Origin of the sequence: Haladaptatus sp. SPP-AMP-3 (genome assembly GCF_049568665.1) — an archaeon.
GTDB classification, from domain to species: Archaea; Halobacteriota; Halobacteria; order Halobacteriales; family Haladaptataceae; genus Haladaptatus; species Haladaptatus paucihalophilus.
The window spans coordinates 1-115,343 of record NZ_CP145902.1; the positions used below are offsets into that span (position 1 = coordinate 1).

Annotated in this window: 104 protein-coding genes (1 of these 104 running past the window's edge); 59 read left to right on the forward strand and 45 right to left on the reverse strand. The window is 60.0% G+C overall.

Annotated elements, in window-relative coordinates:
- The 3 genes from V5735_RS22915 to V5735_RS22925 all read left to right on the forward strand — a co-directional run bounded on the left by V5735_RS22915 (nt 1) and on the right by V5735_RS22925 (nt 2,423).
- The gene (locus V5735_RS22915; RefSeq protein WP_423747404.1) at nt 1-873 is read left to right on the forward strand and encodes a ParA family protein; all 873 of its coding nucleotides are present in this window, start codon (nt 1-3) and stop codon (nt 871-873) included.
- A complete protein-coding gene (locus V5735_RS22920; RefSeq protein WP_423747405.1) occupies nt 870-1,289 on the forward strand; it encodes a hypothetical protein in 420 nt (139 codons plus the stop codon). Before V5735_RS22915 ends, V5735_RS22920 begins: the two co-directional genes overlap by 4 nt.
- Nucleotides 1,290-1,631: 342 nt before the next feature.
- A complete protein-coding gene (locus V5735_RS22925; RefSeq protein ID WP_423747406.1) occupies nt 1,632-2,423 on the forward strand; it encodes an NAD-dependent epimerase/dehydratase family protein in 792 nt (263 codons plus the stop codon).
- Between the two features lie 122 nt (nt 2,424-2,545).
- On the opposite strand, the gene V5735_RS22930 is transcribed toward V5735_RS22925, so the two are convergent.
- The 3 genes from V5735_RS22930 to V5735_RS22940 form a co-directional block, all read right to left on the reverse strand.
- A complete protein-coding gene (locus V5735_RS22930) occupies nt 2,546-4,414 on the reverse strand; it encodes a glycoside hydrolase family 15 protein (protein ID WP_423747407.1) in 1,869 nt (622 codons plus the stop codon).
- A 101-nt stretch (nt 4,415-4,515) separates the two neighbouring features.
- On the reverse strand, nt 4,516-5,277 hold the full coding sequence (locus V5735_RS22935; RefSeq protein ID WP_423747408.1) for an HAD family hydrolase: 762 nt from the start codon (nt 5,275-5,277) through the stop codon (nt 4,516-4,518).
- 24 nt (nt 5,278-5,301) lie between these two features.
- Nucleotides 5,302-6,516, reverse strand: a complete 1,215-nt coding sequence (locus V5735_RS22940) for an NAD(P)/FAD-dependent oxidoreductase (protein WP_423747409.1) — start codon at nt 6,514-6,516, stop codon at nt 5,302-5,304.
- 255 nt (nt 6,517-6,771) lie between these two features.
- Here V5735_RS22940 and V5735_RS22945 point away from each other — a divergent pair, with 255 nt between their 5' ends.
- The 3 genes from V5735_RS22945 to V5735_RS22955 all read left to right on the forward strand — a co-directional run bounded on the left by V5735_RS22945 (nt 6,772) and on the right by V5735_RS22955 (nt 9,430).
- Entirely contained in the window at nt 6,772-7,935 is a 1,164-nt protein-coding gene (locus tag V5735_RS22945) for an enolase C-terminal domain-like protein (protein ID WP_423747410.1), read from the forward strand.
- Between the two features lie 112 nt (nt 7,936-8,047).
- On the forward strand, nt 8,048-8,449 hold the full coding sequence (locus V5735_RS22950) for an amphi-Trp domain-containing protein (RefSeq protein ID WP_423747411.1): 402 nt from the start codon (nt 8,048-8,050) through the stop codon (nt 8,447-8,449).
- A 108-nt stretch (nt 8,450-8,557) separates the two neighbouring features.
- Nucleotides 8,558-9,430 (forward strand): MBL fold metallo-hydrolase, encoded by an 873-nt coding sequence (locus V5735_RS22955; RefSeq protein ID WP_423747412.1) that lies wholly within the window; start codon nt 8,558-8,560, stop codon nt 9,428-9,430.
- A gap of 72 nt (nt 9,431-9,502) precedes the next feature.
- Here the strand turns inward: V5735_RS22955 and V5735_RS22960 are convergent, their stop codons facing one another.
- Nucleotides 9,503-12,010 (reverse strand): bifunctional YncE family protein/alkaline phosphatase family protein, encoded by a 2,508-nt coding sequence (locus V5735_RS22960; RefSeq protein ID WP_423747413.1) that lies wholly within the window; start codon nt 12,008-12,010, stop codon nt 9,503-9,505.
- 374 nt (nt 12,011-12,384) lie between these two features.
- Here V5735_RS22960 and V5735_RS22965 point away from each other — a divergent pair, with 374 nt between their 5' ends.
- Nucleotides 12,385-13,170, forward strand: coding sequence for an SDR family NAD(P)-dependent oxidoreductase (locus V5735_RS22965; RefSeq protein ID WP_423747414.1), 786 nt, complete (start codon nt 12,385-12,387; stop codon nt 13,168-13,170).
- A 4-nt stretch (nt 13,171-13,174) separates the two neighbouring features.
- Here V5735_RS22965 and V5735_RS22970 read toward each other — a convergent pair whose 3' ends face one another.
- Entirely contained in the window at nt 13,175-14,638 is a 1,464-nt protein-coding gene (locus tag V5735_RS22970; protein ID WP_423747415.1) for an aldehyde dehydrogenase family protein, read from the reverse strand.
- Between the two features lie 145 nt (nt 14,639-14,783).
- Here V5735_RS22970 and V5735_RS22975 point away from each other — a divergent pair, with 145 nt between their 5' ends.
- Entirely contained in the window at nt 14,784-15,650 is an 867-nt protein-coding gene (locus tag V5735_RS22975) for a fumarylacetoacetate hydrolase family protein (RefSeq protein WP_423747416.1), read from the forward strand.
- Nucleotides 15,651-15,701: 51 nt separating this feature from the next.
- On the opposite strand, the gene rpiA is transcribed toward V5735_RS22975, so the two are convergent.
- Nucleotides 15,702-16,574 (reverse strand): ribose-5-phosphate isomerase RpiA, encoded by an 873-nt coding sequence (gene rpiA / locus V5735_RS22980; RefSeq protein WP_423747417.1) that lies wholly within the window; start codon nt 16,572-16,574, stop codon nt 15,702-15,704.
- A gap of 6 nt (nt 16,575-16,580) precedes the next feature.
- Nucleotides 16,581-17,591: an NADP-dependent phosphogluconate dehydrogenase gene (locus V5735_RS22985; RefSeq protein ID WP_423747418.1), complete on the reverse strand. Its 1,011-nt coding sequence runs from the start codon at nt 17,589-17,591 to the stop codon at nt 16,581-16,583.
- A 256-nt stretch (nt 17,592-17,847) separates the two neighbouring features.
- Between V5735_RS22985 and V5735_RS22990 the strand changes: the two genes are divergently transcribed.
- Entirely contained in the window at nt 17,848-18,873 is a 1,026-nt protein-coding gene (locus V5735_RS22990; protein WP_423747419.1) for an aldo/keto reductase, read from the forward strand.
- Nucleotides 18,874-18,923: 50 nt separating this feature from the next.
- On the opposite strand, the gene V5735_RS22995 is transcribed toward V5735_RS22990, so the two are convergent.
- The 5 genes from V5735_RS22995 to V5735_RS23015 all read right to left on the reverse strand — a co-directional run bounded on the left by V5735_RS22995 (nt 18,924) and on the right by V5735_RS23015 (nt 23,999).
- Entirely contained in the window at nt 18,924-19,802 is an 879-nt protein-coding gene (locus V5735_RS22995; RefSeq protein ID WP_423747420.1) for an SMP-30/gluconolactonase/LRE family protein, read from the reverse strand.
- A 128-nt stretch (nt 19,803-19,930) separates the two neighbouring features.
- Nucleotides 19,931-20,947 carry a TIGR03557 family F420-dependent LLM class oxidoreductase gene (locus V5735_RS23000; protein ID WP_423747421.1) on the reverse strand — a complete coding sequence of 339 codons (1,017 nt, stop codon included), beginning with the start codon at nt 20,945-20,947 and terminating at the stop codon, nt 19,931-19,933.
- Nucleotides 20,937-21,740 (reverse strand): ATP-binding cassette domain-containing protein, encoded by an 804-nt coding sequence (locus V5735_RS23005; RefSeq protein WP_423747422.1) that lies wholly within the window; start codon nt 21,738-21,740, stop codon nt 20,937-20,939. Before V5735_RS23005 ends, V5735_RS23000 begins: the two co-directional genes overlap by 11 nt.
- A 2-nt stretch (nt 21,741-21,742) precedes the next feature.
- Entirely contained in the window at nt 21,743-22,750 is a 1,008-nt protein-coding gene (locus V5735_RS23010; RefSeq protein ID WP_423747423.1) for an ABC transporter permease, read from the reverse strand.
- An 85-nt stretch (nt 22,751-22,835) separates the two neighbouring features.
- Nucleotides 22,836-23,999 carry a sugar ABC transporter substrate-binding protein gene (locus V5735_RS23015; protein ID WP_423747424.1) on the reverse strand — a complete coding sequence of 388 codons (1,164 nt, stop codon included), beginning with the start codon at nt 23,997-23,999 and terminating at the stop codon, nt 22,836-22,838.
- Between the two features lie 185 nt (nt 24,000-24,184).
- On the opposite strand from V5735_RS23015, the gene V5735_RS23020 reads away from it, so the two are divergent.
- From V5735_RS23020 to V5735_RS23030, 3 genes are all read left to right on the forward strand, one after another.
- Nucleotides 24,185-25,144, forward strand: coding sequence for a mannonate dehydratase (locus V5735_RS23020; protein WP_423747425.1), 960 nt, complete (start codon nt 24,185-24,187; stop codon nt 25,142-25,144).
- Nucleotides 25,145-25,348: 204 nt separating this feature from the next.
- The gene (locus V5735_RS23025; RefSeq protein WP_423747426.1) at nt 25,349-26,446 is read left to right on the forward strand and encodes a Gfo/Idh/MocA family protein; all 1,098 of its coding nucleotides are present in this window, start codon (nt 25,349-25,351) and stop codon (nt 26,444-26,446) included.
- Nucleotides 26,447-26,452: 6 nt separating this feature from the next.
- Nucleotides 26,453-27,313 carry an amidohydrolase family protein gene (locus tag V5735_RS23030; protein ID WP_423747427.1) on the forward strand — a complete coding sequence of 287 codons (861 nt, stop codon included), beginning with the start codon at nt 26,453-26,455 and terminating at the stop codon, nt 27,311-27,313.
- Between the two features lie 104 nt (nt 27,314-27,417).
- On the opposite strand, the gene V5735_RS23035 is transcribed toward V5735_RS23030, so the two are convergent.
- Nucleotides 27,418-28,221: an SDR family NAD(P)-dependent oxidoreductase gene (locus V5735_RS23035; protein WP_423747428.1), complete on the reverse strand. Its 804-nt coding sequence runs from the start codon at nt 28,219-28,221 to the stop codon at nt 27,418-27,420.
- Nucleotides 28,222-28,789: 568 nt separating this feature from the next.
- On the opposite strand from V5735_RS23035, the gene rdfA reads away from it, so the two are divergent.
- The 3 genes from rdfA (at nt 28,790) to V5735_RS23050 (ending at nt 32,033) form a co-directional block, all read left to right on the forward strand.
- Nucleotides 28,790-29,407 carry a rod-determining factor RdfA gene (rdfA, locus tag V5735_RS23040; RefSeq protein ID WP_423747429.1) on the forward strand — a complete coding sequence of 206 codons (618 nt, stop codon included), beginning with the start codon at nt 28,790-28,792 and terminating at the stop codon, nt 29,405-29,407.
- A 157-nt stretch (nt 29,408-29,564) separates the two neighbouring features.
- The gene (locus V5735_RS23045) at nt 29,565-31,514 is read left to right on the forward strand and encodes an archaea-specific SMC-related protein (RefSeq protein WP_423747430.1); all 1,950 of its coding nucleotides are present in this window, start codon (nt 29,565-29,567) and stop codon (nt 31,512-31,514) included.
- A 363-nt stretch (nt 31,515-31,877) separates the two neighbouring features.
- The gene (locus tag V5735_RS23050; RefSeq protein ID WP_423747431.1) at nt 31,878-32,033 is read left to right on the forward strand and encodes a hypothetical protein; all 156 of its coding nucleotides are present in this window, start codon (nt 31,878-31,880) and stop codon (nt 32,031-32,033) included.
- A 201-nt stretch (nt 32,034-32,234) separates the two neighbouring features.
- Here V5735_RS23050 and V5735_RS23055 read toward each other — a convergent pair whose 3' ends face one another.
- From V5735_RS23055 to V5735_RS23085, 7 genes are all read right to left on the reverse strand, one after another.
- On the reverse strand, nt 32,235-33,002 hold the full coding sequence (locus V5735_RS23055) for an IclR family transcriptional regulator (protein WP_423747432.1): 768 nt from the start codon (nt 33,000-33,002) through the stop codon (nt 32,235-32,237).
- 221 nt (nt 33,003-33,223) lie between these two features.
- The gene (locus V5735_RS23060) at nt 33,224-34,288 is read right to left on the reverse strand and encodes a 2,3-butanediol dehydrogenase (protein WP_423747433.1); all 1,065 of its coding nucleotides are present in this window, start codon (nt 34,286-34,288) and stop codon (nt 33,224-33,226) included.
- Nucleotides 34,289-34,378: 90 nt separating this feature from the next.
- A complete protein-coding gene (locus V5735_RS23065; RefSeq protein WP_423747434.1) occupies nt 34,379-35,335 on the reverse strand; it encodes a VOC family protein in 957 nt (318 codons plus the stop codon).
- 190 nt (nt 35,336-35,525) lie between these two features.
- A complete protein-coding gene (locus tag V5735_RS23070) occupies nt 35,526-36,284 on the reverse strand; it encodes a CoA-transferase subunit beta (RefSeq protein ID WP_423747435.1) in 759 nt (252 codons plus the stop codon).
- Nucleotides 36,285-36,286: 2 nt separating this feature from the next.
- Nucleotides 36,287-37,204: a CoA transferase subunit A gene (locus tag V5735_RS23075; RefSeq protein ID WP_423747436.1), complete on the reverse strand. Its 918-nt coding sequence runs from the start codon at nt 37,202-37,204 to the stop codon at nt 36,287-36,289.
- Nucleotides 37,205-37,311: 107 nt separating this feature from the next.
- Entirely contained in the window at nt 37,312-38,652 is a 1,341-nt protein-coding gene (locus V5735_RS23080) for a glycerate kinase type-2 family protein (protein ID WP_423747437.1), read from the reverse strand.
- Between the two features lie 60 nt (nt 38,653-38,712).
- Entirely contained in the window at nt 38,713-39,489 is a 777-nt protein-coding gene (locus V5735_RS23085) for an SDR family NAD(P)-dependent oxidoreductase (RefSeq protein ID WP_423747438.1), read from the reverse strand.
- 113 nt (nt 39,490-39,602) lie between these two features.
- On the opposite strand from V5735_RS23085, the gene V5735_RS23090 reads away from it, so the two are divergent.
- From V5735_RS23090 to V5735_RS23110, 5 genes are all read left to right on the forward strand, one after another.
- Nucleotides 39,603-40,415: an alpha/beta fold hydrolase gene (locus V5735_RS23090; RefSeq protein WP_423747439.1), complete on the forward strand. Its 813-nt coding sequence runs from the start codon at nt 39,603-39,605 to the stop codon at nt 40,413-40,415.
- Nucleotides 40,416-40,467: 52 nt separating this feature from the next.
- Nucleotides 40,468-41,088, forward strand: a complete 621-nt coding sequence (locus V5735_RS23095; protein WP_423747440.1) for an FAD-dependent oxidoreductase — start codon at nt 40,468-40,470, stop codon at nt 41,086-41,088.
- A 181-nt stretch (nt 41,089-41,269) separates the two neighbouring features.
- Nucleotides 41,270-42,133, forward strand: a complete 864-nt coding sequence (locus V5735_RS23100) for a branched-chain amino acid ABC transporter permease (RefSeq protein ID WP_423747441.1) — start codon at nt 41,270-41,272, stop codon at nt 42,131-42,133.
- The gene (locus tag V5735_RS23105; protein WP_423747442.1) at nt 42,130-43,137 is read left to right on the forward strand and encodes a branched-chain amino acid ABC transporter permease; all 1,008 of its coding nucleotides are present in this window, start codon (nt 42,130-42,132) and stop codon (nt 43,135-43,137) included. Before V5735_RS23100 ends, V5735_RS23105 begins: the two co-directional genes overlap by 4 nt.
- Before the next feature lie 87 nt (nt 43,138-43,224).
- Nucleotides 43,225-44,565 carry a DUF362 domain-containing protein gene (locus V5735_RS23110; protein ID WP_423747443.1) on the forward strand — a complete coding sequence of 447 codons (1,341 nt, stop codon included), beginning with the start codon at nt 43,225-43,227 and terminating at the stop codon, nt 44,563-44,565.
- A 62-nt stretch (nt 44,566-44,627) separates the two neighbouring features.
- Here V5735_RS23110 and V5735_RS23115 read toward each other — a convergent pair whose 3' ends face one another.
- The 3 genes from V5735_RS23115 to V5735_RS23125 form a co-directional block, all read right to left on the reverse strand.
- Nucleotides 44,628-45,800 (reverse strand): ABC transporter substrate-binding protein, encoded by a 1,173-nt coding sequence (locus V5735_RS23115; RefSeq protein ID WP_423747444.1) that lies wholly within the window; start codon nt 45,798-45,800, stop codon nt 44,628-44,630.
- Between the two features lie 199 nt (nt 45,801-45,999).
- A complete protein-coding gene (locus V5735_RS23120; RefSeq protein WP_423747445.1) occupies nt 46,000-46,698 on the reverse strand; it encodes an ABC transporter ATP-binding protein in 699 nt (232 codons plus the stop codon).
- The gene (locus V5735_RS23125) at nt 46,695-47,426 is read right to left on the reverse strand and encodes an ABC transporter ATP-binding protein (RefSeq protein ID WP_423747446.1); all 732 of its coding nucleotides are present in this window, start codon (nt 47,424-47,426) and stop codon (nt 46,695-46,697) included. The genes V5735_RS23120 and V5735_RS23125 overlap by 4 nt, the downstream gene beginning before the upstream one ends.
- Nucleotides 47,427-47,605: 179 nt before the next feature.
- Here V5735_RS23125 and V5735_RS23130 point away from each other — a divergent pair, with 179 nt between their 5' ends.
- From V5735_RS23130 to V5735_RS23155, 6 genes are all read left to right on the forward strand, one after another.
- Nucleotides 47,606-48,841, forward strand: a complete 1,236-nt coding sequence (locus V5735_RS23130) for an iron-containing alcohol dehydrogenase (RefSeq protein ID WP_423747447.1) — start codon at nt 47,606-47,608, stop codon at nt 48,839-48,841.
- 97 nt (nt 48,842-48,938) lie between these two features.
- Nucleotides 48,939-50,414, forward strand: coding sequence for a CoA-acylating methylmalonate-semialdehyde dehydrogenase (locus tag V5735_RS23135; protein ID WP_423747448.1), 1,476 nt, complete (start codon nt 48,939-48,941; stop codon nt 50,412-50,414).
- Between the two features lie 245 nt (nt 50,415-50,659).
- Nucleotides 50,660-51,823: an LLM class flavin-dependent oxidoreductase gene (locus tag V5735_RS23140; RefSeq protein ID WP_423747449.1), complete on the forward strand. Its 1,164-nt coding sequence runs from the start codon at nt 50,660-50,662 to the stop codon at nt 51,821-51,823.
- 129 nt (nt 51,824-51,952) lie between these two features.
- Nucleotides 51,953-52,351: a VOC family protein gene (locus V5735_RS23145; protein WP_423747450.1), complete on the forward strand. Its 399-nt coding sequence runs from the start codon at nt 51,953-51,955 to the stop codon at nt 52,349-52,351.
- Between the two features lie 83 nt (nt 52,352-52,434).
- Entirely contained in the window at nt 52,435-53,334 is a 900-nt protein-coding gene (locus tag V5735_RS23150; RefSeq protein ID WP_423747451.1) for an alpha/beta hydrolase, read from the forward strand.
- A gap of 62 nt (nt 53,335-53,396) precedes the next feature.
- Entirely contained in the window at nt 53,397-53,810 is a 414-nt protein-coding gene (locus tag V5735_RS23155; RefSeq protein WP_423747452.1) for a DUF120 domain-containing protein, read from the forward strand.
- 57 nt (nt 53,811-53,867) lie between these two features.
- On the opposite strand, the gene V5735_RS23160 is transcribed toward V5735_RS23155, so the two are convergent.
- Complete coding sequence (locus V5735_RS23160; RefSeq protein ID WP_423747576.1) at nt 53,868-54,389, reverse strand: HIT family protein; 522 nt, start codon at nt 54,387-54,389, stop codon at nt 53,868-53,870.
- Between the two features lie 198 nt (nt 54,390-54,587).
- Here V5735_RS23160 and ribB point away from each other — a divergent pair, with 198 nt between their 5' ends.
- The 3 genes from ribB (at nt 54,588) to V5735_RS23175 (ending at nt 57,680) form a co-directional block, all read left to right on the forward strand.
- Nucleotides 54,588-55,277: a 3,4-dihydroxy-2-butanone-4-phosphate synthase gene (gene ribB, locus V5735_RS23165; RefSeq protein WP_423747577.1), complete on the forward strand. Its 690-nt coding sequence runs from the start codon at nt 54,588-54,590 to the stop codon at nt 55,275-55,277.
- A 128-nt stretch (nt 55,278-55,405) separates the two neighbouring features.
- Entirely contained in the window at nt 55,406-56,629 is a 1,224-nt protein-coding gene (locus V5735_RS23170) for an iron-containing alcohol dehydrogenase family protein (RefSeq protein ID WP_423747453.1), read from the forward strand.
- A gap of 46 nt (nt 56,630-56,675) precedes the next feature.
- The gene (locus V5735_RS23175) at nt 56,676-57,680 is read left to right on the forward strand and encodes a TatD family hydrolase (protein ID WP_423747454.1); all 1,005 of its coding nucleotides are present in this window, start codon (nt 56,676-56,678) and stop codon (nt 57,678-57,680) included.
- A 20-nt stretch (nt 57,681-57,700) separates the two neighbouring features.
- On the opposite strand, the gene V5735_RS23180 is transcribed toward V5735_RS23175, so the two are convergent.
- Nucleotides 57,701-58,588 carry a fumarylacetoacetate hydrolase family protein gene (locus tag V5735_RS23180; protein WP_423747455.1) on the reverse strand — a complete coding sequence of 296 codons (888 nt, stop codon included), beginning with the start codon at nt 58,586-58,588 and terminating at the stop codon, nt 57,701-57,703.
- A gap of 292 nt (nt 58,589-58,880) precedes the next feature.
- On the opposite strand from V5735_RS23180, the gene V5735_RS23185 reads away from it, so the two are divergent.
- The 4 genes from V5735_RS23185 (at nt 58,881) to V5735_RS23200 (ending at nt 63,231) form a co-directional block, all read left to right on the forward strand.
- Complete coding sequence (locus tag V5735_RS23185) at nt 58,881-59,288, forward strand: DoxX family protein (RefSeq protein WP_423747456.1); 408 nt, start codon at nt 58,881-58,883, stop codon at nt 59,286-59,288.
- A gap of 34 nt (nt 59,289-59,322) precedes the next feature.
- Nucleotides 59,323-60,210 carry a fumarylacetoacetate hydrolase family protein gene (locus V5735_RS23190; protein WP_423747457.1) on the forward strand — a complete coding sequence of 296 codons (888 nt, stop codon included), beginning with the start codon at nt 59,323-59,325 and terminating at the stop codon, nt 60,208-60,210.
- Nucleotides 60,211-60,216: 6 nt separating this feature from the next.
- A complete protein-coding gene (locus V5735_RS23195) occupies nt 60,217-61,206 on the forward strand; it encodes a TatD family hydrolase (RefSeq protein WP_423747458.1) in 990 nt (329 codons plus the stop codon).
- A gap of 144 nt (nt 61,207-61,350) precedes the next feature.
- Nucleotides 61,351-63,231 carry a CocE/NonD family hydrolase gene (locus tag V5735_RS23200; protein WP_423747459.1) on the forward strand — a complete coding sequence of 627 codons (1,881 nt, stop codon included), beginning with the start codon at nt 61,351-61,353 and terminating at the stop codon, nt 63,229-63,231.
- Nucleotides 63,232-63,324: 93 nt separating this feature from the next.
- On the opposite strand, the gene V5735_RS23205 is transcribed toward V5735_RS23200, so the two are convergent.
- Both V5735_RS23205 and V5735_RS23210 read right to left on the reverse strand, forming a co-directional pair.
- Entirely contained in the window at nt 63,325-63,690 is a 366-nt protein-coding gene (locus V5735_RS23205) for a Zn-ribbon domain-containing OB-fold protein (RefSeq protein ID WP_423747460.1), read from the reverse strand.
- A 2-nt stretch (nt 63,691-63,692) separates the two neighbouring features.
- Nucleotides 63,693-64,847, reverse strand: a complete 1,155-nt coding sequence (locus V5735_RS23210; protein WP_423747461.1) for a thiolase C-terminal domain-containing protein — start codon at nt 64,845-64,847, stop codon at nt 63,693-63,695.
- 104 nt (nt 64,848-64,951) lie between these two features.
- On the opposite strand from V5735_RS23210, the gene V5735_RS23215 reads away from it, so the two are divergent.
- From V5735_RS23215 to V5735_RS23225, 3 genes are all read left to right on the forward strand, one after another.
- Nucleotides 64,952-66,178: a CaiB/BaiF CoA transferase family protein gene (locus V5735_RS23215; RefSeq protein WP_423747578.1), complete on the forward strand. Its 1,227-nt coding sequence runs from the start codon at nt 64,952-64,954 to the stop codon at nt 66,176-66,178.
- Nucleotides 66,179-66,478: 300 nt separating this feature from the next.
- The gene (locus V5735_RS23220; protein ID WP_423747462.1) at nt 66,479-66,907 is read left to right on the forward strand and encodes a helix-turn-helix domain-containing protein; all 429 of its coding nucleotides are present in this window, start codon (nt 66,479-66,481) and stop codon (nt 66,905-66,907) included.
- A 404-nt stretch (nt 66,908-67,311) separates the two neighbouring features.
- Nucleotides 67,312-68,865 (forward strand): alkaline phosphatase D family protein, encoded by a 1,554-nt coding sequence (locus V5735_RS23225; RefSeq protein WP_423747579.1) that lies wholly within the window; start codon nt 67,312-67,314, stop codon nt 68,863-68,865.
- A 137-nt stretch (nt 68,866-69,002) separates the two neighbouring features.
- On the opposite strand, the gene V5735_RS23230 is transcribed toward V5735_RS23225, so the two are convergent.
- The 5 genes from V5735_RS23230 to V5735_RS23250 all read right to left on the reverse strand — a co-directional run bounded on the left by V5735_RS23230 (nt 69,003) and on the right by V5735_RS23250 (nt 73,739).
- On the reverse strand, nt 69,003-69,239 hold the full coding sequence (locus V5735_RS23230; protein ID WP_423747463.1) for a hypothetical protein: 237 nt from the start codon (nt 69,237-69,239) through the stop codon (nt 69,003-69,005).
- A gap of 393 nt (nt 69,240-69,632) precedes the next feature.
- A complete protein-coding gene (locus tag V5735_RS23235) occupies nt 69,633-70,439 on the reverse strand; it encodes an ABC transporter permease (RefSeq protein ID WP_423747464.1) in 807 nt (268 codons plus the stop codon).
- Nucleotides 70,436-71,461, reverse strand: a complete 1,026-nt coding sequence (locus V5735_RS23240) for an ABC transporter permease (protein WP_423747465.1) — start codon at nt 71,459-71,461, stop codon at nt 70,436-70,438. The genes V5735_RS23235 and V5735_RS23240 overlap by 4 nt, the downstream gene beginning before the upstream one ends.
- The gene (locus V5735_RS23245) at nt 71,458-72,546 is read right to left on the reverse strand and encodes an ABC transporter ATP-binding protein (RefSeq protein ID WP_423747466.1); all 1,089 of its coding nucleotides are present in this window, start codon (nt 72,544-72,546) and stop codon (nt 71,458-71,460) included. Before V5735_RS23245 ends, V5735_RS23240 begins: the two co-directional genes overlap by 4 nt.
- A 53-nt stretch (nt 72,547-72,599) precedes the next feature.
- On the reverse strand, nt 72,600-73,739 hold the full coding sequence (locus tag V5735_RS23250) for an ABC transporter substrate-binding protein (RefSeq protein WP_423747467.1): 1,140 nt from the start codon (nt 73,737-73,739) through the stop codon (nt 72,600-72,602).
- 364 nt (nt 73,740-74,103) lie between these two features.
- Here V5735_RS23250 and V5735_RS23255 point away from each other — a divergent pair, with 364 nt between their 5' ends.
- Complete coding sequence (locus V5735_RS23255; RefSeq protein ID WP_423747468.1) at nt 74,104-75,270, forward strand: NAD(P)/FAD-dependent oxidoreductase; 1,167 nt, start codon at nt 74,104-74,106, stop codon at nt 75,268-75,270.
- A gap of 39 nt (nt 75,271-75,309) precedes the next feature.
- Here V5735_RS23255 and V5735_RS23260 read toward each other — a convergent pair whose 3' ends face one another.
- Together V5735_RS23260 and V5735_RS23265 are read right to left on the reverse strand one after the other, a co-directional pair.
- Nucleotides 75,310-76,539: a M20 family metallopeptidase gene (locus V5735_RS23260; RefSeq protein WP_423747469.1), complete on the reverse strand. Its 1,230-nt coding sequence runs from the start codon at nt 76,537-76,539 to the stop codon at nt 75,310-75,312.
- 12 nt (nt 76,540-76,551) lie between these two features.
- On the reverse strand, nt 76,552-77,889 hold the full coding sequence (locus tag V5735_RS23265) for an acetyl ornithine aminotransferase family protein (protein WP_423747470.1): 1,338 nt from the start codon (nt 77,887-77,889) through the stop codon (nt 76,552-76,554).
- Nucleotides 77,890-78,135: 246 nt separating this feature from the next.
- On the opposite strand from V5735_RS23265, the gene V5735_RS23270 reads away from it, so the two are divergent.
- The 12 genes from V5735_RS23270 to V5735_RS23325 all read left to right on the forward strand — a co-directional run bounded on the left by V5735_RS23270 (nt 78,136) and on the right by V5735_RS23325 (nt 90,385).
- On the forward strand, nt 78,136-78,636 hold the full coding sequence (locus V5735_RS23270; RefSeq protein ID WP_007981301.1) for an Lrp/AsnC family transcriptional regulator: 501 nt from the start codon (nt 78,136-78,138) through the stop codon (nt 78,634-78,636).
- Nucleotides 78,637-78,913: 277 nt separating this feature from the next.
- The gene (locus tag V5735_RS23275) at nt 78,914-79,831 is read left to right on the forward strand and encodes a CoA transferase subunit A (protein WP_423747471.1); all 918 of its coding nucleotides are present in this window, start codon (nt 78,914-78,916) and stop codon (nt 79,829-79,831) included.
- Nucleotides 79,828-80,592 (forward strand): CoA-transferase subunit beta, encoded by a 765-nt coding sequence (locus tag V5735_RS23280; RefSeq protein ID WP_423747472.1) that lies wholly within the window; start codon nt 79,828-79,830, stop codon nt 80,590-80,592. The genes V5735_RS23275 and V5735_RS23280 overlap by 4 nt, the downstream gene beginning before the upstream one ends.
- The gene (locus V5735_RS23285) at nt 80,592-81,755 is read left to right on the forward strand and encodes a thiolase domain-containing protein (protein WP_423747473.1); all 1,164 of its coding nucleotides are present in this window, start codon (nt 80,592-80,594) and stop codon (nt 81,753-81,755) included. The genes V5735_RS23280 and V5735_RS23285 overlap by 1 nt, the downstream gene beginning before the upstream one ends.
- Entirely contained in the window at nt 81,752-82,729 is a 978-nt protein-coding gene (locus V5735_RS23290; protein ID WP_423747474.1) for a hypothetical protein, read from the forward strand. The genes V5735_RS23285 and V5735_RS23290 overlap by 4 nt, the downstream gene beginning before the upstream one ends.
- Complete coding sequence (locus tag V5735_RS23295; protein WP_423747475.1) at nt 82,729-83,148, forward strand: Zn-ribbon domain-containing OB-fold protein; 420 nt, start codon at nt 82,729-82,731, stop codon at nt 83,146-83,148. Before V5735_RS23290 ends, V5735_RS23295 begins: the two co-directional genes overlap by 1 nt.
- A 196-nt stretch (nt 83,149-83,344) precedes the next feature.
- On the forward strand, nt 83,345-84,871 hold the full coding sequence (locus V5735_RS23300) for an aldehyde dehydrogenase family protein (RefSeq protein ID WP_423747476.1): 1,527 nt from the start codon (nt 83,345-83,347) through the stop codon (nt 84,869-84,871).
- Nucleotides 84,872-85,036: 165 nt separating this feature from the next.
- Nucleotides 85,037-86,392: an aspartate aminotransferase family protein gene (locus V5735_RS23305; protein ID WP_423747477.1), complete on the forward strand. Its 1,356-nt coding sequence runs from the start codon at nt 85,037-85,039 to the stop codon at nt 86,390-86,392.
- Nucleotides 86,392-87,684, forward strand: a complete 1,293-nt coding sequence (gdhB, locus tag V5735_RS23310) for a glutamate dehydrogenase GdhB (RefSeq protein ID WP_423747478.1) — start codon at nt 86,392-86,394, stop codon at nt 87,682-87,684. The genes V5735_RS23305 and gdhB overlap by 1 nt, the downstream gene beginning before the upstream one ends.
- 359 nt (nt 87,685-88,043) lie before the next feature.
- A complete protein-coding gene (locus V5735_RS23315; protein ID WP_423747479.1) occupies nt 88,044-88,811 on the forward strand; it encodes a S1C family serine protease in 768 nt (255 codons plus the stop codon).
- Nucleotides 88,812-89,039: 228 nt separating this feature from the next.
- Nucleotides 89,040-90,173: an acyltransferase gene (locus tag V5735_RS23320; protein ID WP_423747480.1), complete on the forward strand. Its 1,134-nt coding sequence runs from the start codon at nt 89,040-89,042 to the stop codon at nt 90,171-90,173.
- A 68-nt stretch (nt 90,174-90,241) separates the two neighbouring features.
- Nucleotides 90,242-90,385, forward strand: coding sequence for a hypothetical protein (locus V5735_RS23325; RefSeq protein ID WP_423747481.1), 144 nt, complete (start codon nt 90,242-90,244; stop codon nt 90,383-90,385).
- A 286-nt stretch (nt 90,386-90,671) separates the two neighbouring features.
- Here V5735_RS23325 and V5735_RS23330 read toward each other — a convergent pair whose 3' ends face one another.
- From V5735_RS23330 to V5735_RS23345, 4 genes are all read right to left on the reverse strand, one after another.
- A complete protein-coding gene (locus V5735_RS23330; RefSeq protein ID WP_423747482.1) occupies nt 90,672-91,592 on the reverse strand; it encodes a glycosyltransferase in 921 nt (306 codons plus the stop codon).
- Nucleotides 91,593-91,979: 387 nt separating this feature from the next.
- Nucleotides 91,980-93,575 (reverse strand): ArnT family glycosyltransferase, encoded by a 1,596-nt coding sequence (locus V5735_RS23335; RefSeq protein WP_423747483.1) that lies wholly within the window; start codon nt 93,573-93,575, stop codon nt 91,980-91,982.
- 460 nt (nt 93,576-94,035) lie between these two features.
- The gene (locus V5735_RS23340; protein ID WP_175424209.1) at nt 94,036-94,200 is read right to left on the reverse strand and encodes a hypothetical protein; all 165 of its coding nucleotides are present in this window, start codon (nt 94,198-94,200) and stop codon (nt 94,036-94,038) included.
- 170 nt (nt 94,201-94,370) lie between these two features.
- Nucleotides 94,371-95,594, reverse strand: coding sequence for a hypothetical protein (locus V5735_RS23345; protein ID WP_423747484.1), 1,224 nt, complete (start codon nt 95,592-95,594; stop codon nt 94,371-94,373).
- 480 nt (nt 95,595-96,074) lie between these two features.
- On the opposite strand from V5735_RS23345, the gene epsC reads away from it, so the two are divergent.
- The 4 genes from epsC to V5735_RS23365 all read left to right on the forward strand — a co-directional run bounded on the left by epsC (nt 96,075) and on the right by V5735_RS23365 (nt 101,818).
- Entirely contained in the window at nt 96,075-96,956 is an 882-nt protein-coding gene (gene epsC, locus V5735_RS23350; protein WP_423747485.1) for a serine O-acetyltransferase EpsC, read from the forward strand.
- A gap of 624 nt (nt 96,957-97,580) precedes the next feature.
- A complete protein-coding gene (locus V5735_RS23355; RefSeq protein WP_423747486.1) occupies nt 97,581-99,179 on the forward strand; it encodes an MFS transporter in 1,599 nt (532 codons plus the stop codon).
- A 332-nt stretch (nt 99,180-99,511) separates the two neighbouring features.
- Complete coding sequence (locus V5735_RS23360) at nt 99,512-100,582, forward strand: 2,3-butanediol dehydrogenase (protein ID WP_423747487.1); 1,071 nt, start codon at nt 99,512-99,514, stop codon at nt 100,580-100,582.
- 324 nt (nt 100,583-100,906) lie between these two features.
- On the forward strand, nt 100,907-101,818 hold the full coding sequence (locus V5735_RS23365; RefSeq protein ID WP_423747488.1) for a M48 family metallopeptidase: 912 nt from the start codon (nt 100,907-100,909) through the stop codon (nt 101,816-101,818).
- A gap of 15 nt (nt 101,819-101,833) precedes the next feature.
- On the opposite strand, the gene V5735_RS23370 is transcribed toward V5735_RS23365, so the two are convergent.
- Nucleotides 101,834-102,202 (reverse strand): DUF7344 domain-containing protein, encoded by a 369-nt coding sequence (locus tag V5735_RS23370; protein WP_423747489.1) that lies wholly within the window; start codon nt 102,200-102,202, stop codon nt 101,834-101,836.
- Nucleotides 102,203-102,639: 437 nt separating this feature from the next.
- Nucleotides 102,640-103,119: a hypothetical protein gene (locus V5735_RS23375; protein WP_423747490.1), complete on the reverse strand. Its 480-nt coding sequence runs from the start codon at nt 103,117-103,119 to the stop codon at nt 102,640-102,642.
- A gap of 159 nt (nt 103,120-103,278) precedes the next feature.
- On the opposite strand from V5735_RS23375, the gene V5735_RS23380 reads away from it, so the two are divergent.
- The 3 genes from V5735_RS23380 (at nt 103,279) to V5735_RS23390 (ending at nt 105,443) form a co-directional block, all read left to right on the forward strand.
- Nucleotides 103,279-104,463: an outer membrane lipoprotein-sorting protein gene (locus tag V5735_RS23380; protein WP_423747491.1), complete on the forward strand. Its 1,185-nt coding sequence runs from the start codon at nt 103,279-103,281 to the stop codon at nt 104,461-104,463.
- A gap of 298 nt (nt 104,464-104,761) precedes the next feature.
- Nucleotides 104,762-105,130 (forward strand): ArsR/SmtB family transcription factor, encoded by a 369-nt coding sequence (locus tag V5735_RS23385; protein ID WP_423747492.1) that lies wholly within the window; start codon nt 104,762-104,764, stop codon nt 105,128-105,130.
- 1 nt (nt 105,131) lies between these two features.
- Nucleotides 105,132-105,443, forward strand: a complete 312-nt coding sequence (locus V5735_RS23390; RefSeq protein WP_007981349.1) for a DUF7521 family protein — start codon at nt 105,132-105,134, stop codon at nt 105,441-105,443.
- A 69-nt stretch (nt 105,444-105,512) separates the two neighbouring features.
- Here V5735_RS23390 and V5735_RS23395 read toward each other — a convergent pair whose 3' ends face one another.
- The 3 genes from V5735_RS23395 to V5735_RS23405 all read right to left on the reverse strand — a co-directional run bounded on the left by V5735_RS23395 (nt 105,513) and on the right by V5735_RS23405 (nt 108,242).
- Nucleotides 105,513-105,809, reverse strand: coding sequence for a DUF7344 domain-containing protein (locus V5735_RS23395; RefSeq protein ID WP_423747493.1), 297 nt, complete (start codon nt 105,807-105,809; stop codon nt 105,513-105,515).
- A gap of 146 nt (nt 105,810-105,955) precedes the next feature.
- Entirely contained in the window at nt 105,956-106,999 is a 1,044-nt protein-coding gene (locus V5735_RS23400) for a bacterio-opsin activator domain-containing protein (protein WP_423747494.1), read from the reverse strand.
- A 493-nt stretch (nt 107,000-107,492) separates the two neighbouring features.
- Nucleotides 107,493-108,242, reverse strand: coding sequence for a hypothetical protein (locus tag V5735_RS23405; protein WP_423747495.1), 750 nt, complete (start codon nt 108,240-108,242; stop codon nt 107,493-107,495).
- Nucleotides 108,243-109,091: 849 nt separating this feature from the next.
- Between V5735_RS23405 and V5735_RS23410 the strand changes: the two genes are divergently transcribed.
- A complete protein-coding gene (locus V5735_RS23410) occupies nt 109,092-110,036 on the forward strand; it encodes a pectinesterase family protein (protein ID WP_423747496.1) in 945 nt (314 codons plus the stop codon).
- A 277-nt stretch (nt 110,037-110,313) separates the two neighbouring features.
- Here the strand turns inward: V5735_RS23410 and V5735_RS23415 are convergent, their stop codons facing one another.
- Together V5735_RS23415 and V5735_RS23420 are read right to left on the reverse strand one after the other, a co-directional pair.
- Nucleotides 110,314-111,582, reverse strand: coding sequence for a hypothetical protein (locus V5735_RS23415; RefSeq protein ID WP_423747497.1), 1,269 nt, complete (start codon nt 111,580-111,582; stop codon nt 110,314-110,316).
- A gap of 192 nt (nt 111,583-111,774) precedes the next feature.
- Nucleotides 111,775-112,134: a hypothetical protein gene (locus V5735_RS23420; RefSeq protein WP_423747498.1), complete on the reverse strand. Its 360-nt coding sequence runs from the start codon at nt 112,132-112,134 to the stop codon at nt 111,775-111,777.
- Between the two features lie 700 nt (nt 112,135-112,834).
- On the opposite strand from V5735_RS23420, the gene V5735_RS23425 reads away from it, so the two are divergent.
- Together V5735_RS23425 and V5735_RS23430 are read left to right on the forward strand one after the other, a co-directional pair.
- A complete protein-coding gene (locus tag V5735_RS23425) occupies nt 112,835-114,940 on the forward strand; it encodes a pectate lyase (protein WP_423747499.1) in 2,106 nt (701 codons plus the stop codon).
- Nucleotides 114,941-115,049: 109 nt separating this feature from the next.
- Nucleotides 115,050-115,343, forward strand: partial view of a glycoside hydrolase family 28 protein gene (locus V5735_RS23430; protein ID WP_423747500.1) — the start only. 1,263 nt of this gene lie beyond the right edge of the window; 294 of the gene's 1,557 nt are visible here — the first part of the coding sequence; it begins with the start codon at nt 115,050-115,052; the stop codon falls past the right edge of the window.

Consider the following 115,343-nt stretch of genomic DNA (forward strand, 5'->3'; position numbering starts at 1 on the left):
ATGGTAGCTAACGTAGACACTCCACGCGCTGTGAGCGTAGTCATCTTGAAAGGAGGCGTCGGCAAATCAACGATTTCGATGAACCTCGCACGTCAACTGACAGAACGTGGCCGAGTGTTGTTTGCCGATCTCGATCCAAACGGCCACGCGACCAACGGTCTCGGTTTCGGTGACGTCTACCGAGGTGAGATCAACCTCGGCGATGTCATCCTCGACCACGGCAATGCGACCGCCGCCGACCTCATTCAGGAGACCGATTTCGGTTTCGACCTCCTCCCATCCTCGGATTCGCTCGAAGACGTCGAAAAAGATCTTGCAGGTGCGCTCCAGGGGTCTGCACGGGTTAAAACGAAAATCGTCGATCCGCTTCTCGGGGAGCGATACGACTACATCGTGTTCGACTGCCCGGCCTATCCCGGAATGCTCAACAACAACGCGCTGGTCGCGTCTGGAAACGTGATGATTCCCCTCGAACCGGGGTCCAGCTCCATCGGTGGGTACAAACGTACGATGGAGCGGCTTATCACTCCCTCGCAGGAGTACATCGATATCGACGTTCTCGCGCTCGTCCCGAACAAACTCCGCGAGCGAATCGACCAACGAACCGAAGACCGCGAACTCCTCGAAAATCTGAATACGGCCGAGACGACGGAAGGAAAAGTCCCGAACTTTGCACGAATCACGGCCGATCAGTTCGAGGCGATCGACGAGGGCGAGATGCAGCCGCCGAAACCCGGTATCCGATACAGTGCATCGCTTTCGAAATCGTTGAAAGAACACCAACCGCTACTGGATTACGACCCTGAAAACAGCCAACTTGAGAACTTCGAGGAACTGGCATCCATCGTCGTCAACGGTGGTGTCGAGCGATGACCGACGCGAATCCCTTCGACGATTTGGGTGCCGTCGAAAGCGACGAGACCGGTCAGGGGGCAGGTCAGGGGATATCCGAGTCCTCCCACGAATCCTCCGCGAAATCGGAAGCCGGTACCTCTCCCGAGGAGGATTCCCCAGAGGCGACACAGGAACGGTCCACGAACGAGTCGGCGACGGAGATGTCCGGCCCCGCGTTCGAATATTCGGAGGTTCGACAACGACCGCTGTACGCTCGAGGCGACACGTGGGACGAATTCGAAGATGCAGTCGGGATTACGGTCGTCCCGGAACTTCGACGGCGAGGAATCCGAGATGAGGAAAAGCGTGAAATCCACGATGCCGTTCTGACGCTCGCAGCGGAAGATCCCGAGCGTCTCGTCGAAATCATCGCCGAGCAAAGACGTCGGTCGTAGACGGGGATTTCGCCACTCGAAAGTGTACATTCGATTCTTCTTCCCTTCGACTCACGACGACAGATTCTATATCTCCATTCGCTATATCAATGCTCGGTACGTGATGTACCGACGTTCGTACGTGATGAGATGCATCGACGCAGTCCGGAAAACTCGCTCGGTCTCGGAGAAATCCGTATTGGGGTCGTGAGATTTTCCGTACTGACAGCAACTGATGCGTTTCAGCGGGGGCGTTTCGGGCTGGACGCTCGACCGGCTCGGGCCCCCCGTGCGGTCGTATCATCGAGAACGCCGCACCTGAGTGGCCATCACCTATGTGTGCGTTGCTCACGACCGCACGATATGGCACGTATCGCCGTTACGGGTGCATCCGGCAACGTCGGAGCGGAAGTTATCGAGGCCTTCGATGACCACGACCTCACGCTCATCACGCACAGCGAGCGGGACGACATGGAGAGCATTCCGCTCGACGTGACGAACAGGGACGCGTTTATCGACGCCCTCTCCGACGAGGATGTGCTCATCCACCTCGCGGCGAACCCGTCCCCGTACGCCGACTGGGACGACCTCCACAGGGTAAACATCGAAGGGACGTACAACGCGTACGAGGCGGCGGTCGAAAACGGGCTCGACCGCGTGGTCTACGCGAGTTCGAATCACGCCATTAACGGGAACGAAACCGTCGCCCCCGACGAGCCGGAAACACTCCGCGAGCAGACTCCAGTCGTCTCCCACGACGCTCGACCGCACCCCGACTCGTGGTACGGCGTGACGAAGGTGTCCAGCGAGGCCATCGGCGCTCGGTTCGCCAGTCAGAACGGTATCGAAGCGGTAAACCTCCGCATCGGATGGCTGATGTCGCGCGACGACCTTCGGGAAACCCAAGAGAACCCCGACACGTCGTACCCGGAGGCGTACGCTCGGTTCGCCCGTGCGATGTGGCTGAGCCCCCGCGACTGTCACGACGCGTTACGGTCCGCCGCGCTCGCCGATCTGCCAACGAACCCGCTCACGGCTCACGCCATCTCCCGAAACGACGACCGCTGTCTCTCGATCACCCACTCCCTTCGAGCGATAGGCTACCGGCCACGGGATAACTCGACGGAGGTCCTCGACGAGGACGGGACACGATAGCTCGATTTTTGCCGCCGTCGAAGTCTCGCCGTCGTCCAAGTCCGCCATTCACACAAGTCCGCCATCGCTCACGTCGCTGCCGTTGTTCGTATCGCTCACGAAGACGAGTGGGCCGATACCGCTCAGTCGCGGGTCACCGACCCGCTTCCGTACGGGTCGACGACGGTTTCGACCGAATCGAACGCGGACCGACCGTCCTCCGCTTGTACGATGTATATCGCGCTGTTGATGAAGCCGATGTGGCTGAACGCCTGCGGGAAGTTTCCCAGCAGTTCCCCCCGTTCGACGTCGACCTGCTCGGCGAGCAGTCCCACCGAACTCGAACAGCTCAGGACGTTTTCGAATATCTCCTCGGCCCTGTCCACCCGACCCGCGCGGGCGAGCACCGAGATGAGCCAGAACGAACAGAGGAGGAACGTCCCTTCCTCGCCGGGGAGTTCGTCACCGCCTTCCTTGTACCGATAGACGAAGCCCTCCGGCGTGGCGAGCGTTTCCCGAACCGTCTCGATGGTGCTCTGCACTCGGTCGTCGTCCATCGGGAGAAAGCCGAGGAGCGGAAGCAAAAGTCCGGTCGCGTCGATGGTCTCCCCGTCGAACGTCTGCGTGAAACTCCCTCGCTCCTCGTCGAATCCTCGCTCGATGACGGTCTCCTTGATCTCTGCGCGCCGCTCTCGCCACCGGTCCAACGGCGCGTCGAAGCCCTCCAGCTCGGCCATCGAGATGGCGCGGTCGAGCGCCACCCAACACATCACTTTCGAGTACACGTACTGGCGTTTCTGCATCCGCGGTTCCCAGATTCCCGAGTCCGGTTCGTCCCAAACGCGACAGACGTATTCGGCGATGTCGTAGACGGCGTTCCAGTCGTCCGTATCGATTCCCTTCTCCGTCCCCAACAATTGATAGATCGCCTGTACGAGTTCGCCGTAGATATCGAGTTGAAACTGATCCCCGGCGTCGTTCCCGATTCGAACCGGTTTCGACCCGCGATAGCCCGCGAGGTGATCGAGCGTCTCCTCGGATAGGTCCGCTTGACGCTCCATCCCGTACAGCGGTTGGATGTCCTCCGGGTCCGTCGAGCGACTCAGGTCGAGAAACCGGTCGAGGTAGGCCTTGGCCTCCTCCGTGTGCCCGAGGTGTGTCAGCGCACGAATCGTGAACGCGCTGTCCCGAATCCAACTGAACCGGTAGTCCCAGTTCCGGAGCCCACCGATGCTCTCCGGGAGCGAGGTCGTCGGGGCCGCACAGATGCTCCCCGTGTCCACCCGCGAGAGGAGTTTGAGAACGAGTCCCGACCGAACGATGTGTTCGTGTCCCACTTCGTCGAATGGACACTCCGACTGCTCGCACGTGTGACTCCACTCCCGCCAATACTCGATGGTTTCGTCGAGTAACTCCTTACAGGTGCTGTGACCCATCGGCTCGTGACTGTCGTACTGAAACACGTACCAGTCGCTCTCGTTTTCGTCGAGCGAGTACGTCGCCCGTGCAACGTCGTCCTCGATGTACATCGACGTCGTGGTCGAGAGGAACGCACGGTCGTCACCGCCGGTCGCGCGGACGCCGCCGGACGTGGTTTCGAGGACGGTATCGGCGCGGGCATAGTCGAAGCGGGGACGGAACTCCACGTCGATGTCGACCGACCCGTCGGTACACGTCACCTGACGATAGATGGCCTGATTCGGGTGCCCCTCCGCGACCGATTCGCCGATAACCGGCATGAAGTCGGTGACGACACACTCACCGGATGGCGTCTGAAACGTCGTCTGGATGACGTTGGTGTGGTCGAGATACTGTTGTCGCGACTCGTACTCCTCGACGGGGGAGATGCTGAACCGTCCACCTCGGTCGGCGTCGAGAATCGCGCCGAACACGCTCGGCGAATCCAGTGCCGGAAAGCACCCCCAGTCTATCGACGCGTCCGTGTTTACGAGCACGCACGTCTCTAAATTACCGATGATCCCGTACTCCGAAATCGGCGTGAAGTTCCCCATCTGTATTCAGTCCGTTCCCAATCGCGTCACTGTCACTCCCATACGCCCTCGGTCACCTCCCTCGGAAACGTCGGTGTCGGATACACAGTTACGTCCCCCCGCTATTCATCGTTCCGCTCCTCCGAACGCTCGACGGTGTGTCGGGCCTCCCCGTTCCCGTTCGAATACAACGCGTCCGCCACGGCGTCCACGGTGAGTTCGGGAAGCGACGGAACCGTGATATCGGCCACCGACGACGACGCATCCGAAATCCAAACGGTGACGAAGCCGTTCTCGCTCGCCGGAACGATGTCGTCGGCGAATCGGTCGGCGACGTACACGTAGTCGTCCGCCGACCCCTCGCTTTTCGCCAGCGCGAACATCTCGTCCTTCGGCTTCATCGTCTCCCGCTCCCCCGAGATGAGAACGTGCTCGAAGCGGTCGTCGATGGCGTGTCTCGCCAACTTTTCACGCTGGATGTCACCGGCACCGTTCGTGATGATTCCGACGGTGGCGACGTCCGCGAACGCGGCGAGCGTCTCCGACGCGCCGCCCACGAGACGGGTGTTTTCCACTTTCCGTCTCTTGAGCGCGCGGCTGAACGCGTCGGCATCTACCTCGGCGCCGAGGTGGTTCGTAAACGTCCGAACGGCCGCTCGATAGCCGTCGGCGACGTTTCGACGGAAGTATTGCGCTACCAGTTCGTCGAATTTGCGGACGCCTTCGTCGCTCACGTCGACGTCGAACGCCGCCGCGGTTTCGACGATTTCGTCCTCGTCGCTCCGCGTTTCGAGGAGCGTCCCGTCGATATCGAAGTAGACCGCGACGGTCCGCTCGAACGGACTCGATTTCGCTCGTTTCTCTCGCGTTTCGTCTCGTTCCATTCCGAACCTCCGTTTCGTGTCGATTTACATGTCCGGCCACGCCTTCGCCGCCGCCAGCCACGAGGACGACTCACCGATCCAGCGAGCCGATATCGACTTCTTGAGTACGCGGGCCCCCGGCCCGCTGAACGTGTTGAGCGGGATGCCGAGGATGTCGTGTGCGACCGCTTCGTCCCCGACCGAGACGAGTGTCCCCTTGTTGATGTACGACCAGTGGACGGGTTCGCGGTCGTCTATCATTCGAGCAACGTTTTCGCCGACGTGTTCTCCTTCCTCCATCGCCGCCTCGGCCGTCGGCGGGGGAACGTCGTCCGTATCGGGGTTGACGACGGCCTCCCAGGCGTCCTGTTCCGAGAGCGGTCCCCCCTCCGCGTCCTGTTCGACGAGCGCCGCGTCGCCGATGGCGAGAACGCGGTCGTCGCTCGTCTTGAACGTCGAATTCGCGTAGGCGCGGTCGTGTTCCGTGTCGATGTCGACGTCCGCGAGGGCGTCGTCACCCCGCACGCCGCCCGCCCACACGAACACGTCGTACCGGAGCAGGTCTTCGTCCTCGAACCGAATCGTCTCGTCGTCGACTTCGGATACCGTCGCACCGGTCGTGGTGTCGATGTCCATCCGCTCCAACTTGTTCCGAATCGCCCCCTGAAACTCGTGGTCGTGCCCCGGGAATATCTCGTCTTCCATCTCTATCAGGCGAATCTCGACGGGGACGTCGCGCTCGTCGCGGAACGCGGCCACCTCGCCCGCGGTTTGGATGCCGGTCAATCCGGCACCTCCGACGACGACCTGCGCCGGGTCGTCGTCGCTCGCGTCCTCGGCGGCCGCCTCGACCTGTTGGTGGATGGTCAGCGCGTCGCCGAGGTTCTTGAGCGTGAGCGCGTGCTCCGCCAACCCGTCGATGCCGTAGAACGCCGTCTGACTGCCGAGGCAGACGACGCAGTAATCGTAGTCGATGGACTCCTCCCCGTCGACGTGAACGGTGCGGTCGTCCACGTCGAGTCCGGTGACCGTCCCCTGCACGAACTCCGTCTCCGCGGATTTGAGGTCGTCGACGGGGATGACGACCTTCTCACGGACCGCCGGGTCCCGTATGCACCGATGGACCTCGTGTAACACCAGATGGTGGTTCGTTTCCGATACCCAGACGATATCCGTGTCCTCCTCCAACTCGTCTTCGAGACTCTGTACGGCCGCGACCCCGGCGTACCCCGAACCGAGGACGGTGATTTTCGTTACCATGGTTGGTTGTGCTCGATTTCGAAATCGGTCGCGATTTTTCGGTTCCCCTCCCTTTTTTGTCTTCCCGGTACCGTCCTCACGCTTGCCGCGTTCTTCGCGTCCGCTACCTCCAATTCTTCTCTTTTCCTACCCACGCTGGCAGGTTCGCATGGTCGAATCCTACGGGAGTCGTTTGATTAAATCTCGTGCCTGCCAACGCCGGTCGCGGACGGACGCGGCTACAAATTTTACCCCGACGGATGCCGTAGGTGGTGCATGGAGATTTCGAGAATCGAATCCACGGAGTTCTCGTACCCGCTCGAAAACGTCGGGTCGGACGACGGTTTCAACCTCGTCTACGACTCCGATTCGACGACGGACCGGCACCTGTTCGCCATCGAGATTCACACCGACGAGGGACTCACGGGCGAGTTCGTCGGCGGTAACTCGCCCGCGTTCGCCCAAATCAACGAAATCGCTGACTACCTCATCGGCAAGGACCCACTGCGCCGCGAGCGACTGTGGTCCGAGATGAAACGCGGCCTCAGGAAGTACGACCGCATGGGCATCGGCCCCGTGGACATCGCGCTGTGGGACCTCGCGGGCAAACGCTACGACGCGCCGATTCACGAACTGCTCGGCTCGTATCGCTCGCGACTGCCCGCCTACGCCTCGACGTACCACGCGGACGACAACGGGGGACTGGACTCCCCGGACGCCTACGCGGATTTCGCCGAGGAGTGTCTCGAACGCGGTTTTCCCGGGTTCAAAATCCACGGCTGGGGCGGGAGCGACGAGCGTCGGGACATCGACCGCGAAATCGAAACCGTCCACGCGGTCGGCGAACGGGTCGGCGACGAGATGGACCTGATGTTGGACCCCGCGTGCGAGTACGAGACGTTCGGCGACGCCTTGGACGTCGGTCGCGCCTGCGACGAGGAGGAGTTCTACTGGTACGAAGACCCGTACCGCGACGGGGGAATCTCGCAGTACGCGTACCGAAAACTCCGCCAGCAGATAGACACGCCGCTGCTCCAGACCGAACACGTTCGCGGGTTGGAGAGCCACACCGACTTCCTGCGGAACGACGCCACCGACTTCCTGCGCGCGGACCCCGCCTACGACGCGGGCATCACCGGCGCGATGAAAATCGCGCACATGGCGGAGGGTTTCGGCGTCGACGTGGAGATACACTCGCCCGGTCCCGCACAGCGCCACTGCATGGCCGCGATTCGGAACGCCAACTACTACGAGATGGCGCTCGTCCACCCCGACTGCGAGAACACGACGCCGCCCGTCTACGAGGGCGACTACGCGGACGACCTCGACGCCATCGACGAAGACGGAACCGTCCCCGTCCCGGACGGTCCGGGACTAGGGGTCGAGTACGACTGGGACTACATCGAGGGGAACCGAATCGGCGGTCGAACCTACGAGTGAGGGTTCGCGGTCGTCGGCCAAACGGCCGTCCTGAACCGGTACCAACCTTTGAATAAAGGGTGCTTGTCACTGCAGCCATCATCGTTATGCGAGAGCTTCGGTAACCACGGGTATGGCAGAATTGGAAGCCGAGTTCGAGAAGAGTCGGTCGGAAATCGCGGCGTATCTGCGCGAGTTCGCGAACAAACTGGATTCCGACGGAACGGGTCGCTCCGGTGGGACCGGTCACTCCGAGACGGGTATCCGACCGAACGAGTCCCGAGAGACCAGTTCCACGACGGACTCGGTGGAGAGTTCCCCCTCGGAGTCGCTCGAATCGACGAATACGCAGAAAGTAACGCTCCTCGTCGGGAACGAGAGCGCGACGATGAACCCGCCCGAGACGGTCTCGTTCAGCGTCGCCGTCGATTCGGACTCCTCGCTGATGGAATCCGGGTCCGAAGAGAGCGTGAGTTTCGTCCTTCGGTGGGCGAGCGACGAGGTGGAATCGGACGACGAACTCAGCGTCCACTGATTCTCGACGACCGTCTTTCGACGGCTTCGAACGCCGGAGCCGATTTCCGAAACGCGTGTGACAGTGGCAATCACCGTTATGCGTCTCCACCGACTAGTTTGGAAGGCCATGGTTCACTCCACTTGGGGCGACTGGTTCGTCCGTAACGAGGTCGAGGCGGCGGACGTGGGCGGGTTGTCGATATGGTATCTCGGCTGTAACGGGTACATCCTGCGTACCGCGGAGACGACCCTGTATCTGGACCCGTACTTCGGCGACGGGTCGCCGCCGCGAACGATTCGGATGATTCCGGTCCCGCTCGACCCCGCGGATGCGACGATGTGCGACGCGGTGTTCGTCACGCACGAGCACATCGACCACATGCATCCCCCGTCCTACGGCCCGCTCGTCGAGGACCTCGGTGCGAACGTCTACGCGCCCGGCGGAGCGTTCGAGAATCCCGCCTACGACGGCGACCTCCGGATGTCGGACGACGAGCGAACCGTCGTCTCGCCGGGCGACGATATCTCCGTCGGGGACCTCGACGTTCACGTTCGGGAGGCGAACGACCCGGATTCGGCGGACCCCGTGAGCTACGTCGTGGAGCACGAATCGGGAACGTTCTTCGCGCCGGGCGACTCGCGTCCGGCCGACGCTTTCCACGACATCGGCGAGGAGTTCGACATCGACCTCGGCGTCCTCGCCTACGGGACGCCCGGCAACATCTATCACACGGAGGACGGCGAAACCTACGTTACCGACTGGTACAACGACGGAAAGCAAGTCGCGGAGGCCGTCAACGCGCTCTCGCTCGAGCGCTTCGCCCCCGTTCACTGGGACGTCTGGCGCGGCGTCGAAGCGGACCCGAAAGCGCTCCGCAAATACCTCACTTCCTACGAGTATCCACGAATCTTCGAACTCATCCGCATCGGCGACCGACTCGCCATCGACCGGCCGGGCGTCATCCGACCGAAATCGATCCGAAAACACGAACAAACGTGAGGCCCTACGGACGCTCCCTCGCCGTGGACTCGACCCATCTGCAAAACGAGACTAAAGATGTGACAGCTGTGCTTACTCGGACTCGGTTTCTTCGTCCACGTTCTCTTCCTCTTCGTCCATCGCCGACGCGGATTGCGGCGATGCGTTCGACCTGAAGGTCGTCTTCGGTTCCGGCATCGGGACGTCGGCACCCTTGACGGCGTGCCAGATTATCCGATTGAACTTCTGCATCTTCGCCTCGTCCTCCTCGTCGAGGTCAAGTTCTTTCGACGCTTGCGCTCCCGACGAGTCCTCGGTGTTCGTCTCGTCGAGCGATTGTTCGGGAACGCGTGCCTCGTACGTGTAGTCCAGTGCCGGTTCGTCGTCGCCAATGAACGCGTTGATCATCGGCGTCGCTCGAGCGTCGAACTGCGTCAGCGGTGGCATGCCGAGCATGAGTTCGATACTTCGAAGGACGGAAACAGTGCTGTAGAACGTGCTATCGACGACGCCACGTCGAGTGTACGGACTGGCAACTAACGTCAGGCTGCGATGGGCATCGACGTGGTCGGGCCCGTTTTGTGCGTCGTCTTCGGTGATGAAAATCGCCGTGTCTTCCCAATACGAGGAGTTCGTCACCGTCTCAACCAGTTTCCCCACCGCGAGGTCGTTATCGGCCATCATGGCTTGCGGGGTCGGCATCCCGGGCGTCGTTCCCGCCGTGTGGTCGTTCGGGAAGCGAAGAATCGTGAGTTCCGGCAGTTCGAGGTCGTTCGAGTCGTCCTCGTATGCTCGGAACTCTTTCAGCCAGGCACCGAATCGGGTGATGTCCTTGATTTCGAGGTCGTAACTCGGATAATCTGGGTCAACATGGCCTTCGAGTCCGGAGACACTCGGATCCGCGTGGTCAAAGCTTCCGTCGTCGTCGTATTTATTGTTCGCGAACTCACCGTAGCTTCGATAGCTGACGCCGGACGCCGCGGCCATGTTCCAGAGGTATCCGCCCTTCGGTCGGGTCGCGCCGCCGTTCTCGAAATCGTAGTTCCGTCCGCGGCCGCCGTAGTTGCTCGGCCACGTCTTCTGCGTGTAATCGTTCGCGATAGCACCCACCGACCAGTTGTGGCCGTCCGCGCTCACTTCCGCGTCGACGTAGAAGTTGTCGAGCAGGACGAACTCCTTTGCCAGCGCGTGGTGATTTGGTGCCGATTCGGGGCCGAACAGCGTCAGCGATGGGTCACCGTTGCCCGCGTCGATGTCGCCGAGAATCTGATCGTACGTTCGATTTTCCTTGATGATGTAGATGACGTGATCGATCGGCGACGGGTCACCGACGCGACGTGGAACCGGTTGTGGAGTCACGTCCTCGGACGTGTGAACGAGTTCGTTCGTCATCTCGCTGAATCCATTGTTCTCGACGACTTTGTCCGTGTACTTCGCCAACTGCTTCTCCTTTGGAACCGACATTTTCGAAAGTGTCCCGCTGATCATGTTTCCGATATACTGCGTCTCGACGCCCTCGACGCCGTTGTCGCTGTAATCTCCTTTCGCCGGATTGGGACCGTTCGGGTTCGCTTCCGCACCCAGCCCTTTCATGTTCGCTACGAACAAGTACCGGTCGTCGTTCGTCACGGCGAGGGCCGACGGGAACCACGCCGTCGGAATCAGCCCCGCGATTTCGGCGGTTGTGTTGTTGCCGCAACCGGGTTTTCCGAGCTCCACGACGGCAACGTCATTGTTCCCGGCGTTGGCGACGTACAGCGTCTCGCCGTTCGGACTCACGGCGAGCGCGTTCGGCATGCTGCCGGTGGGTGCATCCTCGTAGGGTTCGAGGTCGAGGGTTTCGACGACTTCGTCCGACTTCGTGTCGATAATGGAGACGGTATCGGCGTTTCCGGACGATGTGTACAGTCGCGAGCGAGTCGGACTGAGGAGGACGTCGTTCGGCCGTCCGCCGACCTGAATCGCCTTCGTGACTTCGAGGTCGTCGGTGTCGATGACCGAGAGCGTATCCGCGCCCCAGTTCGAGACGTACGCTTTCTTCCCGTTTCGGGAGAGTTCGACCGTGTATGGCTTGTTCCCGACCGAAATTGATTCGACGACTTCTCCGCGGCACAGGTCCACGACGGCGACGGCGTTGTTCAGGTTCGTCGCGACATACAGTCGTGCGCCGTCGGACGAAACCGTCAGCCCTGCCGGGAATATCTGTTCGTCCTCGGGACCGATTCGAATCGAGTCTCCCTCGGTCAGCGTGCCGTCCCCAACGGAGTAGACACGAATTTTGTTATTCGTCCCCGCTGAGGCGTACAGCGTCCGATTCGACGCGAATTCGACGCCGACAAACAGCGCTTCGGGCGTCTCGTACTGGATCGTATCGACGACCTCGTTGGATGAAACATCGACCAGCATCATCGACTGGACGCCCTGTCCGTCGTTCGACACTGCGAGATATTTTCCGTTCGGGCTAAGCGCCGCCCCCATCGGGCGGTCGCCAACTTCCGTCTGCTCTCCTGCCGGTGTGAGCGTCCACCCGGGAGAGTGAGGAACGAACCCGTCGCCTTCGCCCTGCGTCCCATCACTCAGACCGTCACCTGTCGCATCCACCGCTTTGAGACGTCCGCTAGCACCGAGAGCTCCGAAGAGGAGCCCCGACCCTGCGCTCGCTTTCAGTACTCCGCGCCGTGTAAACCGGTCAGTTGGCTTCACAACCTCTAAAAGACGTATTCGAGAAATATAATTTTATAAGTTTATTATATAAAACTATGTTCACGATTCCAAAATATGTGCAATCCGAGAAAGTACTATTCGTTTCACACCTTAGAGTAGTATAACTGCGGTGTTATATGATGGAAGGTATCAACGGGCAGAAGAACGAACACCACGGAAGTTCCGGTCCCGTGTTTCCTTCTCCGTATTCGGAACTCAGCTTGCAAACGCGGCGAGTATCTTTAACCGCCTCTCTCCCGATAGCACGGGCCATGGGAACAGTTCACTTCGATTTCGGAGAGGAGACGGTCATCGTCACCGGTGCGAGTTCGGGTATCGGTCGCGCCATCGCGCTTCGGTTCGGCGAGGCGGGGGCGACGGTCATCAACGCCGACGTGCGCGAGGAGCCGAAATCGGACGGCGCGCCGACGCACGAGAAAATCGCCGACGAGCACAAAGGAACGGCCGAGTTCGTCCACACGGACGTCTCTAAACCCGGCGAGTTGGAAGCCGTCGTCGAGGCGGCGCGCGAGTACGGCGGCGTGGACGTCATGGTGAACAACGCGGCGATGCAACACAGCGAGAACTTCCTCGACGTCGACCAGGAAGCGTTCGACCAACTCCATCACACCAACATCCGGGGCTATTTCTTCGGCACGCAGGCCGCCGCCACGGACATGATAGAGCGCGGAGAGACGGGTTGTATCGTCAATACCGCGTCCATCAGCTCCGAAGTCGCCCAACACGACCAGGTGCAGTACGACTCGACGAAGGGTGCCATCGAGATGATAACGAAGGGAACGGCGCTCGAACTCGCCGAACACGACATCCGCGTCAACGCCGTCGCGCCCGGCCAAATCGCCACTGAGTTCACCGAGGGCTGGAGCGAGGAAGCGCAGGAAGCGGCCGATGAAGGCGGCTTCATCAAACCCGTCCCGCTCGGCCGGGCGGGATTCCCCGAGGACATCGCCGGTCCCGCACTCTTCCTCGCGAGCGAAGACACGGACTACATCACCGGCGAACTGCTGTTCGTCGACGGCGGATGGACGGCGATATAACCGCTCAGTAGTCCTCGTAGACGGTCTTGATGATGGTGAAGTAGTCCATCCCCTCCTCGCCCTGCTCGCGGTACGTTTCGCTGGAGGAGGCGTTCATGCCGCCGAACGGGACGTGCAGTTCGAGGCCGGTCGTCTTCTCGTTGACTTTCACCACGCCATAATCGGCGTCCCGAATGAAGCGGTTCGCCTCCGAGTGGTCCTGCGTGACGACGCCCGCTGAGAGTCCGAACTCCACGTCGTTGGCGAGTTCGACGGCCTCGTCGAAGTCGCTGTAGGACGTGACGCCGACAAACGGGCCGAACACCTCCTCCTGCATGATGCGCATGTCCGACTCGACGTCGGCGAAGACCGTCGGTTCGACGAAGTAGCCGTCTTCGTGCTCCCCGTCGTCCACTCGCTCGCCGCCGTACTCCAACGTCGCGCCTTCGTCCCGCCCGATGTCGACGTATTCGAGCGTCGATTCGAGTTCTCCCCGCGAGACGTGCGGTCCCATGTCCGGGTCGTCGATACCGGGACAGATGTCGAGGTTCTCGGCGTACTCGACGAGTTCGTCCACGAACTCCTCGTACATCGAATCGTGGACGATGACCCGTTCGGTCGCCGTACACGCCTGTCCGGTGACGCCGAACGCGCCGCCGCCGACGATATCGACCGCCGTTTCGAGGTCGGCGCTCGGCGCGACCACGGTCGGGTTCTTGCTCCCCATCTCGGTTTGCGCCCGCTTGTGGGCGTCCGTCGCCTGTTCGTACACCATCTCGCCGACCGACCGGCTTCCGGTGAAGGAGACGGCATCGACGTCCTCGTGTTCGATGATGGCGGTCCCGACGTCCTCGCCGCTTCCCACGACGAAGTTGAAGATACCGTCCGGGACGTCGAACTCGTCGGTGGCCTCGTCGATGCACTCGACCACTTTTGCGAAGACGGTCGGCGCGTCCATCGCCGGTTTGAGGACGACGGCGTTCCCGGTCGCCAGCGCGGGTGCGCTCTTCCACGACGGGATGGCGATGGGGTAGTTCCACGGCGTGATGAGTCCGGCGACGCCCATGGGTTCGCGTATCGTGTAGAGGTTCTGGTCGTCCGAACCGGGCAGCTTCCGGGTTCCGGCGTAGTCCATCGCACGCTCGGCGTAGTAGTAGAAGATGTCGATGGCGCGGTTCACCTCGGCGTTCGCCTCGGTCCGGGTCTTTCCTTCTTCTCGGACCATCGTTTCGGTCAGTTCCTCCTCGCGGTCGTCCATGCGCTTTGCCGTCGCGCGCAACACTTTCCCGCGGGTCGGACCGGGCGTGTCCGCCCACTCCTCCTGTGCGGCGGCCGCGGCTTCGACCGCTCCTCGCGCGTCGTCCGCGGTCGACTGGGGGAACTCCGCGACGATTTCCTCGGTATCCGCGGGGTTTCGGACATCGAACGTTTCACCCGATTCCGATTCTCTCCACTCTCCGTCGACGTAATTGGTGTAGGTTTCGGGCATCCTCGGACGATACGAGCGTGGTTTACTCCGTTCTTGTGGCTGTCCCCTTCCCGTTCGTGTCGGGACGGTCCGCCCGCCGGAATCTATCGACTCCGCCGTCCGATTCCGCCGTCGCACCTTAGTGATTCAATCTCGTACCTTCGGTATGCGTTACCATCTCATCGCGTCGGATGATGGTTCACGTCTCCTCGCACGGGACGGCGAAAAAGCGTACGACTTAACGGCCGTCACGGGTATCTCCTCGTTTCGTGAGTTGGCGCTGGCCGCCACGGCGACCCGGACGGGCGTGGACGACGTGGCTCGGACCCACCTCGAAACCGCACCGTTGCTGGACGCGACCGACCTCGCGGCGGAGTCGGGTCGGCCGACGGTCCCCGACGAAGTGTGGGCCGCTGGCGTGACCTATCGGGCGAGTAACGACGCCCGTGACGAGGAGAGCGGGCGCTCCGCGATGTATCAGGACGTGTTCGAGAACGAGCGCCCGGAACTGTTCTTCAAGGCGACGCCCAGTCGAACGGTGGGGCCGGAGGAGGCCGTCGGTATTCGTTCCGATTCCGAGTGGGACGTTCCCGAGCCTGAACTGGCCGTCGTCGTCGCTCGCGGGGAGGTCGTCGGCTACACGGTCGGCAACGACATGAGCAGTCGGTCGCTGGAGGGCCAAAACCCGCTCTACCTTCCGCAGGCGAAGGTGTACGACCGCTGTTGTGCCATCGGACCGTGTATCGCCTCGCCGGAAACGGTCGGTGACCCCCGCGACCTGACGATGACGATGCGAATCGAGCGCGACGACGAGACGATGTTCGATGGGGAGACGTCGACGTCACGGATGGTCCGAACCTGCGAGGAACTGGTCTCGTTCCTCGCCCAGCACGATTCGGTGCCGGAACTGGCGGTGCTGTTGACGGGAACGTCGCTCGTTCCGCCCGACGACTTCACGCTCGCGGCGGGCGACCGTATCGAAATCGGTATCGAAACCATCGGGACGCTTCGCAATCACGTCGAAACGGTGTGACTGCTCCGTCGGTGACGTCCTTCGTGGTTCGGCGGTTCGACGGCCGGTCGTTCAAAATCGCACCGTCTCTACGTCCTCCTCGGTGCCGTAGACGACCGCATCGACCATGTTCACAAACAACCCGTGTTCCTGTGCACCGGGAATCCGTGACAGTCGCTCCGCGCGGTCCTCCGGGTCTTCGATGTCGCCGAAATCACAGTCGACGATGAGGTTCCCGTTCGCGGTGAACAGCGGCCCGTCCTTCTTTTCAGCGTACCGAAGCGACGGGTCGCCGCCTTGGTCCCGAATCCACTCCTTCACGACGGTCCGCGATTCGGGCAGTATCGACAGCGGGACGGGATACGACAGCGGCGTCGCGGTCTTCTTTTCGTCCGTGGCGATGACCAACTTCTCGGCCATCGAATCGATGAGTTTCTCGCGGGCGTGGGACGCGCCGCCGCCCTTGACGACGTGCGGATTCTCGGGGTCCCACTGGTCCGCGCCGTCGATGGCGACGTCGAGTTCCGTCACCTCGTCCACGTTTATAAGCGGGATTCCCGCTTCCTTCGCCAGTTCGTGCGATTGGAGCGACGTCGCCACCCCGCGGACGTTCTGCAACGTCCCCTCGTCTATCTTCCAGCCGATTTTGGCGATGGCCCACGCCGTCGTACTTCCGGTGCCGAGGCCGACGTCCATGCCGTTCTCGACCACTTCCGCGGCCTCCATCCCGCCGCGACGGCGCATGTCCAGCAACACGTCCTCGGCCGAACTCTTGATTCGGCGCGGTGACGGAATGACGCGGATGTTCTCGCGGATTTCGTCCTCGTCCAACTCGATATCCCGGTCCGCGAGTTCGTCCTTGGCTTCCTCGACCGTTTCGTCCTCCGTTTCCGCCCACACGCTGACGTCCTGTCCCTGCCGGTGGTAGCTGAACTGTTTTGCCATTGGTTCTCACTCGTCCCCGAAGCGGTCTTTCGGTCGGACCGTATCCATGTTCTCCCTGTCCTGTGCGAGGTGGTCGCGGGACACGTTGTCCACGCGGCCGGTGACGCGCTCTTCGAGGATGTCCTCCGACTCCCCGAACGGATGCGTGCCGAAGCCGTGGCGCATGGCGGCGATAGCTTGGTACGCGTGCTCCTGATTCCCCCGCGATTTGAACAGTTCGATGACCGACTGACTGATGACCGGAATCGGCGTCTCGCCCTTGAACGCCTCCTGCACCAGCCAGTTGACCTCGCCCGTGTCTTCGACGTAGTTCGGCACGTCCGCGTAGTTGTCCTCCCGAATCTGGTCGCGCATCAGTTCGACCAACCAACTCTGGATGACCGACCCGTTGGACCAGTTCGTGAAGACCTCCTCCAAATCGACGTCGAAGTCCCCCGCTTCGAGGAGTTCGACGCCCTCGGCGATGGACTGGAGCATCCCGAACTCGACGCCGTTGTGGACGAGTTTCACGAAGTGACCGCTCCCCGGCGGGCCGACGTGCAGGAGTCCTCCCTCGACGGAGAGTTCGTCGAGTATCGGTTCGACGATTTCGAACCCCTCCTCTTTGCCGCCGACCATGAAACACGCGCCGTGACGCGCGCCCGGCGGCCCGCCGCTGGTGCCGGTGTCGAGGTAGTAGATGCCGTCCTCCCACACGCGCTCCTCGCGGCGCATCGAATCCCGCCAGAAGGAGTTCCCGCCGTCCATCACGACGTCTCCTTCGTCCAAGTGCTCCGTGATGCTCTCCAGTTCGTCGTCTATCAGTTCTCCCGCCGGTAGCGACAAGTAAATCGCTCGTGGCGGGTCGAGTCGCTCGGACAACCCCTCGTAGTCGCCGCTGTCGAGTACTGTTACGCCTTTTTCCGTCAACTCGGGGCGGTCGGCCGTATCACAACCGACGACATCGATGTCCTTTTCGGTCGCTTGTTTCGCCAAGTTTCCCCCGATCGAACCGAGTCCGATTATTCCCAATTCCATGATTACGATCAAGCCGCGTCGTTCGTTCACTCGACCGAGCTGTCGGCGCGAAAACAACGGAATCCGCGAGTGGCGATACAACCGTCGATTCGGAGAAAAAACACGGTCGCGAGAAACTAAATCATTCTGGCTAGTCATCCGAAGACACCGCTGAAGGTGATGACTGCGCAGTCTCCACAGAGCAGCCACGGAGAGGTGCGAGCGGTCTCCTCGCGCCGTGAAAAGCTATTTTCTCCCGCGGACCGTATCGCCCCGTATGCACTATCGACAGTTAGGGTCGACGGGGATGTCAGTGTCCGAACTCTGTTTCGGGACGTGGCGATTCGGGAAGCGAACCGGCGGCGTGCTCGAAACGAACCGCGAGGAGGCCCACGACCTGCTCGATACGGCGTGGGAGAACGGCATCAACTTCATCGACACCGCGAACGTCTACGGAAGCCCGAACGGCACCAGCGAGGAGTACATCGGCGACTGGCTCGCGGACCACGACCGCGAGGATTTCGTCATCGCCTCGAAGGTGTACTTCCCGTTCGACGGATGGGGCGAACCCGGGCCGAACGACTCCGGTCTCTCTCGTAAGCACATCCGAGCGCAAATCGAGGGGACGCTCGACCGCCTCGGGACGGACTACCTCGACGTCTACTACATCCACCGCTGGGACGAGGAGACGCCCATCGAGGAGACGCTCTCGACGCTGACCGAACTCGTCGAGGAGGGGAAGGTGAACTACCTCGGCGCGAGTTCGATGGCCGCGTGGCAACTGACCAAGGCGCTCTGGCAGAGCGACGTCCACGATTGGGAGCGGTTCGAGGTCACCCAACCGCTCCACCACGCGGGATACCACGCCGACGTCGCCGACTACCTCGACGTCTGTGCCGACCAAGACATCGCGGTCTGTCCGTACTCGCCGCTCGCTGGCGGATTCTTGACGGGGAAGTACGAACGCGCGGACCCGGACGACCCCCAAGCGGTGACAGGCCCGGATGGCGCACGCGGGGATTTCGACGACCTGTTCGGTGATTACTACGTCTCGGAGCGCGGGTGGAAGGTGCTGGACGAGATTCGAGCCGTCGCGGACGAGGTGGACGCGACACCTGCGCAAGTGTCGCTTCGGTGGCTGATGGACCACGACGACTTCACTTGCATTCCCATCGTCGGTGCACGCACCTCGGAGCAGTTGGAGGAGAACGCCGATGCGTGCGACGTTGAGTTGTCCGACGACCAGTGGAACCGAATCATGGACGCTCGATACAGGGACGACGGCGAACTCTGGGGTCACTGACCGTCGCGCTGTCGGTTGGGCTGCTATTTCCACTGTTTTCGGACCGGGGCTCACACGGAGATGTCCGAGTGAAACTCCGGGACGCCGCCGACGTCCGGCGAAATCCGGAACAGCGCGCCCGCGCCCTCGCCTTCCGTCTCTCTCGACCCCGCTGCCCCCTCGCCCGGGCCGAGCGCGGTCGTGACGTACGCGTCCTCGTAGTCGTCCCCAGCGAACGTCACGCTGGAGACTTTCCGTGCGGGAACGTCGATTCGTCGGTCCTCCACGCCGTCCGGCGTATATCGGACGAGACATCCGCCGTTCCAGTACGCGGTCCAAACGTGTCCGTCCCGGTCGACGGTCATTCCGTCGGGGTTCCCCCGTTCGTCCGCCGCGTCGACGACGACTTCCCGGTTCGAAATCGCTCCCGTGTCCGCGTCGTATCGAAACCGGTAGAGTTTCTCTGCTTCGGTTTCGACGAAATAGAACCCGGTTCGGTCCGGCGTGAATCCCATTCCGTTGGGGATGTCCACCCCGTCCAGTACCCTCGTAATCGTCCCGTCCGGGTCGAGTCGATAGAGTCCGCCGAGTCGGTCGTCGGTCGGCATCGTGCCGCAGAAGACCCGCCCCTTCGGGTCGGCGATCACGTCGTTGAATCGGGAGTCGCGTTCTTCGGGAATCGAGTCGACGACGGTCTCGGTTTCGCCGTCGTTCCAGACCTCGACCGTTCCCCCGTCCTCGAACAGGAGCAGTGACCCGTCCCGTTGAACGGTGAACCCACCGATGACGGTCGTCTCGTAGCACAGTTCGTGGGCGTCCGTCTCCGGTTCGTATCGGAACAACCGCCCGTTCGGGATGTCGACCCAGTACAGACGTTTTTCCGTCGGATGCCAGAGTGGTCCCTCGCCGGTGTGGTTGTGGGTATCCGCGATGAGCGTCGGTCCTTCCATACGTACCGGTTCGGCCTGTCGGTCGAAAAAATTGATGTACCGATACTCGGCTCCGAGACGCTTTCGTCCCGTCACCGCGGACTTCGAACGCCCTCCACGACGGCCGCACTTGGAAACGGGAACGCCGTTCAGGAGAACGAGGGAATGACGGTTTCGGCGACCGCCTCGCAGAACGCCCGCTGGTCGGGGCTCGAACTCTGGAAGACGATGTGGTCGAAGCCACGGTCCACGTACCGCTCGGCGACGTCGACGAGTTCTTGTGGATCGGTCGTGATGACGAACTCCTCTTCGAGAACGCGGGTGCTCACTCTGTCGCCGTGCTCTTGCAGATAGCGGGGGTCAGCGATGTCCCGCTCGAAGACCATCGGGAGGAGCGTCACGCGCCACGGTTTGCACGGTTCGCGTGCCGCCGAGAGCGTTTCCGCGAGCGAGCAGTGAACGTGGACCGTCTTCTCAACGTCGTCCAGCGAGTCGTTCCGCGCGGACTTGTCCACGCCGTCTCTCACCGCCGGGAGGAGGTCCTTCGCGGCTTTCTCGGGACTCTCGAACACTGTCACGTACCCGTCGGCTAAGTCCCCCGCCATCCGGGCGGACGTCGGGCCGCTCCCGGCGACGTGAATCGGCGGCGGTTCGTCCGGTCCGGTGTAGAGGTTCGCCCCGTCGAGCGACCAGAACGTGCCGTCGTACTCGACGAACTCCTCCTCGAACAGCGTTCGAATCATACGTATCGCCTCGGCCGTTCGCCGCGCTCGTTCCCCGTAGTCCGGCCACGGGTTCCCCAGCGGACTCTCGTTGAGCGCTTCGCCCGTTCCGATTCCGAGGAACACACGGTCGGGGTACAGTTCCATCACGGTCGCCAGCCGATGCGCCACGTTCGCCGGATGGTAGCGGTTTACCACCGCGGTGACGCCGGTTCCGATATCGATGTCGTCGGTTCGTTCGAGCGCGGCGGGCAGCCACGACCAGCAGTTGCCCCCGTTCGCGGGCGTCCCGTCCGCGAGGTGGTCGAACCACGGGTGGAAGTGGTCGTTCACCCACACGCTGTCGAATCCCGCGCTTTCGGCCATCTCAGCCTGTTCGAGGCACTCCTCCGGGGAGAACTCCTCCAAGGAGGCGAAAAAGCCGAACCGCGTGTCATCCGTCATTTCTCTGTCCGGTGACGATGAGGTCGGTCAGTGACTGGAGGTTCTCCTCGGCAGGTGACGTCACCTCGACGAGACGGCCTTGGTAGAGCACGGCGACGGTATCGGCCAGTTCGAGGACGTCCTCGATGCTGTGGCTGACGATGACGATGGTGTGACCTTCGTCGCGGAGTCGGCGAAGCGTCTCGTGAACGAGGTTCGTCGCATCCACCGAGAGGGCGCTCGTCGGTTCGTCCAGGATTATCACTTCGGGGTCGAACGCCAACGCCCGTGCGATGGCGATGAGTTGGCGTTCGCCGCCCGAGAAGAACTCCACTTCGGTTTCGAGGTTGAGGTCCCGACCGAGTTGCCCGTGGACGATATCGCTCGCCCGTTCGTACGTTCGATTCCAGTCGATGATTTCGAAGGGACCGACGCCCCGCGTCGGGAACGACCCCATGAAGATGTTCGTCGCCACGTCGAGGTCGTTCATCAGCGCGAGGTCCTGATACACCGTTTCGATTCCGCGTTCACGCGCGTCGCTCGGGTTGTCGAACGACACCGGTTCGCCGTCGTAGTAGATTCGACCCTTCGTGGGGTCGTGGACGCCGCTGAGGACGTTCATCAGCGTCGATTTCCCGGCCCCGTTGTCGCCGATGAGAGCGAATATTTGTTGTGGCTCTATCGTCAGGGAGATATCCTCCAACGCGATGATCCGTCCGAACACTTTTCGAACGCTCTCGGTACGGATTTTCGGGTCGGTCTGGCGCTCCGATTCGTCGGTGGCCGTCTCGGTTGTCACGTTTTCGTTGTTCATGATCAGGTGCTGGCGAGGATGCGCCCGCGGATCCGTTCTTGGGTGCTGTAGAGGAGGATGGCGATCAGGAGGACGACGCCGTTTATCATCTGAATTTGGGTCGCGCCGACCGCGGCGCTGTTGTTCAGCGCCGACTGGATTATCTGGATGAGGATGACGCCGCCCAGTGCGCCGGTGACCTTGCCGCGGCCGCCGAAGAGGCTGACCCCCCCGATGACCGCCCCGGCGAACGCCTGAAAGACGAGTCCGTCGCCGATGAGCGCCGGAACGACGCCGGTGAATCCTGTAATCATCAGCCCCGCGATGGCGGAGAGGAAGCCGCTGATGGCGTACACGCCGATGATGACCCGTTCGGTGTCGATACCGACTTCGCGGGCGGAGTGTTCGTCGCTGCCGGTGGCGTACACCGCCTGTCCGAATCGGGAGTAGCGCATCACGATTCCGAACACCACGAACGCGATCACCAGGATAGCGATGGCGACGTTCGCGGTTCCGCCGGGGTAGATGTAGAGGCGTGGAAGACCCGTCACCGGCTGGGTCTGGAGCGCGGTGCGAGCACCTTGGAAGATGATGAGGAACGCCAACGTCTGCAGGAACGGATTGATACCGAACCGACCGACCATGATGCCGTTGACGATGCCGATGGTGGCTCCGACGACGGAAATGAGGACGAACCCGACGACGGCGCTGTGGGTGATCGACCAACAACTCGGGCACGTCCCGATGACCATCCCGGTGAACATGCCGGAGAACCCGGCGATGGCACCGATAGAGAGGTCGAAGTGGCCGGAGAGGAGACAGATGCTCTCCGCGAGAACGAGAAGTCCGATGGGGACGCCGCCCCAGAGGATGAGTTGAATGCTGCTCGTCGCAGCGAGCGTTTGCGGAACCATCAGGAAGACCCCGAGGACGACGAGCGCCAGAATCGGCCAGATCATGTTCTCGAGCAGTACCAACAGGACGTCGTCGGTGCTCTCGAACCGGCCGAACGATATTCCCTCCGTGCTCATGGATATCGTGTCGACGGCTGTCGTTCCGGCCTCCCGAAACCGAGCGTGCGAACGGTGGGTTCGATCATTGTCGGTGGAGGGTGGATTATTTGTTACTCCAGATGTTGCCCCAGAGGTACGGCTTACCGGCGTTCTGCTGGGTAATCACGATGCTGTTGGTCTGGAACCACGGGTGACCGTTCTGCTCTTTTATCGGCGCGGGTGACCAGATCTGCTTCGACCACAGATTGACCCCCTTGTGCTGGTGCGCGTTAATGTTGAAACCGCCTTCTTTGACCGTCGAACCGACGTTCGGAATCGCGCTCTGTCCGTCGCCATCGACGCCACCGGCGCTGACGTACTCCCCCATGTACTTGATGGCGATCGGGTTGTAGAAGTAGTTCGGCTGGTCGACGGCGGCGTCGATGAAGCCCTTTTTGACCAACGGATTGACCTGCGGGCTGCCGTCCATTTGCGTGAGGACGATGTGTTTGTCGTTGCCCTTCTTGTAGAGCGCGTTGAGGTTACGGAGCGCGCCGACGACGCCGAGGCCCATCGAGAGGTTCCCGGAGTAGATGCCGTCGGGTTTGCCGTTCGCGTTGATGTACTGCTGGACTTTGTTCTGGGCCGTGTCCTGCGCGTAGTCGCCGTTGATGGTCCTGTCGATAACGACCTTGTCCTGCTTTTTCATCACGTCGATGAACCCCTGACTGCGCTGGTTCGCCGACTGGTTGCCCTGCGCACCGCGGATGTTCAGCACGTGCCACTCGTTTTTCCCCGATTTCTCCTGTTTGAGGGCTTTGACCATCTGCTCGCCGCTCTTTCTCCCGCCCGCGTAGTTGCTGAACCCGACGTAGAGGGGTATCTTCGAACTGGCCGTGTCAGCGTTGGTCGCCATCACCGGCACGCCCTTTCGCATCGCGTAATCGATGGCGCTCTTCGCGGCACCGGTCGACCAGACGCCGACGATGATGCCGTCGTACCCCTTGTTCGCGAAGTCCCGGATGTCGGTGATCTGTTTCGACGCGCTCTGACGGTTCGGCCGGACGTCGAGGTTGATGTTGTTATCTTGACAGTAAAACCGCGCGGCCTCGACGTAGGCCGTAATCCACGAACCGCCGCGGACGTACGACGTGAATCCGAGTTTCTTCAGGTTGTTTTGGCGTGACCGACTGCCGGTGCACCCCGCGAGGCCGACCGCAACGCCCGCCCCCACTGCTTTCAGATATTTTCGCCTCCTCTTTCCACGAGTCGTGCTATCGCCTCTCATGGTCCCGCATCATTTGTCGTGAGGGTCATAGATAAACATTCTGAACGGATGTGAATATTTACAAGTATGTATTAAAATTCTTGAAAATGAATTCAACTACTGACGATTGAATGAAGATAAATCTGATCCCCGACGTGCGACGGCGACCCATAATCCTCTTACTGATGAACCCCGAATCGTCAAGGATGATTCGACCAGCGCTCGTTCTACCGCCGGAACCTGACGAACGGTGGGAGCTCGCGAAACAGGTCGGTGTCACCGACGCCGTGATTCACCCGCTCGAAATCGGCGACGGCCGAACTCGGTGGACGTACGACGACCTACGGGGGCTCATAAATTGGCTCGAAGCCGACGGCCTCTCCCTGTCGGTCATCGAGGGAAGCGTCCCCCTCACCGACCGGATTCGCCTCGGACTCGACGGGCGCGACGACGACATCGCCGAGTTCGAGCGGTTCCTCCGCGATTGCGGCGAACTCGACGTTCCGGTCGTGGCCTACGACTGGATGGCGGGCGTTCGCTGGGCGCGCACCGAGGCGCACGTCGAATCACGGGGCGGGTCGCTCGTCACCGGATTCGACGAGCGAAAGGTCCGCGGCGGTCCGGAGTCGGTCGCGACCGAAGCGACGCACGAGGACCTCTGGGACGCGTTCGAATACTTCATCGGGGAGGTGGGTCCGGTCGCCGAGGAAGCGGGCGTCAAACTCGCGCTCCATCCGGACGACCCGCCGCGCTCCGACCTACGGGGTATCCCCCGCATCGCGACGAGCGTCGAGGCCTACGACCGCGTTCTCGACGCCTACGACAGCGAGTACAACGGCATCACGTTCTGCCAAGGGAACTTCGCGGCGATGGGTGCGGACATCCCGGACGCGATTCGTCACTTCGGCGACCGCATCAACTTCGTCCACTTCCGCGACGTCGAGGGCGACGCCGACCGGTTCGTCGAGACGTGGCACGACGACGGCCCGACCGACATGGCGGCGGCGATTCGCGCATACAGAGACGTCGGCTTCGACGGTCCGATGCGACCCGACCACGTTCCCACGATGGCGGGCGAGGACAACCACAACCCCGGCTACCACACGAAAGGACGGCTGTTCGCCATCGGCTACATGAAAGGATTGCTCGAAGCGACCACGAACTGAGGGATATACCCACGGACACGGACCCGGCGGTCGGTCGGGGAGATGCCGACCGACGGCCCACGAGCGACGTGCGAGATTTTATTACCTGCGAAATCTAGTTCGTGGACGATACCGAAGCGCGTATCCGCGGGCCAAGGGAATTCGTCGTCGGTCGAGCCGTCCACCGCGTCGCTCCGGATGCGTTCTTCGAGGGAGGAGCACGATATGACGTACCGCGCCGGTATCATCGGCACTGGCGGCATCGCGGGGATGGGCATCTTGGGGATGCACGACGAGGACGACATCGGCCGGAAGAAGGTCGAAGCGAGCCACGCGGGTGGGTACGCGGCGACCGAAAACATCGAACTGGTAGCCGTGGCCGACATCGACGAGGAGAAGCTACGGACGTTCGGCGAAGCGTGGGAGATTCCGCCGGACCGTCGATACGCGGGCCACGAATCGATGCTGACGGCGGAGGACCTCGACGTCGTTTCGGTCTGTACGCCGTCGTTTCTCCACCATCGACACGTCGTCGATGCGGCGGAGTCGGCCGCGAGTCCCAGCGTCGTCTGGTGTGAGAAACCAATCGCCTCCAGCGTCGCGGACGCACGGGAGATGGTCGACGTTTGCGAGGAGACGGACACGGAACTGGTGGTCAACCACTCGTTCAGGTTCACGGATAAGATACGGCGACTCCGCGGTCTCGTTCAGGACGAGAACCTCCTCGGGGACGTTCGCTCGGTGAGTTCCCAGTTCCGGATGGAGCTGTTGCGGAACTCGACGCACCTCCTCGATACGCTCGTCTACCTCCTCGACGCCCGCGCCGATACCGTCGCCGGTCACCTCACCGGCGAGAACGAAGCGGTCACGTCGCTCGACGCCGGACGGACCGTCGACGATTCGGGGGGCGGCGGGTTCGTCGTCATGGACGACGGAACGTTCGCGACCGTCGACTGTACGGTCCCGCGCGACATCTCGTCGATGACGCTCCAGTTCGTCGGAACCGAGGGAAAACTGTACCTCAACATGGACGACGGCGAGTGGCGATACTGGCGACTCGAGGACGGAACCCACGTCGAGGCGGACCTTCCGGGAATCGACAAGGCGTGGACGTGGGAGGACGACTATCGTCGCGCCTTCCCGAACGCGGCCCGACACGTCGAGGCGCTGCTCGATGGCGAGACGACGAACCACTCCACCGGAACGGAAGCCACGCGGTCGCTCGAAATCATCGTCGGGTTCTACCTCTCACACTACACCGGCGGACGGATTCCCATCCCGCTCGACCGCCCGCTCCGCGACGTCCGCATCACGTCGTGGTGATATCGCATGCGCCGTATCGACACACACACGCACGCTTGGGGGTCCGATACCGCCGAACGACCGTGGGCCGCGGAGGTGCTCCCGCCGGGGTGGACGGGGGCGTACACCCACGACGACCTGGTTTCCGACATGGACGCGGCGGCGGTCGACGAGGCGGTCGTCGTGACGACGCCGCTGTACGGCCGCGGTGCGGGTGCGAACGACTACACGCTCCGGAGTATCGCCGCCCACCCGGACCGCCTCTGGGGGGTCGGCATCATGGACTTCTTCGCCGACGACGCGCCCGACCGACTTCGGACTTTCGTCTCTCACGACCGCCTGTTGGGCGTTCGGATGCACGCCGCCTTGAGCTACGACCCGATTCCGACCGACGTCGACCGCGAGAGCGAGTGGATTCTGGACGACCGCCTCGGTCCGGTCTGGGATGTCGCGGCCGAATGCGACGCTTGCGTCTATCTCTTCCCGAAGGCACAGCAACTCGGCGCGGTCGAGCGCGTGGCGGAACGCTACCCCGACGTCGCGCTGGTCGTCGACCACATGGCGTGGCCCGATGAAACGACGACCTCGGACGACCCGCCGTGGACCGATTTCCGCGCCCTAGCGCGGCACGACAACACCCACGTGAAGGTGAGTTCGCTTCCCCGCTCTTCGGACGAGGGGTGGCCCTACCGCGACCTCCACCCGTACGTCCGGAACCTCGTCGCGTGGTTCGGTGCCGACCGTCTCATGCTCGGGTCCGATTACCCGTGGATGGACGACTGGGCCACGTACGACCAGTGTCTGTCCTGGCTCGACGAGTGCGACGGGCTTTCGACCGCCGACCGCGCCTCCCTTCGGTACCGGACGTTTCGTGACCTCCACGGCTGACGCCACCGCTTCGACTCTCAGCAACTCCCCTTCGCGGACCGCGTCCGGTCGTTCGAGTCGGGTGACGAGCGACCGAACTTCGACGGTCGGTCCACGGTTCTCGCCTACTGCAGGTTTCCGCCGCCGCTGACGCGGAGGATGGTTCCGGTAACGTAGTCCGCGCGGTCGCTCGCCAGAAACAGCACGCCGTCCGCGATGTCCGCCGGTTGGCCGAGTCGGTCGAGCGGCCGTGCCCGCCCCCACTCAGATAGGACTGCCTCCTGACTGCTTCCCCGTCGTTCGGCTTCCCTGTCGGCTTCGTACCGTAGTTGACGGCTCTCGGTCACGTCCGTCGAGACCGCGTTGACGCGGATGCCGTGTTCGGCGAAATCGTTCGCCATCCGCCACGTGAGGCCGTTGACCGCCGTCTTCGAGACGCCGTACAGACCGCGGTCCCCCGCCCGTCGGTCGCCGGTCTGGCTCGAATGGTTGACGATACAGCCCTCGATGTCCCGCTCGATCATGTGGCGCGCGACGAGTTTCGAGGCGTAGAACTGGGCACGAACGTTGACGCTCATCGTGTGGTTCCAGTCTTCGAGCGTCGCGTCGACCATCGACGCTTCCTCGGGCCACACGGCCGCGTTATTCACCAAGAGGGTGACGCGCTCGAACGCCTCGACGGCCCCCGAAACGAGCGATTCGAGTTCGTCCGGGTCGCTCACGTCGGCGGCGACGCCGACGATAGCGCCGTCCGCGTCCGCTCGAAGTCCGTCGACCGTCTCCTGCACTTCGTCCTCCGACCGCCCGTTGATGGCGACGTTCGCGCCTGCCTCGGCGAGTGCGGCCGCGATTCCGCGGCCGATTCCCTTCGTCGACCCCGTTACGATGGCCGATTCGCCGGTGAAATCGTAGTTCGCTTTCCCCACCATAGTCCGACTTCGTGAGATGGCGACTTAACGTTCGGGCTCCGACGACCGCTTCGGGCCACGATTTTGGAAACAGCGCGAAAATCATTTGCCGCCCCCGCGGATCGTCTACGTCAGAGTTACTTGCTATCGCCGTCCATGATGTGTGCGTTTTCAGATCGATAGTATCGAGCGATAGGGCGTTTGTATCTCTGGTTTCACTTGGTGAAGCGATACTCACCGTATCTCTACGCGGACGTGTTACTACCCCGACTGTAACGGGACTACGGAAACGAGGTGCGTCCCTTTCTAAACATTTGTATCTGTAATAACCGACTTCTATGCACCATATAGAAATTTGATTTTTTATATATTTAATTGTCATATATGGGCAAAAACCACGCCAGAAAATATATTCGAGCGTTCATACATAGAAACAAATTGACGGTGGGTTACAATTACTTCTATTTTAATTTGGATCTCGATCACGCTAAATATCCCGTTTCGTCTTCGTCGAAATACGCTCATCCAACCGCCTGGAGATGGTTGGTAACAGAATACTTAATGCACGTGTCCGCTAACTTCTCCTACTGTGACCAACACCGGCCATCAGTACAAGGTTTCACGTGTCGCCAAAAAGTACGACCTCGCGGATATCGGGGATGAACTCGTCGAATTATGGTCCCGAGACGAGGACCCAGTCAGTCTCCGGGACTTGGCGACCTATTTCAACAAGCAAGTGTTGCAAACTGCCATAGAGAACGCCGCGATGGACACGCTTGATGGGGACACCGAGAATATATATCGACTGCTAACGGACGAGGATACGAGCCGCGGCGTAGAGATCGAGACGCAAAAGAAATTGGAACGAAATGGTATCGATGTCGATGAACTCAGATCCGATTTCGTCACCTATCAATCCGTGCGGACCTATCTTCAGAGCGGTCGGGATATCGAATATAGACAGCAAACGGATTCCGAACGAATCGAAAACGTCAACCGGAGCATCCAACAGCTTCAAAGCCGCACGCAAACCGTTGCCGAGGAAAATCTCGCACAGCTGAACCGTACTGATAGAATTGATATCGGGACGTTTCGGGTGTTACTCGACCTCCGCGTCTTTTGTGAGGATTGTGAGACGCAGTACGATGTACGCGAAATACTCGATCAGGGTGGCTGCCGGTGTGCGGATACTTCGATTGAAGAATGACGGCCGGTCGAGGCTCTCTTGAGAACGACGAAACACCGTTCTGGTTTTCTCCTCTCGTTCTACGACAGCGGTCACCGGTCGCCCGCTAACCGGTGTGCAACCACACGTGAAAGCCGACACGCCTAAATAAACGGCAACTAAACGTCCGACAATATCAATGAGCCAAGACCGAATCTCGCACGGGGTTCAACTCAGTGTCTCTGACATCGGTGGCATCGACGAAACGCAGGTCCACTTCGACCCCGGAGTTACTATCCTTGAGGGTCGGAATGCGACGAACAGGACGTCGCTGTTGCAGGCGCTGATGGCTGCGCTGGGCAGCGACCGAACTTCTCTGAAGGGCGATGCCGATGAAGGCCACGTCGAATTCATACTCGATGACCGAACATATACGCGGACCCTCGAACGGCAAAACGGTACGATACTCTCTAGCGGTGACCCGTATCTCTCGGATTCCGAACTCGCGGACCTCTTTGCGTTCCTGTTGGAATCGAACGAGGCCCGACAGGCCGTCGCACGAGGTGACAACCTCCGAGACCTCATCATGGAACCGGTCGACACCGAGGCCATCCAACGAGAAATCCGTCAACTCAAGCAGGAGAAACAGCAGCTCGATGGCGACCTCGACGAACTCGACTCCCTGAAATCGAACCTCCCACAACTCGAACAGAAGCGGACTAAGCTCGAATCCGATATCGAATCGAAGCGAGACGAACTGCGGGAAAAGGAGGCGGAACTCGACGCCGTGGACGCCAACGTGGACGAGACCCGCCAAGAAAAAGCCGAGCTGGAGAACAAACTCGGCGAATTGCGCGATATTCGCACGACGTTGGAGGACATCCGGTTTGATATCGAAACCGAGGAGGAGAGTCTCGAAGCCCTCCGTGAAGAGCGGTCGGAGGTCGAAGCGGAATTGGACGAACTGGCCGAGACACCGATGGGTGAAATCGACCGCATCGAGGCGCGCACGAATCAGCTGCGTGACCAAAAGCAGACCCTCGATTCGGAACTCAACGAACTCCAGAGCACGATCCAATTCAACGAGGAAATGCTCGACGAGACCGAAGGGAAGACGTCAACGAGGTGGTTCGATGCGTCGGATTCGGGCGGGACGGTGACCGATCAGTTGGTGGCCGACGAGGAGACGGTGGCGTGTTGGACGTGCGGAAGCGAGGTTCAGCGCGATCAAATCTCGACGACGGTCGATCAACTCCGTGGTCTCCGCGAGGAGAAACTCGACCGGTCACGGTCGATACTGGAAGAGATCGACGAGTTGACCGACGAGCGTGAGCAACTCGAGGCCCAACAGCATCGCCGAGACCGATTCGAGCGCCGACTGGAGGAAATCGCGACCGAAATCGAGGGGCGGACGGAGGCGCTCGAAGAGCTGCAGGGGCGACGTGACGAACTGACGAGTGCAGTCGGCGATCTCGAAACTGAAATCGAATCACTTCAAGGTCAGGAGTACAACGAGACCCTCGACCTTCACAAGGAGGCCAATCAGCTCGAATTCGAACTCGGTCAGCGTGAAGAGCGGTTGGACGAGGTGAAATCGGAGATCGCATCTATCGAAGACCGGTTGGCCGAACAGGATCGGCTCGAAGCACAACGGGCGGAAGTTCGGTCCGAACTCGAAGATTTGCGAACCCGCATCGACCAGCTCGAACGACAGGCCGTGGATGAGTTCAACGATCAGATGGAGACCGTCCTAGACATCTTGAACTACGCCAACATCGAGCGGATCTGGATCGACCGAACGCAAGAGCGGGTGCGAGAAGGCCGTCGGAAGGTTTCGAAGAACGTCTTTGACCTCCACATCGTCCGTCAATCGAGATCCGGAACGACGTACGAAGATACCGTCGACCACCTGAGCGAGAGTGAACGGGAAGTAACGGGACTCGTGTTTGCGCTCGCCGGCTATCTCGTCCATGACGTCTACGAACGGCTTCCGTTTATCTTGCTCGACTCGCTCGAAGCGATCGACGCAGAACGGATCACGAAACTAGTCGAATATCTAGAACAGTACGCCGATTATCTCGTCGTCGCCTTGCTCTCGGAAGACGCAGCCGCACTCGATACCGAGTACCAGCGCATCTCCGATATCTAACCGGAACCTTCGCTCTCAGTTGATCGGCGCTCACGCTTTCGATTCACCCTCCCCGTTGAATTTGGCCCGTTCGCGTGTCGGTGGCGCGCTCGATCGGAGGTGGCATAACAAACATACGCTTGTTATGGCCATTCCATAACAAGCGTACTTCTGTTACGGAAACTCCCCGATTCTCGACCATGGCGGCTGGCTACAATCCCGCTATATCGGTTCGTCCATCGGCAGCCTCCAGATCCATGAACCGGCCGAAGTGACCAACGAGCTTGCCATGTTCGAAATACGGGACCGCGCTCGTATCATCACCCCGTTTCGAGAGAACGGCGACCGAGGTGTGTCCACGCGCCCACTCGCTCGGGACGACGGATGGACCCCAACCAGACTGCCGGTGGAAAGGCCATCCTCTCCCGGCCGCCGGAGGAAGAGGTCCGTGCCAGCACCGATAGCGCGGGTCTTCCCGGAAAGACGCAGAATACGGTTACTACGGACCGAGCCGATGGAGGAACTCGAAACCGTTCGTGAACGCGAAGACGTCTTCACCGGTCGTTGGCGCGTGCTCGGTCGCGGGTCCACGGCACCTGATGGCGAGGAATCGATTGGATGCGGAAATCGTCGGCACGCCGCTGAGCGTGGCGAACGAACTGGAACTGAATATAAATCTCCCACAGGAGTCGACCGACATATTCGGATATGGGTGGTCGAAACGAGACGGAACGAATCTCTCTAAACGGAGTGTTTGATATGGAGTTCTAGCTCGTTGGTCGCCGCCAGCACATATTCGGAACAGGTTTCGATCAACCGTTCCCCTTTGAGGCGATGTGCGGGCCCAGAGATGCTCAGTGCTCCGATCACGGTCCCCGATCTGTCTAAAATGGGCGCGCCGACGGCATTGACGCCGTCGGTCGATTCCTGTCTGTTGAAGGCGTACCCCCGCTCCGTAACTTCTGCGAGCGCTTCGTCCAGCTCTTCTCTCGTGGAAATATTGCCCCTTGCACCGCCAGCGAAGCCGTGTCTGTTCACGATTTCGTCGACCCTACTCTCCGGAAGATTGGCGAGTATGGCTTTTCCCGCCGCACTCACGTGAAGCGATCCCCTGCGTCCGATATGTGCTCCCGTCTGTACGGCACTCTCCCCGACCTCTGTATACAGATAGACCCGTTTTCCGTTCTCTTCGACGATGAACTGCGCCCGTTCCCCGGTATCCGCTGCGAGCTGATCTACTTTTTCTTTGATTATCGGAAATGCCGTGACTTGCTGTTGGGCATATCCCCCCAAGGTCAAGAAGCGGAGTCCGATGCGGTACTCCTTCTCCGACTTGACGATGTAACCGTATTCTCGTAACGAAACCAAGTGCCGGTGGACGGTGCTTTCAGATAATCCTAAATATTCGGATAGCTGTGGAATCGTGCCCCCGTTTAGCTCTCGAATGGCATCGACTATATCAAGGGATGTCTCCGTCGTCTTCGATCTGGTCTTGATCTCGTTTCCCATAGTACTGTGGTACGCGGTAGCAAATATAAATCCTACATAATCGGACTATGTTGCAGGTTGTTTGACTTCGGAGTTCGCTAACTCCGTCTCGCCGTTCTAATTCGGCCGTTCGTGGTGAGCGATAACCGTCAGCGATACCGTAACCAGCGTGGAATCCCGTCCTTGGTAATCCGCTCCGGTCCTATCAATTAGGATGGCTCGATACCGACCGGTCGGTACTCCTACGGACGGACCAGAATTTTGATCTCCTCGCTCTCTGCATCGAGCAACCGCTCGAACCCGTCTCGAACGATGTTCTCCAGCTCTATTTCGGACGTCACGAGCGGTGTCGGATCGAAAACCCCCGTCTCGAAGTTTCTCATGGTCGTGCGAAACTCTTGACCCGAAAGCGGGCCGCCCTGATACGCCGCCGTTCCGACGACGGTCGTTTCGGGCATTACGATGTCGTTGAGATCGATCTCGATGGTCTCTTCGAATATACTGACGATGGTCGTCGTACCACCGGATTTGACGGCAGCGAGCGATTGGTTGACCGATGGTTCGACACCGGCTACTTCGAACGAGACGTCGACACCGCCGTCGGTGTGTTTGCGAATCGTTTCGACGGGGTCCGCGTCGGTGGGGTCGATGACCTCGTCAGCGCCGCATTCCTTTGCGAGCGACCGCCTGCTCGCCCTCGGTTCGGAGACGTACACGGGGCCCGCACCGGCGGCGACGGCCGCTTGAACGACCGTCAGTCCGATAGGGCCGCTTCCGAACACCGCCGCGGAATCACCGGCTCTGAGTCCGGACCGTTGGACGGCATGGACCCCGACAGTAAACGGCTCGACGAGCGCGGCGAGATGCGGCGGGATGTCGTCGGGAACCGGAACGACCGTTTCGGCCGAGACGACGATGTTCTCCGCGAAGCCACCGCCACCGCCCGAAAGCCCGACGAATCCGCCGGACTCGCAGAGACGGTATTTGCCTTCGTCACAGTATCGACACTCCCCACACCAGATAATCGGGTTCACCACGACGTGGGTTCCGACCTCGATATCGACGCCTTCTCCGACTTCCGTGACGGTTCCACCCATCTCGTGTCCGATCGTAATCGGCAGTCGTTCTCCCGTCACGGGATGGGGTTCGTCGGGTATCGTAATCGGACCGCCGACGTACTCGCCGAGATCCGATCCACAAATCCCGCAAGCGGCGATTTCCACGCGGACATCGTTCGAACCCGCGGTGTCCGGTTCGATCTCTTCGACGCGGACGTCCGATGGTCCGTAGTAACGTGCTGCGCGCATACTGATACCGATTCTTCTCTCCGCAATAAAGATGGTGAAACCTGACAAGTCGAGTCAACGTCTGGGGTACAAAAATCGAACGACGACCGATTAGTTGGTTTCCAGCGGCGGGAGCATCTCGTTGATGCGCTCGACGTCGACTTCGAGCCAGTCCGGCACTTTCAGTTCCTCACCGTACTCCTCGGGGTCTTGGTCGATATCGAAGCCCGGCCCGTCCGTGGCGTACTCGAAGACGGCTCCGCCGGGTTCGGTGATGTACCGCGAGTGGAAGTAATCCCTGTCTTTCGTGGAGGTCGTGATGTACCCGTTCTCACGGAGAATGTCGCTGATCTCGTCCTGCTCCCAGTCGTTTTTGACGCGGTAGGCGACGTGGAGGTACGTCCCGATGCCCATCACGCCCTGCGGTGCGTTCGGGCGGATCAGGACGTCAACCGTTGTGGCACACGGAGCGTCACCGGGTGCTTCGTAGCGCATGCGGTCTCCTGCCTGCGGGTGAGTGCCTTCTCCGACGCGATCCCATCCCATCGTTTCGAGGACGTCCATCGTCCCCGCCGGGTCGTTCGAGTGGAGGGTCGTGTTGAACATTCCGCGGATGGCGTACTCCTCCGGGATGTCGCTGCCGTCCGTGTACGGTTCGATGTCCGATTCGCCCGTCACCAGTTCGAACGGGAGCCCGTCCGGGTCGGTGAACTCGATTGCCGTCTCGTCGAACCGCTCCTCGACGGTGTAGTTCACGTCGTTCTCCTCGAACCGACCCTTCCAGTAGTCGACCGACCCGTCTGGGATAGTCAGACCGACTGAACGCATCATTCCCTTGCCAACCATTCCTTTTTCCATCGGCATGTTGGTCATCGGGAAGTAGGTGACGATCGTACCGGGTGTTCCCACCTCATCACCGTAGTAGAGGTGGTAAATCTTCTCGGGTACGTCGAATCGAACCGTGCGCTTGACGAATCGCATTCCGAGAACGTTCGTGAAGAAATCGTAGTTCTCTTGCGGATCGTCACAGAACGCTGTCACATGGTGAATGCCTGTTATCTCTGGCATGGTATGGTACAACAGAACGTATAGAGGGATAGCATATAATACTTTGTGTTAAAGGATGATTATCGTTTCTCGGCGACTACTCTCCGGCCACGTACGTGCATATACGCACGAAATCCCCGCGTACGACTCACGGTTCCCAACGAACCCGGAACTCCAACCCAAAACAGCCCATCCTTCAACACCGGCCGAGCTAACTCGTGTACACTCCCTCAGGGTCGAGGTCGTGACGGATCAGTTCGATTTCCTCTTCGGTCGGCGGCGTGGTCTCCCCAACCTCCTCTCCGATAGAGAGGTCCCACCCGGTTTCCGCTTGGATCGCCGCTTCCGTCACACCTGGATGTATCGAATCGAGATACATCTCACCGCCGTCGTCGAATCGCATGACTCCCATATCGGTGATTACGGCGTCCGGGCCGCCTCGCAACCCGAGTTCTTTTCTGTTCTTGCGACCGCCGACGTAGCCGGGACTCGTAACGAAGTCGACTTCTTCCGGAAACCGCCGTTCGACGTGCGGCGTGATGATGATCGTCCGATGGGCGTTACTTGCGATTTCACAGGCCCCGCCGCTCCCCGGGAGTCGAACGGTGGGGTTCTCGTAGTCACCGATAACCGTCGAGTTGATGTTGCCGTATCGGTCGATTTGCGCACCGCCGAGGAAGCCGACGTCGATGCGTCCGGCCTGCAGATAGTACCCGAAGCCGTGCACCATCGGGACGATACTCTTCGCGTTCGAAGCGAGTACCGGGTCGCCGATGGAGAGCGGTAACTTCGACGGGTTCGAGTCGATCGTCCCCGATTCGTAAATCATCTCCAAATCCGGCGCGTGCGTTCGCTTCGCCAGATTGCAGGCGAGATTGGGGATACCAACCCCGACGAGCGTGGTATCGTCATTTTGGAGTTCCTGTGACGCGCGAGATATCATCAGTTCCGTGTCCGTGTAGTTCGTCATCGTTAGTAGTCTCCCATATCGACCGGTGTCGCGTAGTTCGACCGTGGCTGTAGCTCCGCGAACCGCTTCGTATCCAGTTTTTCGAGGTATTCCGTGCGATTCTCGACGCCGTTCACCCACTCGTCCAGCCACTCTAACGTCGATTCGTGCGTTTCGGCCTGTTTGTCCCAGTTGAGATACGCCCGATTATCTCTGTCGTAGTATCCCTGTGCGTACGAGGGATGTGAGCCGTACGGTTCCTCTACCACGTAGTCCACCACGGTGTCCGGGATGAGCGTTCGATTCGGGTCGCTTCGGATAACGTCCGTGTCGACGATTTCCTCGACGCTCAACACGACCGTGTCGGCAGCAAACGCCGCTTCGACCATCTCACCGACAATTCCCCACAGTTGTGCGCTTCCCTGCTCGTCGGCCCGCTGTGCTCTAACGACCGCAACGTCTGGGGTTAGCGGTGGGACGACCGGGATTTCGCCCGGTTCATCGCCGTAGGGATTCTCGACCGTCCGAATCGCGTCGATGTGCTCGGGATAGTCGGAACCGACGTAGGTTCGGAGCGGGAGGAACGGGAGGTCACGGGCACCGGCCTCCAAGCGCGAGACGAGACCGAAGTGCGAATACTCGTCGATGGATATCCCGCGTGGCACCTCGTCTTCGAAGGCGCGGCGGAAGGCACGAAGGCTTCCAACGCCGGGATTGCCCGCCCACGAGAAGATCACCTCGCTCGCACAGCCCGCGGCTATCATCTGGTCGAAAATCAAATCCGGCGTCGCCCGCGCGACCGTGAGATTTTGGTACCCCTGTCTGATGATTTCGTGTCCCGCCGCAAAAGGGATGAGGTGGGTGAACCCACCGAGATATATCGTTTGTCCGTCCTCGATAGCGGTCGATATCGCCTCCTCCATCTCCATTATATTTCCCATCTTACATTTCACTCCGTCGTTGGGACCCCGTGTATTCAACGGTAACCACCATAGGGAACGGTATCACGTGTGATGTAATAAACCTCGGGTTCTCGCGGGACGGCTCCCTATCTCCCTCTCGGTTCCCCGACGAGGACGACTCGGAGATCGTTGACGTTGGTGCCGGTAGCGCCAGTCCTGATCAGTCCGTCGTGTGCGTCGAGATACGCGTAGGCATCGTTGCTCCGGAGGGCAGCGTGTGCATCGTTTCGCTCTTCCGCCGTAACCGTCGATTCGTCGACGAGTGCGCCCGCAACGTCGCTGTTGCCGTCGATTCCATCCGTATCGACGGCGGCAACGACGAGGCCCTCGTCGATGGCGAGAGCGGCGCTCAGTGCGAACTCCTGATTCGGTCCTCCCCGTCCACGTTCTCGAACCGTGACCGTCGTCTCACCTCCCGATAGCAGTGCGACCGGCGGTTCGAACGGTCCACCGTGGGTCAGACACTCCTCCCCGATGCTAGCGTGAATATCGCCGACGTCGCTCGCTTCACCTTCGATTTGTGCGGAGAGAACGACCGCGTCGAATCCGTTCTCGCGGAGCGACCCCGCCGCTGCGGTCAGCGCGGTTCGTCCGTCCGCGAGGACGTAGTTCGTCACGGTATCGAACACGGTGTCCGTACTCCCCGGCGTTTCCTGCCGCTCACCTGACGTTCCCGTCTCGATGAGTCGGTCGACGCTCGGGGGGAGCGTCAGGTCGTATCGCTCCGCGACCGCCCGACAGTCCTCGTAGGTCGATGTATCCGGGGCAGTGGGACCGCTTGCGATGACGTCGAGCCTGTTTCCGACCACGTCGCTGAATATCAACCCGACCGCGGTGGCGGGCGCGATTCGTCGTGCCAACTGACCGCCCTTGAACGACGAGAGATGTTTCCGCAGTGCGTTTATCTCGTCGATGGTCGCGCCGCTCCGGAGCAACTGGTCGGTCAGGTCGCGGTAGTCTTCGAGAGAGAGCGCCTCGTCGGGCACGCACATGAGCGCGCTCCCACCCCCCGAGATGGTGACCAAAACGAGGTCCTCCTTTCCCGCGGAGTCGGCGAGTTCGAGCAGTTTGCGGGTTCCTCGAACGTTTTCCCGCGACGGGAGTGGATGTGTTCCTTCGACGGTCTCGATGCGGTCCGTTTCGGCGGGGTCGTCCGTCACGACGACGCCGTTGGTAATGCGGTCGCCGAGAAGCCTTTCGAGCGCGGCGGCCACTCGCCCGCCCGCATTTCCTCCCCCGATGACGTATACGTTCGCGTACGATCGGAGGTCGTATTCGTCGTCGGCAACGTGTAGCACCTCCCCTTCGACGGCGACCGTCTCTTCGATGACCGACCTCGGGTGGGCCGCATCGATTCCGGCCTCCAGTGCGTCGAGAACGCGTTCGTGTTTCTCGCTTCGGGAGAGGTGGGATTTATTCCGTATCATGCCCGGCAATGGACATGTGAGACGTATAAAGACCCCGGCTGGACGGCGGGTTGCGCCTCATCAGGGACCGCCGGTGTTGACCCAGCCCCCATCGACGAGAATTCCCTCCGCGGTCACGTACGATGAGAGTCCGCTCGCCAGAAAAACGGCGACGTTACCGAGCTCGGCGGGCGTTCCCAACCGGTCCAGCGACGTCTCGGCCGCCCGAGCACGCGCGGCCTCCTCCGGGTGGTTCTCGGCGAGTCCGGTTTCGTCGGTGAAACCCGGCTGAATAGCGTTCACGCGGACCTCCGGCCCGAGCAGTTCGGCGACGCCGAAGGTCATCGATTTCACACCTCCCTTCGCCGCGCTGTAGAGGATGGATCCGGGTTCGACGAATCCCTGCTCGGCGGCGGTGCTGGCGACGTTGATGATGGAACCGCTGCCGCGTTCGACCATCCGCTCACCCGCGGCCTGACAGCCGTAATACGCACCCTTCAAATTGACGTCGATCAGCGTCGCAAAGTCGTCGTCGGTCGTCTCGAAGAAGTCTACCGAGTGGACGATACCGGCGTTGTTGACCATCACGTCGATGCCGCCGAATTCGTCGGCGGCGTCCACCGCGCCGACGAGGTCGTCGTAGTTCGTCACGTCGCATTCGACGAACAGACCCCGCGAGTCGGTCTCGTCTTCGATGGCTTCCAACGTAGGTGCCGTGTTCGGCGTTCGGGGTGTCTCCCGTATGTCGGCAACGACGATGTCCGCTCCGTGCGCGGCGAGTTTCAGTGCGATCCCGCGACCAATGCCGCTGGCGCCGCCGGTGACGACGGCTGTCTTGTCGGCCAAGAGGCTTGACATACGGTATCACTCAGCAGGAGATGGTATGAAAGCTACGGTCCGCTCGACCTTCCCGGCTCGTTCTTTACCGACCACGAAAGCATATATGCACCATCCCTGTAGTACGAATTAGTATGGTGTCTCGCACTATCGATGGTGGCGGCGACGTCACCCTCGCGGTAGAGGACGCGGGGAGCGGGCGGCCCGTGGTGTTCGTTCACGGCTACTCCCAGAGTCGGCTCTGCTGGCGAAACCAGTTCGAATCCGATCTGGCCGACGATTTCAGACTCGTCGCGTTGGACCTTCGAGGGCATGGGGAATCTGACAAACCGCGCGATGCATATGGGGATTCGGAGTTGTGGGCCGAGGACGTCCGCTCCGTCCTCACCGAACTCGAATTGGATGACGTCGTTCTCGTCGGGTGGTCGTACGGGGGACTCGTCGTCCTCGACTACATCGAGGCGTTCGGGACGGACAGGGTTGCGGGTATCAATCTCGTCGGTGGCGTTTCGGAAATCGGCACCGAAACGGGTACCGCGCGGCTCGGGTCCGAATACATCGACCTCATCGAGGGGTTCGTCTCGACCGATGCCGAGGTGAGCGTTCGGACGTTGCGGAAGTTCGTCGACCTGTGCGTCTACGGCGAGCTTTCGCCCGCGGACCGATACTACATGCTGGGCTACAACGTCGTCGTTCCACCTTACGTCCGGGACGCGCTCCGCAACCGCACGGTGAGACACGACTCCGACCTCGCGACGCTCGACGTTCCCGTCCTGCTGACCCACGGTGAAGCGGATGCCGTCGTCGTTCCGGCGGCGGCACGGGAATACGCGGAACTCATCGATGACGCGGCGCTATCGATGTACCCGGAGACGGGCCATTCGCCGTTCTGGGAGCGCCCCGAGCGGTTCCACCGCGAACTTCGAGATTTCGTACTGGGGCTGTAGATGACACGCCATTGACAGAATCTTTTTATATTGATCACCGGGATGGTACTGTATGCCCGCATCGCGTATCACCCGAATCGAGGACGTCGGAGAGCAAACCGTTGCGATCGAGGTCGAGACGCCGACCGAATTCGAGGCCCATCCGGGCCAGTTCGTTCTGGTTCGAGCGACCATCGACGGCGAGGAAGCAACCGGCTACTACACGATCTCTTCGCCCGACGTCGAGGAGATATTCGAGATGACCGTCGCGGTCGACCCCGACGGGACGCTCGGCCCGTGGCTCGTCGAGCGAACGCTCGGCGAGGAGATTACCGTCGAGGGGCCGTTCGGCGACATTCGATACACCGGAGACGCCAACGCGTTGGTGTTCGCACGCGGCCCCGGTATCGGACCGGCGGTTGGTATCGGGGAACGTGCGACGGAGGCCGGGCACGACGTGACCATCGTCCACGGCGGGAACCGACCACCACACCGAAAACGGCTCGCCGACTTGGAGGAGCGCGGTGCGACCGTCGTCCTCACGGACGACCTCGTCGGGACGGCGGAGTCGGTGTCCGCGGCCCAGGCGTACGTCTTCGGGTTTCAGGGATTCGTCGAGGAGGTGAAAGACGCCCTCGTCGCTGCCGGTGTCGACCTCGCCGACGTCGAAATGGAGAGCTTCGGCCCGGCGTAAGGTAGCACGGCGACCCTCTCATAGAAACGGTTTCCTCCCGAGTTACAACGATTCGTCCGTGCGTGACGTATACGCCGCGGGAGGGTATCGTCCGCTACGACGTGAAGTTCATCTCTGTCAGTAGATAACATACCCCAATCTATAAGATACCTCTCCTCACATACGCAAATTAGAATATCAAATGGCAGGCGATCAACTCGTCCGAATAGGGGCACTGCTAGTCGATGGCCTCAGTATTGGACTGCTCTACGCGATGCTCGGACTCGGAATCACGCTGGTGTTTGGTCTGGGCGGCATTTTGAACCTCGCGTTGGGTGTGTTCAGCGTCATCGCTCTCATAGTAACGTTCGAACTGACGGGGTCGTTACCGATAGTCATCGCCGCGGCTGTCGCAATCGTTGGCGTGGCAGCGGTGGGGTTGATTATCGAACGAACGCTCTTGCAGCTCGTGTATCGATCCGACGGCGACGACCGACTGATGCTCGGCATTTTCACGACGCTCGGACTTTCGATCCTACTGCAAGGAGTTCTCTCGATCCAGTACAGCGGGCTGTTTTCCGTCCCCGTCGAAATCTCCTCGGTACAGGTCTTCGGCGCGTTTATCAGAGGTGGTTCGCTCGTCACGCTCGCACTGTCGGTGTTGACCTTGTTGGCGATGTACCTGTTTTTCAGCCGGACGTACACCGGAATGGCTACCCGGACGATAATGCAGGACGAGATCGGTGCGGTCTACTGCGGCATCGATACCGGGAGGATGAGAACCTTCGTATTCGTCCTGAGTATCGCAATTGCGAGTTTTGCGGGCGTGCTCTACGGACTGACGTTCGAGGCTGGCGTCTCCGACTCCTTCGACCTCACTATCACCGCCGTTATCGTCTCCATCGTCGGCGGTGTCACGAGTATCCCCGGTGTCGTGGCCGCCGGTATTCTACTCGGGATTCTGACCACCTTCGTCAGTGCGTTCTTCGGGTCGTACGTCGCCACCATCTCGTTATTTGGCACGGCAATCGTCGTACTCCTGCTGAAACCGGAGGGGATCCAATGAACTGGAACTATTCCCGAATCTTGGCCGTGGCGGTGATTCTGTTCGCCATCCCACAGCTGTTCTTCGCGCCCGGAATGAGCTACTTCTCGCGGGTCTTCATCCTGATGGCGCTGTACGCCATTCTGACTATCGCGCTCAACATCGTCTTCGGCCACACCGACCAGCTCCTCCTATTCACCGGCGCGATCACCGGTGTCGGCACGTATACGACCGTCCTCACCGCGCAGGGGTACGGTATCTCACCTTGGATAACGCTGTTCTTGGGAGCGCTGGTGGCCGGTATTATCGGGGCCGTCGTGTGCTACGTCGCGGCTATCCGCGAGCTCACGGTCATCGTCATCTCGATTCTCACCCTCGCACTCCAGTTCTCCATCATCGAACTCATCAACAGTTTGCGCGATATCACCGGCGGAGTGACCGGACTCTCCTTCTCCGGGCTCCGTCTGAAAGCGATCGAAAACGCCTTCGGCTTCCGTGAAGAGGTCGTGCTGTTCTACACGATTTCGGTGATCTTACTCGCCGTTCTCCTCCTGTATCGGTATCTCGTGCACTCCAAGTACGGTTTGGCGTTCGAGATGATCCGGCAGGACGAGACAGCGGCCGAGTCGGCGGGTCTCAACGTGGTGAAATACAAGACCTTCGCTGGATTCGTCGCGACGTTTATCATGGGTCTCACCGGGCCATTCTTCGGACAACTCTCCGGGTACATCACGCCGAACCTGTTCTCGTTCAATTCCATCGACGTTCTCATCCTCATCATGCTCATCGTCGGCGGACTCAGGACGACCTACGGCCCGCTCGTCGGGGCAGCGCTGATCATCTTCCTGAACGAGGAACTCCGGTCGTTCGCGGAGTACCGTTCGATTCTCCTCGGAGCGCTGTTGATAGTCCTCTTCCTGTACTTCAGAGACGGCATCGTTCCCTTCGTCGACGAGCGTCTGGAACAGTGGAATCTCAAACAGCGGGTGGCAAAGCAGGTAGCGAACTTCCGTCCCGGCTCCTGAGGACTCGCGTCCGTTTCCTGTCGAGCGACACCCGCTCGATTTCTCTCCCGCACACCTTTTTACCAGTGTCACCCGTACAGCGTAGATATGCCCGACGGAAACGACTTAACGGTACCACAGGCCGTTATCGAGGAGACGTGCGGGGAAACGCCGCTTCCCAAATTCGGCACCATAGAACAGGTCTGGGAGACGGACCCGATTCCGGCGTCGGATATCGCTACTCGAGCGGCGGAGACGGTCCGAAACCTTCCCTTCGAGGGCGTTCCCGAGGGCGGTACGGTCGCGCTCGGTGTCGGCAGCCGCGGCATCGCAAACCTCCCGAACGTGGTCCGCGGCGTCGTCGATGGCGTTCGAGACATGGGATACGAACCGTTCATCGTGCCAGCGATGGGGAGTCACGGCGGCGCAACCGCGGACGGACAGCGGGAGAACCTCGCCTCGCTCGGAGTCTCGGCGGACACCGTCGGCTGTGAGGTTCGAGCGAGCATGGACGTCGCCACCGTCGGAACGACGCCCAAGCGAGGCGTGCCGCTCTACTTCGATGCCATCGCGGCGGACGCCGACGCTATCGTCCCGATAAACCGTATCAAACCGCACACCGATTTCGACGGGAGCGTCGAGAGCGGCCTCTCGAAGATGATCGTCATCGGACTCGGAAAACAACGCGGTGCGAAGACCGCACACGATTGGGCGGTCGATTGGAGTTTTCGAAACATGATTCCCGAAATCACCGAGCAACTCCTCGAAGCGTTGCCGATCATCGGCGGTGTCGCCATCGTCGAGGACCAGCACGACGACACCGGACTGCTCGAAGCGATTCCGCCGTCGGGTTTCCTCGACCGGGAGCGGGAACTGCTCGAAACCGCCTACGACGTCATGCCGAAGATACCGTTCGAGTCCGTCGACACCCTCGTCATCGACCGCCAAGGGAAGGACGTCAGCGGACAGGGAATCGACACGAACGTCATCGGCCGACGTCCGTTTGCCATCAACGAACCGGCCCCCGACAGCCCGGAGATAAAGCGCATTTACGTCCGGTCGCTCACCGAGACGACCAAAGGAAACGCCATGGGAATGGGGTCGGCCGATTTCGTTCACCGCGACTTCTTCGAGGAGATAGACGCCTCCAAGTCGCTCATCAACGCCATTACCGCGAGTACGACCCGCGGTGTTCGCGTTCCACCGGTGGTCGAAACCGACCGGGCGGGGTTGCTCGCGTCGCTCTCCACCATCGGCGTCGTCGAACCGGAGTCGGTGCGCGTCCTCCGCGTCACCGATACGATGCGACTCAAGCGACTGTACGCATCGGAGGCACTGGTCGAAGAAGCGCGCGACAGGGACGATCTTCGGGTTATCCGAGAACCGAAACCGGTGCAATTCGAGGACAGGCAGTTCGCTTCTCCGTCACCCGACTCGCACCACGAGTAGCGGTTTCGTATCCGACGGCTTGGCGGTATTCGAGCGTGACGTACCACCCGCGGTTCCGTCGCTCACCGGTCGAGCGACCCCGGCTCGAAGGCGGGGAGCGGGTCGGTCCGGAACTCCTCTTCGGGCGCAAACGCCCCGTCAGACCAGTAATCCGGGGAACTGCCGACGTCGAACGAGTTGTACACCTGAACCGAACCCTTCGGTTCGCCCCAATCCGTGTACTCGATGTCCGCGCCGTAGAGGAGATCGAACGACCCCGTTCGCGTCGCTTCGGCGATGTCCTTGGGGTCCGTGGAGTCCGCTTGCTCTATCGACTTCGCGACGAGTTGAACCGCGGTGTATCCGTTCACCTGCGCGTGGTCGAACAGTCCACCGACGTCCTCGTTGAAACTGGATGCCACTTCCGCATAGTCGTCGGTGTACATATCCGTCGAGTTGAACGAAGCGAACGACCGGTCGATTTTGTCGCCGATTGCGTTGTAGTCCGCTTCCATCGGGGTAATCGCACCGAGGAACAGATCCGGCTCCAAACCGATCTCGTACATCTGAGGGTAGAGCGAGCTGACCCCCGCTGGGTGGGCAGTACCCAGGAACACTTCGATGTCGTCGGGGAACTGCCGGAGTTGCGGAACGAAGTCCGTCTGCGGAATCGGTGCCGTGTCCCTCGTCACGTTGATGTCGTCGGGGAAGTAGGCTTTCATCGCCGCTTCGTACTCGTCACCCCAGACGCCGTCCTCGAAGATGACGCCGACGTTGGTGTATCCACGGTCCTTCACGATTTGCGCCTGTGCTCGGCCGACGGTCGGTGTCGCGGGCAGCGCGGTTCGGAACGTAAACTGCGCGTCCTCCGGGACGACTTTCACCGCGCCCGCCGCGTGGAGGTACAGCGGCACTTGTTTCTTTTCGGCTATCCGTCTCGCCCTGATCGCGGCCTCCGATGCGCCGGGACCGATGCCAGCAACGGCGTTGTCTTTCTCGATCGCTTCGGTGAACGCCGTCTCCGCGGTCTTCCCGCTGCTCGCCGTATCCACGGTTTGGACGCGGATTTCACGCCCGTTGACGCCGCCGTCCGCGTTGATCTGTTTGGCCGCGAACTCCGCGCCGTCCCGATGGCGCGGTCCGTACACGGCGAACGGTCCGGAGAGCGGTTGGAGCGAGGAAATCACGATCGGTCCGTCGCCGCCACTGCCGCTACCACCGTTGAAAAGACACCCTGCGGCGAGTGTCGTTGACACGCCTGCGCCGGTTGCTTTCAGAAACGTACGCCTCTTCGTATCCGGGGGGGAGTTGTGAGTCATGCTGCTCCTTTCTAGCCGCAAAGGGAACGTATTTATCTCTTTCTTTAATATAAGAATTGGTAATGGTGATAAAAGCAACCACCGCACTAGAATATATTAAAATATAAAATCGAAACCTTATATCGTGGGGTACCCGCTACCCGCTCAAGTAGCTCTGTCTGACGTGGTCGCTGTCGAGTAGTTCCTGTCCGGTTCCTTCCGCAGCGATGCGTCCGTTTTCGAGGAGATACGCACGATTTGCGAGATCGAGCGCCTGATCGACGTGCTGTTCGATGAGAACGACCGTGACGTCGTTACTGATCTCGTCGATCTTTTCGAAGACCCGTTCGACGAGCTGCGGAGCGAGCGCGCCCGACGGTTCGTCGAGGGCCAACACTTCCGGCTTCGCCATCAACCCTCTGCCGATTGCAAGCATCTGCTGTTCACCGCCGCTGAGCGTACTCGCCTTCTGCTCCCGTCGCTCTTCGAGGACGGGAAACATCTCGATGACTTCTTCGCACGTCCGCTCGAAATCGTCCCGCTGCGTGTACGAACCCATCCGGAGGTTTTCGTACACCGACAAATCGCCGAAGAGATTCCGTTTCTCCGAGACGTGGACGAACCCGTTACTGACCCTGTCGCTCGGTGCCATCGACGATACCGGTTCACCGAACAGCTCTATCTCGCCGCTCGTGGGGTCGATCACGCCCGAGAGCGTTTTGAGTAGCGTCGTCTTTCCGGCACCGTTCGGGCCGACGATCGCGACGACGGAGTCTTCGTCGTCGATTTCGAGGGAGACGTCCCAGAGGACCTGTAAATCTCCGTAGTGGACGTTGAGATCGCTAACTGTGATCATCGTTGCGCCTCCACCCCGCCGAGGTACGCTTCCGCAACGTGGGGGTCCTGTTGCACTCGTTTCGGTGCCCCGTCCGCGATTTTCTCTCCTTGGTTGAGAACGATTATCCGGTCGGTAGCAGCCATGATGGCGTCCATCACGTGCTCGATCCAGAACACCGAAATGCCGAACTCGTCGCGCGTCTTTTGGAGGTCTTCCGAGAGTTCACCGAGTTCCGCCGGTGTCAATCCGCTCCCGATTTCGTCGACGAGGATGAGGTCGGGTTCCGAGGCCAGTGCCCGGGCGAGTTCGAGTTGTTTCCGATGGGCAATCGTGAGGCTGCTCGCGTCCGCTTCGGCCTCGTCTTCGAGTCCGATGAATTCGAGGTACTCCCACACGTTCTCGCGTTCTTCGTCGAGCGACCCCGAGTCCTTCTTTCCGAACGCGGCTCCGGCGAGAACGTTGTCGAGTACCGTGGACTCGTTGAACGTACGAGCCGTCTGAAAGGTCCGCGAGATTCCTTGACGGGCGATTTCGTGTGGCGACTTTCCCACCAGCTCCTCACCGTCGAACGCTATACTGCCGTTTTCCGGCGTGTAGACGCCAGCAATCGAATTGAACAGCGTCGTCTTCCCGGCACCGTTCGGGCCGATGAGGCCGACTATTTCTCCACGGTCGATGCTGAAGTCGACGCTATCGACGGCGGTTAGACCGCCGAAGCGTTTGGTCACTTCGCTAGCTGTTAACATAGATGGTGGTATCCTGTACCACAATATAAATCATGGGGTATCTCCGTGCGAAGGTGGCGTGGACGCGGACAGTCGGAATCGAACGTCCGCCCCCATCTACGTTCGTGACCGGAACTGGACATCGACGCGGGTCGATACCATCCGGAAGAATTAATTAGAAACCGGAGATTGGTGTGTGTATGTCACACGATACCGTTCTATCGCGAGAGACGCGAACGGTCGTATCGCCGAGTAACGTCGTCGTCGGTGCCGGTGCCGTCGAAGAAGTCGGCGACTACGCGTCACTTCACGGAACCACGGCACTGCTCGTCGCAACCGAGCAGATTTTCGACGTTCACGGAGACGCGGTACTCGAAGCGCTCGATGCACGAGGGGTCGAAACCGTCGTCTACACCGACGTTCGTCCCGACCCGACCGTCGAGAACATCGAGGGGGCGTACGAATTGTGGGGAGAACGCGACTGCGACGTCATCGTCACCCTCGGCGGCGGCTCGTCCATCGACACCGGCAAAGGCGTCGGCATCCTCGCCGGAAACGACGGCGAGATTCGGGATTTCGGCGTCGACAGAGCCGGGTATGAGGGCGTTCCAAATCCGACGCCGCCGCTTCTCGCCGTCAACACGACGGCCGGAACCGGCAGCGAAGCGACCCGCTCCGTCGTCGTCAGTGACGAATCGACGTCGACGAAGTTCCTCATCGTCTCGAAAAACGTCGTCCCGGACGTCGCAATCGAGGACCCGGAACTCACCGTCTCGCTCCCGCGGAGCCACACCGCGTTCACCGGCATCGACGCGCTCACCCACGCCATCGAGGCATACGTTTCCGAGCACTCGTACGGTATCCCCGACGGATACGCCGTGGAAGCGATGCGTCGTATCGCGCGTTCCCTCCCGGTCGCGTGGGCGGACGGCGAGAACCTCGACGCTCGCGCCGACATGCTCGTGGGACAGCTTCAGGCCGGGCAGGCGTTCACCAACTCCTCCGTGGCGCTCGTCCACGGCCTCGCGCGCCCGCTCGGGGCGCAACTTCACATTCCGCACGGCTTGGCGAACGCGCTCATCCTCCCGTACGTCACCGACTTCTCCGCGATGGCCGCGCCGGAAAAGTACGCGACCGTCGCGCGCACTCTCGGTGCAGCAGACGAAGACGACGATCCCCGTGCCGCCGCCGACCGGGCGGCCGACGGCATCCTCCGACTCTGTGACGACCTCGACCTGACCGGCTACCTCGATGACTTCGGCGAGGTTCCCGCTCGCGAGGACTACCTCGACGTCATCGACGAAATGACCCAAGATGCCATCGATTCGGGCTCGCCCGCCAACAATCCGCGGAAGCCGACGGCCGATGAGATCCGCGATCTCTACATCGAAATTTACGACGACGCACTCGCTCCGGACAGTCGGCGTCGTTCCTGAAAACCCCCGATTCCAGAGCGATTCCTCTATCGCGGCTCGTGACGGCTGAACTGATCGAATCAAAACGACTAATGAGGGTGGAAGATAACTGGTGTGTATGTCCGAAACAAAGACCGATCAGGACAGCGTAGGGAACTACATCGACGGACAGTGGACGGACGCCACCGGGTCCGACGGAATGGATGTGGTCGACCCGGCGACCGGGGAAACGCTATCCTACGTCGGATTTAGTACCGAGAACGATGTCGATGACGCCGTACGACAGGGCCAAAAGGCGTTCGAATCGTGGAGCCAGCGCTCCATCGAGGAGCGCATCCAACCGTTGTTCGAACTGAAAACCCTCCTCGAGGAGAACATCGACGAACTAGCCGAACTGCTCGTCCGCGAACACGGAAAGACGTTCGGCGAGGCGAAAGGGGAACTCCGCCGCGGCATCGAGAACGTCGAAACGGCCTGTGGGATGCCGACGCTGATGCAGGCGGGCCACGTCGAGAACGCTGCGCCGAATATCGACGAAACGGCCGTCCGGAAGCCGCTCGGTGTCTTCGCGGCCGTCACTCCGTTCAATTTCCCCGGAATGATACCGCTGTGGTTCCTGCCCTACGCCGTCGCGTCGGGCAACTCGTTCATCCTCAAGCCGAGCGAGCGCGACCCCCTGACCGCCAAACGACTGTTCGAACTCATCGACGAGGCCGGATTTCCCGACGGCGTCGTCCAGTTGGTCAACGGAAGCGTCGACACGGTGAACGCGATACTCGACCACGACGGTATCGAGGGCGTCTCCTTCGTCGGCAGCACGCCCGTCGCAAAGACCATCTACGAGCGGGCGGCGGCCAACGGCAAGCGCGTGCAGGCACAGGGCGGCGCGAAAAACCACATCGTCGTCTCGGAGACCGCCGATCTCGAGTTCGCCGCGCGCAAGAGCGTCTCCTCGGCACTCGCCTGTGGCGGCGAGCGCTGTCTCGCGAACGACGTTATCTGCGTCGAAGAGAGCGTCTACGAGGAGTTCGTCGACCTCGTCGTCGATATCGCGGGCGATCAGACGGTCGGCCACGGACTCGACGGTGAGACGGACGTCGGCGCTCTCATCACGCCGGAGCACGAAGAACGGGTCCGGAACTACGTCGAAACAGGAGTTCAAGAGGGTGCGACCCTCGTACTCGACGGACGGGACATCGAGGTGGACGGCTACGAGGACGGGAACTTCCTCGGGCCGTGCGTGTTCAGGGACGTCACCGAGGACATGGTCATCTCCCGCGAGGAGATCTTCGGCCCGGTTCTCGGTTTGATGCCCGTCGCCGACGTGGACGAGGGTATCGATGTGATGAACGCGTCGGACTTCGGGAACGCCGCGAGTCTGTTTACCGGTAGCGGGGCGGAAGCGCGAAACTTCCGGCACGACGCTCGGGCCGGTAATCTCGCCGTCAACGCTGGCACCGCCGCACCGATGGCGTTCTTCCACTTCGGCGGGCAGAAGGATTCGTTCTTCGGGGACCTTCACGCCCAAGCGGAGGACGTGGTTCGCTTCTACACGGACGAGACGGTGTACATCGAGCGCTGGCCCGACGCCTGAAGGCGTTCGGTCCGTGCTCACGCTTCCCCCCACGTTTCACGACCGATGTCACGGAGCGGTCTCCGCGCACCGAAGATTTTCCCCGTCCGGAGGGCGGTTTCAGATACCAACCTGTCGTCCCACGTGGGACGGTTCACGAATTCACCTCCGTCTTTTTGTATATTTTACCGCCTCATACGCTCTCTATCTCATGGTCGGCGAATTATCATATACTATTAAGTGGTACTAACACACATGATTTTCTCATGGAAACATTTGCGTTCCACCTGATGCCGTATCAGGACATCGACAACCTGACGGAGAAGAAATCAGCTTGGCCGTGGGCAGAGTACGATTACGATCCGGAGAAAGGTGCCAAGTACTATCAGGAGTACCTCGGTCAACTCGAATACGCCGCCGAGTTGGGTTTCGACGGCGTCGGGGTCAACGAACACCATTATAACGCGTACGGGCTGCAACCCGGTCCGAACATCACCGCGTCGAATCTGGCCGCCCGGACCGAAGATACCACCATCGCATTCTTCGGGAACTTACCGGCGCTTCGGGAGAACCCGGTGCGACTCGCGGAAGAACTCGCCATGTTGGACAACATCACCGAGGGCCGAATCATCAGCGGTTTCCCCCGCGGAATCCCGAGCGAGTATTTCGCCTACGGCGTCGACATGGGTGAGTCCCGAGACCGCTTCGAAGAGGCGTGGGACCTCATCATGAAAACGTGGACCGCCGACGAACCGTTCGACTGGGACGGCGAGTACTTCCAGTACGAGAACGTGTACATCTGGCCCCGTCCGTATCAGGACCCGCATCCACCGCTGTGGATGCCAGCGGAGAGCGAAGCATCGCTTCGCTTCACCGCCCGTAACCAAGTCCCCACCGGACTCGTCTTCCAACCCGTCGAGACGATCAGCGAGAAGTTCGAGGAGTATCGACAGTATGCGGAGGAGGACTACGGTTGGACCCCGAGTGACGAGGACTTCAGCGTCATGCGAGCCATCTACGTCGCCGAGACGATGGAGAAAGCTCGGGAGGAAGCGGAACCACACCTGCGGAAGTTCTACCAGACGCTTACCGCTGGCGTCCACATCGGTGTCGCCGCAAGCATGATGGGTGATCAGCCGTACGACCCGGAAAAGTGGGACGAGTACGTCGAAGAGCTTCACCCGCACGGGGAGTTCGCTTTCAACTACGATTTCGACGAGTTCCAGGAATACGGCGAAACGATCGTCGGCACGCCCGAGTACGTCGTCGAAACGCTAGAGAAACAGTACGAGGAAGTGGGCGGATTCGGTCGGATAGTGGGTCAGTTCCACTTCGGCGACTTGCCGGATTGGAAAGCCCGCAAGAACCTCCGACTGTACGCCGACGAGGTCAAACCCGAAGTCGACAAGATCGGTGAAGTAAACCCTTAATCGTCCGATTCGTCTCCCCGATAGCCGTCGTCACCGACACTATTTTCATATTCATCTCACCGTCCGTATTTGAATCAGATTCCGAACGTCCCGAAACCTCTTAGTCCCCCAGCGGAAAGTATCGAGCGTATGCTTCCATCGCTTCACCAGTCGCTGTTGATGGTTACGAATTTGACTGCGTCGACGGCGTTCTACGAAGACGTCGTCGGTCTGGAAACCGAACGGGTCGAAGAGGGGAACGTGGAGTTCGCAACCGGCGACGGGACGCTGGTCCTCGAAGCGGACTTCGACCCCGAAGTGCTTGACGCGTTCGGGTTGGACGAACCCGGTGACGATAGAGGGAAGGGGGTCATCGTCGCCCTCGACGTCGGGACCCCGGACGAGGTGGACGCCGTCTGTGAACGCGCCGCGAAGTCGGGGGACGTCGTTCGAATGGAGCCGATGGACGTCGATTGGGGACGTCGAATGGCCCTCCTGTCGGACCCGGACGGTTACACCATCGAGGTTTCGGCCTCGCTTTCGTCGTGACGCACCTGAAGCTATATAACGGGGGAGAACACTTCCCTAGTGTGATGCGTGCACAAGAACCACATCCGCAGTTAAAAGCTTTCATGGCAGAGACCGAAGACGCACCGGCGTTCCACGAACTTCCGGTCGAGGAAGTGCGGAGGATTACGTCCGGCGTTTTCGCCGTCGAGGAACCCGAATCCGTCGGGGAAGTCCTCGACGAGACGATCGATGGGCCGGGCGGCGATCTGCCCATCCGAATTTACCTGCCCGAGGGAGAACAGCCGTTTCCGGTGACGATGTTTTTCCACGGCGGCGGATTCGTCTCCGGCGGACTCGGCAGCCACGACGAACTCTGTCGGCGGCTGACGAATACCACCGAGGTGGCCGTCGTCGCGGTCGACTACAGGCTCGCTCCGGAGAACCCCTTCCCAGCGGCCGTCGAAGATGCGTACGCGGCTACCGAGTGGGTCGTTGCGAACGGAGGTGAACACGGACTCGACACCGACCGTCTCGCCGTCACCGGCGACTCCGCCGGTGGAAACCTCGCGGCGGTCGTCACGCTGATGGCGCGGGACCGGGACGGTCCGTCCATCGAGCGGCAGGTCCTGCTCTATCCCCCCGTCTCACACCACCTGAACTGGGATTCGGTCGATGAAAACGGGGACGGGTACTTCATCACGAAGGAGGATTTGACGTGGTTCGACGACCACTACTTCGAGAACCCCATCGACGAGATGAACGTGTACGCGTCACCGCTCCTCGCCGCTAATCTCGGGAATCTCCCCTCCGCGACGATAGTGACGGGCGGGTTCGACCCGCTGCGCGACGAGGCCATCGCGTACGCCGAACGACTAGAAGCGGCCGGTGTCGACGTGTCCCATTACCACTACGAAGACGTCATACACGCCTTCGTTCAGATGGCCGCCCGGCCGTTCGAATTCGATCCGTCGGAGGACGCACTCACGGATATCGCCGGGGATCTACGATCCGCGCTCGAATAGAATTCGATGGACATCGATATGACGCATACGCTCTCGATAGGGAGTATTCACGCAACCGACAGATGACATTCACAGTACGCGGAATCGTGACCAGCGGCTTCGGACGGGGAAAGAAATTCGTCGCACTGGAGGGCTACGCCCAGCAGTTCGAGCGGGAGTTAGGGTACAAACCGCATCCGGGTACCTTGAACCTCGAACTGGATACCCCGGTTCGAGAACGATTGGCGCATCTCGACCCGACGCGTCTCGACGGTTGGGAAGCGGATGGCCGCTCGTTCGGTGCCGTCGATTGTTATCCCGCGGTCGTTCCCGATAGCACGGACTCGGTTCCGCTCCATCTCATCCTCCCTCACCGCACCGACCACGACACGTCCACCATCGAATTGGTCTCCCCCGTCAACCTGCGGGAACGCTTCGGCCTCTCCGACGGCACGGTCTTCGAAATCAGAATCCGATCCGGGGCCACCGAGAGTTAGCCCCGTCGAACGTCCGTCACCGGTATCTGACTACTCGTTTGCTTTCCGCCGCGTAGGTTACTCGTGCGTTATCTCCACGGCTTCGTTCTCATCTCGCGTGTCCGTCTGGGGGTGGTCGACCAGACCCTCCCGAAGCCTCTCGTAGGTTTCATCGACCGCTTCCTCGACGATTGCGGTGTTCGCCGTCAGCGGAAGAAACGACGTGTCGCTCTCCCATCGCGGAATGATGTGCATGTGGAGGTGATCGGTTACAGACGCTCCCCCCGCAGCGCCGATGTTGAACCCGACGTTGAATCCGTTCGGGGAGAGCGCCTCCTCGATCACGTCGATGACTAACTGTGCGGTTTTCATGTAATCGACGAGTGCATCCTCATCGAGGGTGTAGAACCGTCCGGTGTGTTCGTACGGGAGTATCATCGCGTGCCCCGGATTGTACGGCATATTGTTCAGCAGAACGTAGACGTGCTCGCTACGAGCCACGATGTTGTTTCCGCGATCGTCATCGCCCGTCGGAAGACGACAGAAAATACACTCGGCGTTGTCACCATCTGCCGGACGATCTCGGGTCACCCATTGCATCCTCCACGGAGCAAACAGTGAGTCCATTGTTGCAGACATCGGGTGACGTTAGTATAAAATCTCCGCCCGTTCGAGTCGGTATCCCGTCTTACCACACCCAGTACCAGGGGAATATTTATTATATATGCCGACGAGTTCGACCTATGAAATGGAGACCGAGAAGTCGACCCGAGGTGAGTGATCGTGTTAAGTGATAGCATGCTCCCTGACAGTTACAGCTACCGCCGAAAGGAGCCCGCGAACGGGTTGGAGAGCGCTATCGACGCGTTCCGAGACGGCGATCCAGTTCTGATTCACGACGCAGCGGATCGGGAGAACGAGGTGGACATCGTGTATCCGGCACACGCCGTCACGCCGTCCAACGTCGCCCGGCTCAGAAACGACGCGGGGGGACTGATCTGTGTGGCTCTGTCCCACGAGGTGGCCGAAACGTTCGGACTCCCGTTCGCGGAGGAACTCATCGGCCATCCCGCCGGTAACGAGACCACGATCGATTACGACGATAGATCTTCGTTTTCCCTGACGGTCAACCACCGGGAGACGTTCACCGGTATCGTCGACAACGACAGAGCACGGACGATTTCCGAACTCGGTCACGCGGCACGGAATCCGGACACGACCGACTTCGCCGCGGAGTTCGACACGCCGGGACACGTTCACACGCTCAAAGCCGCGCCGAACCTCTTGGAAGACAGACGAGGGCACACGGAACTCGGCATCGCGCTTGCGGGGTTGGCGGACGTCCCACCGGCCGTCGTCGTCTGCGAGATGCTCGACGACGAAACGGGGGGCGCACTCTCTCGGTCCAACGCGGCATCGTACGCCGGACGCAACGATTTCGTCTTCCTCGACGAATCCACGATCATCGAGAAAGTCCGCAACGGCTGATCGTGACAAACGCGATTCCCGTACCGGAAAATCGACGTGTGACGGCCAGACACCCGGCCCGTTTCGGCGTCTAGTCGGGCTGAGAGGTACTATTATATACTCATGTGTTCCATTGAAAGCTACGTACAATGAACGGTCATCGCTATACGTTCGAGTATCGACCAGCTACGATCCACCACGGGTCGGGTGTCGTTGCAAATTTCGAGACGGAACTCGAGCGACGGGGACGCTCGCGGGCGCTCATCGTTACGGACGCCACTTTACGGGACGTCGCCCCCGTCATGGGGCCGATTCGCGGGGGTCTCGGAAACTCTCTCGTCGGCGTCTTCGATGGCGTCACACCGGAAAAATACCTAAAATCGGCCTTCGACGGTGCGACACGAGTTCGGGAGGAAAACATAGATGCGCTCGTCCCGGTCGGCGGCGGAAGTAGTCTCGACACCGCCAAACTGATCAGCGTCCTCGCCGGGCACGACCGCCCCCTCGACGAAATCACGGCCGAGATGGTGGATCGTGAGGCGGTCCTCGTCCCCGACCGGGAACGCCCGCTGACGGATATCTTTGCCGTGCCGACGACCTTACCCGGTGCCGACCTCTCGCAAGTCGCGGGCGTCAAGCTGAGTCTCGACCCCGGCGGACGTTCGAAATCCGAGATACCGAGCGCCGGCGTATCGGACGCTCGCCTGATGCCGACCGCGGTCTTCCACGATTTGGATCTGTTCGCAACGACGCCCGACCACATCCTCGCTCGCTCCGCGATGAACGGGTTCGACAAGGGCATCGAAATGCTGTACACCCGTCACCACAACCCCCTCACCGATGGGACGGCCGTTCGCGGCGTTCGACTGCTGTACGAGAATCTCCCGTTCCTCACTACCGACTCGACGGGTCAGGCGGAGCTTTCCCGAATTCTGCAGGGTATCGCCGCGGCGCAGTACGGGCTTTCGACCCCGAACGCGTACCGGGCCTCCGTCATCCACTCGTTTGGACACGCCATCGCGCGGAACTACGACGTTCAGCAAGGGGTGGCACACGCCATCGCGGCACCGCACGTGCTGCGCTACCTCTTCGAACGGGTCGACGGACGACGCGATCTGCTGGCGGAGGCGTTCGACGTCCGGGATGCGGGGGCCTCCGACGAGGAGACCGCGGCCGAAATCGTGGGAGCCGTCGTCGATACCCGCGATGCGCTCGACTTACCGTCTCGGCTGCGTTCGGTCGAGGGGACCGAGAAGAACGATTTCGAAGCTCTCGCACGAGCGGTCATCGAGGATCCGTTCATGGAGGCAGGTCCGCTCGACCTCGATGCGACACGGCCGGGCGTCGAAGCCGTTTTCGAGCGGATGTGGTGAGCCGTTCCTCCTAAAGTTTCATGCGGGATGAGCGTCTCGTTTCGGTATGCCATCGAACTATCCGACTCGCCGACCGACCGACGCGGAGTATCTCCCCGATGAGACGGTCGATCTACCCTCCTCCTTGCTCAACCTCCCATGGATCGATTGTCATAACCACGCACAAACGCTCTCGTGGGAGGACCGCGAACGGTACGCCCTTTCGGGTTGTCAGTCGATGGTCATGGTCGCCTCGGGATACCATTGGACCCCGTATAAACCGGTGGTCGCGGACGACGTTCGCTTCCTGTGGGACGATGCCATCAATCGTCGGCGAGCGATCGAAAACAACCACTTCTTCGACGCCGATCTCGCGGTGGGCGTTCACACCGGCGTTCGAATCGAAAATCCCGACGAGTTGCTGGCCGCGATGGACGAGTACTGTCGACTCGACGAAGTCGTCGCGCTCGGCGAGACCGGTATCACGCCATCCCAGCACGTCGAGGCGTGGGGGATAGACGAACAGCGGGCGGTCGTTCAGGCGCAGATGGAACTCGCTGACGAACACGGCCTCCCGATTATCCTCCACACACCGAACCGGCGAACCGGTGATAGCCCGACCTATCGCGTCGGAGCCAGCACCCCCGGATACGAGAAGAACGCGTCCCTCGCATCCTCCCCCGTCATCACGGCTGATAATCCCGCGCTCGAAGCGGTCGAAATCGACGTTCAGACCGCCAAGGACGCACGTCTGGACGAAGAACGGATCGTCGCTTCGCACGCGGACCCGAACAACGCGGAGTACCTCTTGGAGGAGACGGAGTGCTATCTGAGCTTCACCGTCGGATATCCGTGGTTGACAGGTGTGACCGCTGCCGACGTCGCGGAGGTGATTCGTGAGTACGGGCCTGACCGCATACTGGTCGAAACGGACTGTGCGAACGTCCTCCGGACGGACGTTTTTTCCGTGAAGCGGACGATTTTCGACCTCTATCGGATGGGGATCAGTGAGAGCGACATCCGGCAAGTCGTCTTCGAAAATCCACGGAACGTCTTTTCCTTGGAGGAATAATCTTCACGTCGCAAATCCAATCAGGTGTGTCGACACGTGTTCGTTAACTCGCCGACCCCCTCGACACCGACGGTGACCGTCATACCGTCGTCGAGGAGGACCTGCGGGTCACGGTACACGCCGACGCCCGGTGGTGTTCCGGTGAATAACAGGTCGCCCGGTTCGAGCGTGAACGCCTGACTACAGAACGAGACGAGGTCGTCGATGTCGAAGATGAGGTTCGCGGTCGTCGAATCCTGTAACCGCTCTCCGTCTATCTCCGTCCAGATGTCGAGGTTGTGCACGTCGTCGATCTCGTCCAGCGTGACCAGTTCCGGGCCGGTCGGTGCGAAGGAATCCAGACTTTTTCCTCGGACCCACTGTCCATCGCCGTGCTGTAGATCACGGGCGGAGACGTCGTTCCCAACGGTGACCCCCGCAACGTAGTCTCGCGCCTCGTCGGCGCTCACTCCTTTGGCTCGGCGACCGATCACGACGACCAACTCGGCCTCGTAATCCACTTCTTTCGTGTACTCCGGGTCCCACGTGATGTCGTCGTCCGGCCCTCGAACGGTCGTCGGGAACTTCGAGAACAACACCGGTTCGTCCGGAATCGGGTTCTCCCCCTCCTCGGCGTGTTCCTTGTAGTTCAATCCGACGCACACGACTTTCCGGGGGTTCCCTATCGGCGCGTGTCGTTCGAGATCGTCGACGTCGTAGCGCCCCACGTCGTTTTCCATCGCGTAATCTACGGCGAAGGAGGCTCTCTCCTTCCAGTTCCACGTTTCGAGGAGGTCCGACAGCCGTCGCGGAATCTCGACTCCCGCCTTCTTCCCCGCCGCGTGAATATCAACTACGTCGCCGTCCGAGGTGCGGGAACCACACCACGACTGGTCGGTGCTGTTCGAACTGAAACATCCTATTCGCATCGTCGCTAGGTAAAACCGCCACCATACTTAATCCCGATGGTGAGGCTTCACAACGTGTTACGATACCCGATCATTCAATCGTTCGTCCGATGTGTTCGGTGCCCTTCGTGCGTCTACTACCAACGCGTCCGCAGATGGATGGTTGGCGTCCGTGCGCGGGCCACCTTGCAGAGAAAATAGCAAGATTCCAAACAGCTATAAACCAATCCTTCATACCGTATCTTGATGTCCACAATTAATAATCGAACGGTGAGTGCATCGAATGCTGATAAATCCGAAACGGTGGTCCGGAATGGCGCTTGAAGGCGAGTTCCTGTTGGCAGGGCGATTGCTCCTCGGTGGGATGTTTCTGTACAACGGATACAACCACTTCGTCGACTACGAGGGCCGGGTCGGATATTCGGAGTACAAGGGAATTCCCGCTCCGTCGTTATCCGTCATCTCGTCGGGAGTGGTATTGGTCCTCGCATCCATCGGAATCATCGTCGGAATCTATCCGGTGATCTCCGCGGGCGCTCTCGCGGTGTTCCTCATCGTCGCAACGGCGTTGTTCCACGACTTCTGGAGTCTGTCCGGTGAGGACCGACAGAACGAGCTGAACCACTTCCTGAAGAACGTCGGCTTGCTCGGAGGCACGCTCGTTCTCTTGGCCGTCGGAGGTGAGACGTGGGCGTACGCCGCCAACGTCGGATTGTTCTGATCGATACGATTGACTCGAATACAGGTAGACACACATGAAACTCGGACAATTTCGAACGAGCGAGGACGAACAGCCGTGGGCAGGTAGCGTCGTCGATGATGGAATCGTCGATTTGAACGAAGCGGGCAGGCAGTCGGGCGTTACGCTCCCGTCCGATCTCCGCGAAATCATCGAGACGTGGAACTGGCGTGAGAAAGTCGAACTTGCGACGGCGTACGCCGAGGAGACCGGAAATGTGGTGCGTTCCCACTCCGATGTCGTACCGGCGGCTCCGATCACCGAACCGGAGAAGATAGTCGCCATCGGGCTGAATTACATGGAGCACGCGGAGGAGGGTGATCAAGACACACCGGATTCTCCGATGGTGTTCTCCAAATTCCCGCGGACCATCGTGGGACCGGACGATCCGGTCGAGTGGGACCCGAAACTGACCGAGGCGGTCGATTACGAAGGCGAACTGGTGGTCGTCATCGGTAAACGGACGCGCAACGTGAGCGAGGACGATGCCCTCGACTACGTGGCGGGATACACCATCGGAAACGACGTCTCGGCCCGCGACCTCCAGCTTGCTGACGAGCAGTGGGTCAGGGGGAAGAGTCTGGATTCCTTCGCACCTATCGGCCCGCATCTCATCACCCCGGACGAGGTAGACGACGTGGGTAATCTCGACATCTGGACCGAGGTCAACGGTGAACGGTTGCAGGACTCCAACACGAAACACCTGATCTTTCCGATAGCGGAACTCGTCTCGTTCTGCAGTCGGGCGTTCACCCTGTCTCCGGGCGACCTGCTATTCACCGGAACGCCCGACGGCGTCGGCTACTTCCGCGACCCGCAGGTCCTCCTCGAAGACGGGGACACGATGACCGTCGGCGTCGAGGGTCTCGGGGAACTTACAAACGGGTGCCGCTACATTGGGTAAGCAACCATGGGAACGTACCCGACCCGGCGTCCGACGGACGCGGAGTACAGCGAGGCAGCGGACCGAATTCCGACCGAATTGAGCAGCATGCCGTGGATAGACATCCACAACCACGCACACACCCTGTCGTGGAACGACCGTGAGAAGTTCTCACTGAGCGGGTGCGAGTCGATGGTGATGATGGCGGCCGCGTACTATTGGACGCCGTACAAGCCGGTCGAGGCCGACGACATCCGGTATCTCTGGGACGATGCGCTCAATCGACTCTCACCGATCCGCCAGTCGCACCTGATCGACGCGAAGATCGGTGTCGGCGTTCACACCGGTGCTCGCGTGGATAACTACGAGGAACTCCTCGCGGTCCTCCCGGAGTACTGTGCCCTCGACGAAGTCGCGGCGGTCGGCGAAATCGGGATCACGGAGTCACAGCACGTCGCCGGGTGGTCCCTCGAAGAGCAAAAAGAGGTCACCAGACGGCAACTCGAAGTGGCGGCCGACCACGACCTTCCGGCGATACTGCACACGCCCGCCGATCTCAGGGATGTCGAGTTTCCCGACCGGGTCCGAGGAGACGTTCCTGGATACGAGTTGGAACTCGCCCTCCAGCAAGAGCCCGTGTTGACCGCGGAGAATCCGAAGCGGGAGGCGGTGGAGATCGATATCGAACTGAAGGACGAGGCGGGCCTCCCCGACGACCGGATGGTGCTCTCCCACGCCGACAAGAAGATCGCACCGTACGTCTTGGAGAACACGGATTGCTATCTGAGTTTCACGGTCAGCTATCCGTGGCTCCTCGGGGTTTCCCCCCACCACGTCGCCGAGGTGGTCGCGGAGTACGGGCCGGATCGTATCCTCGTCGAAACCGATAGCGCGGGGGTGCTCCGGAGCGACGTGTTCGCGTTCAAGCGAACGATTCTCGAAATGTATCGCATGGGACTCGACGTCGAGACGATTCGGCAGGTAGTGTACGAGAATCCGAAACGGATTCTCGCGTAACCGCTGTCGGCCGTATTTGTCCCCCCACGCGCGAGTTTTACAGCGTTCGACGCTCCACGAAGCCGTCGAACTCACCGTTCGGGTGACGGGACACGCCGCGAACCGTGGATATATTTTAAGTGTAGTTGTGCCTCATCTATGCGTATGGATTCTGACCCCTCGTTCGAGGTTCACACGAAACTGGACGTGATGGTGGAGATGCGTGACGGCGTCGAGTTAGCGACCGACGTGTACCGACCCGCGAAGGACGGTGCGGTGCTCGACGAGCCGAAACCGGCGCTCCTGAGTCGAACTCCGTACAACAAGCGGGGGGAAATGACGCGTCACGGCGAGTGGTTCGCAAAACGCGGATACGTCGTAGCCATCCAAGACTGTCGCGGGCGATTCAACAGCGAGGGGACGTTCGAGATGTTTGTCGACGAGCCGGAAGACGGCTACGACACCGTCGAGTGGCTGGCGAACGAAGAGTACTGCAACGGTCGGGTCGGGACGGTAGGGTCGTCGTACGGTGCGTGGGTACAGAGCGCGCTCGCAACGCAGAACCCGCCGCATCTCGAAGCGATGTTCGTCAATCAGGGGCCAGCGAACGGACGGAAGGCAACGCTCCGACATCACGGGGCGTTCGAACTCCGATGGCTCTGTTGGGCGTTCACGCTCGGCGGTGGATTCGCCAAACGGGCGCTCCGAAATTCGGCGCTCCAAGAGCACTTGGCGAACGTCGACGTTCGAGACGTACTGTCCGGGGGACCCGTCAAGCGAGGGCAGTCCGCGCTCAAGCATCTGCCCGAATACGAGGAGTGGCTGTTCGATATGCTCACCACGGGGAGTGCCAGCGACGAGCGGTGGTCCTCGCCCGGGATAAACTTCGAATCGTACTACGAGGAGATGGCGGACGTTCCGACCGTGTATTCGGGCGCGTGGTACGATTCGTATACGATAGGCACTTGCAATAATTTCGAAGCTCTCTCGGACCTGAAATCGTCCGACCAATTCCTCCTCGTGGGACCGTGGACCCACGGGTGGAACGAGTACCCGCTTTCCTCGTGGAACAAAACCTACTCCGGCGAAATCGAGTTCGGGGACCGGTCGTTTCGAGACTATCAGGAGACGAGATTGCGTTTCTTCGAACACTACCTCAAAGGGCGGGATACGTGGCACGAACCGCCGGTTCGATACTTCCGCATGGGAACGGGCGACGGGACCCGATGTGCTGGTGACCGCCTCCTCCACGGTGGTGAGTGGGCCACGGCGGAGGAGTGGCCTCTTCCCGACGCGCGGCCCACGAAATTTTTCGCGCAGCCCGATGGGTCGCTCACCCGTACGGAGCCGACGGTTCGCTCGGCGCAAACTACGTATTCGTTCAACCCACGGGACCCGGTACCGACTATCGGCGGCAACTGTTCTTCGTATGTCACATACGAGCAACGCGATGAGTCGATTCTCGAATACCCGCTCGAAGAACGGTATCTCGTGAACATCACGGGAAGCGGCGGGTACGACCAACGGACCCGCGCGAGTACCTTCGGTGCCGACCCTCCGTACGGACCGCTCGAACGCCGTGACGATGTCGTCGTGTTCCGGACGGAGAAACTGGAAACGGACCTCGAAATCGTTGGCCCGGTACGGGTACGACTCTACGCCTCCAGTACGGCGCCGGACACGGATTTCACCGCGAAACTGATCGACGAATATCCGCCGACCGAGGACTTCACCGACGGATTCGCCCTCAACCTCACCGACTCTATCTGTCGGGCCCGGTACCGCGGTCACAGAGCGGAGCCAGCCCTCATCGAACCCGGCGAGGTGTACGAGTACGAACTCGAACTGTATCCGACCGCGAACGTCTTCAAAGAAGGCCACCGGATTCGGGTCGATATCTCCTCCTCGAACTTCCCGCGGTACGACGTCAACGCAAATACGGGCGGTGGTCTGTACGACGGGAGGCGGTTCGAAGTCGCCGATAACACGCTCTACCACGACCGCGAACGTCCGACCCATATCGAACTACCCGTACTCCCACACTGACGGCGGTATCGAGACCGTTTTCGAGATGGAAACGTCGTGTGAACCGATATCCGGGGTCGAATGCTTCGCCCGTCCAAACGAAAACCGAACTTCTCACGCCGGTCGAAATCGATACCCGTCCCACTCCTGATCCGAGTCTTCCGGTTTCAACCCGGCACCCGGCTCCCGGAGCCGCTCGACGTAGACCGGTTCGACCTCGTCACCGATTTCGATTCCGTCGGTCGTCGATTGGCCCAGCGCACGAACGCTGGTTCCGTCCACTTCGAACTCGACGATAGCAAGCGTGTTCGGGTTCCGAACGCCGGGTGGCGTCGCCGTACTGGTCGTCCACGTCACCACTTCGCCGATTTCGTCGCTGAGATCGATCGTTTCCGTCTGCTCGTTCCCACATTCGGGACACAATCGGTGACCAGGACACGTGATATGACCGTTCGAACACCGGTGTGCGTCGAATCCCATGATCACTTCGCCTCCATAATTGCCGCCGTCGCACAGTTCCCGAACCCGCCGAGGTTACACGTGAGTCCCGTTTCCGCCGTCACCTGACGTGCCCCCGCTTTCCCGAGTAGCTGTTCGTAAATCTCGTATCCCTGCGCGATGCCGCTCGCCCCCAACGGATGCCCCTTCGATTTCAGCCCGCCCGACGTATTGATCGGCAGTTCCCCTCCTCTCTGCGTCCGGCCGTCCTCGATATGCTTCCACGCAGTACCCGTCTCCGCGAAGTCGAGCGCTTCCATTTGCAGTAGTTCGAGGATGGTGAACATGTCGTGTAACTCGGCCACGTCGATGTCATCGGGCGTGAGGTCAGCCATTCGAAACGCGTTCGAACCGGCCGCTTCGACGGCTCGCATCGTCGTCGGATCCGCCCGTTCGTGCACCACGTGCGTATCCGTCGCACCGCTGATACCGGAAACGACGGCGTACTCGTCGGTGTACTCTTTCGCGACCGATTCCGGGCAGAACAGGAGAGCGGCACTCCCGTCGCTCACCGGACAGAAGTCGTACAATCTGAGGGGGTCCGCGATGATCGGGCTCTCCAACACGGTTTCGACGTCGATACGCTTTCGGAACTGTGCTTTCGGGTTGTCGACACCGTTCGCGTGGTTTTTCACGGCGACCTTCGCAAGACTCTCGCGCGCGGCGTCGAATCGATCGAGGTACGTCCTCGCGGTCAGCCCCGCGAACGACGGGAGCGTGGCACCGTGTTTGTACTCGTCGGGATGCGTGATAGACGCGATCACATCCGTGGAGGTGGCGGTATCCGTGTGCGTCATTTTTTCGCCGCCGACTAACAACGTCATTTCGCTTGCACCGGATGCGATCGATTGCCACGCTCCGTACATTCCTGCACCGCCGCTCGCACTCGTTTGGTCGATACGCTGGCTATAGGCAGGCAGAAGACCCAAATCATGCGCCAACGCGTTCATCACTCCCGTCCGTCCTTCGAACTCGCCGCTCGCCATGTTCGAGATGTAAACGTGATCGATGGTCGACGGTGGAACCCCGGCGTCTCGCAGACATTTTTCACCGGCTTCCGCGAGCAATTCTCGAATCCAAGCGTCCCGCTGGCCAAATTTAGTCATTGACCCGCCAATGATGGCTACATTTGTGCACATACTGCTCGGTCGGAAGTTCTTCTAGCACGGCCGTAAAGCTTACCGTGCAAACGTGACAGAATGGCGATAGAAAACACTATGCCCAGTCGCTGTCGTAATACGATATAGTCGTGACCACGAACAAGAGAATTCTAGAGGGAACGACAGTTATCGATCTGTCGACGTTTGTAACCGGTGGATTTTGCTCCGCTATGCTCGCAAACCAAGGTGCAGAAGTCATCAAAATAGAACGACCCGAGGTCGGTGACGATAACCGTCACTCGGGTCCCCCATTCATAAATGGCGAATCACCCTACTTCTGGACGGTGAACTACGGAAAACGGAGCATAGAACTGGATTTGAAAAACGATGACGCGAAGCAAACGCTCTACAGATTGGCCGAGGAGGCGGATGTTTTCATTCAGAACTATCGTCCGGGGACGGCTGAGCGCCTCGATGTCGATTACGATACGATATCCGAGTACAACGACGAAATCGTCTATCTGGCCATTTCCGCGTTCGGACAGACCGGGCCGTGGCGCGAGCGTCCGGGCTACGACCTCCTGATACAGGGAATGAGCGGAATAATGGATGTCACCGGAGAAGAGGGGCGACAACCGGTGAAAGTGGGGCTTCCGATGACTGATCTCATCACGTCGATGTGGGGTGCGTTCGGAACGGTTACCGCACTTTACAGGCGTGAAATCACGGGGGAGGGTGAGTATATCGACCTCGGAATGCTCGAATCGACCCTTCCGTGGCTCACGAAGCAGGCGGGAAAGGTGTTCGCGGACGAATCCCCCGAGCGAATGGGGACGAGGGACCCGGTGCTCGCGCCGTACCAGTCGTTCAGAACGGCCGACGGCTACATCAACATCGCGTGTTTGAACCAGAAGCTCTGGCACGAACTGTGCGAAGCGTTAGACAGACCGGATCTTCCAGTAGACGAGCGTTTCGAGACGAACGCCGACCGTGTACAGAACATGAGTGCGCTCGAGGATGAACTCGAAGAGACGCTCTCGACGAAGGGTACCGACGAGTGGATCGATATTCTCGTCGAGAACGCCGGTGTTCCCGCTGGGCCGGTGTTCACCGTCAAAGAAGCGCTCAACAATCCACAAGTCGAGGCTCGTGACGCGCTCGTCGAAATCGAGCATCCCGAACTCGGAACGGTTCCCGTTATCGAGCATCCGCTCCGGTACAAGTATGCAGAGAGTGGATTTAGCGACCCGCCGCCAACGCTCGGGGAACACAACCGTACGATTTTGCGAAAACTGGAATACTCGGACGAGGAGATAGACCGGCTTAGAGAGACTGGTGTCCATGGAACAAAGAACGACGACACCGAGTGAGCCGGTGTCGGAGCGTATTCAGCCGACGTCATCGTGATTCATCGTTGCTACCACAGAGACTGTATCCTGAATCGGGCGGTCTGTTCGCCGTAGAATCCACGCTACCGCGAGGTTGCTCACGTACGCCCCTGATTTCCGTTCGTTTCACAACCGTCAGCGGAGACGCCACCCGAACGGTTCGTTGTCCGGTCGACTCCTCCCGGGTCTGGACTCCGATTCGAGAAACGACGACCCGCACTCGGCGGTCATTGATAATCAGAAATAGTTGTATTTTTATTCGGGCAGCGACAGTCATCCACCATGGACAAACTCACGGACGTGTCAGCCGAGGTACTGCGGGACGAACTTGCAGATGTGTCGGATCCGAAGGCCGCAAAGCGGCTGATGGTCGCATTAGCGTACGACGGTGGTATCTCTATTTCTACACAGAGCGAACTCTACGGTATCCCGACATCGACGCTGTACTATTGGCTCGATAGAGTCGGTACGGAACCGCTCGAATCCGCGATTCACGACGACGACCGTCCCGGTCGTCCCACGAAACTCGACCGAGAGGAGCGAACCGTGCTTCGACGGGATTTGACGGAGGAACCAAGCGAATCGGGATACGACGCCACCGACTGGACACCCGAACTCGTTCGGAATCATATCGAGGACGAGTACGGCGTTTCCTACTCACTCGGTCATGTTCGTCGGCTCATTCGGGAGTGGACTGTTGACCGACGATAGTTACAGTAACTTTTGTTTATACGGCCTCCCAAATACAAACTCTATTATGTAAAATCTGGGGGAGCTAGTGGTCACTCCCTCGGGAGCGCATATATTTCTCATCCGAACTTCTCACCGTTTCTGTTCTCGAGCTTTCTCGGTGGCCGTCGTTCCGCTTCCGCTGAGAACGAGTTCCCGGACGCGGAACATCGAGGTTCACGGTACGGTTAGCCTCATTGGACGCGCGGATCATCGATTTCCGAGCATCCTCTTGCACTGCTTGATTTCCCGTCCTGTATCGCCGCGAACATTCGTACGGCTTCGGTGGGGAACATAGGTGTATTGTTCACACTTATAAAGGACTATATTATTACCGGCCATTATGTCAAACAACGATGCTGGACAACGTAACTAGAAGAGATGCGATGCGGACGACCGCTGCTGCAGCCTTCGGCGGAGCGATGCTAACCGGAGCAACGATAGCCGAACAGCCGAGAGACGCGCGGGAAGACCCCAATTCTAGAGACGTAATTGCAGCACCATCCGGTGCACAAATCGGAGATATCGTCGAGGACAGAGCCCTCATCTGGAGCCGGGCAAGTGAGCCAGCACGGATGTTTCTTCATCTCTCGACCGAGCAGGACTTCTCCGAGAAACGGACAATCCGTGGACCGACGGCGTTAGCGGACAGTAACTATACTGCAACGATGGACATCGAGGGACTCCCTCGAGGCGAAGAAATTTATTACCGAGTGACGTTCGAAAGTCTTCGAAATCCAGGGACTCGAAGCGATCCAGTTGAAGGGTCGTTTCGAACGCCTCCGACCGACCGAACCGATATCCGCTTCGTTTGGGGTGGGGATGTTGCCGGACAGGGGTGGGGAATCGACCCTGATTTCGGAGGTATGAGGACGTTCGAATCGATGCGTGAAACGGACCCGGACTTCTTCATCCACTCGGGTGACGCGATATACGCGGACGGGCCGCTCGAAGAACGTGTCGAACTTGACGATGGTAGCGTTTGGCAGAACGTCGTTACCGAAGCGACGTCCGACGTTGCCGACACACTTGCGGAATTCCGTGGAAACTATCGATACAATCTCCGAGATGACCACTATCGAGCATTCGTCTCCGAAGTGCCGATGATTCCACAGTGGGACGACCACGAAATCCTCAACAATTGGTATCCGAACGAGAAGCTACCGGCGGACGACCCGCACGACGTTAAAAGCGTGAACTTGCTCGCCGCACGTGGTCAGCAGGCATTTCTCGACTATATGCCCGTTCGCCCTCGAGATGATGTGGACGATGCGATTTATCAAAATTTCCCATACGGTCCCTCGTTAGAGGTATTTCGGCTCGATATGCGGAGCTATCGAGGCCCGAATACGGAAAACACGCAGACTGAATCGGGGCCGAAAACGGACTTCCTCGGCGATACGCAAATGAGCTGGCTCAAAGACGCGCTCTCGGAATCCGAGGCGACGTGGAAAATCATCGCGGCGGACATGCCGATCGGTCTCGTGGTCACTGACGGTGATAAGTATGAAGCCGCCGCAAACGCGGACAGCGGAATACCGAAGGGAAGAGAGCTCGAAATCAAGGAATTACTCTCATTCATGCAATCGGAAAATATCCGGAATGTGGTCTGGGTAACGGCGGACGTTCACTACACAGCGGCCCATCACTACCACCCGAAGCGAGCGTCGTTCTCCGAGTTTGACCCATTCTGGGAATTCGTCTCAGGACCGCTTCACGCCGGGACGTTCGGACCGAACGAACTCGATGACACCTTCGGACCGACGGTCGTCTTCGAGAAGAGTCCACCAGAGGGGGAAGCGAACCTCCCGCCAAGTGACGGGCTTCAGTTCTTCGGACAGGTCGACGTCGATGGTCAGTCGGACGTCTTGACGGTGACTCTCAAAGATCTGAACAACGATTCACTGTATACGAAGGAGCTTACTCCCGTCGACTGCTGATTGACAGCGCCAGTAGGACCGCCGATGATGCAAGGAATCGACGATATCCCGACGACTTCTGCGACGTTCTTGGAGAAGCCATCACTGCGATTTAGTCCCGGTGGGGAGATACGTTTGAGATCGCCGACTACCCCTCACTATTCAGCTTCGTAATCAGTGAGTCGAAGCTTACCCTCGACCTCATAGAGATGCCCCTTCATGTAGAGCCGTTCAACGATGTCCTCGGCAGCAGGCCGCTCAAGATCTTCTTCATCCTTCAGAATCGCGTACGCTTGCTCGTACGTAAGTTCACTCTCGTCCGGGAGCGCGGTCGCGAGCGCATCGAGTGCTTCTTGGGCGAGTGGGGAGAGCGGTGACGTCCCATTCGAGACCATTCGTACTACCAAATTCGCGGACGCGATAGGTAAACCCTCGGACAGAGTTCGAACGTGACGCTATTCGTTGAGATACGCTGACCACGTTCCGAAGCGTTACGCTTCCTACGCGATGGTTGCGTTTCAGTGACTACTGGGGGCGTCTCGAACCGATATTTTCGAAGAACCCCGAAAGAGAGTAGTTAATATTCGTCTCTCCGATAGCGAATCAATGCGATTCGGGGCAGTGAGTTCATCAAACGCTCCCAGTACTGTGATTGCTATCTCGGTGACTCCTGTTCCTACCGACGACGTTTGGGTCGCCACGGCTGGGACGAGAAATAGGTAGTCGCACGAAAGATACACACCTCTTTTCGTCCCACCAGTGCGAAAACGAAAACTCCCGGCGACGTCTCAAAGTCCCGATTTGAGGATGAGGTTCTTGCCGAGGAGGAGGTCCAAGGTGAGCGGGACGGCCACGGTGATGAGCATCAGCACCGTCGCCATCGCGTTGATCATCGGCGTGATGCTGGTGCGAACCATCGTGTAAATCTCGATGGGCGCGGTCGAGGTCGCCGGTTGGACCCAGAACTGGGTCGCCGTGAACTCGCCGAAGCTGATGACGAACGCGAGGAGCATTCCCGCGGCGAGTCCCGGCGCGATGAGTGGCAGGGTCACCTCGAAGAAGGTCTCCAGCTCGTTCGCGCCGAGCGTCATCGCGGCCTCCTCGACCGACTGGTCGAACCCGTAGAGTTGGGCTCTGACGGTGACGAAAATGTAGGGCAAGACGAGCGTCGTGTGGCCCGCGATGAGGAACAGGTAGTTCTTCTGGAACCCCATTTTCGTGAGGAAGGCCGTCAGCGCCACGCCGATGACGACCGGGCTGATTATCATCGGCAGGAAGAGCACGCTCGATAGGATGTTCTTCTTGGGGAACGACCGCCGGACGAAGCCGAGGGCGGTTATGGTGCCGACGATGCCCGCACACACCGACGCGCCGAGCGCGACGATGAAACTGTTCTTGAGCGCCGTGAGCATCCGGTCGCTGTTGAGGAACGTCTCGTACCATTTGAGACTGAACCCCTCCGGCGGGAACGTCGGGAACTTCGACGGTTGGAACGAGATGACGACGACCGCGAGGAGCGGGAACAGGAGGAACAGGTACACTAACCCGGTCGTTCCCTTGATTGCGTTCCATCCGAGTTCGTCGCGGGTGCTCATTCTGAACCACCCCCGAACACGTCGTCGAGGCCAACGAACCGGTTGAACAGGCTGATGAGGACGAACAACACGAGCAGGTAGACGACGCCCATGGCGCTCGCCAGCGGCCAGTCGAGGTTCTGACCGAAGGTCGTCTCGATGAGGTTGGCGACCATCGTGTTCGACGGGGCACCCAGCAGCGCCGGTGCCATGTAACTCCCGACCGAGAGGATGAACACGAGAATCACACCCGCGCTGATACCCGGGAGCGTCAGCGGGAGCGTCACCTCGTAGAACGCCCGCAGCGGCGTCGCACCCATCGTCTTTGCGCTCTCGATGAGCGAGTCGTCTATCTCGTTGACGCTGTTGTATATCGGGAGTATCATGAACGGTAGCAACGCCTGCGTGAGTCCCGAGATGACGGCGAGGTCCGAGTAGAGGAATCCGCCACTCTCGATGCCGACCCACCCGAGCATCGACACGAGGAGGCCCTTGTTCCCGAGGACGAGAATCCACGCGTAGTACCGGATGATGAGCGGCACCCAGAAGGGAAGCACGACGAGGAGGAGGAACGCCGCCTTCCACTTCGAGACGGTTCGACCCAGGAAGTACGCGGGCACGTATCCGAGGGCGAGCGCGCCCAGCGTGACGAACACGCCGTACTTCAGGGACTGCCAGAGGATGGTCAGATACAGGTTGTTGAACGTCAGCGTTGCGAGGTCGACGTTCTGGGTCAGGATGAACTCGTAGTTGCTCAGCGAGAACTGCTGGATGATGACGCCCCCCGTGCCGCGCTGCCAGAAGGACAGCGTTACAATGTACAGGAGCGGGGCGAAGAGGAACAGGAACATCCAGCCGAGGCCGAGGCCCGCTTGCACGCTTGCGAGGATGCTCTCGTGCCGCTTGATTCGGTCGAACGCGCCGGTGACGGGGCCGGACCGAAGTATCGCGGTCCTGATTTCGAACGCCCGCTCGCGGAGGCCGTCGGTTCCCGTCGAGGCCGACTGAACACCGTTTCCGAACGACTCTTGCTCGCTACTCATGCGGGTTCTCTCTCGGGCGTGTCGTTTACGAGGAGGAGTTCTTCCGCCGGAATCGTGATGAACACCTCGTCTCCAGACTCGTACTCTTCGACGCCGGTGAAGCCGTGTTCAGCGACTGTTACCTCCTCGCCGGTCGAGAGGGTACAGAAGAACAGCGTCTTCTCGCCGAGATAACTCATCGTCGTCACCGTCGCCGACAGTTCGTTCGCGGCCCCGGTTGATTCCTTCGAGATGCTGAGTTTCTCCGCGCGGAGGAAGGCCAGCGCGGGGTCGTTCGGCGAGAGCGTCTGTTCGGTCGATTCGAGCGTCAGGCCGGAGTCGGTCTGGAGTGTGACACTGTCGTCTCCGGTGCTGACCGTCCCCGCGAGTTTGGTCGATTGACCGATGAACTCGCCGACGAACTCCGACTGCGGGTTCTCGTAGATGTCGAGCGGGCTGCCTTGTTGGGACAACTCGCCGCCGTCGAGGACGATGACGCGGTCGGACAGCGAAAACGCCTCCATCTGGTCGTGGGTGACGTAGATGGTCGTGATGCCGATCTCCTCTTGGATGCGTTCCAGTTCGATGCGCATTTTCTGTCGGAGAACGCGGTCGAGCGCGGAGAGTGGTTCGTCCATCAAGAGGACGTTCGGCTCGAACACGAGCGCCCGTGCGAGGGCGACGCGCTGTTGTTGGCCGCCGGAGAGTTCGGTCGGCGAGCGGTCCACCATGCCGGGCAGTCGGACCATCTCGAGCGCTTCCTCGACACGGGTTCGCCGTTCTTCTTTATCGACGCCGCGCATCTTCAGCGGGAATCCGACGTTCTCGCCGACGGTCTTGTGCGGGAAGAGCGCGTAGTGCTGGAACACCATGCCGATGTCGCGCTCGTAGGGTGGTTGTTCGGTCACCACCTCACCACCGATTTCGATGGTTCCCGACGTCGGCGTTTCGAGTCCGGCAATCATACGGAGCGTCGTCGTTTTGCCGCACCCTGACGGACCGAGAAGCGAGACGAACTCACCGCGCTCGGCTTCGAAACTGACGTCATTGACCGCAAGTACGTCACCAAACCGCTTCGTAACACCGGAGATTTGTACGTAGCTCATGTTATTTCGGGGGGTAATCGTGTATTTGAATATAAACCGCTGTCTGAGACGGCTCAGTAGTTCCCAAGCTTGATCTGCTCGAACGTTTGGGACCACTCTTGTTGGTGTTCGTTCTTGAACTTCATATCCTGGAATTTCAGGTTCTCACCGCCGGACGAATCGAAGTCCGGAAGCGCCTTGATGTCGCTCGAGGTGACTTTCGTCGCTGGCGGATACCCGATTTCGGGTGCGAGGTTCTTGATGACGTCGTCGCGGTAGGCGAACTCGATGAACTTCTCTGCGGTGTACCGGTTCTTCGAACCCTTAGCGATGGCGAGCGTGTCCGTCCAGCCCATGGCTCCTTCCTTCGGGATACCGTACTTGAGGTTGTCGTACCCTTCGTCCTGAAGCGAGAGGATGCGACCGCCCCACGCCTCGCCGACGTAGGCGGTCTCGTTGGAGAACAGCGACGTCAGTTCCTGTCCGCTCGTCCAGTACTTCTTGACGAGTTTGTGCTGTTCGGCCATCGCGTCGTACACCTTCTGCACGCCGTCCTCGTAGGACCCGGCGTCGCCCGCCATCTTGTTCGGGTCCATGCCGAGTTTGAGCGCCGTGGTGAACGTTCGGATGTACGGGACGCCCTCCATGGCGACGTTGCCTTTGAACTGCTGGTCGAAGGTCATGTCCCACGAGAGGTCGTTGGAATCGTCGACGTGGTCGGTGTTGTAGGCCATCCCGATGGTACCGTAGTACAGCGGGGCGGTGTGAATCTCCTCGCCGGGGTCGACGATGAAGTCCTTGAACACCGGCATGAGGTTCGACCACGTCTCGATGTTGTCGAGACGGAGCGGTTCGACGAGGCCCTGCTTCGCCGCCGCGTAGGAACTCGCGGTCGAGGGCATGATGATGTCGTAGGAGCCTTCCGGACTCGACCGGACGTTGGCCAGCATCTTGTCCTGCCCGCCGAAGCTCGACTGCTTGACCGTGACGTCGTACTCCTCTTCGAACGGTTCGATGACGTGCTTGTTGAGGGCCTCTTGGGTCGACCCTCCCCACGAGTAGAATTTCAGCGTATCGGTCATCTCCTCATCGCCGGAGGACGAGCCGTCTTTCGTCCCCTCGTTCTCCGTGCACCCTGCCAGGGCCAAAGAACCGATTGCCGCCGTCGTCCCGGTGGATTTCAGGAACGAACGGCGGTTGAGTTTCTCTATCATACTCTATCGGGCAATCCCATTACCAATACTTAAAATTTTCGTGTCATGGTGGTCACAGTAGAACATTTGGATAATTCTTTCGTCTAAATTCTAAAATGGCACGCCGATTAATGGAGTGGGTTGAATCTGGGCTGTCCCACAAATCGCTCGCCGAATCCGAGTATGCTCCGGAGATTCGCCGCCTCCTCGCCGACGAGGGCATCCGGTTACGACCGCGGTTGTTGCTGTTTGCTTATAGAATACGTAGCTCAGTCTATAGACTCTCCTATCTTGTGCCGAATAATCGGAAGCATTGTTAATGCCTCTCCATCTACGACTACGAGACAGCCGCGCGACCATCCGGGTCGGCGTAGCGACCACTTCCATGCAAACGACACGAATCGCGGTAGTCGGTGGCGGAATCGTCGGTTCGAGCGTCGCGTACCACCTCGGCGAGACGGCCGACGCGGACGTGACGGTCTTCGAACAGGGTGAACTCGCGGGCGAGACGACGGCCGCCTCGGGAGCGTTCTGCGGCCTCTGGGGCGATGAACCGCCGGCGTATCGTCGCCTCAAAGCGTACGGCGTTCGTCTCTACAACGAGTTCTTCGAGGCCCCGCGGATGAACTCGCCGTACACGCTCGCACCACGCCTCGAAATCGCTTCGACACCGGAGACGGCCCGGGAACTACGAGCCGAGGCCCGCGAGTGTGCCCACGGACCGGTCGAGTACGTTCCCGGCGACAGACTCGACGCGGAACTCCTCCATCCGGGACTGGACACGTCCGCCGTCGAGAGTGCACTGTACCGTCCGAACATCGGATTTCTCGACGCGACCGAACTCGCCGCGGAGTTCGTCGCACGAGCGCAGAATCGAGGTGTGACTTTCGAGATAGGCACTCAAGTCGAGACCGTGACGACGGCTGACGGCTCCGTTACGGGTCTCGTCGCCGACGGCGAGCACCGCGAGTTCGACGCCGTCGTCGCCGCGGCCGGACCGTGGAACACCCGTATCGCGGGATTGGTCGGCCTCGACCTCCCGATTCGACACACCCTCGGCCCGATTCTCATCTTCGACCCGCCCGCTGGCGTCCCGTACGACACCTTCAGCGTCAAACACGCCGAGAGCGGCGTCTACTTCCGTCAGCAACCCGACGGAACCGTCTTTGCGGGCCACTACCCCGGCGGGTACGACGAGGCTGGGCGCAATATCGACCCCGATGACGCGCCGACTGTGGTCCCCGCGGACCTCCGCGAGAAGATTCGGCGCGTGGTCGAGGCGTATTTCCCGTGGACCGAGGGCGCACGCGTCGCGGACGAGTGGGTCGGCGTTCGCTCGCTGACACCCGACGGCGGTGCGATAGCCGGGTGGACCGAGATGGACGGCTTATACGTCACGGGATTCAACGCCGCCGGTATCCAACTCGCGCCGGTCATCGGACACGTCGTCGCAGAACAGCTCCTTCGCGGAAATCCGACGGACTACTACGACGCGGTTCGGCTCTCGCGGTTCGATGGCTTCACCGACGTGTTTCGTGAGCGGGAGACATGAGGCATCAGTCACCCCGAACGCCCTGATTGCTCCAGACGCTCACTCCACCAACTGACTCGTCGCGTCGGCGACGACCTGTGCGGTTTCGACGACTTCGTCCAGTTGGACGTACTCGCCCGTCCCGTGGACGTTCGCGCCGCTGGGTCCGACGATGACGGTCGGAATCCCGGCGCGGCCGCCGAGGTGATTGAAATCACCGATGCTGGAGAAGTAGCCCACGTCGGGGTCGGTGTCGAACAGCGTGCGGATGCTCTCGAAGAACGGTCGCACGAGCGGGTCGTCCTCGTCGGTCACGTAGGGCTGAAAGTACATGTCCGGCTCCGGCGTCTCCCGAAGTGAAACGTCTACGTCGCTCTTCAAGTCGAGGCCGGCGACGAGTTGCTCCGCGTCCGCGAGGACGGATTCGGCCGTCTCGCCGGGCACGACGTGGCGGTCTATCTCCATCTCACAGCGGTCGGGGACCGAGAGCGGTTCGCCACCGCCCTCGATGGAGAGCAGGCAGACGGAACCGGACCCGAGTTTCGGGTGCTGGCCGAGTTCCATCCCTTCGAAGGCCGCTGCGAGACGCGCTGCGTCGAGCGCGGCGTTCACGCCCATGTCCGGTTGCGACCCGTGTGCGGCCGTCCCGGTAACAGTTACCTCGTAGAGGAAGCGGCCGCGCGCGCCGAGGACGATGGCCGGGTTCTCGATGGTCCGTTGGGTGATGGTCGGCGCAGGTTCGGTGACGACGGCGAGGTCGCAGTCGTCGGTGAGACCGTCTCGAATCGTTGCGTCGGTGCCGAGGCCGAACGGCCCCTCTTCGTCCACGACCGCCGTGAGGATCACGTCGCCGCGGAGGTCGCGCCTCGAGAGCGCCTCGAAGGCGACGAGGAGCGAGGCGAGGCCGCCTTTCATGTCGCACGCACCCTGTCCGTACAGTTTGCCGTCCTCGATGCGGCCCGAACAGGGGTCTTCTTCCCACCCGTCGACGTGCTGGACGGTGTCCATGTGCCCGTTCAGGAGGACCGTCGGCGCGTCGGGGTCGGAGCCTTCGAGACGGGCGACGACGTTGTTCCCCTCGAAACCGGTGATGGCCGGTTCGGAGACCGCGTGATACTCGGGGTCGAGGTCGCGTTGGTCCAACCAGTCGAAGATGTACGCGGCGACCGCTGCTTCCTCGAAGAACGGGCTCGGAATCCGAACGATGTCCTGGAGCAACTCGACCGTCGCGTCGGGGTCTATCTCGGTTGCGATACCGTCGGCTGTGTCGGTGGTGGTGTCGGAAGACATAGATGAGATGAATTACTCCAGCGCCTCCGCGAGCGCCTCGCCGAAGAGTTCGACACCGACCGTGGCTTGTTCTTTCGTGATGGTGAGCGGCGGCGCGAATCTGACCGTGCTCTGGCCGCACGGGAGAATCATCAGGCCGTGTTCCCACGCGGTGTGCATGACCGCCTCGGAGAGGCCGCCGTCGGGTTCGCCCGTCTCGGGGTCGACGAATTCGGCACCGATCATCAAGCCGAGGCCGCGCACTTCCGCGATTTGCGGGAACTCCTCCGCGAGCGCGTCGAGTTCGTCCACCAAGTGTGCGCCGACCTCGGTCGCGTTGTCCAGGAGGTTCTCCTCTTCGATGACGTCGATGACGGCGTTCGCGGCGGCGGCGGCCACGGGATTTCCGTGGTACGTGCTCGCGTGCGTTCCCGCTCCCCACGTCATCACCGATTCTTTGGCGACCATCGCGGACATCGGGAGGCCGTTGGCGATGCCCTTCCCCATCAGGGTGATGTCGGGTTCGACGCCCCAGTTGTCCATCCCGAACCACTCGCCGGTGCGGCCGAATCCGGCTTGCACTTCGTCGGCGATGAGGAGGATCCCGTGGTCATCCGCGAACTCGCGGAGGCGCCGGTGGAATCCCTCCGGTGGCACGACGTAGCCTCCCTCTCCCTGTACGGGTTCGACGACGATACCCGCGATTTCGTCCACGGGAACGCGCGTTCGAATCAGGTCCTCGAGGGCGTCGAACGTCGCTTCCATCGCGGCCTCGCCGCTACCGTACTTCCTAGGCTTCGGGTACGGAATGTGGTCCACGCCGGGGACGAGCGGTCCGAACCCGCGCTTGTACTTCGTCTTGCTCGCGGTGAGCGAAAGCGCGCCCATCGTCCGCCCGTGGAACCCGCCCTCGAAGGCGATGAATCGGTGGCGACCCGTGTGGTGGCGCGCGAGTTTCATCCCCGCTTCGACCGCCTCCGCACCGCTGTTGCCGAAGAACACCTTCTTCGGGGAGTCGCCGGGGGCAATCGCTTCGAGCCGTTCGGCCAGTCGCGTCGGCTCCGGCGAGTAGTAGTCGCAGAACGCCGGGTGGACCAGTACGTCGAGTTGGTCCTTCGCCGCCTCCACGACCTTCGGGTGGCGGTGGCCGACGTTCGTCACCGCGATACCGCTGGCGAAGTCCCAAAAGCGGTTGCCGTCCACGTCGGTCACGTTCAGTCCGCGCGCACTCTCGACGGCGAGCGGGTACGCCCGCGGCGAACTCGGCGAGACGACTTCGCCGTCCGCCTCGACGAGTCGCTTCGCCTTCGCGCCGGGCAGGTCCGTCACGATGTTTGGTCCCTCTACTGACCGATTGTCTTGCTTGCTCATGGCACGGGGTGTGTTGTGGTGGGTATTAAATTATTGGGAAAAGGTTGCACCAGTTAGCAATCTGGGTGTATATTATTGGTCTATTTTGTCGAATACGGACTGAGCGCGGGGAGAGGCGACGTCCTCGCGCCGTAGCGCGAGTGAGTCCCGGATACGACCGCCGTCCGCGACCACTGCTCGACAACTATCGAAGGAAACTCAACAAATTGGAAAGCATTTATGTATTCTATTCGACTTACTACAATCATGGCCGACGTGAACCTCGACGAGAAAGATTTCGAGATACTCCGCTGGTTGGACCGAGAAGGCGACGTGGACCTTGGCGTCGACGAACTGAGCGACAAACTCGGAATCAGTCCCTCGACGGTCTACTACCGCATAGAGAAGTACCGCGAGCAGGGCATCGTCACGGGGAAGGTACCGCAATTGGACCGGAAGGAACTCGGACTGAACCTCACCGTCATCAGCGAAATAAAGAGCGAGTACGGTCCCGGATACGACGACATCGGCGAGCGTCTCTCGAACATCTCCGGCGTCCAGACGGCGTACTTCATGGTCGGTGAGAAGTCGTTCATCCTCATCGCCCACCTCCGCGACCACGACCACCTCCAGCAGTTCATCGACGACATCATCCACACCGATGGGGTCGCTCACTCGGCCACGAACATCGTCCTCAAGACGTTCAAGGATGAACCCCGCCTCCTCGTCAACTACGACGACGAGGACCTCGAAGCGCTCCGTTCCTGAGCCTCGACGTTCGTTCTCGACGAGCCGTCATTCGAAACCGACCTCGTACCTCTCCGCTTTCTTTCTCGTCCCCGCTCCTTCCTTTTCGTCTGCTCTCACGCTGTTCTCCTTCCCTTTTCTCTCACGTCGCTTTCCTTCCACCCTTGTACGCGCACCACCGCTACGACGACTGCCGACAGCCTCACACATTGCTATAGAATCAAAATATCGCGTCTTGATTTGTAACTACTCTCGTGAGGAGAAGATAAATATAGGACTACTACAAACCTGGGCAACGATGACGAAGGTAACAGACTTGGCGAACGCGATCTCGGGTGCTGTCGACGACGGGGATAGCGTCTACCTCGGTGGGTTCACGCATCTCATTCCCTTCGCCGCGGGCCACGAGATAATCAGACAGGAGTACGAGGATCTCCACCTCATGCGGGCGACACCGGACCTCGTTTTCGACCAGATGATAGCCGCCGGATGCGCATCGGCGGTCACCTTCTCGTGGGCGGGCAACCCCGGCGTCGGGAGTCTTCGAGCCTTCCGGCGCGCCGTCGAGGACGGCGTTCCGAACGAGATAACCATCGACGAGTATTCGCACTTCGGCCTCGTCTCGCGCCTCTTCGCTGGCGCGCGGGACATGCCGTTCGTTCCCCTTCGGAGCCTCGTCGGGTCGAGTCTCCCGGAGCACAACGACAGTATCCGAACCGTCCAGAATCCGTTCGCCCCCGACGAGCAGGTCTGCGTCGTCCCGCCGTTGAATCCCGACGTATCCATCGTTCGGGGACAGCGCGCGAGTCCCGAGGGAGACGCGCACCTCTGGGGCATCACCGGCGATGTAGTCGACGCTGCCTTTGCCGCCGATACCGTCGTCGTCTGCGTCGAGGAAATCGTGGACACCGAGACGCTCCGAAGCGACCCCAACAGGACCGAAATTCCGGGGATAGTCGTCGATTACGTGGTCGAAGCGCCCTACGGGTCGCATCCGTCCTACACGCAGGGCTACTACGGCCGCGACAACGCCGCGTATCTCGAATGGGACGAGATGTCGAAGACGCACGAGTCCACCCGAGAGTGGCTCGACGAGTGGGTCTACGGCGTCGAGGACCGCCGCGAGTACGTCGAGAAACTCGGTGCCGAGCGCCTGCTGGACCTCGAACCGACCCGCGACTACGCCGAACCCATCGACATGGGGCGATACGCATGAGCGATTTCGACTACACCGACACGGAACTGATGATAACGCGCGCGGCGCTCGAACTGCGGAACGACGACACCGTTCTCGTCGGCGTCGGCGTCCCGAACCTCGCGTGTAACCTCGCCAAGCGGACGCACGCGCCGGATCTCCAGATGATATACGAATCGGGGACCGTCGATTCGAACCCCGACGCGCTCCCGCTCTCCATCGGCGACCCGGTTCTCGCAACGGGAGCGCGAAGCATCGTCCCGATGTACGAGGGCTTCAGTCGCTATCTGCAGTCCGGCCGCATCGACGTGGGGTTTCTCGGCGGCGCACAGATCGACAAGCGCGGTAACATCAATTCGACCGTCATCGGCGACTACGACGACCCGAAGGTACGGCTTCCGGGGAGCGGTGGGGCCTGCGAAATCTCCAGTAACGCCCACCGGACGCTCATCATCACCCCTCACCAGAGGCGCCGATTCCCCGAGGAGGTCGATTTTATCACCTCGCCGGGGTACGTCGGAGGACGCGAGGAGATGGGACTCCGCGGCGGCCCCGAGGCGGTCATCACCGACAAGGCCGTGATGAAATTCGACGACAGCGGGGAGATGTACGTGGACACGCTTCACGTCGGCGTCACCCGCGACGAAGTACAGGAGGCCACCGGCTGGGAGGTCCAGTTCGCCGACGACGTGACCGAGACGCCGACCCCCGACGACGAGGAGATTCGACTCATCCGCGAGGAACTCGACCCCGACGGCATCTACACTGGTGGTGGCGACTAGTGCGCGACGTGGCACTCGTCGGTGCGGGCCAGAGTCCCTACGGGGAACACCCCGACGCTGGCATCAAGGAATTGTTCGAATCGGCCTACGACGCGATGGTCGAGTCGGTCGACCGCGGATTCGACGCGGACGACCTCGACGGAGCCTACGTCGGCAGTCTCGGCGTCGGCGGCTACCAACTCGGCATCACGGGCGCGTCGCTCACGTCGCACCTCGGACTGACGGGGTTGCCGGTCCAGCGCGTCGAAAACGCCTGCGCCTCCGGCGGCTTCGCCCTGCTCGACGCGGTTCACGCCGTCGGGTCGGGCGCGAGCGATGCCGTCCTCGCGGGCGGGGTCGAGAAGATGCTGGACCTCAGCGGCGACCGGTCGAAGTACTGGCTGGGCGTCAGCGGCGACACCGAGTACGAACGTCTCGCGGGCATGACCTTCGCGGGCGTCTACGCCATCGCCGCCCAGCGATACCTCCACGAGACCGATGCCGAACACGAGCACCTCTCGAAGGTCGCCGTCAAGAACCACGAGAACGGCGCGGTGAATCCCAAAGCCCAGTTCCAGCGCGAAGTCTCGCTGGAGACGGCACAGGGTGCGCCGGAGATCGCCGATCCGCTGAACCTCTACGACGCCTGCCCGACGACCGACGGCGCGGCCTGTGCGATGGTCGTCCCGGCCGACGAAGCGCACGAGTACACCGACGATCCGGTGTACATCACCGGGTTCGGCGGCGGCAGCGACCACCTCGCGCTCCACGACCGGGACACCATCACGTCGCTCTCGGCGGTCCGCGAGGCCGCGAGCGACGCCTACGACCGCGCGGGACTAACGCCGGCCGATATCGATTTCGCGGAGGTCCACGATTGCTTCACCATCGCGGAACTCCTCGCCTACGAGGACCTCGGGTTCGCCGACCGCGGCGAGGGGTGGCGACTCATCGACGAGGGTCGGACGCGACGAGACGGCGACCTGCCCGTCAACACGAGCGGCGGGCTGAAGTCGAAGGGTCACCCGCTGGGCGCGACCGGTATCGGACAGGTCGCGGAGGTGTTCGACCAACTCCGCGGCGATGCGGGCGAACGACAGGTCGATGGCAGCGTCGCCCTCTCGCACAACGTCGGTGGGTCCGGCGGTGCGGCGACCGTCTTCATCTACGAGGTGGACGCATGAGCGTCGGCATAACCGACTACGCCGTCTCGCTTCCGTCCTACCACGTCACCGCCGAGGCGTACGAGGAGGTCTGGGGCCGATTCGCCGCGAGAATCGACCGCAAGACCGTCCTCGCCTACGACGAAGACACCATCACGATGGCCACGGAGTCGGGGCGAGCGGTCGATGGAGGCGGCACGGAGACGCTCGCGTTCGCCACCGCGTCGAACCCGCAGTCGGGGTCGTTAGCGAGTGGACCGCTCTCGCGGGCGCTCGGTATCGACGGTGCACGCCGGACGCTGGAGTTCGGCAACTCGTGGAAGGCAGGCCTCGAAGCGCTCGACACCGGACTCTCGTTCGGGTCGTCCCTCGTGGTCGCATCCGATGCGCCAGACGCCCCCCGAGACGAGGACGCAGAGCACGTCCTCGGTGCCGGGTCCGCGGCGTTCGTCGTCGATGACGACCCGCTCGCGGTCCGCGTCGGAAGCGCTCACTACGTGGACGCCTACCTTCCATCGAAGTTCCGAACGGACGGGCAGGTGACCGACCTCTCGCTCGGCGGCTACACGACCGAGGGCTTCGTGGAAGCGCTCTCGGCCGTCGTGGACGACGCCCTCGCCGAAGCGAACTGCGCGGCCAAGGATATCGACCACGCGGTGTTTCCGCAGGACGACGTGAAGATGTCGTGGCGCGGCGGCGCTCGACTCGGATTCGACGCCGACCAGATGGGTGCCGGGTTCGTCGTCAAGCGCATGGGATTCGCGGGCGTCGCCTCGTCCCTCGTCGGTCTCGCCGCGGCCCTCGACGCCGCGGAGTCGGGTTCCAGAATCCTCGTCGCAGGATACGGGTACGGCCACGGTGCGAGCGCGTTCGTCTTCGAGACGACCGATAGAGTCGAAGACGAGGGCGCATCGGCTGGCGTCGGTGCCGCACTCGACGCGACCGAGGAGTTGAGTTACGCCGAGTACGCGCGATTGCAGGCGGTGTCGAACTGATGGGTGCCCACATCTCGATTCCGGTGTACGAGCGAACCGTGGGGCAGCGATTGGCGTTCGAGGGCGAACGCTGTACCGACTGCGGGACCGTCGCGTTCCCCCCGAAGGGAGCCTGTCCCGATTGCCGAAACGACGCGTTCGAGGCGGTCGACCTCTCGGGAGAGGGTACCATCTACTCCTATACCGTCCTCTCGCCGGGTGGTGCGCCGCCGGAGTTCGCCGGACAGGCGCAGGCGGAGGGCCGGTACGTCGTCGCCATCGTCGAACTCGACGAAGGGCCGCGAATCACCGCGCAGGTCACGGATGTCGACCCGACCGAGGTGGCGGTCGGTATGTCCGTCTCGGGTCGCATTCGCCGCATCTACGAGGAGGAGGGAATCGTCAGATACGGGTTCAAGTTCGTCCCCGCGACGGAGTGACTCGCCGCGGGGTGAGGACGCGAGAATCGGATCGTCGATTATCCGTCCCGAACCCCGACACCACCCACTAATTCATCTCTGAGCTAACAAACCCGTCCTAATTTAGAATCATCACAATATATCCACTTCTATTTTGGTATCTAGTTAGTTTTATTAGCGCTCGGTTCGAGGTGCATGACGAACGAGCACAGTAACCATGGAATTGGAACACTACACCGGCTCGGTTCAGGAGAACCATCAGCAAGCGAGCGAGGAGGCACAGTCGTTCGGGACGTTCGAAGCGTGGATCGGTGGGTCGTCTCACCCAGCGGAAAGCGGCGAGACGTTCGAGACGCGCGACCCCGTCGTGGACGAACCCATCCTCTCGGTACCTCGCTGCGACGAGGTTGACGTGGACGCGGCCGTCGAGGCCGCACGGGACGCCTTCGAGAACGAGTGGGGCAGCGCGACGCCCGCGGAGCGCTCCGAAACCCTCCTCGAATGGGTGTCGGTGCTCCGCGACCACCTCGAAGAACTCGCACTCCTCGAAAGCCTCGACGTGGGAAAACCGCTGTCGTACGCAAAAGGCGAAGTCACGAAGGGTATCGACTTCATCGAATACTACGCGAACATCTGTCGCGCCGAGGGCGGAAAGGAGATCGCGGCGGCGAACGACGCGCACATCTACACCCGTCGCGAGCCCTACGGCGTCGTCGGCTGCGTCACGCCGTGGAACTACCCCCTCGTCCTCACCTCGTGGAAGATCGGCCCGGCGCTCGCCGCTGGCAACGCCGTCGTCCTGAAACCCGCCGAGCAGAGTCCGCTCACGGCGCTCCGAATCGCCGAACTCTCCGAGGGCGTCCTGCCCGACGGCGTTTTCAACGTCGTCCCCGGCTTCGGCGAAGAGGCGGGAGCGCCCCTCACGGGTCACTCCGACGTGCAGAAGGTTTCGTTCACCGGCGAGGACGTGACCGGCGAGGAAGTGATGAAGTCGGCCGCCTCGAACATCACGCCCGTCACGCTGGAACTCGGTGGCAAGTCGCCGTTCGTCGTCTTCCCCGACGCGGATATCGAACAGGCCGCCGAGACCGTCGCCGGGAGCATCACGTACAACACCGGCCAGTCGTGCGACGCCTGCTCACGCGCGCTCGTCCACGAGGACGTTCGTGACGAGTTCGTCGAGAAGTTGGTCGAGGAGATGGAGTCACACACTATCGGCGATACGCTCTCCGAGGGGACCACGTTCGGCCCGCTCGTCTCCGAAGCGCAGTACGAGAAGGTGACCTCGTACCTCGAACTCGGCGTCGAGGAAGGTGCAACCCTCGCAACCGGCGGAAACGCCGTCGAAGTCGAGGGCACCGACGATGGGTGGTTCGTCGAACCCGCCGTCTTCGTGGACGCCGACAACGACATGCGAATCGTGCAAGAGGAGATATTCGGACCGGTCGAGACGGTCGTGACCTTCAGCGACTACGACGAGGCCATCGAACTCGCCAACGACGTGGAGTTCGGCCTCGCCGCGGGCGTGGCGACGGAGAACGGCTCGCTCGCCCACCGCGCGGCCGCCGATATCGACGCGGGAAGCGTCTGGGTCAACAAGTTCTACGGACGCACCGTCACCGGTAGCCCGTTCGGCGGATTCAAACGCTCCGGTATGGGCCGCGAGTGCTCCCGCGACACGCTCAACGCCTACACCCAAGAGAAGACGGTCCACGTCCCCATCGAGCAGGACCCGACACTCTGAATCCACCGTCGATTCTGGCCTCCCACCTATTTCGTTCACACCGACCCCGTGACGCGAGTCTGTCTGGCACCGGTTTAGATTACTCTGGTGTGTTTTGGAACCTCTACAAAATCCGCATTTCTTAGTAAGACTTATTTTATTATAGGGTGCAGTCAATCGTGATAGATGGCACATCAGAACCACATCTTCTACAAGTGGGGAGGGGGAATCGAGCCCGACCTGCCGAGGATAGACTACGCCACAGACGAGTTTCTCGTGACCGAAGACGGCGAGCGACTCATCGACGCCGCGTCGGGCGCTGCCGTGACTAATCTCGGTCACTCGGTTCCGGGCATCGACCAGATATTCGAGTCACAGTCGTCGAACGTCTCGTATCTCAGTCTGTCTCACTTCTCCCACGACGCACCCGAGGAACTCGCGCGCACGCTCGCGGCGCGCTCCCCCGGCGATCTCTCGAAAGTGTTCTACACGAACTCGGGGAGCGAGGCAAACGAGGCGGCGTTCAAGCTCGCACGCGAGTACTTTCGTTCGCGTGGGAAGACCGAGAAGTCCGTCGTGATCTCCCGCTGGCAGTCGTATCACGGTGCGACGTTCGGCGCGCTGTCCGCGACCGGGAACACGCTTCGACGGCGGGGCTACGAATCGTTCCTGGCCGATTGGGAGCACATTTCGCCAGCGTACCCGTACCGGTGGTCGTTCGAGGGAACGCCCGAAGAGCAGGCCCGCGCCGCCGCGCGTGAACTCGAAACGACGATTCGCCAACGCGGTCCCGAGACGGTCGCAGCCTTCATCGCCGAACCGGTCGGCGGCGCCAGCATCCCCGCGACCGCACCGCACCCCGCCTACTACGAGGAAGTCCGCGACATCTGCGACGAGTACGACGTGCTCTTTATCGCGGACGAGGTGATGACCGGATTCGGCCGAACCGGGCCGCTGTTCGCCATGGAACACTACGGCGTCGTTCCCGACATGATGACGCTCGGAAAGGGCCTCACGAGCGGCTACACGCCGATGAGTGCCGTGCTCGTCCGCGACCACGTCGCCGAGGAGTTCACCCACGACGGCGCCTCGTTCGCCCACGGCCACACCTTCGCCGGAAACCCGCTGTCCGCGGCCGTGGCGAACTTCGTCGTGGACCGGTACACGGACGATGTTCTCGAACAGGGCCGCACTCGCGGCCGCCAACTCGTCTCCGAACTCGACGCGCTCCGAGACCACCCGATGGTCGGCGATTTCCGCGCGATGGGGCCGATGGTCGGACTGGAGTTCGTCGCCGATAGGGCGACGAAAGAGCCCTTCGACCCCTCCTCGAAGGTCTACAAGCGGGTCTACGACGCCGCACTCGACCGCGGCGTCTACACGTACCCCGGAAAGGGGTCGGTCGATGGGCTGGCGGGCGACCACCTGATGCTCGCTCCGCCGCTGACACTCGGTGAGGCCTCGGTCTCTCGAATCGCCGACGCCGTCATCGGTTCGATTGAAACGGTCTACCGCCGCATCAATCCGGAGGTGACTACCTGATGTCGAAAATCGAGGAGAACGGGGTTGCGGCCGAGGGGTCGAACGCGGAACCCGAGACGGCGCTCGAAACGGCCCGGCGGCAACTGGAACGCGCCGCGGGACTCGTGGACGTGAACCCGGGTATCATCGAACGGTTGAAACACCCGACGAAGGTCCAGCGCGTGGCGGTCCCGCTGAAGCGCGACGACGGCACCGTTGCGGTCTATACCGGCTACCGCTCCCAGCACGACGACGTTCGCGGGCCGTACAAGGGCGGCCTTCGCTACCACCCGAACGTCACCGAAGACGAGTGCGTCGGGCTTTCGATGTGGATGACGTGGAAGTGCGCCGTGATGGACCTCCCCTTCGGCGGCGGCAAAGGCGGCATCGTCGTGGACCCGAAGGACCTCTCGCCCGGCGAGAAAGAACGGCTCACCCGCCGGTTCGCCGAAGAGGTGCGCGATTTCGTCGGCCCGGAGAAGGACATCCCCGCACCGGACATGGGGACCGACGCGCAGACGATGGCGTGGTTCATGGACGCCTACTCGATGCAGGAGGGCGAGACCCAACCCGGCGTCGTCACCGGCAAGCCGCCCGTTCTCGGAGGGAGTTACGGTCGCGCGGCCGCACCCGGTCGGTCAGTCGCCATCATCGCTCGCGAGGTCATCGACTACTACGAGATGGACATCGAAGAGACGACCGTCGCGGTCCAAGGATTCGGTTCCGTCGGTGCGAACGCCGCCCGTATCCTCGACGATTACGGTGCGACCATCGTCGCCGTTTCGGACGTGAACGGTGGCATATACGACCCCGATGGCCTCGATACCCACGCCGTACCGACCCACGAGGAACAGTCGGAAGGCGTTATGAAGTACGATGCGCCCGCGAAGATTTCGAACGAGGACCTCCTCGAACTCGACGTGGACGTTCTCATTCCCGCCGCCATCGGCGACGTCATCACCGCGGAGAACGCGGAAGACGTCCGAGCGGACATCGTGATTGAGGGTGCCAACGGGCCGACAACGTTCGCAGCCGCGGAAATTCTCGAATCGAAGGACGTCGCTGTCGTTCCCGACATCCTCGCCAACGCGGGCGGTGTGACCGTCTCGTACTTCGAGTGGCTCCAGAACATCAACCGTCGGTCGTGGTCGCTCGAACGCGTGAACGACGAACTGGAGACGGCGATGCTCCGCGCGTGGGACGACGTGTCCGACGCCAAAGCGGAAGTAGACGTGACGTGGCGCGACGCCGCCTACGTGGTCGCCCTCTCTCGAATCGCCGAGGCCAAAGAATCCCGCGGACTGTGGCCCTGAGTTACCACCGTCGCGCCAAACGATTGTCGAAGGGCCGTCTCAGTCCCTCCAGCACGACGAACACGGTTGGATGCTCGAGCAATTCCAGTCATCGGGATGAGCGTACTCACGACGAGAACGATTGAACCACCGACAGGGAGTACGACGCTCTCGGAAATATGCGATAAAAAATTTCGTATGCAGTTCATCCGATGGACGAAGCGGTCCTCCAGTCACGAGGAAGCACTCACAGCCACAAACCTTTGGGACGAATCCGTCTAGCTCTAGCGGATGAGAATGCGCTCGAAACGGGTCAAAAGACAACCAAGGCGGCTGAATTCATCCGTCACGGCCGATGCTGAACGACGGAGTTCGGGTGGATGACGTCCTCCTATACCCGAAGAGGGATTCTTCGCGTGACCGGCCTCGCTTCCGTCTTCCCTTTCTCTGGCGGTCTCGGGAGCGGTTGGCGTTCCGAATCCGCCACGTCCGAGTATCGGACCACTGCCGTCGGTGGTTTCGAGCCGTTTCCCGAAGCGGTCCGCGACCGAGCCCGCGCGCTCGGAGAAGCGGTACAACGGTCGGTTGTCCGACTATCGACCGATTCCGGGGGTGGGTCCGGGTGGGTCGTCGATAGCGGATACATCCTTACGAATTCTCATATCGTTCGAGAAGCGGCGTCGGTAGCGTTCGAAACGTTCGATAACCGAACTGGAACGGCTACTCGTGTCGGCTTTCACCGGGACCTCTTTCCGGATATCGCCCTGCTCAAGACGGACCTCGAAACCCCGCCTCCGCTTTCACTGGCGACGAATGCACACCCCTCTCCGAACGATGTGGTGCTCGCGGTCGGACATCCGAAAATGGTGGGAGACTGGGTGATTTCCCTGGGTCGGTACGAGCGCTACAATCCACATTCGGATTGGATAGAAGCGACGATTCCCACCGGAGATGGTAACAGCGGCTCACCGCTGTTGCGGATGGACGGGGGCGTCATCGGCTGTGTCAATGGAACTACTCGTGAGAAACACACGATAGCGCGTAAAAATCGACCGAAAACAGTGTACGCCACGTATCCGAGACGACTCACGGTCGCGTCGGCAACACCAGCAGACACCATCGCAAAATGGGTGTCGAGGTGGCGATGAAATAGACCGATAGCGCATACTTCTGTCTTCAAGCGAAGGTCACGCGATGGGCATACTGCGCCGATCCGCGAATCCCGACGTTATGCACTGCTTCTATTCCAGACACAACAGTGAGACGCGCGAGGAAATAATTTGTGAGCGCGGCACTGATTGATTTCTGCTTTCCCGCCACAATCGGAGGCGTTTTAAATAGGAGCGAGTGACTTCTCAATGGACCTTTGAGATACGATGAGTGATCGAATTCACAGCATAGATACGCTGCGAGCAATCGCTATATTCTTCATTGTCATCGCACACGTTCAACCGTTCCGGGGCTTCGGAACGGGCGGGAATTACGTCTACTTCGTACTGGACACTATCGGTCAATTCGACGTTCCGTTCTTTTTCGTAACGTCCGGATATTTTCTCGCGGAGACGGTGAACGTCGACAACGTCAAATCCACCGTGAGCGGCTCCGTCCAGAAACTCGGGTCGATATATCTGTTCGGGAGACTCCTCTCTGTAACGGCAGTGATCGGTCTCGCGTTATTCCAAGGCGTTCCCGTAGCGAATGCTCTCATCGCTCACGGCCTCGGTGACATCTCCACCATCGACTTACTGTACTACGGAAACGCACTCTCCGTTCCGCTGTGGTTTCTGACGGCATTGATATTCTCTCTCGTTTTCGTCGCTTGCTTCGTCAAGCTCGGAAAAACCCGCTACCTGTTGCCCATCGCCGCGCTCGTTCACATCGTTGGCCTCGTCGGAACGAATTATCAAATGATCGCGAACGTACCGTTCCGAACGCGGGACGCCCTCTTCTTCGGCTTCTTCTACGTCGCTCTCGGATACCAAATCAACTCGTCCGACTGGACGCCGAACGAGAACCGTCGCCACGTCTATCTCGGAGCAGTCGGCCTTTTTGCGGGAGTCCAACTCGTCGAGCAGTACGCGATCGGCTACATCATTCGCAATAACGTTCTTCGCCAAGAGATATACTTGACGGAGTACACGATCTCGACGATATTCTTCGTTCTCGCTCTCTTCGCATACGTGCTCTCGAACCCACAGTTGGGGAAGAATACGATTCTCCCGAAAGTGGGGCGACACGCCCTCGGGATATATCTGCTTCACGTCCCGTTGATTCGTCTCTTCCGGACGATGAACAGAGTTTGGCATCCGACTATCGGAATCGACCTCACGTCGACGCTTCTCTGGCAACTGGCGATAACGCCGGTGGTGTACGTTCTTTCGCTGGTAGTCTATCTCTTCTTGGCGAGGGTACACATCATAGAACTCGGGGGAAGCCATACCCCGTGGTTAAACCGTTTCCGGTCACGTGGCCGAGTTCTGGTGCGAGATAAGCATCCGGATGACAACTGATACCGTGTCGACGAGGGCGATTGGCTTGAGGGGATCGAACTAGCGATATTGACTTGGCCGAGTTGCAGATGAATTCTCAGCGAAAAATTAATACGCTTGGCAAGGAGTTCAAGGAACTTCAACAGCGCGTCGCGGAGTTGGTGGAGGGCATCGAGACAAACGGACGTCGCGAGGACGACGAACAAAAGCAGGCGTGGTATTCGAAGCGATAACCTCCTGTACTTTCATCACCGTTCCAGTTCATCACTTTGTATCATACAGTTCTAATTGTATTCTAACTGCTGTGAAGATGAGTACACTAGATGGAATGCTTCTACTATGAGCGACCGTTCGTCGTCTCATTGCAAAAATGACTCCCCGATGGTCGGGCGGACCCTCATCTGATGGCAAATACGGTTCTACCGGTACCGCGGGAATCGAGAATCGATTAGAGTCGTAGACAGCACGGTGAACGCCGGTTGATGAGTGACGGCGTTAGCTCCACATTCGCGTCTTCGTTCATTCCTCATAGACGTTAACGTCGAATTTACCACGCCATTCGTACCTACGTCCTGCCCACACGAACGACCTTCGAGAAACCCCGTACAGGAGGAGCGGGAATTGAATAAGCGCCGAGGGGTAGGCGAGAATCGCCGTCCAACGTTTCACGCCAAAGAAGAGATAGGTAGTAGCATATAACAGAGTGAGCAAAATCAGCGCTAGAACCGGGAATAAAAGGCACCCAATTAGTGTTATCGCTGCAGTGAGACAGAGTACGGCAAATGCCTTCGGATCTTGATAACGGACGATTTGTGTGAATCTGGTGTGGCGCTCTACCGTTTGACGGAAACTCCCTCCGATGGGGACGGTACGGACTCGCCGTAGAGGGGTGACATCGAGGTATTCGGTAAGAACGCCGTCGTCGCTGATAGTTCGTTGGAGGTCGTCCAAGAACGCCCGCTCGTCTATCTCGATTCGGTCGAACATGACGGCACCCCCCCAGACAATATCGCCAGTATATACACCCAGCGTCCCACCGAGCGCATATACCGGTTCTAACATCATCGCCAGTGGATCTTTCCCGATAAAGAACGGGATTTCCGTAACGGGCCCGTTCTGCTCGTAGTCTCGATGAAGTTGTGACAGCCAATCCGGAGAATGGTGGAAATCATCGTCCGTCCAGATGAGGCGTTGATGCGATGCTTCCTCCATTCCTGTCGCAATTGCATTCGCCTTCCCGGAACAGCGCTTTGGACTCCCTGCAAACAATATTTCGACCTGTTCAGGGAGCGAGGAAATCTGTCCGGCGACGGGGTCACTTTTCGAGTCGCAAATGATGAGAAGTTCGTCTTTATCGCGTAATTGTGCGCTTAGTTCCTCACAGACGGAGTTCCAACGTGTAGTCGGGAGGAGGATGGATATCGGAGGGTGTTCTTCCATGAATGAGTGTCAGACCACAGTATGAATTGATTTACGGCAGCATCTCGGAATCGAAGCCGAAACTGTTTAAATCGCTATTCGTCAATAGGAGCAGCCCTGAGGGTCGTTTCGGGACGCGAATCACCCCGACCGTTTCACGCCGGTCGTACTCAGGTACTTCTGCAGCGGCTAACCTCGTCAAATGAGTAAGGAGCAATCCGATTATAACCTGCCCACCGCGTTTGGCCGGCTTTGCTCCTCTCTTCGAACCTGAAGCGACGATATTCTTGCGGCGATACGGAAATCCGAACTTCCCGCCGTGATCGCCCGGTGGGGAGCAGATTCGCTCGGAATTGAGCGACCGTCCACTCATCGACGGCTTGAGAATGAGGGAGTAGAGCAGGAAAATCACGCCCGCGGGGTGAAACGATTCACCCGATAAATCATCACGCCCCGGTTTTCGAATACGAGTGTGTACTCCGGCGACCGCACGAGCGACCGGCGCATTCGAATTGATTGGATGTGATCGTCTCGTCGTATCGTATATTCCCCTTTTGGAACATACACGTATTCCGGGTGTAGGTCCGCGTTCTGAAACGACTGTGTGAGACAACCAGCGCTCTTGCAAGCCGATGTCGAGTCGTATAACCTCTTTTGACGCTCGAACTGGGGGTTACCTTTCCACTCGACACCCCACGGACTCATGAGGCTCGTACGGTGTGTCAGGAACGGGAACAGTTCTGCGGCATCACCGAGTACGACGAACCGTGACGAGGGGAGGGTGTGACGTTTTATCCACCCCATGGCGCGTTCGTCGTGTCGATCCATGTACGATGCGGGAAGGAGTGTTTCTGTTCGATTCTCGGTGGCACCATCGGTCGTCATCAGGACACCGCCAGCGACTATCGAACTGCCGATCAGTGCGAGCAGAAGTAGTGAAATGTATCGTTCCCGGAACTCGCCTCCCAGTTGACTCTTGGCGATCGGCAGACAAACTTCGCAGATGAATACTGCCGCCGCCATCGCCCCCGCGACGTACAGCAATCGATCCTGCGTCAGGAGATATCCCGTCAGTAGCATCCAAATCGGTACGAAAAATTGCCGCTGTCGGACGAGGGCCAAACTCCCGGCGACCGAGAGGGCATAGAAGAGCCATTGAGACGGTGATACCAACGGTTTGGCGAACGAGTCGAAAAGGCGAGTGATTCCGCCGCCGAGTCCGTCGTGTGTCCCGGCCGCAGCGGTGAAAATCGATATCCCGTGCATCGAAACGACGTGCCACCACCACGGTGCCGCTAGTATGATTCCCCCGATTGCGACCGATGCACCGAGTCCTACCCCGCTCCGCGATCGATCGAAAAAGCCGACCATGAGAAGGTAGCTAAGACCAAAGAACGCCGTGTACACGGGATGGGTGAGAATCGTAAGGGCGAACAATACTATCGACGGCAAAAGCCATCGTCGATCCTTCGCTTTGAACGTTCGTATGCCAGTGTAAAGGCCAGTGAGAACGAAGAGAAACGCCGCCGCGCGGACGACGCCGCCCGCCGCGAGGTGCCATTTGAGGACGACCGGTGTTACAGCCAGTACGACGGTGGCACTCCCCGCTTGCGTCGGTGATTCGAGGAGCTCTTTCGCGAGGTAATAATAGGGAATCAGATACACGACCGTGAAGAGTCCCGGGAGGTATCGCGTGAGTGAAATCGGATCGAGACCGAGCGCATCGTGAAGAACTGCGATCACGTAAAACATCAGCGGTGGATACGCGAACGGAACTCCTCCTGCAGTGTAGTGTGGAATCGTTTCCGGTAGCCGATACCCGTGCGTGCTAATCTGTTCTGCGATTGCGAGATACAATCCCGCACCGTGTGCCGGATATGGATAGATGGCGAGATATGTCAGATAGACCAACGTGCCGACGGTTACAACGACAGAAAGCCAGACACCGTCACGACCCACCCACCCAGTGCTGAAGGACGCACGAACGCGGCCCTTGAGGGACATTCGTCTGGTTGATTGCAACGACCGGTATTGGGTCTACTGGTATCGCGGCCGACCCGTGGAGACATCGTCTCGCTGGTTTCTTTTCGTCGTTTCCGGGGAGAGCGGGGGATATGGCCCCGTGGGGTGTGGTCTGGTGGGCCCAAGGAATAGGTACAATAGTCACCTTAATCAGCTATTTTGAGCTTGCCTCTTCGCTGTTGTCGATCTCTCATTCAGCAAGGAAAATAGTACGCACTGATGCACTTTTTCCACCGACTATGTGTACCCCAGACGTGGTTGTCCCACCGACGATATTATTTTCTCATCGCACGAAGGACAACGGTCAGCGAAAATCCTCCTCGTATCTACTCCTTATCGCGAGAACGACTTAAACAGGGCGGCGGTACCCACGCGTGAATCGAAGTAGTCAACGAATGGAATCGCCGCGATGTATCGACTTGCCGAGAACGATTGAACCGCGTCACGATGGATGTTGGTGTTTTATTTTCTCGGCAATCTGACCAGGAACCGGCGTCCCACAGTCTTTGCACTTCCACGTCGGATAGACCTCGCCCTGCTCTTTCACGAGATCCTGCTTGTACTCGAGGGTCGCACCGCACGTACAGCGGTATGACGTGGATGACATACTTGGTAGGTCGTGACGCTATCGGATAAACTACAGGCGATGAGGCTTACCAGTACGGGAATACAGTATCGGAGATGGGAGAATATGGTGGATAAGGGAGAATGGGACTTCTCGGGGATATCGTGAGCAGTTTCTCTGTTGCCGTCACGTCGGGACCCCATTCACTTCGTCTACGTCCATCCCCTCCAATGAACCACCTCGACAGCACCCCACAGTACGACGATAAGCGCCGCGAGGGCGAGGAGATTGAATTCTAGCGGACCGATCCACGTCGGGAGTACCCATTGAGCGGTGGTGTAGACGTACGTGTACGTGGCATCGATCCTGGCCACCGGGCCACTCCCATCCTGCCCGACTGCTTTCGTATCGACGGCATCGCTTCCCTCGAGTTCGGTTATCGGTGGTCCCGACGGTTCGTCCCCGTACACCGGCCGTTCGACGTCGTACGGTTCGAAGGGAATCTTCACTTTCCAGACGACGTCTCCGCCCGGCGTCACTTCGAGAGCGCGATTGTTGTTACTGTCGACGATGAGCGTGTTCCCGTTCGGCAGGCGGTCTGCGTCTCGCGGCCAATCCAATCCCGTTCCGTAGGACCAGGTCTGTTTCCATCCGCTCTCCGTCTTTTCGTACTCGACGACGCGGTTGTTCTCGCTATCCGCGACGAGAACCGTGACCGGGTCCCGCGAGAGGAGAACCGGGTTGTGCTGTTCGTTGAGGATGTCGTAGTTATCTTCCTCCCCCAGCGTCCAGCGAACGCGTTTCGATTCCCGGTCGATAAGCATGACACGGTCGAAATTCCGCGGACTGACGAGAAACGCGGACCCGTCGTCGACCGCATCGATGTCGTTCAAGTGAGTGTATCCACCGGGACCGCCCCCCGCACTCTCGGGGAAGTGCTCGCGGAACCGGTACTCCCACACGACCTCGTCCTCGGAGCGGTCGTACACGAACACGCGGTTTTTCTTGCTCAGGTCGGCGATAGCGTACCGATCTCCCCCGAGGTAGTCGATGTCGTGCGTTCCGGGTGGAATCTCGAACTTCTCGAGTACCGTCCCCGTCCGCCAGTTCATCTCGATGGCGTAAAACGTCACGTCGAACGAAAACGCGGACTTGTTCATACTCCCATCACGGGCGACGAAGAGAACCCGATTCTCTCCGAGCGGATCCACATCCATATATCGGTCGTATTTGCTGTGTATCCAGACCGGTTCGTTCGTCGTCGTGTCGAACGCTACCAATCTCGCCTGCCCCGTCGGAAACTCCTTTCCCTGTGCGGAAACGAACGTGACGTCCTCAACCGGAATATCGTTTGCTCGTCGATTTGCCTCCTCCGAGACCGTCAAATCCTCGTGCATCAATCCGCTCGCCGCGACGGGTGCCAGAAGTACTAGCACGACGATAAGGATCGACACTCGAAATTTTTGGGTTGGCATCCACAACCACAAACGGACTCATTAGATATTAATCAACTTACAGTATCGCACCGGCGGAGACAGTCGTTCGCGACCACTTCTGTTCTCACACTTGCCACAAAGAGAAACATCACAGAAGTTCACGAAATAGATGTGGAACGTGCGGAACCGATACCGAAACCGGTATTCTCCCTCACATAGCTCGCGACGCTCCCATCGATGTGGATATCTTGATGGTCTTCATTTGGAGCACTGATTCGATAACTCGTTTCGATTTTTCGGCGTCCGTGTTCTGCAGAAGTTCGGAGATGACGGCGGGAACGATGTGCCACGACGCGTCGGACGGCTCCGTCAACCAGCTGTCCATTCTCTCGTCCTCGCCATCGATGGTGAGGTTCTCAGACGAACAGCAATTCCGTTATCCCATAGCTTCTTCCCAACTAGCTCCTTACAAAAAGAGTGATGGAGTACCGCTACACCGGCAACGCTCACCACAGCTTAGTCGCCGCCTACGAGGCCGACGAGCCTCCCTTTCCGGTCCACGAGCCACGGGCCGCCCCCGAGACCTCGCACGCGTGCACTGAACTTGATCTCATTCACCGCCTCCTCTTCCCGAGCTGCTGGAACGCCTACGCGGACCACACCGACCCCGCTGACGTTCGTGAAACTCTCACTGAACTCGGTGAGCAGCTCATGCGAGGTTGCCAATTGTACGCTCCCAGCGATCACCCTCGGGACTGCATCAGTGCCGTCATCGACGACCTCCCCGCTATCAGAGAGCGCCTCAAACACGACGTCGAAGCCGCGTATAAGGGCGACCCTGCTGCGAAGTCCTACATCGAGGTAATCCGGGCGTATCCGGGATTCCACGCCATCGTCGCGCAGCGTGTCGCTCACGAACTGTACAAGGAGAGCAGGCAGGAGTACGCCCGCGAACTCACCGAAGCCGCGAAAAGCGACACGGGCATCGACATCCACCCTGGTGCCGAGATTGGAGATTACTTCTTCATCGACCACGGCACCGGCGTCGTCATCGGCGAGACCGCCACTATCGGTGACTGGTGCCGACTCTACCAGAACGTCACCCTCGGTGCCCTCCACTTCGAAGAGGAGGAGGACACCGACCACGCACTCAAGAAAGGGTACAAGCGCCACCCCGACATCGGCGACCACGTGGTCATCGGTGCCGGGACGAACGTCCTCGGCGCCATCACCGTCGGCGATCACGTCAGCATCGGCGCAAATTCCTGGATTACCGAGGATATTCCTTCGAACACCACGGTGTACGTCTCCGACCATCCCGACCAGGAACGCAAATCGAACGGCCGCGAGACCGAAGACTGATCAACACCGTCTCGTCGCCGTGGAGGGCAACCGCGTAATCGGTACTGTGCCCACGGTAGTCGCGCCGGATGACGTGTCCGCTCTCCACTGACGGACAACCGAGGGCGTGATACCGGACGGGAGATACGCGCTGTCAGCATATCGAGGAAACGACCGACAACGATATTCTCGTGGCGACCGGGGAGTCTGCGTTTCCAGCGGTGATAGCTCTGTGCTCACAGGTACGCGAGCAGAACGGGAAACCGTTATCCGGCCGCCGCGATATCTGCCGAGTATGGGACTCCTCCAAGACGTGCTGTGCATCTCGGGCATCAGACACGACTACGGCGACGCGCACGGTGGAATGAAACGCTGTCGGAACTGCGGGAACGTCAAGGAGACCGAGTAGCCCGTGGAACGGGCAGGGCGGCCACCCACGATGCCGTTCTGACGAACCGAACTGACATCCCTCCGCCCGAAGGGTCGGGCAGTATCTCCGACTCTCGGTGATACCTAGGTCCATGTATTTTGGGGGTCACAGTGGTAGACCGCTGTATGCCTCCAGGTGGGTCTGATTCCAACGGAAGTTCTCGTCCCTCTACGGACGCAAAGACGGGAGTACGATACTGGGGCCCAGCAATCGCCGTGAGTCTGACGACGTTCATCGTGGTCATCAATGCGTCCCTCATGAACGTGGCGATTCCCACGATGGTGGACGAGTTCGATACCACGGTGACCGCGATTCAAGGGGCGGTTGCGCTCTACTCGCTGGTGATAGCCGCGTTGATTCTCCCGGCGGGTACGCTGCCGTCTCGGCACAGTAGTCGTCGTGTAATGACAATCGCACTGCTCGTCTACGCCGGTGGGACGATTGTGGCGGCGATTAGCTGGAATACTACGGTCCTCTATATCGGCTGGTCGTTCATCGAGGGGTCCGCGGCCGCCGTGTTGTTTCCCCTTACGTTCACCGTACTGACAGTCAGTTACGAGGACGACGACCGGGCGAAGGCATTCGGACTGTTGGCTGGCGTGAACGGGGTCGGGTCAACTCTCGGACCGATTATCGGTGGTGCACTGACCACGTACGCCAGTTGGCGGTGGGGGTTTACGCTCCAACTCATCGGTGTGGGGGTTATTCTCTTCTTCGTTCGGTACGTGAATCCGAACCCACTGTCAGAGACGGACGGGTCGCTGGACAAAGGTGGAACAGCTCTATCCATCGTCGGTGCGACGTCGCTCGTCACGGGGTTCCTTCTCAGTGGGAAGTACGGGTGGTTACTCGTGAGGCGACCGTTTTTCGTCGGTGACGTGCAGTTCAACCCGTTCGGCACGTCGCCGACGATTTGGTTCCTCGGGGTCGGACTGCTCGCGTTCGCCGCGTTCGTTCAGTACGAACGCCGGATGGAACGCGCCGACCGGGAACCCCTCGTTCCGCTGAACGTACTGACGAACCGCTCTTTTTTATCCGGTGTCGTCACGTACAACATCCGCTCGATAATCTCGGCTGGCTTCATGTTTATCTTCCCGGTCTATCTCCAGGCCGTGCTCGGATACACCGCCTTCGAAACCGGGCTCGCGTTGTTACCGTACTCTCTCGCGTCGGTCCTTTTTTCGGCGTTTACTCCCGGTTGGCGGAAGTACATCTCGCCAAAGACGCTCATTCAGGTCGGCATCGTGTGTATCGGCGTTGGACTGGTGCTGTTGTACGAGCAGACGGGACCCGATCAGACGATCAGCAGGATGGTTATCCCAGTGGCGCTGTATGGGGCCGGTGTCGGACTCATACTGGCACAGATCACCAATATGACGATGTCGTCTGTTTCGACCGCGGACTCCGCCGAGGCATCCGGCGTCCTGAATGTGAGCAGTTCCATCGGATTTTCCCTGGGAACAGCAGTCGTCGGCTCGTTTTTTCTCGGACAGTTCTACGGTAGCGTCGTCGACGGCGTCCTGCGAGTGCGGGACGTGACGGTTTCGACGGAACGGCGGTACGAGTTGGTGATCGCGCTCGAAGATGCAGCAGAGACGGCGACCGAAGCCACGCAGCGGCAGTTCCTGGCTCAACTCACTCCGACACAACGCCGATTGCTCAAGGGTATCTTCGAAGCCGCGATGTTCGACGCTCAACGGGCGGCGCTGCTTTTCCTCGTACTGTTCGTGCTCCTCCTGCTTATCGCATCGACGTTCCTGCCACGACGGATTCCGGAAGCCGACGAACGAACCGATCAGCCCGAATCAGAGTAGTTTGCTAGATGGTTGGGTGGAGAGCTATGTCTGTACCATCAGTGGTTACGGTGGAATTCTCTTCCGTGGCTACCCGGTGAGAGGCGGATACGCTCCAAACGACCTTCTATCCGCGCGTCGACGGCTTGAGGGGGCGCGAAGATGGAATCGTTGAACGAGGGAAGTCGGGGGCGTGCATGTTCATGTGATTGGGCAGCTGAAACAGTTGTAATAGTTGTAATAGTTACAATAGGTGGTACAGGTAGCTATTCTCGATCGCTCATCCGTCCTTCAGTGACTTCCCGTAAAACCACCACAATTGCTATCGTGACTCGTGGTGAAGCTGTTCTGTTATGCAAGCTGCACGGTGGCATGGACAACGCGATATTCGCGTCGAAGAGGCGGAGGAAACGAGTGTCGGAGCAACGGATGTGCGCGTAGCGGTCGATACGTGTGGCATCTGTGGCTCCGATTTACACGAGTACGCGGCGGGACCCATATTCATCCCCGAAGGAGAACCGCACGCGGTTTCGGGTGAAAAGGCGCCCATTACGATGGGACACGAGTTCAGCGGTATCGTCAGCGAAATCGGAACGGATGTGGACGACCTTAGCAAAGGAGATGCAGTGGCGATCAATCCCATTCTCTACTGTGGCGACTGTCGCCAATGTCGACAGGGAACGTATCACCTCTGTGACTCTGGCGGCTTCATCGGTCTGTCCGGTGGCGGCGGTGGGTTCGCCGAAAACGTCGTCGTGAGTGCGGAGCAAGCAGTCCCCCTCGGAGAGGACGTTCCGCTCGAACACGGTGCGCTCGTCGAACCGTTGAGTGTCGGGCTCCACGCCGTTCGTCGTTCAGGTATTAGCGCGGGCGACACCGTCGCGGTCTTCGGCAGCGGTCCCATCGGCTTGTCGGTGATTCAGTGTGCACGAGCGGCCGGTGCCAGACGGATATTCGTCTCGGAACCTCGGGCGGCCCGCCGCGACCGAGCGGCAGACTCCGGGGCCGACCATCTCATCGACCCGACTGAGATCGATGCTGTCGACGAAGTACGCTCATCGACTGACGGTGGCGTCGATGCAGCATTCGAAGTCGCTGGCATCGAAGCGACGTTCAACGCCGCGCTCGAAAGTACCCGACCGGGTGGAACCGTTACCGTCGTGAGCATCTGGGAAGAGACGGTGAATATGCCTCCGAATACGGTCGTCCTCGGCGAACGGACGCTCACCGGAACGCTCGCATATCTGGGAGGGCCGCGCTCGAACGAAGAGTACGGGATGGTTATTGATCTGCTAGCGGACGGGACACTCGACCCCGAACCGCTCGTTACCGACCGCATCGAACTCGATGAAATCGTCGACGAGGGGTTCGAATCCCTCCTCGACGAAAGTAGCGACCAAGTGAAAATCTTCGTCAAACCGTGATTTTTCAGCACGGCTCATTTGACATCTCCGTCTGGCGGGCTCTCGACGACGCGGTTGCGGCAAACGCGGGTGCCGTCGGGATTCACCGCGGGTCAACTCTACGGTGGTATTCCCGAACACGTTCACGAGGAAGTACGACGAAATCGCGGAGAAAACCGAGCTATCGTATTATGTTTTCGAGGTGAAACGAATGGACGATATCGACGCGTGTCTTGCCGATATTCCGGCGGAAGCCGCCGTCCGGACACACGTGGGCGATTAGGACGTCGGTCACCACCTCGATAATCGATTCTATTATTATTCCTCCTGCGAGTGTGCAGTTATATGACGATTTCTCTGATCGTTCGAGCGTGGGGAATCACGCTCGGACTCTTGGCCGCCACGCTCCTCGCGGTTGCAGCTGTCGTTCGGACGGGTGCCCCCCTCCCTGTCGTCGGCCTCGGTCTCTTCGTGTTCGGTATCATCGCCTATCTGTCGTACCGCTCCGGTGGTCGCTACGAGTTCGAACACGAACACGCCAGGCCGTTCGACCCCAACGAGTTACCAGGCGTTCAGCGGGCAGTACTCGAAGTCTGCGAAACCGCCGACCGTCCCGTTCCCCGGATCGTCCTCATGGAGATGGACGCGCCGGGTGCCGTCGTCGGCTACGACGACGGTGAACCCGTCGTCGCGTTCGACCCGCTCCTCCCGCAAATCGTCGGGCGAGTAGGCGTGAGCGCGTTGTTCGCACACGAACTCGGTCATCTGGGGACCGATATCCACACGGACGCGATTCGTGCGTACACTCCCCAGATACTCGGTTTCAGCGCGTTCTGGCTCGTCGTTCTTGCAGGACGCGGCCCGTTCGTAGCCGCCGTCGGCTCGCTGTTGTTCAGCGCGCTCGCGTTCATCGAAGAGCGACCAATCCGCCTCGTTCGGTATGCACTCGGGTTGGGTGTCGAACCACTCGCGCTCGCGCTGAGTCGGTATGCGAATCGAATGGAAGAGTACCGTGCGGACGCCTACGCCGCCCACGTCGTGGATCCCGAAACGCTCGCCGATGCGCTCTACCGGGTCGCAGCTATCGCGACTGGCGAGAACATCGAGGATATCGCGGGTCCGATTCCGTGGAACTCTGATCGCTCACTCCTCTTTTCCTTGTTCGCAACCCATCCATCGATAGAAAACCGCGTGGCTCGACTCGGCTGTGATATCCCCGCGTGGGCCTGTCCGTATCGTCCGCGTCAGATCGCATAACAACACTGTCGGGTATCACTCGGTGTAGTACCGCTGTGGTTCGACGAGAGCAGTAAAATCGAAATCGGCCTCGAGTATCCGCATTCGGTCCGTAGTATCGACGGTTCGTCGATCATCGCTCGTGTATTCGAGCAGTCCGTGGTCGACGAGTTTCGGCAGTTGAGCGTGTGACAGCGATATATACACCGATTTCATCGACTCCCCATCGACCTCCGTCGGCGGGACATCCGCTTCCCACGCAGTAGTCTGTCGCGCGAGTTCGGTGAGCGTCACCGGATGGTTCTGCCGTCGGAGATACGCTAAGACGAACTGACGACGAGGGTTCCGAAGTACGTCGAAGACGGTATCTGGCGAGAACGTCTGTTGGTCGTTCGGTGTTTTCATTACTGCACAGTCATATGATACGAAGTGGAGTAAAACCTTCTCCAATTCTCACGTGCTGAAAACACATTTATTACTAGTCCATCAAAACGAAACGAATTGGAGCTCGTCCGACTCGATTCGGTCGAAACCGTGAGCGACTGTTTTCCGCTGCGCCATTTCTCACCACCGACTACTCCGATAGAGATGACCGCCCAATTACATATATCTCTTCGTAATTGCGGTGAACCCGAAAGGTACGCTCGAACGCATCGAGGTGATTCTCCGAGAGACGCTCGAACAGCGCTTTCGCGGCCCCTCGCTGGTGTCTCCCTCGTTTATTGAACTACCCTGTGAACCACTCTAACCGTGACTCAACAGCTATTTACCACGGCGGAAAAGTGGCTGCTTGGAAGGTTGGCACAGGTCCGAACCAGCCAGCGGGAGGCTGACAGAGAGGATTAGCCTTCGGACATGTCCGTTACTGCCATTCCGATCCCGTATGTCAGTGAGACTAACGCGACACCGAACATGAGAAGCCACAAGATAAGGATGAGGTTAAACGGAACGGTCCTCACTCCCTCGGGCAGGACGCGCTTTACTGCGATTGTATCTGGAACGATCGGGCGGTAGACCAGCTGTACAACCATCAGAACGAGTCCGGTGGTGGCACCGAAGGCAATCGTCCACCAACTCCCACCATCGTGGGGGGTCTGCCGGAGGATACTGACATAGTCGATCATAAGCGTAACCCCGATGGAGTACAGGAGACAGATGGTGATAGATACTACAGAATACTCCAGTAACAGAAAATGCGAACTGAGGCCGATACATGTCCCTATAACCCCACCGACGAGTGCTGCTCGCTTCGTTGGCGGATTTCGAGTTGCCTTCTTGGATGCTGAAGTCGGAGTGGTGTGGTTTGATCGATCGGGGTTCATCTGATACTCACCAGCTGTTGACGGGGAAATCGGCTCGGGGGATACCGTTCAACATATACAAGGATAACTGCGATTGTAATAAAAAAGCCGACCATCCGGAAGTATTCCACCGCCAGTTATTCGACACGCAATTAAACCCTCGCTCAGCGTGGTATTAGTATGACCCGCTCGCCACTCCGACTCGACCGGCGCACACTCGTCACGCTGTTGCTCCTCGGTGTCGTGGTTTCCGCGGTCCTCTGGGCCGCGGGAGGGACGATACGCGATGCGAACCCCTCGGTCGACGCCAACGTGACCGAGCGCTACCGCTCCATCGACGCGCTCACAGGCACGCGGACGGTCACGATGCGGACTAACGGCACTGTCACATCCCGAAACGTCGCCACCGTCACGCTCGTCCCGGGTACCGACCGGAAACGAGTCCGCTTCCAAAACGCATCGGATCGACGGTACGAACTGCAGGTTTCGAACGGTTCGACGCTTTGGCTCCGCGATATCGACCAGAACGTCGTGACTACCGTCGAGTTGACGGGACCCCCGACCGATTCGCAAACGGCCGTTCGACTCCAACGGCTCGTCGCCGCCGCGGGGCTGACCGACGACGAGGGGCGACCCAAATCCATCGGCGTATCGCCGTTACCCGCCTTGCCGCGACACACCGGCGCTACCCCCCAGATGGACCGAAACCGTAGTTACACCGTCGAGTTCGTCAAGACCGAGGCCGTCGGCGGGCGAGACGCGTACGTACTCGACATCACCCCCGCGGACAACCGGAGCGAGGACAGCTACCGACAGCGGTTGTGGGTAGACTCCGAGCGATTCTACCCGCTGCGCAAGGAGACGGCGTGGACCGTCAACGATACCCATCGGTCGGTGACGGCGACGTACACCAACGTGACGTTCGACCCGCAGGTGTCGGCGGACACGTTCCGTCCCGAGATAGACGCTAACACGACGGTGCGGCGGCCGGAGACCCCGAACACGGAGTGGTATCGGAGTCGCACCGACCTAGAGGCGCAGAGTTCGATTGCGGTGCCGGACCCGACCGTGCCGCCCGCGTTCGAACTGGTCTACGCGACGCAAACGACCGGCCGCATAGAGGGAGTCGGACTCCGGTACGCCGCTGACGGACGCGAACTTACGGTTGCGAAGTTCAACTACACCCTCGACATTGAGGACGACGAGCACGACGTGACGATCGACGGACAACCGGCGACTATCGAACACGGGACGACCAATTCGCTCTCGTGGAACTGCAACGGTTACGGCTACACTGTCCGGGGAACCGGCGTCAAAATCGACCTCATGGTCGAAGTCGGCCGTTCGGTGGGCTGTCGCGCCTGAAATCGCGCGAATTTCCGGGTCAGAAACTCGCCCTACTTTTATATTATCTAACGGTCCCTTCATCGAAATGCGATGGGTGCCAACGAACTAATCGCGTGCAGCCACATCGGAAGTACGGTGATGTGCCCTCTGACAGCACGAGGCTACCCATCGCGGTCACCGTTGACGTACCACCCCCTCCAGAGTAACGCCGTATCGCTGCAACACCCCCGTCATACTCCCGGAATCGGTCGCCGCAACCCTCCGCGTTCAAAACCCATGGACCTATTAATCCGACAGACGGTCATTCGACCGAAACGTGAGTGAGGATCCAGCGCTGGGTGAGCTTCTCGATATCCTCAGCGACGAGTATGCCCGGGAAATCCTCGCAGCAACGAGTATCAAACCAATGTCCGCACAACAGCTTGCCGACGAATGTGAGATGTCCAAACCGACGGTCTACCGCCGAGTGGAACGGTTGCAAGGACACGGACTCCTCGAAGAGCAGACCAAGATTCGGACCAGAAACAATCACTACAGCGTTTATACGGCCACGCTATCTGAGGTCTCTATCGAGTTGGACACCGGTTCCTTCGAGGCGGCCGTAACGCGCACCGACGAATCGTTCCCCGGAGAACGGGAGAGCGACACCGCTGACCGCTTCAAGAAGATGTGGGAGGACCTCTGAGATGGCACCTGTGGCCACCGTCATCGACTGGGTTATCATCGCACTCGCCCTCGGGTCGACGCTCGTCGGTAGCTACGTTGGCTATCAGGCCTACCGCGGGTATCGCCGCCACGACAGCCGAACGATGCAAGCACTCTCCATGGGCCTGTTTTTCCTCACAGCCGTCGCGTTCAGCATCGCCTTCGTCGGCTCGCTGCTACTCCGCGAGGGCTACCTCGGTCTGCAGTACCAGCAACCGCTTACGCTCGTCACGCGGTTGTTTCAGTTCTTCGGCGTTCTATTGATCGCCTACTCGTTGCATTCGCGCGGATAGCTCGATAGCGGAACCGGATGCTGAAATCTCGGAGCCAGTCCTCGGGCAATTCGTCGGCGTGGTTCTGCATCAACTCCAGCAGCGGCCGGATATCCTCGAACTGGGGCCCTTCCGGACAGTGTTCGTCTCCCTATCCAACTCGATGAACCCCGCCTCCTTCAGTTTCGGGAGGTGGATGTGTCGCATGTGAATCATCAGCGAGTCCAGGCCCTCTGAATCGAGTTTGATGTCGCCGGGGATCTGTGGGTCGTCGTCCTGTGGGTTGTGCCGGAGGCACGCGACGAGTAACCGCCGACGATACCTGTTGGCCAGGATATCGAGCATCGCGTCCAAGTCGGGCACCGAGGACCCTGTGCGATCAGTCATGGTCGTTCGACTCTCGGGTCGGTGTGTCTGGTCCGTCCGATGAGATGGGTTCGTAGCTATCTGTTCGGCGATCGCTTCGACGGTCTCCGGCCCGTCCGGGAAACCTCATTCAAGAAATGGTTGCAACGGATTCGAAAAAGATGCAATTATTTCGTAACCCCTCGTTGCTCCCCAGTAGCGAAGACCACGTTGAGGACGTTCCGCTGAGCTTCCCGGATATGTCTGGTGAACGTCGAGGGGACGATGTCCAGGACCTCGGCCAGGTCTTCGCCCGTCTGTACCCGAGGTGACTCGAAGTACCCGCTCCGGTAGGCCAGCTGGAGGACCTCCTGCTGGCGGGGCGTCAGCCGATCCAGGACGGCCGCCTGGAGCGTCTGTCCCGGTTCGCGCCGCCGGATGTGACGAGAGAGCAATTCGAGGTCGGGAACTTCCCGGACGAGGTCGTCGACGAACTCCCGGACGTCGGCCGATCTCGGAAGGTCGGCGACGATGGTCGCGGTGCCTGAATCGAATCGGAGTGAACGGATCGTCGCGTCCCGGTCGAGAACGTGGGTTGCCAGGATTGCCCCGCTCAGCAGCGCTTTGAACATGGTCCCAGCTTCGCTGTCACCGAGACACTCCAGGTCCGCGACGCTCAGAACGTCGTCGCTAGCGGTCAGCAACTCCTCGAATATCGCATCCTCGGCCGTGAAGAAGACGGTCGCCGAATCGTCATCTTGTGGGATCACCCCGTCGAACTGGAGTTTGCCGTTGGTGGCCCGGGAGAGGCGACAGAGCGGCGAGTCCGCCGCCGTCGAGCGCAGTGTGAGTTCGACCACGCTGTCGGTCTGGAACGTCTCCTTGGTCTCGACGGGGTCCGCGATCGACCTGATGTCGTCGGTCAGTCTCACACGGAAGGCATCGAGTTCGGCCTGTCGTTGCAACTCGGCTTGCTCTCGGCATGGCGTCTCACCGTTGCTGAGGTTTTCAGACGGTTTCGACACGGGTCGCCACCAGACGCGACTGTTCGCCCCGACCTTCTTCGTCTGCAGGACGCCGTCCTCGACGAGCGCATCCAGTCTATTGTAGATCGTCCGTTTCGTGCAGTCGAATCCCTCGGCGACCTCCGGCGTCGTCACCGGCGTGCCAGGGGGACCGAGTGCGACGACCTTCGCGATAACATCGTCGGGTGCTGGGGCAGCTGTTGTCATACGACGGCTACGCTGAGAATCGACAAAAATGTTCCCACGATGGAAACCGCAGGCGAGCGATCGCCGGGTGACAATACCCTGCCGCTTCTACCACCGGTGAGTCCCCGAGCGAAGTGGTCCGAGCACTCGCGGAGGGATGAATTTCGAACCGGCCTACGGTCACTGTTCGGTTTTCCCGTCACCGAGACTAGCGATGTCTCCGGCCCGAAACCATATTGTGTTGACACGCCGGTAGAGGATAACCACGAACGACAGGTTTGACGAGTCCATACGGAAGTCGATTTTCAACTACCGTTCTACAAGCACGTGAATCGCCTCGGAGTCAATCCCCGGGGCATTCTCCCATACCGCTTGTAAATCGTCCGCGGGCGATTAAACGATCGGTCATCGAAAATCAACGAACCTCCCAAACACCGACTGGACTTCGACGGCGCGTCGCCCCCGTCGGCGACGCGATTCGGCTATCACCGATGTTGGAGATTTCGGACAGGTGTTATTCGGCGTAACCCAACGCGGACAAGCGTTCTTCGATCGCGTCATCGCCTGACACAGCCGCTTCGTCGGGGATGTCTGCCGACCCCGACTCGCCAGACCTGACAATACTCTTTCTATTCGAGTACGGAGGCACGAACCACGGAACGGTGTTGAGTACCGGCATCCGTATTTTACTTGGATGGAAGTAGACCGGAATCGGGAACGGAGTCGCCCACTCGCCGATCGCGTTTCCGTGATCGGCCGTGATCACTGTTTTTCCCGGAAGTTCTTCCGCGAGCGGAATCGCTTCCTCGAGCACGCGAATCAAATTATCCCGATACGCCTCCCAAAAGATTCCGTCTTCGATTTCACCATCCTGCAATGCTTCCCAAGCGAATCCGAAGTCCATCTCCGATGACTCATCGAGCATCATGTCTCGGAGTCCGCCTGTCAATCGGCTATCGATATCGAGTTTCGTCTCGCCAATAAAAGGGGTGTGGGGTTGCATGAAATGGACTATCTGACGTTTGTTTGGGAACTCCTCGTGGACCGAGAGCGCACGTTCCGAGAGTACTTCCGGGGGAACGATTCCGTCATCATCGCTCCATCCGTCGATCCAAACACGGTCCGTGAAGTAAAACGAATCGTCGAGAACTCGTTTCTCGTGTGGATTGGCGGTTACATAGACGGTGTCGTTGTACGATCGACCGCCGAAGTTCTCCAGTAAAAATTCCGATGAGGAACTCCCCCGAGATTGGAACGTGGTCAACTCACCGTCGAGCGATAATTTGGCGTAAATCTGGGTAAACAGGTCGTATCGACACGCGTCCAAGATGAGGAGGTTGTCCCAGTCGGCATCCATAACGTATTTGCCGTCGTTCCCATGGATTCGACTCTGAACCGGACCGATGACAGACGATAGGAACTGCTGTCTCCGCATAAATGGATTCGACATCATCTGTTGTGCCATACGAAACCGTTCTCGTAGGTCCATGATTGATTATTCGACCATCCTTCTGTTTAAGACTATTGTACAGAACTTTATTAATGAAATAATGTTGCGCGATCCAGCTCCCGCTGTATCGTCGGGGTCGCTGTCAGGGGTAATGACGGACGGAATCGACCCAATAGTGGAAACGGACGTGAACTCGTCAAACCGTTCCGCCCCACGAGCGGTAGGGTGATACCAGCCGTAAACTTATTAGCAGTGGTGTCCAAATATACTTGCTTAGACTCTTCTTTATACGATACTACTTTGTTAGACGGATCTCATCTATTCGCTGTGCTATGAAACTCTCACGGGTTCGTTTGGTGTGATAACCGTACTAGTCCAGAAGGAACGAGCCGATACCACTCCACCGATACCCTGTCTCTCTTCCACTAGTCGCGTGCTACGATAGTCTCGGAATCCGATGACGGAAGAATGTAAAACATCCAACAATCATATTTATTTCGGAGTGTATCACGTTAATACTTGTCAATGAGGGATGTTATTACCCGCCGTCAGCTAGTAGCAATGGCAGGGACAGGAATCACGGGATCGTTCGTGGGTTCTTCCAACACCGACGGAATCCTGAACTCGACCGACGTTCCCGAGTCCGAAACAAACAGTGAAACGATGACCACAACACCTGATAGAAAACGGAACGAGGCCGATATCGTCGTCGCGAAGGATGGAAGCGGAGAGTATGAGAAAGTTCAAGACGCCATCGACGCGATTCCGACGGGAGATCGGTCGGAGACGCGCGTCTACATCAAAAACGGACGATACAAGGAGAAGTTGAGGTTGCCCCCCGACAAGACGAACGTTACCTTCGTCGGTGAGAGCGCTCAAGACACCGTACTCACGTACGACGACAATGCGGATACGGAAGACGAGTCCGGTGAACCGATCGGAACATCCGGCTCGTCGAGTTTCTTCGTCAACGGAGACGACTTTACGGCGAGGAGTATCACGTTTGCGAACGGCTCGGAACCGGTCGCGCAGGCGGTTGCTATCCGAATCAACGGGGACCGAGCGGTCTTCGAGAACTGCCTCTTCCTCGGAAATCAAGATACACTCTACACCCACGGCCACGACAGTCGGCAATATTATAAGGAGTGTTACATCGAGGGCGACGTTGACTTCATCTTCGGGTGGGCAACGTGCTTGTTCGAAAATTGTCACATACGCTGCAAATCCGACGGCGGCTACGTGACCGCTGCTTCGACCGAGGCCGAGAAGGATTTCGGCTACGTATTCAAGGAATGCGATATCACGAGTGACGCACCCGAAAATTCCTACTACTTGGGTCGACCGTGGCGTCCGTACGCGCAAGTGGTCTTCATGCACACCTTCCTCGGAGATCACATCAAACCCGTCGGCTGGAAGCACTGGAACGACGAACAGAACCCGGAAAGCGCGTTCTATGCAGAATACGACAATTCGGGTCCCGGTTTCACGCCGGAACAGCGGGTCGATTGGTCACATCAGTTGACCCGAGCGCAGGCACGGCAATACACGGCGGAAAACATCTTCGACGGTTGGAACCCAAGGAGGCGCCTCTGTAACAGGCATCACTGACCGCCACAACTCGCACGAACCCGCTGAACCGCGACTGATACCAGCCACCGACTTTCTTATTGTGACGCTGTGTCCCCTCTCGATCCTGTTGTCGTATTCGAGTCGGGAGCCAGAGGGCTAGTGACGAGTAAGTGGCTGTGTTCGACTAAAAAATCGATTCGAACGGGTGTGGGTTCGGAACTCCATGCGGAGACATGATTATGCTCGTTCCGTCCACTCGTTGGTAATCATTTCCCATTTCACGTCGGGATCACTTCGTGACCCGTGGCGGACGCATTCACGGTGGGCTCGCGTCCGGGTCTTCGACGGCGAGTGCCCACTGCTCGAGCCAGTCTCGCAGGCCACTGCTCGGGACGTCTAGGGTGTGGGTGTTCTCCGGGAGGGTCGGATAGCCCCCGACATCGTCCAGATCCGCGATCCAATAGTCGTACGGGGAATCGAGGCTGTCGTTTCCGGTCCGATTTCGGATTTCGCTCACGATACGCTGGTCGTTGCCCATTCGGTCGGCCGGACGCGCACCGGCGTTTGAAAGGTTGTGAGACTCGACCTCGCTCGACGACATCGCTGACAGCCCGCTCGGCCACAGCGGTTTTTCGTCTACCGTGCTCGGTTCGACGAAGGAGACGTCCGAGTCGAGTTGTGGGTCCGCCGTCGTATTGTCCTCGGAATACACGGTTCCACTCCCCTCCACGATGGATTCACCGGGTGCCATGAGACCGGTGTATCTGTTCCCGACCCACGTCGTCTCGGCGGAACTATCCGTGTTCGAGGCTTCGTCGAAGAAGTACGTGAAGTTGTTGACGACGACCGATCGCGTCTCGCTCTTGAGTCTCGGAATCCGGTTTCGGGCTTTGGACCAGACGTTGCCGAGTAACGCCACGTGGTCCGCCCCGTTGCCGACGAGCGTACAGTAATTGTGGTCCGATCCGTCCCCGTACGGGTCGTACAATCCTTCGTAGATCAGATTGTTCGTGTAGGTCGTGTTGTCTGTGTCGTATCCGACGGACATACACTCATCGACTCCCCACGAGGCGCTCACGTGATCGACGACGTTGTTTATCGTCCCGTCTTGTGTGTTCAGCGAGTCGTTACCCTGGATGTCGCCACCGGGACCGGGTCCGACGCGTGAACGAATGTGCTGAACGATACAGTTGTCGGCATCGATCTGTACCGCGCCTTTGATGAACGTAATGCCGGGTGACGGGGCAGTCTGCCCCGCGACCCAACAGTGGTCGTTCGTGATTTTCAGCGTCTCTCCGCCGAGGTCGATGGTGCCGCTTGTCTCGAAGACGACTACGCGCGGCCCGCTCGCGGTGAACGCGCTCTCAACGGCGTTTCGGGTCGCCTCTGTGACGCTGATGACCTGCGCGTCGTCATCGAACCAGTCGGTCGAGGCGAACCCGTCATCGAGGTCGAACGCCGACCCGTCGCTAGCCCTCGTAGTCACGTCGGTTGTCGTTGCTGTGACAGCATTCGTCGCTATCGCTGTCGTGCCGATACTACCGGCTCCGAGCGCACGGAGGAACGTGCGCCTGTCTGGCGTCATTGCTGTAACACCGGATTTGAATTCAAAATATATCTTAATAAAATTTTTCTAGAAATTATTTGGTTTATATATTACAAAAATATAGTTGGAGCGGCCCTAAGAGGCCCGGCATCCCTCATCCTCTGCGTCTTTTAGCGGATGATGCGCCATCGATTTCGGGCGACTCGCATCGAATTTGCCGTCCCAAGATCGTTACTCCGCTTCGAGGTTCCCTTTCGTGTCCCAGATTCGCATCATCATGTCGGAGAAAACGGACGTTCGAAGCGGATAGCCGTCGTCGTCCGTCTCGTCGAGTGGGACGGAACCGACGTTTGCGACGAACTCCTTGTCGTAACTCAACTCGGACAGCGTTTCCGGGACGTCGAACGTGAACGTACCATCTTCGTCGGCACCGGACCAATCCGCCGCTCGCTGGCGTTCGCCGTACTCGATACTGTACGTCTCTCCACCGACGAGCTCGCAGATGTCGTCCATGGAACCGACTTCCATCCAACCGTCACCGGTTTCGATGTGGAGCGTGCGATTTCGAACGTCCGTCTGGTATCGCTTCATGGTACCACCTTCCGAGGCTATTGTCTTAATCGCTACGGGAGTCGAAGGGTCTTCGTTCGAATCGATCATCAGTTAGAATGCGACGTCGACCGACCGCGGCCACGACTCCGACCGTCTTCACCGCCTCGCCGCGATTGCTGAACGAAAATTCGTTCGCGAGAAGGGAACGATTTCCCGATGAGATACGTCTGCGGGCCGAGTAAATCCTCGGGATTTCACCGACGACTGGAGAACTCGAACGACACGATTACCGACATCGGCTCACGCTTGGCGGTTCTCACACGAAAGAATGACCCTCTCATCGGGGAGAATCGAATCGAAGTATCGTAACCGCCGGTCTACCATTACACAACTATCTCTGTAATGGAAACGGGATTGCACAGCTCGTTTGCCTTTAGAGAACGGTAAACATCCGTGTGACAACGAGAATAATTCTTCATCCTCTCGTTTAAATCTCCCATTGACTGAGAAACATAATTTTGGGTGGGTGTGATACGAAAAGACACGTTCGTTTTCGACCGTACCTCCGTTCTCCTCTGGGGAACAGAAATTCGGGAATCGGTCCCCTCATGACGGTTCTATTCGGGTGAAAAAGTTCACCGTAATCCGATGGTCTCGGAGAAAAGTTGGTACATAAATGGTATTAAATTGAAAAAATATTTATAAACTATTGCGATTAGAAATATTCGGCGTTCGAATAATGATGCCAAATAGAAGAACGTTTCTCCGCGTTATCGGAGCCGGTAGTATCGGTGCGACGACAACAATGCTAACGAGTGGGGTGGCAGCGGCGGCGACCACCATCACCATTGAAGGAGGGGGTGCGGACATCTGGGACACGGCGGACGCGTTCCACTATTACTACGATTCGACGAACGGTGATTTCGACGCGACGGTTCATAATACAGAACTGGAATGGACCGACGCCAACGCGAAAACGGGTCTCATGGTCCGTCCGACGCTCGATCCGGACGAGAAGAACGTGATGCTCCGCCGGACACCAAACGGCGACGCGTCGCTGCAGTGGCGTCCGGAATCCGGTGTCGAAACGCTCAGCACGACCTCGGGAGGGGAGGACAAAAGCGAAGTCGACGGCGGAAGCATTTCGGCCGAGTGGTTACGATTGACACGGACGGGTGATACGATTTCGGCTTACGGATCACCCGACGGCAGTGATTGGACGCGTATCGCCCAACTCACCGCGGACGATATCGATCTTCCCGCGCAGGCGTACGTCGGGATTCCGGTGACGAGCCACAGCCTAGGAACGCTCTGTACCGCGCGGCTTCGAGACCTGTCGGGAATTTCGCCGGACGCTCATCGGGACGTGGGTTCCGTGGAAGTCTCGGGGAGCGTCTCGGTCGAGGAGGGCGTTCCCTACGTCTCGACCGAACCGGTAACTGACGTGCGAGCGACGTCGGCGACCCTGCATGGTGAGCTAACTGACTTGGGTGGAGCGGAGTCGGCTAGCTGTTACTTCGAGTATCGTGAGGTACCGACCGAACGGTGGAAACGGACCGACTCCCGACAGCGTTCTTCGTCCGGATCGTTCAGTATCGAGTTGTCGGAGCTCACGAGTCGCCGTTATTACCAAGTTCGAGCGGTCGTCAACACGAGCGACGGCGATTCGTTCACATCCCCGCCGTACACGTTCGGAACGCCGAGTTTTTCCCGCGGCGATGACGGCCAATGGGATGGTCCGCAAAGCAAATCCCACTTCGAACCGGACGACGGGTTCGCTGACCCTGCTCCGTGGTTGGACGACGACACACCCATCATCAAGATAACCAAGCCGACGCGTCGACAGTTGGAGACCGCACTCAACGTGGACGGACCGCGCGTGGTCGTCTTCGAGACGAGCGGCACCATCGACCTACACGCCGAACGACTGACCGTCTCGACCGACCAACTGTATCTCGCGGGACAAACTGCCCCGTCCCCCGGGGTCACGCTCATTCGTGGCGACCTCTGGGTCGTCGCGAACGATTGTGTGATTCAACATCTCCGCGTCCGTCCGGGGGACGCGGGACAGGACGTCGGTTGGGAACCTGACGGCATCAACACCGGCGACGGTACCGAGAACAACGTGATAGACCACTGTACGACGACGTGGTCGGTGGACGAGAACCTCTCGGTGGGCTACGACACGAACGATACGACCATGTCCAACTGCCTGGTCGCGGAGGCGCTCCGCGACGCAACCCACCACAAGGGCGAACACAACTACGGTTCTTTGATCGGCAACGGGGCCAAGAACGTCGCGATGATGGGCAATCTCTGGGCGGACAACATCGACCGCAACCCTCGTTTGAAGGAGGGAACGAGAAGCGTGGTCGTGAACAACCTTGTCTTCCACTTCAAGGACGGCGCGTGGCTAGATCCGGATACGCAAGCGAGTATCGAGGGGAACGTTTACCGACATCCCATCAACGACAAGCCGAAAATCTTCGGCGACGGGGAGGCGTACGTACGCGACAACGACTTGAAATCCGATGCACCGGGCGAACTCGTCGGGGATGGTATCACGGTGCTCGACGAACGACCCCTCTGGCCCGACGGACTCGACCCGTTGTCGTCCGACGACACCGTTCGGCACAACTTCCGGAACGTCGGTGCGCGACCGGGCGACCGAACCGAACACGACGAACGCATCCTCCGAAAGGTCGCTCGCGGCGAAGGGCGGTACATCGACAGCCAGGAGGACGTCGGCGGCTATCCCGAGTTGCCCGAGAACTCGCATCACGTATGGGTTCCGCAGTGTAACACCCGTGCGTGGCTTCGAATGTGGGCGTGGTTGGTCGAGTGATGAGATGACGAACGATAGTCGAACGCGAAACTAACTGACCACGGTCGACGGAAGAGGACGGTCCGAATCGACGCAACGTTTATTCCCCTCGTCCGAATCCGTCCGAGTGATGCAAGACTTGCAATCCTCCCGTTACGTTGTTCGGGAATTCGATGCCGTCGGCGACGGAACCGAACTCGACACCGAACCGATCCAGACAGCGCTCGACGCGTGCGCCGAGACGGGCGGAACGGTACACGTCCCGCCGGGCGAGTATCGAACGGGACCGCTTCGAGTCGGCGACGACACCACGCTCCACCTCGACGCCGGGGCGACGCTTCTGTTCGTCCGCGATTACGAGGCGTTTCCGACCGTCGAGAGCAGATGGGAAGGGTGGAACCAGTTCGGGTTCCACCCCTGCCTG

What these genes read in the sequence shown, in the direction of transcription:
- V5735_RS22915 (WP_423747404.1), top strand. Translation starts at nt 1, where the DNA reads ATGGTAGCTAACGTAGACACTCCACGCGCTGTGAGCGTAGTCATCTTG.
- V5735_RS22920 (WP_423747405.1), top strand. Translation starts at nt 870, where the DNA reads ATGACCGACGCGAATCCCTTCGACGATTTGGGTGCCGTCGAAAGCGAC.
- V5735_RS22925 (WP_423747406.1), top strand. Translation starts at nt 1,632, where the DNA reads ATGGCACGTATCGCCGTTACGGGTGCATCCGGCAACGTCGGAGCGGAA.
- V5735_RS22930 (WP_423747407.1), bottom strand. Translation starts at nt 4,414, where the DNA reads ATGGGGAACTTCACGCCGATTTCGGAGTACGGGATCATCGGTAATTTA.
- V5735_RS22935 (WP_423747408.1), bottom strand. Translation starts at nt 5,277, where the DNA reads ATGGAACGAGACGAAACGCGAGAGAAACGAGCGAAATCGAGTCCGTTC.
- V5735_RS22940 (WP_423747409.1), bottom strand. Translation starts at nt 6,516, where the DNA reads ATGGTAACGAAAATCACCGTCCTCGGTTCGGGGTACGCCGGGGTCGCG.
- V5735_RS22945 (WP_423747410.1), top strand. Translation starts at nt 6,772, where the DNA reads ATGGAGATTTCGAGAATCGAATCCACGGAGTTCTCGTACCCGCTCGAA.
- V5735_RS22950 (WP_423747411.1), top strand. Translation starts at nt 8,048, where the DNA reads ATGGCAGAATTGGAAGCCGAGTTCGAGAAGAGTCGGTCGGAAATCGCG.
- V5735_RS22955 (WP_423747412.1), top strand. Translation starts at nt 8,558, where the DNA reads ATGGTTCACTCCACTTGGGGCGACTGGTTCGTCCGTAACGAGGTCGAG.
- V5735_RS22965 (WP_423747414.1), top strand. Translation starts at nt 12,385, where the DNA reads ATGGGAACAGTTCACTTCGATTTCGGAGAGGAGACGGTCATCGTCACC.
- V5735_RS22970 (WP_423747415.1), bottom strand. Translation starts at nt 14,638, where the DNA reads ATGCCCGAAACCTACACCAATTACGTCGACGGAGAGTGGAGAGAATCG.
- V5735_RS22975 (WP_423747416.1), top strand. Translation starts at nt 14,784, where the DNA reads ATGCGTTACCATCTCATCGCGTCGGATGATGGTTCACGTCTCCTCGCA.
- rpiA (WP_423747417.1), bottom strand. Translation starts at nt 16,574, where the DNA reads ATGGCAAAACAGTTCAGCTACCACCGGCAGGGACAGGACGTCAGCGTG.
- V5735_RS22985 (WP_423747418.1), bottom strand. Translation starts at nt 17,591, where the DNA reads ATGGAATTGGGAATAATCGGACTCGGTTCGATCGGGGGAAACTTGGCG.
- V5735_RS22990 (WP_423747419.1), top strand. Translation starts at nt 17,848, where the DNA reads ATGCACTATCGACAGTTAGGGTCGACGGGGATGTCAGTGTCCGAACTC.
- V5735_RS22995 (WP_423747420.1), bottom strand. Translation starts at nt 19,802, where the DNA reads ATGGAAGGACCGACGCTCATCGCGGATACCCACAACCACACCGGCGAG.
- V5735_RS23000 (WP_423747421.1), bottom strand. Translation starts at nt 20,947, where the DNA reads ATGACGGATGACACGCGGTTCGGCTTTTTCGCCTCCTTGGAGGAGTTC.
- V5735_RS23005 (WP_423747422.1), bottom strand. Translation starts at nt 21,740, where the DNA reads ATGAACAACGAAAACGTGACAACCGAGACGGCCACCGACGAATCGGAG.
- V5735_RS23010 (WP_423747423.1), bottom strand. Translation starts at nt 22,750, where the DNA reads ATGAGCACGGAGGGAATATCGTTCGGCCGGTTCGAGAGCACCGACGAC.
- V5735_RS23015 (WP_423747424.1), bottom strand. Translation starts at nt 23,999, where the DNA reads ATGAGAGGCGATAGCACGACTCGTGGAAAGAGGAGGCGAAAATATCTG.
- V5735_RS23020 (WP_423747425.1), top strand. Translation starts at nt 24,185, where the DNA reads ATGATTCGACCAGCGCTCGTTCTACCGCCGGAACCTGACGAACGGTGG.
- V5735_RS23025 (WP_423747426.1), top strand. Translation starts at nt 25,349, where the DNA reads ATGACGTACCGCGCCGGTATCATCGGCACTGGCGGCATCGCGGGGATG.
- V5735_RS23030 (WP_423747427.1), top strand. Translation starts at nt 26,453, where the DNA reads ATGCGCCGTATCGACACACACACGCACGCTTGGGGGTCCGATACCGCC.
- V5735_RS23035 (WP_423747428.1), bottom strand. Translation starts at nt 28,221, where the DNA reads ATGGTGGGGAAAGCGAACTACGATTTCACCGGCGAATCGGCCATCGTA.
- V5735_RS23045 (WP_423747430.1), top strand. Translation starts at nt 29,565, where the DNA reads ATGAGCCAAGACCGAATCTCGCACGGGGTTCAACTCAGTGTCTCTGAC.
- V5735_RS23050 (WP_423747431.1), top strand. Translation starts at nt 31,878, where the DNA reads ATGGACCCCAACCAGACTGCCGGTGGAAAGGCCATCCTCTCCCGGCCG.
- V5735_RS23055 (WP_423747432.1), bottom strand. Translation starts at nt 33,002, where the DNA reads ATGGGAAACGAGATCAAGACCAGATCGAAGACGACGGAGACATCCCTT.
- V5735_RS23060 (WP_423747433.1), bottom strand. Translation starts at nt 34,288, where the DNA reads ATGCGCGCAGCACGTTACTACGGACCATCGGACGTCCGCGTCGAAGAG.
- V5735_RS23065 (WP_423747434.1), bottom strand. Translation starts at nt 35,335, where the DNA reads ATGCCAGAGATAACAGGCATTCACCATGTGACAGCGTTCTGTGACGAT.
- V5735_RS23070 (WP_423747435.1), bottom strand. Translation starts at nt 36,284, where the DNA reads ATGACGAACTACACGGACACGGAACTGATGATATCTCGCGCGTCACAG.
- V5735_RS23075 (WP_423747436.1), bottom strand. Translation starts at nt 37,204, where the DNA reads ATGGGAAATATAATGGAGATGGAGGAGGCGATATCGACCGCTATCGAG.
- V5735_RS23080 (WP_423747437.1), bottom strand. Translation starts at nt 38,652, where the DNA reads ATGATACGGAATAAATCCCACCTCTCCCGAAGCGAGAAACACGAACGC.
- V5735_RS23085 (WP_423747438.1), bottom strand. Translation starts at nt 39,489, where the DNA reads ATGTCAAGCCTCTTGGCCGACAAGACAGCCGTCGTCACCGGCGGCGCC.
- V5735_RS23090 (WP_423747439.1), top strand. Translation starts at nt 39,603, where the DNA reads ATGGTGTCTCGCACTATCGATGGTGGCGGCGACGTCACCCTCGCGGTA.
- V5735_RS23095 (WP_423747440.1), top strand. Translation starts at nt 40,468, where the DNA reads ATGCCCGCATCGCGTATCACCCGAATCGAGGACGTCGGAGAGCAAACC.
- V5735_RS23100 (WP_423747441.1), top strand. Translation starts at nt 41,270, where the DNA reads ATGGCAGGCGATCAACTCGTCCGAATAGGGGCACTGCTAGTCGATGGC.
- V5735_RS23105 (WP_423747442.1), top strand. Translation starts at nt 42,130, where the DNA reads ATGAACTGGAACTATTCCCGAATCTTGGCCGTGGCGGTGATTCTGTTC.
- V5735_RS23110 (WP_423747443.1), top strand. Translation starts at nt 43,225, where the DNA reads ATGCCCGACGGAAACGACTTAACGGTACCACAGGCCGTTATCGAGGAG.
- V5735_RS23120 (WP_423747445.1), bottom strand. Translation starts at nt 46,698, where the DNA reads ATGATCACAGTTAGCGATCTCAACGTCCACTACGGAGATTTACAGGTC.
- V5735_RS23125 (WP_423747446.1), bottom strand. Translation starts at nt 47,426, where the DNA reads ATGTTAACAGCTAGCGAAGTGACCAAACGCTTCGGCGGTCTAACCGCC.
- V5735_RS23130 (WP_423747447.1), top strand. Translation starts at nt 47,606, where the DNA reads ATGTCACACGATACCGTTCTATCGCGAGAGACGCGAACGGTCGTATCG.
- V5735_RS23135 (WP_423747448.1), top strand. Translation starts at nt 48,939, where the DNA reads ATGTCCGAAACAAAGACCGATCAGGACAGCGTAGGGAACTACATCGAC.
- V5735_RS23140 (WP_423747449.1), top strand. Translation starts at nt 50,660, where the DNA reads ATGGAAACATTTGCGTTCCACCTGATGCCGTATCAGGACATCGACAAC.
- V5735_RS23145 (WP_423747450.1), top strand. Translation starts at nt 51,953, where the DNA reads ATGCTTCCATCGCTTCACCAGTCGCTGTTGATGGTTACGAATTTGACT.
- V5735_RS23150 (WP_423747451.1), top strand. Translation starts at nt 52,435, where the DNA reads ATGGCAGAGACCGAAGACGCACCGGCGTTCCACGAACTTCCGGTCGAG.
- V5735_RS23155 (WP_423747452.1), top strand. Translation starts at nt 53,397, where the DNA reads ATGACATTCACAGTACGCGGAATCGTGACCAGCGGCTTCGGACGGGGA.
- V5735_RS23160 (WP_423747576.1), bottom strand. Translation starts at nt 54,389, where the DNA reads ATGCAATGGGTGACCCGAGATCGTCCGGCAGATGGTGACAACGCCGAG.
- ribB (WP_423747577.1), top strand. Translation starts at nt 54,588, where the DNA reads ATGCTCCCTGACAGTTACAGCTACCGCCGAAAGGAGCCCGCGAACGGG.
- V5735_RS23170 (WP_423747453.1), top strand. Translation starts at nt 55,406, where the DNA reads ATGAACGGTCATCGCTATACGTTCGAGTATCGACCAGCTACGATCCAC.
- V5735_RS23175 (WP_423747454.1), top strand. Translation starts at nt 56,676, where the DNA reads ATGCCATCGAACTATCCGACTCGCCGACCGACCGACGCGGAGTATCTC.
- V5735_RS23180 (WP_423747455.1), bottom strand. Translation starts at nt 58,588, where the DNA reads ATGCGAATAGGATGTTTCAGTTCGAACAGCACCGACCAGTCGTGGTGT.
- V5735_RS23185 (WP_423747456.1), top strand. Translation starts at nt 58,881, where the DNA reads ATGGCGCTTGAAGGCGAGTTCCTGTTGGCAGGGCGATTGCTCCTCGGT.
- V5735_RS23190 (WP_423747457.1), top strand. Translation starts at nt 59,323, where the DNA reads ATGAAACTCGGACAATTTCGAACGAGCGAGGACGAACAGCCGTGGGCA.
- V5735_RS23195 (WP_423747458.1), top strand. Translation starts at nt 60,217, where the DNA reads ATGGGAACGTACCCGACCCGGCGTCCGACGGACGCGGAGTACAGCGAG.
- V5735_RS23200 (WP_423747459.1), top strand. Translation starts at nt 61,351, where the DNA reads ATGGATTCTGACCCCTCGTTCGAGGTTCACACGAAACTGGACGTGATG.
- V5735_RS23205 (WP_423747460.1), bottom strand. Translation starts at nt 63,690, where the DNA reads ATGGGATTCGACGCACACCGGTGTTCGAACGGTCATATCACGTGTCCT.
- V5735_RS23210 (WP_423747461.1), bottom strand. Translation starts at nt 64,847, where the DNA reads ATGTGCACAAATGTAGCCATCATTGGCGGGTCAATGACTAAATTTGGC.
- V5735_RS23220 (WP_423747462.1), top strand. Translation starts at nt 66,479, where the DNA reads ATGGACAAACTCACGGACGTGTCAGCCGAGGTACTGCGGGACGAACTT.
- V5735_RS23225 (WP_423747579.1), top strand. Translation starts at nt 67,312, where the DNA reads ATGCGGACGACCGCTGCTGCAGCCTTCGGCGGAGCGATGCTAACCGGA.
- V5735_RS23230 (WP_423747463.1), bottom strand. Translation starts at nt 69,239, where the DNA reads ATGGTCTCGAATGGGACGTCACCGCTCTCCCCACTCGCCCAAGAAGCA.
- V5735_RS23235 (WP_423747464.1), bottom strand. Translation starts at nt 70,439, where the DNA reads ATGAGCACCCGCGACGAACTCGGATGGAACGCAATCAAGGGAACGACC.
- V5735_RS23240 (WP_423747465.1), bottom strand. Translation starts at nt 71,461, where the DNA reads ATGAGTAGCGAGCAAGAGTCGTTCGGAAACGGTGTTCAGTCGGCCTCG.
- V5735_RS23245 (WP_423747466.1), bottom strand. Translation starts at nt 72,546, where the DNA reads ATGAGCTACGTACAAATCTCCGGTGTTACGAAGCGGTTTGGTGACGTA.
- V5735_RS23250 (WP_423747467.1), bottom strand. Translation starts at nt 73,739, where the DNA reads ATGATAGAGAAACTCAACCGCCGTTCGTTCCTGAAATCCACCGGGACG.
- V5735_RS23255 (WP_423747468.1), top strand. Translation starts at nt 74,104, where the DNA reads ATGCAAACGACACGAATCGCGGTAGTCGGTGGCGGAATCGTCGGTTCG.
- V5735_RS23260 (WP_423747469.1), bottom strand. Translation starts at nt 76,539, where the DNA reads ATGTCTTCCGACACCACCACCGACACAGCCGACGGTATCGCAACCGAG.
- V5735_RS23265 (WP_423747470.1), bottom strand. Translation starts at nt 77,889, where the DNA reads ATGAGCAAGCAAGACAATCGGTCAGTAGAGGGACCAAACATCGTGACG.
- V5735_RS23270 (WP_007981301.1), top strand. Translation starts at nt 78,136, where the DNA reads ATGGCCGACGTGAACCTCGACGAGAAAGATTTCGAGATACTCCGCTGG.
- V5735_RS23275 (WP_423747471.1), top strand. Translation starts at nt 78,914, where the DNA reads ATGACGAAGGTAACAGACTTGGCGAACGCGATCTCGGGTGCTGTCGAC.
- V5735_RS23280 (WP_423747472.1), top strand. Translation starts at nt 79,828, where the DNA reads ATGAGCGATTTCGACTACACCGACACGGAACTGATGATAACGCGCGCG.
- V5735_RS23290 (WP_423747474.1), top strand. Translation starts at nt 81,752, where the DNA reads ATGAGCGTCGGCATAACCGACTACGCCGTCTCGCTTCCGTCCTACCAC.
- V5735_RS23295 (WP_423747475.1), top strand. Translation starts at nt 82,729, where the DNA reads ATGGGTGCCCACATCTCGATTCCGGTGTACGAGCGAACCGTGGGGCAG.
- V5735_RS23300 (WP_423747476.1), top strand. Translation starts at nt 83,345, where the DNA reads ATGGAATTGGAACACTACACCGGCTCGGTTCAGGAGAACCATCAGCAA.
- V5735_RS23305 (WP_423747477.1), top strand. Translation starts at nt 85,037, where the DNA reads ATGGCACATCAGAACCACATCTTCTACAAGTGGGGAGGGGGAATCGAG.
- gdhB (WP_423747478.1), top strand. Translation starts at nt 86,392, where the DNA reads ATGTCGAAAATCGAGGAGAACGGGGTTGCGGCCGAGGGGTCGAACGCG.
- V5735_RS23315 (WP_423747479.1), top strand. Translation starts at nt 88,044, where the DNA reads ATGACGTCCTCCTATACCCGAAGAGGGATTCTTCGCGTGACCGGCCTC.
- V5735_RS23320 (WP_423747480.1), top strand. Translation starts at nt 89,040, where the DNA reads ATGAGTGATCGAATTCACAGCATAGATACGCTGCGAGCAATCGCTATA.
- V5735_RS23325 (WP_423747481.1), top strand. Translation starts at nt 90,242, where the DNA reads ATGAATTCTCAGCGAAAAATTAATACGCTTGGCAAGGAGTTCAAGGAA.
- V5735_RS23330 (WP_423747482.1), bottom strand. Translation starts at nt 91,592, where the DNA reads ATGGAAGAACACCCTCCGATATCCATCCTCCTCCCGACTACACGTTGG.
- V5735_RS23335 (WP_423747483.1), bottom strand. Translation starts at nt 93,575, where the DNA reads ATGTCCCTCAAGGGCCGCGTTCGTGCGTCCTTCAGCACTGGGTGGGTG.
- V5735_RS23340 (WP_175424209.1), bottom strand. Translation starts at nt 94,200, where the DNA reads ATGTCATCCACGTCATACCGCTGTACGTGCGGTGCGACCCTCGAGTAC.
- epsC (WP_423747485.1), top strand. Translation starts at nt 96,075, where the DNA reads ATGGAGTACCGCTACACCGGCAACGCTCACCACAGCTTAGTCGCCGCC.
- V5735_RS23360 (WP_423747487.1), top strand. Translation starts at nt 99,512, where the DNA reads ATGCAAGCTGCACGGTGGCATGGACAACGCGATATTCGCGTCGAAGAG.
- V5735_RS23365 (WP_423747488.1), top strand. Translation starts at nt 100,907, where the DNA reads ATGACGATTTCTCTGATCGTTCGAGCGTGGGGAATCACGCTCGGACTC.
- V5735_RS23370 (WP_423747489.1), bottom strand. Translation starts at nt 102,202, where the DNA reads ATGAAAACACCGAACGACCAACAGACGTTCTCGCCAGATACCGTCTTC.
- V5735_RS23375 (WP_423747490.1), bottom strand. Translation starts at nt 103,119, where the DNA reads ATGAACCCCGATCGATCAAACCACACCACTCCGACTTCAGCATCCAAG.
- V5735_RS23380 (WP_423747491.1), top strand. Translation starts at nt 103,279, where the DNA reads ATGACCCGCTCGCCACTCCGACTCGACCGGCGCACACTCGTCACGCTG.
- V5735_RS23390 (WP_007981349.1), top strand. Translation starts at nt 105,132, where the DNA reads ATGGCACCTGTGGCCACCGTCATCGACTGGGTTATCATCGCACTCGCC.
- V5735_RS23395 (WP_423747493.1), bottom strand. Translation starts at nt 105,809, where the DNA reads ATGACTGATCGCACAGGGTCCTCGGTGCCCGACTTGGACGCGATGCTC.
- V5735_RS23400 (WP_423747494.1), bottom strand. Translation starts at nt 106,999, where the DNA reads ATGACAACAGCTGCCCCAGCACCCGACGATGTTATCGCGAAGGTCGTC.
- V5735_RS23410 (WP_423747496.1), top strand. Translation starts at nt 109,092, where the DNA reads ATGACCACAACACCTGATAGAAAACGGAACGAGGCCGATATCGTCGTC.
- V5735_RS23415 (WP_423747497.1), bottom strand. Translation starts at nt 111,582, where the DNA reads ATGACGCCAGACAGGCGCACGTTCCTCCGTGCGCTCGGAGCCGGTAGT.
- V5735_RS23420 (WP_423747498.1), bottom strand. Translation starts at nt 112,134, where the DNA reads ATGAAGCGATACCAGACGGACGTTCGAAATCGCACGCTCCACATCGAA.
- V5735_RS23425 (WP_423747499.1), top strand. Translation starts at nt 112,835, where the DNA reads ATGATGCCAAATAGAAGAACGTTTCTCCGCGTTATCGGAGCCGGTAGT.